This is a genomic window from Pedobacter sp. UYP1 (assembly GCF_040547305.1).
GTDB lineage: Bacteria > Bacteroidota > Bacteroidia > Sphingobacteriales > Sphingobacteriaceae > Pedobacter.
This window is the reverse complement of record NZ_JBEPPL010000016.1, coordinates 1-115,343: the sequence shown is the minus strand read 5'-3', so window position 1 is coordinate 115,343 and position 115,343 is coordinate 1. Positions and strand designations below refer to the sequence as shown.

Genomic DNA, 115,343 nt, shown 5'->3' with positions numbered 1-115,343 from the left:
TTTTTGCCCTTTCTTATCAATCCATGCTACAATAACCTCTCTTGGTAAAGCTCTTTCCGCTACCGGATTATTTAGCAGGGAATCTCCAAAAATCTCTTCTGATTCCTGGTTAAAATAAAAAGGTTTAAGCTCATAAAATTTAACGGCCTTTGAATTCACCGTGAAATGCCAGTTGTAACGCTTCTGCCAGATATCAAACTGATCAGGCTTTATTTCGCCTTTCACAACACGCTCACGAACTTCTACAGGGGCATTTCTTTCGTAAGTGTCTTTAACAAATCCCGGTTCGAACAGGAAAGTATAATCTTTATCTAAATCATGTGCAGTCAATTTCACCTCTTTCGCCTGAAATTTAGCCACCTCAATTTGTTTAGGGCCTCCGGAAAGCCATAAAACTATACCACCGCCAGGAGTTAATCCCAGTGTTAAATAATTATAATCTTCTCTTTTATTAGTTGTATGATCAAGATAACCATCTTTTAAAAGATGGGCTATTTCCTGCTGAGGCAGCGCAAAACGTCCGCGGTAAAATTTATTCTCCGCAAAAGACAACCAGGTTAAAGACAGACTGTCTGGTGCTGGTCTTTTCTCCGGCCCAACATCCATTACCCCACCATTATCTCCCCAACCCATATTTACAAAAGCAGATCTTGGTAAATTGGGGCTATAACCATGATTGGAAATAAACTGTCCTTCAATAATTCTGATCGGGTACTCCTGTGGAGCTCCAACTGTTGGGATCCACTTATATTCTTCTGTCTGCATACGCTGGCAAGATGATAATTGAAAAATTAAGACCAGCTGAATTGCGATCAACTGGAATATCGTTATTATTTTAACCTTCATAAGGTATTCTTTTACGTACGTTGTTCTCCATATTTGGCTGGAAAGGGCCTCCTATTCCATCATAATTAGCCGACCAATGCAGGAATTGATTACGCAGTAATCTCAGGTTCTTTTGTTCAGTTAATGCTGTATTATAATCAAATGCACTAATTTTTTTGGCATTATAATCTGCTATTAATTGTTTGTAGTACATGAATTTATAAGGAAGCTCCTTACCGAATACATACCCATGTAACTTCTTTTTTACCCCATCTAATAATGCATAGGTTAATTTATACTCACCTTCTACACCAACCTGATCAAAAGGTAAAGGAACTGGTTCTTTCAATCCGAATTCCGACATAAAATGAAGCGGGATATAACTGTAATTTTTTTTCAGCGCACGTGTACCTGAAAGTTTGCGCCTTACAGAATGTAGTTCCAGTTGCTCTTCCAAATACCACCCTTCAGCAATCAGCCGGTTTTTTTCCGCTTCTAAAACTGCACTGCCACCATTCAGAATTTCATCTACATATTCGGTTTCATCCGGATAACTGCCTCCAATATCAGAGTGTACACCCGGTAGTTCTTTCTCTATACCTTTTTTTCCGGCACTTTGGATACGGGTGAGTGCGAAATATTTACGGTGCTCATTTTCAGCAGTAAAATGAATCACCTTTTCTGCTTTAAAAAGTCTGTCCAGATGCAGTTCTCCCACATCATTGCTAAAATCAGGAGAAATCACAAAACCACTTTTATTAAACGAGGATACAGTATCGAATAATCCCACAAAACGAATAATGATATTGGTAACTTTCACACCTTTGCTCAGTAGTAGTTTCCCCAATTCTCCGCCTTTTGGTAATCTTTCCAGGGTAGTCACCTGCCCGTGAATATCATATCTAACACCGGTGCCTGCCTGGTAAGATGGATAGTCAGACTGGGTAACCTCATAAATGAAATTTCTCGCGGCAGCTGCCCCTCTGCTAAAACCAAATACATCAATCGTCAGTGTATTCACCTTTTTCTTTGTGGCTTTAGCTACAACACGATCAGCCAGTTGCTGACAACCTTTTAGCACTTTCTTAGGTATACCTGTTTTTCCAGCACCGAACCCCGAACCAGTCGTATCATCTGAATCCAGATTCGTCGTTCCGATTCCTTCGGTATAAGTCTTAATAATCTTATCAGATTCTTTATAATAAGCAAGTAACCTCGCTACATTAGACAAATCATTTCCATAACTCCCTTCATTTTTACCAGTGTCATGGTTTTTGGTATTGGTCATATTATTTAAAGTACCATCAAAGAAAACACCCGCAATAATGTCTATGCCATCTACTGTGGTGTATTTCATTTGCTGAGGCTCTCCGTAAACAATCCCGTCTTTAGAGTTCTCTGTTACTTTTTGAGCAGCATTGGACTGTATAGTCTTGGCAAAGGCAGTATATTCCTGTTTTGCCATTTCCTGCATATGCCCGTTGGCAATTTTCGTGATATTACCATTTCCCATAATTAAAAGAGATTACTTTTTTCCCCACTATTATTATGAATTGTTTTGGCAGCATGTTTGGTAATGCTTCCTTCTAAACTACTCATACTGAGTGCACCTGCCGCAGTCTTGGTAATATTGGTTGCTTCACTCTTAAAAGCATCCAATGCAACCTCGCTGATATTTGCAGCAGTCAGTGAATAATCTGCTCCGGTACTGATGGTATTGTTCACGCCAACCTGTGTGGTCATGTCATTGCCAGCGAGTGTTCCAATATTCTTACCTACGTTAATGTCCAGGTTCTCTCCGACATTGATTTGCATGTTCTTCGAATTCAAAGTCATGTTTTCGTTGGCAGTAATGGTAATATTGTTTCCGCTGGTATCAATATGGATCAGATTTTTGTTGATATCTGTGATCGTAATTCCATGTCCGGAAGGTCCGTCGTTGAATTCGACTAAATGCCCGCTTCTGGTAGTAATACTTTTCAGGTGATTCGCATCCTTACCTCCGGCGCCTGTATTTCCATGAAAAATACTCCCCATTACAAAAGGTCTGTCAGGGTCATTATATCTGAAACCTACCACCACCTGATCTCCAACTTCAGGAATGAAAACATAACCTCTGTTTTTCGCAAAAGGCTCACTGCTTCCCCCGTCAGGAGTTAGTACTCTGATCCAGTCGGTAGTAGAATTGTCTTTTTGCCAAAGCATCTGAACTTTAATCCTGCCTGTTTGCGAAGGATCATTGTTATCGGTTACAATAGCGATCTGAGATTCTGCCTGAGGGGCTTGAATATGCGCCACCGGTAAAACCTCTGTATTCGAAGGAACACCTTTAAAAGTGTTGTTATATCTGCCAAGACCATCAATATGATGGCTGATTTCTGTCACTAAAAACTTGCCTACAGAATCCTGGTTAAAACTTGCCGATCCTATTTTATGGGAAACCTGCACATCAGCAATGCTTCCGATATTTAAAGCCGTATTGGTACTCTCTCCGGTAAGATCGGAAAGATTTGAAGCCATTGCCGCTTTATGTTTATCTGCCAGCTGTTCCAGCTGACTTTTATTATCTACCCTTGGCTTGACCGGCGTATTTACTTTACTGTCAAATACGGTAGTGGATTCCTTAAAAGCATGCTGTGAAAAATCATTAAGCCCTTTACTCTGGTTGGCAGAGTTGGTAGCCAGTGTATTATCTTCCTGAGAGCGGTAAGAATAATAAGAGAAATTCATAGGCTGAATCCTCACTGCCATATTCATAAAATTCAGGTTCTGGCCATGTACCAGTGAAACTGTACGCTGGTTAGCTGGCATTCCAAAATGAAGTGTCTTTCCATCATAAAAGAAGAACTCACCATATTCTGAACTCAACCTGTTTATAAAGGCAAAATTGCTTTCTTTAAACTGAGTAATGTATTTCAGTCCTTCTTTATAAGCAGGCTTAATTGCAAACTCCATTTCATTTGTTGGCAGCGTATCGGTAACTTTTTTCACAATCTGATCCAGCTTCATATCGCTGTAAGAGATGAGATTTCCACCAGTTTCCAGCAAGATTGTCGGAGAAAACCCTTTGATGATCAAGTTACCTCTCAAGCCATGGCTTTGCGTCAGATTAACTTCGCAAACCACCCCTTTAAAGTCCATGTTCCCTTTATCAATACTGACGATAAAACTTTTGCCTACCCATGTTTTCGACTGATCAATTTTAAATCCTCCGGTTTGTTCAATCACATCCTGGTTAATGATGAGCTCAAATTCATGGTGACGGTTAAACGCCTGAGTAATACTCAGCGAGTTAAAATGAACAATTGCAGTATCATCAATATGTATTTCCAGATTTATTTTCTTTTCCATCTTGCAGAAATTAGCTGTTATTTTTGTTGGTATTATTTTCCATAACTCAGTTCGAAATTCATTCCCGGCACTAACCCGTTAATAGTTTGTCTTATAAAATCAAGATGTCTTCTTTTGAGTTCTGTTCCGGTATTCATAATTCCGGGAAAGTCATTCAGGGTATTTTCCCAGGACACTCCCTGTTCCAGATAAGTACCTGGTGTGTAAAGTACCCCACTACCTGTATGGGCAAACTTGTGGTTTATAGGAGATTGATCAGGGTTGTCGAGACTTAGTTTCCTTGCGTCCCAGCGGATATCCCCTTTCTGATAGGTATTTGGATTTGTCTTGTGAATTGCTGCTGTCCAGTGTGCGCTATTGTCCATGACCCAGTTTACTTCGAAAGAAGTTTTAATAGGTGCGGCCAGATAATTCATGGGTAAGGTTGATCCGGGAATAATTTTGATGTGCAATTTTCCTCCCCAGACAGACCGGATCAGTCTTTCTACCTTTCTGTGGAAATCTTTGGTTTCGGTATACGTCCACCTGCTGGTACCCGGAACGTTGTTCCAGTTATATCTCCATCTTTGCACAACTTTAAAATCATTTTTTTCAAGGTCGAACAAGATGGAGAAATAAGGCGTATCTTTTTTGTAGCGTAACATAGATGATAACTAAGAGAACATTAAGCTTTTGGCCAGTCATTGGTATGCTCAGCATTTCCAAGTTTTAGTTTTCTGGCAGAAATGACAAAACTCAGTGTCATTGGTGTATTGTCATTAACGGCAATTCCTTCATTGTACTGAATGATATACCCATCTTCAAATGAAAGCTCTTTCATCTTTGCATCTTCTTCGCCTTTTTTAAAGATGATCGTGCCTGCTAATGGTTTATATTGATTATTTACCATGGATTCGATAACTGAAGTATCTTCAGTTGATTCTATTTCAAGGTGAATAGACCCACCATAAACACCTGAAGACGGACGTCCTTTGGCATCTACATCTCTATTTAAGGAGAAACTGCATTGCAGTACATCGAATTCCTTAGCGCCTAGAGTTAGTCTGGTTTTAAAAGCCATAATCGTATGAGTTAAATGGTATTACTAATGATTTGAATTGATTTGATCCGATCGAAAAGAATCCGGCAGTTCCGGCATTCAAAGCTATGGATTAATAAGCTGGCTTAAGCTAAGCCTTCGGCCAGTCGTTGGTATGCTCAGCATTGCCAAGCTTTAACTTACGGGCAGAAATCTGGAACTTCAGCGTCATCGGATTATCACCCGTGACATTAATTCCTTCGGTATACTTGACAATATAACCGTCCTCAAAATGAACTTCTTTCATTTTGGCATCTTCTTCAGATTTTTTGATCAGTAGTGTACCGGCTAAAGGTTTATATTGATTGTTGACCATTGATTCGACGATAAAAGTATCTTCAGTCGATTCAATTTCCACGTCGATTGTGCCGCCATATACTCCGGAAGAAGGTCTTCCTTTGGCATCTACATCCCGGTTGAGCGAATAGGAACAATGGAGCACATCGTACTCCTTGCCCGAAAAGTTTAATCTTGCTTTGAAAGCCATAACTTTAATTTTTGGGTGAAAAATATTTACTAAGTATATACAATACTAACAATAATTTTGCCAACATTCCAACTTTCGTTTCTTTATCAGACCCGCCCCCCTTTGATTGCAGATCAGGGAGATATATTTTTTTTATCAGGCCCAAAACGGGAGTAACATCAAATTAGATACTGTTTCGTGAATGTTGAATTAGGCTACAGTTTGTAGTTAAAGGATACAGTTATGCCCAAAATTTCAGAGAAAAAACCAAAACATGGCCTTCAGCTAAAAAAACACCTGTTGAAAGCGTGTTGAATAATGCCTAGGAATGACCTTGCAATGACCCCAGTCATTCCAACCTCATCTCAAGGTCTTTTTAACGACGTTTCAATAGAGAAGTGTAACAGGATTTCTACTTATATTTTCATATTTTCCGGAAAATAAAACCCCATCAAAACTAGTTTTGACGGGGTTTTATTTGAATAATTGAATCAGGATTATCCCAGTCTCAATACCAGGTGTAAAGTAGCAAGAACGCTCATCTTAATACCAGATGTAGCGTACTTCCTTTTTGAATATTATAATCTGCCAAAGTCCTTCCATCTTCTAATTGCTTGCCCCCATAAATTAAGCGCTGTTGATCTGGCGGTATGCCTTCTTTATCCTGTATTTTAGCTTTTACGTTTTCAATCGTATCTGACGACTGAACTTCAAGTGTAATGGTTTTACCTGTTAAGGTCTTTACATAGATTTGCATGGCAGAAGCTGTACTCACAAAGGCGCACAGCATAAAAACCACAAATAAGGAGAGAGAGATTTTTTTGAACATAGTTTATTATTTTAAAGTGCAATTTAATTTATTTTTTAATCAAAACAACACAAAAACAATCACGAAAAACAAAAACGAATCAATAAAACATAGTATTTATTCCATAAGAATATTTAGTTTAGCTTAAACTAAATTGTTATTATTATGAAAAATTACTTATCACTATCTTTTCTGGCTCTGATTCTTGTTTATTATACTACAGAAGCTACTGCAGGCAAGCTTCCTGCTGAAACTTCCAAATCAAATTCTTCGATTAAAAACCCAGTTATATCTCCGTTAAGCGGATCATTTACAAATCTTTTTTTCACATTAACTATCTCCGGACCAAGAGGAATTGTTTATGGCGGGGGAACTAACCACACCTACCGTGTAACTGGCCAGGGAGGAACAGACTACACCTGGACTATCGGTAATCTTGGAACTATCGTAAGCGGTCAGGGAACCAATTCAATAGTCGTGCAATACCAACAAATATCAGAAAATACGTTTCCCTTTTATATCACAATTACTGCTTTAGATAATAATACAGGTGAAAAAGGAACATTTATTCAAAAACTATCAGGCTGTAATAGCTGTCCGGCAGATTAAAATTCCAAAGTTTTAAGCTGTAATAAAGTTTTTCAACACAATGCCCTTCCTTAATGAAGGGCATTTTTTTTAAACATATGTTCACACATCTGTTATACCGATCAATAAGAATAAACCGTTTATTATACTGCTTAAGACTTACAGCTTTAAGAATCGGAGTATCATTTGAAAATCAAGAATGTGGAGATCTTTGTCTAAACATCCCAACCATCTGATCCCTTTTTGAATTTGGCTAAACTATTGTGTAATTTTGCAATAGTAAAAGAAGGCAAGAGTCAAGGGTATAATCCTGTCGCTTTCGCCTGCTAAACAACTAACTATAAATAAACAACTTAACAAAACAAAATATGTCATCAGTAGAGACTACTTACGTTCCTTTTAAAGTAAAGGACATTTCACTGGCAGAATGGGGCCGTAAAGAAATTGGATTAGCAGAAGCAGAAATGCCAGGCTTAATGTCTTTGCGTGCTGAATTTGGTCCTTCAAAACCATTAAAAGGCGCACGTATCGCAGGATGTTTGCACATGACTATCCAGACTGCAGTTCTGATCGAAACTTTAGTTGAACTTGGAGCAGAAGTGACCTGGTCATCCTGCAATATCTTCTCTACACAAGACCACGCTGCTGCTGCTATTGCTGCTGCCGGAATCCAGGTTTATGCTTGGAAAGGTTTGAATGAAGCAGATTTCGACTGGTGTATTGAGCAAACTTTACACTTCGGTCCAGAGCAACAACCATTAAATATGATCTTAGACGATGGTGGTGACTTAACCAACATGGTTTTCGATAAATTCCCTGAGCTGATTGCTGCAATCAAAGGATTATCAGAAGAAACTACTACTGGTGTTCACCGTTTATACGAACGTATGAAAAACGGAACTTTGCATTTACCAGCTATCAATGTAAATGACTCAGTTACTAAATCTAAATTTGACAACAAATACGGTTGCCGTGAGTCATTGGTAGATGCGATCCGTCGTGCTACTGATGTTATGCTTGCTGGTAAAGTTGCTGTAGTTGCAGGTTACGGTGATGTAGGTAAAGGTTCTGCTGAATCTTTAAGCTCACAAGGTGTTCGTGTTATCGTTTCTGAAATTGACCCTATCTGTGCATTACAAGCTGCAATGGAAGGTTATGAAGTGAAGAAATTCGCTACAGCAGTTAAAGAAGCTGATATCGTGGTTACAACTACTGGTAACTGTAACATCGTTCGTCCTGAGCATTTCAGAGTAATGAAAGATAAAGTTATCGTTTGTAACATTGGTCATTTTGACAATGAAATCGACGTAGCCTGGTTAAACTCTAACTACGGTGATACTAAAATCGAAATCAAACCACAGGTTGATAAATATACTATCGACGGTAAAGACGTTATTTTATTAGCTGAAGGTCGTTTAGTAAACTTAGGATGTGCTACTGGCCACCCAAGTTTCGTGATGTCTGCATCTTTCACTAACCAGACTTTAGCACAGTTAGAGCTTTGGACTAACCCAGGAAAATATGAGAACAAAGTATATGTTCTTCCTAAATCACTGGATGAGAAAGTAGCACGTTTACACTTAGCTAAAATTGGTGTTGAATTAGACGTATTAGATCAACAACAAGCTGATTATATCGGTGTACCAGTTGAAGGTCCTTTCAAACCGGAAGCTTACAGATACTAGTCCGTTTAAAGACCTTTTTTAAGAGGTTATAAATGCTATAAAAAAGGGATGTGCCGAAAGGACATCCCTTTTTTAATAAATAGTTATTTAGATCCTCCAAATTCATCTTCCACGCTTTCCGACAAATCATACATCAGCCACTGCTTGCTGGTTACCTCAGCAGACTTGCTTTTTAACAGCTTGATAAAGTCAGCCACTCCTACTGGTTCGTTTCCATTCCCATGAATCAAAACGATACTGCCGGCAGCAGCTTTCTGCCCTTTTGCCAACCAGGCATCACTACCTACCGGAATAATCCCATAAGCCAAAACTTTATCCACTACCAGCTGATCAGAAACCAATCCCGGAAACCTGAAAAATACAGAGGGAATTAAACCATGCTGCAACATAGCCAGTTCAGTACCCAGTATTTCAAAATTCATATCTGTCCCCGGTTCTAACAGAAAATTAGTCTTTAATGGTGCAGTTGGGCTTACATGGTGATTGAAGGAATGATCAATCCAGGTAATTTCAATTTCTTTTTTTGCCACCAGTTCTTTCAGCCAGTTCAGATCGTCAGCATGCGTTAACATCCACCGGCCAGTTATAGAAAGCGCTACAGGCACAGGCTGCTCAATTTTAGCAAACTCTGTAATCAATGATGTGAAAATAATCCGGTCTAACGGCTTATGTGATGGACAAAGATCTATAGTCAGCGTTATTCCCTTATCCTTAGGGAAGCCATGCGTCACCCCCGCATCCTTTAGCGCAAGCGCTTGTTTTGAAGCAGCATCGTAAGCTTTGAAATAAGGAGTCTGCTGAAAATAAGCTTTTGCACTTTTCCAGTCCATCGGGCGCACAACAACATTAGTTGTTAATGCTGTCGTTAAAGTCTGCGGATTTACAGTCAGATAAACCACTTGTCCTGCTTTCTCCATTTTGCGGATCACCAGCAACTCGTTTCCATGCACTTTTGCTACACCATTATAAACTGTATAATTTTTAATAACCTCCTGTGCAGAAGAGACAATTGCTCCAAAAATTAAAAAACAACAAATAATTACACAGAACGTTAACCTGTTTACAATAATATTATACCTGTTCATGTTTAATGGTTTATCTTTGTACATGGCAAAACTATCAGTAAATATCAATAAAATAGCCACGTTACGCAACAGTCGCGGGGGAAACAATCCAGATCTGGTTAAGGTAGCACTTGACTGTGAACGTTTTGGTGCGGAAGGAATCACTGTACATCCAAGACCTGATGAACGTCATATCCGTTATCAGGATGTATTCGATCTTAAAACAGCCATTTCAACAGAATTCAATATAGAAGGTAACTGCAAAGAACAAAAATTCATTGACCTTGTACTGGCCAATAAGCCTGCACAAGTAACATTGGTACCAGATACTGAAGGACAGATCACTTCCAATCATGGATGGGATACTATTAAGCATCAGGCCTATCTTAAAGAAATGGTTCAGCTATTTCAAAAAGAAGGTATCAGAGTTTCTATTTTCACAGATCCGGTAAGAGAAATTATAGAAGCTGCACAAACTACGGGAACCGACCGGATAGAACTTTACACAGAGTATTATGCAGCTAATTATGCCAAAGATCCTGTCAAAGCAATCAGCCCTTATACGCAAGCTGCACATACAGCAAATAAGCTTGGTTTAGGGATCAATGCCGGACATGATCTTGACCTGCAGAACCTGAAATATTTTGCAGATAACATTCCCAATTTACTGGAAGTTTCTATCGGCCATGCCTTAATTAGCGATTCCTTGTATTTAGGTCTGGAAAACACAATTCAGCTCTATTTAAAACAATTGTAGAATATATTTAGATCGGCCCATTCCATTGGAATGGAACTGAAATTTTAATACCTTTGCGCAAATTTATTGTTAACCGTCATGAGTTTAAACATCCATTACAAAGAAGACTTTAAAAACCGTCATATCGCTCCAAATGCGGAGGATACTGAGGCTATGTTAAGCACCCTTGGTCTGACTTCTATTGAAGAACTGATTGAACAAACTGTTCCTCAAAAAATCAGGCTGAAAAAACCACTTAATTTACCTGTTGCTAAGTCTGAGAAAGAATATTTGGAAAGCCTTAGACAAACGGCTTCACTGAATAAAGTTTTCAAATCTTATATCGGACAAGGATATTATGACACCACTACTCCAGGAGTAATTCTGAGAAATGTGATGGAAAATCCAGGATGGTATACACAATATACTCCATACCAGGCTGAAATTGCACAAGGCCGCTTACAGGCTTTGCTGAACTTCCAGACTATGGTGATTGACCTTACCGGTATGGAAATTGCAAATGCTTCTCTTTTAGATGAAGGTACTGCAGCTGCCGAAGCGATGTTTATGCAATTCAGTTTGCGTAAAAATACACAGGCAAATAAGTTTTTCGTTTCGGAATTGTTGTTCCCTCAAACTATAGACATTTTAAAAACCCGTGCAAATCCATTCGGAATTGAACTGGTAATCGGTGATCACCAGGCATTTGAAGCAACTGAAGAGTTCTTTGGTGCAATTGTTCAATATCCTGCTGGAAATGGTGAAGTTTTCAACTATACTTCATTCGCTGAAAAAGCACATGCTAAAAATGTTAAATTAACAGTGGTAGCTGATATTTTAAGCTTAACACTATTAACTCCTCCGGGAGAATGGGGAGCTGATATCGTTGTAGGTACTACACAACGTTTTGGTGTACCAATGGGCTTTGGTGGTCCGCACGCTGCATTTTTCGCAACTAAGGATGAATATAAACGTTCAATCCCAGGAAGAATTATCGGGGTAACTATTGACAGTCACAACAACTATGCTTTACGTATGGCGCTGCAAACAAGAGAGCAGCATATCCGCAGAGATAAAGCAACTTCAAACATCTGTACTGCACAGGCTTTATTAGCTATTATGGCTAGTTTCTATGCCGTATATCATGGCCCGAAAGGTCTTAAATTAATTGCAGAAAGAACACATGGTTTAGCTGTTGCACTTTCACAATCAATTGAGCAAATCGGCTATAAACAATTAAACAAAGTTTTCTTTGACACGATCCGTGTTGATTTAGGTGATTTAAAAGATTCAATTCATAAAGAATGTATTGATAACGAAATCAACCTGAACTACATCGGTTCTGTAGCTACGATCGCATTAGACGAAACTACTTCTATTGAAGACATCAAATTGCTGAATAAAATATTTTCTAAAGTAAAAGCGATCTCTGCGGACAGCGTTGAACTTGCTGAAGAAAAAAATATTCAAACTGTAATCCCTGCTGAATTACAACGTACTTCGGCTTACCTGACGCATCCGGTATTTAACCTGCACCATTCAGAGCATGAAATGTTGCGTTATATCAAATCACTGGAAGCAAAAGATCTTTCTCTTTGTCATTCTATGATTGCTTTAGGGTCATGTACCATGAAGTTAAATGCAACGACAGAAATGATCCCGGTTACCTGGGCAGAGTTTGGCCGTGTTCACCCATTTGCTCCGGCAGATCAGGTGGCTGGTTATTACACTATATTCAATGAGATTGACAGATGGTTAAGTGAAATTACTGGTTTTGCAGCCATGAGTTTACAGCCAAATGCTGGTGCTCAGGGAGAATATGCAGGCTTAATGGTAATCAGAGCTTATCACCAGGATCGTGGTGATCATCAGCGTAACATCGCTTTAATCCCTTCTTCTGCACATGGTACTAATCCTGCATCAGCAGCGATGGCCGGAATGAAGATTGTGATTGTTAAATGTGATGCAAACGGTAATATTGATGTAGCTGACCTGAAAGCAAAAGCTGAAGAGCATAAAGCTAACTTATCTTGTTTCATGGTAACTTACCCATCTACACATGGTGTATTTGAAGAAAGTATCATTGAAATCTGTGAAGTTATCCACGCTAATGGCGGACAGGTTTATATGGATGGTGCAAATATGAATGCTCAGGTAGGTTTAACCAGCCCTGCAAACATTGGCGCTGACGTATGTCACCTGAATTTACATAAAACATTCTGTATCCCTCACGGTGGTGGTGGTCCTGGTATGGGGCCGATCGGTGTTGCTGCACATTTGGTAAAATATTTACCAGGTCATGCGGTGGTAGACATCAACAATGAGAAATCAATTCATGCGGTATCTTCTGCACCATGGGGTTCTGCTTCTATCCTGATCATCTCTCATGCTTACATTGCAATGATGGGTGGCGAGGGATTGAAAAATGCTACTGAATATGCCATCTTAAATGCAAATTACATGAAAGCGCGTTTAGAGAAACATTACCCAGTACTTTATTCAGGAAGTAAAGGACGCTGTGCACATGAAATGATCCTGGATTGCCGCGGATTCAAAAACTTCGGTATCGAGGTAGTTGATATTGCGAAAAGATTAATGGATTATGGTTTCCACGCACCAACAGTTTCTTTCCCGGTTGCTGGAACGTTAATGGTTGAGCCAACAGAAAGTGAAGCTAAACATGAGCTTGACCGTTTCTGTGATGCTTTAATTGCCATCAGAAATGAAATTACCCAAGTGGAGAACGGTACATTGGATAAATTAGATAATCCATTGAAAAATGCACCGCATACTGCAGCTAAAGTTACAGGTGATGAATGGTCACATAGCTACAGCAGACAAACTGCAGCGTTCCCATTACCTTATGTATCAGAACATAAATTCTGGCCTTCGGTTGGAAGAGTTAACGATTCATTTGGAGACAGGTCATTAGTTTGTGCCTGCCCGCCAATAGAAAGTTATATGGAAGAAGAAGAAGTTAGTTTATAAACAAGCTTCACATTCCTTTGATTAAGCAGCAGGGTCATTTCTTTTTAAGATGACCCTGCTTTTTTGAAATATATAAATTCTCAAAGATTTACTTTACGTTTCTATTTTATATCTTTATATTAATCCCAGTGATCTTTCTATAAACTATTAAGCTGATGAATACTAAAATTAACCTGTTGGTAATTGACGATGATGACATTAACATTTTCATTATTAAGAAAATTGTTGAAAAAACAGGCTATGAGGCAAAAATGGTTGCCAAGACAAACGGATCAATGGCGATTGAATATCTGCAGGAATTAATCGCAAACAATGAGGTTCTTCCGCATCTGATCCTGATTGACATCAATATGCCAGTCTTGAATGGCTGGGAGTTTTTAGATGCTTATGAAAAGCTGGGGATACAAACTGAGATAGACATGTATATGCTCTCTTCTTCAGTTTATGAGAATGATATTGAAAAAGCCAAAACCTATAAAACAGTAAAAGGGTTTATTTCTAAACCCCTTTCTATTGAACGCCTTGTTGAACTCTTTGAAGGCAAAAATACACAGACTATATAACTTTAAACTGCCCTTCTTCGCCCAGTTCTATAAAACCGGTTGCTTTGCTTTTACCATGATAGAAAAGACAGTTCCAGTGTTCAGTAACAGCTGTATGCCCAAATTCTTCTCTTAGTTCCATGGACTTGCGCCCATCATAATCATATTTGGCAATAAATTTCTTGTACAGTTCTTCTGGCTCTGGCAAAACATCGCCACCAAAAAATACTTTATTTTCTTCATCTTCTAATAACCAGGCCTGGTGAAAAGGGGTATGTCCGCCAGTGAGGATATGTTTGATACCCGGAATTAAATCCCCTGTTTCGTCTACGAAAACCAGCGTTGCATTCCGTTGCAGGAAGTCAAAGATCTCGGTTCTGTAAGAGGAAGAAGCATTGGTAAAGGCACCCTCCCATTCTCCACGCTGAATCACGTAAGTCGCATTCGGAAAACTAAGCTCCATTCCATTGTTTTCTTTATGCACCATACCGCCGGCATGATCAAAATGCAGATGTGACATCAAAACATAATCCACATCTTCAGGATTAAAGCCTGCTTTGCGAATATTTTCATGTAAAATCAGCGCTCCATCACTGTTACTATAGCCTAATCCGGTATCCAGTACCAATAATTTATCCCCAAATTTAACAAGGAAAGGGTTAACGTGAATAAATAGAGATCCAGGTCTGTCTTTAGGGCTATCTGTCTGAGGATTAAAAGGGACGAACTTTTTGTCGGCTGCTACAGAATAAGAACCTTCATATAAAGTAAAAACTTGCAATGGCGTAGGTGTTAGTCAAAAGAATAATTAATGATATATTTACAATCTGTTACAAAGATATGGAACCTGCATGAAATACCTTCATGCTAACGTCATTACCGCTTAAACAGCGCTTTGCAAAAAATACAAAACTAAAACTAAATGAAGAAAAGATGGGTGCAAGCCGTAAAGGGTAAAGTAGAAATAACAGATTCGCTTGCACAGCAATTAAATATAGATACAAGTTTAGCTGAAATATTAGTACAACGGGATATCACTTCTTTTCAGGAAGCTAAAGACTTCTTCAGGCCGCAGCTCACCCAATTACATGATCCTTTTTTAATGAAGGATATGGATAAGGCAATCGCCAGGATTGATGTTGCCTTGGCTGCAGCAGAAAATATCATGATTTATGGAGATTATGATGTGGATGGCACAACCTCAGTAGCACTTGCTTATAGTTTTTTCCGCCAATTCACTTCGGCTATTGAATATTATATCCCTGATCGCCATAAAGAAGGATACGGGATTTCTACCGCGGGGATCGATCATGCAAAAGCACAGGGAATTACGCTGATTATTGCTCTGGACTGCGGGATTAAATCAAATGATAAGATTGACTATGCCAATACGCTTGGTATAGATTTCATCATTTGTGACCACCATTTACCAGGCGATGAATTACCAGCAGCAGTTGCTATTCTCGATCCTAAAAGATTGGATTGCCCTTATCCGTTTAAAGAACTTGCAGGTTGCGGAATTGGTTTTAAACTGGCTCAGGCCTATTGCCTGACACATCATCTTCCGGCAGAAAATTACGAAAGATACCTTGATCTGGTGATGGTTTCTATTGCTGCGGACATTGTGCCGATCAATGACGAAAACCGGACTCTTGCTTATTATGGGCTGATCAAATTAAATACAAACCCCTCTACAGGGTTGAAAGCTTTAATGGATAGCTGCGGTAAAAATAAAGATTTTACCATTACTGATGTTGTATTCACTTTAGCACCGCGGATTAATGCTGCCGGACGAATGGATCACGGTAACCAGGCTGTTAAAATGTTATTGTGTACAGCAGATACCCTGGCAGCAGAGCAGAGTCTTTTCATTAATCTGCAGAATACAGACCGGAAAACAACAGATCAGAATATTACCGCAGAGGCCCTGGCCCTGATTGATGAATCTGAAATACTGATCAATAAAAAAACAACCGTAGTTTATAACGACCAGTGGAATAAAGGAGTGATCGGTATTGTCGCTTCGCGGTTGACGGAAAAATATTACAGACCAACTATCGTTCTAACCCTGTCAAATGGGATGCTGACCGGATCAGCACGTTCAGTACCGGGTTATGATTTGTATGAAGCACTTTTAAGTTGCGCTGATTTACTGGAACAATTTGGCGGTCATAAGTTTGCAGCGGGGATGACAATCAAGCCCGAAAACATTGAAGCCTTTGCAGAAAGGTTTGAAACTGTCGTTGCTGCCACTATCACAGAAAATTTACTTTGTCCTGAAATTTTGATTGACAATGAAATTTCACTGACTCAAATTGATGGCAAGTTTCAACGTATACTCGCCCAGATGGCACCTTTTGGCCCGGTTAACCCGGCCCCGGTATTTGTGACTCATGATGTATTTTACGTGGGAACACCTTATATTGTAGGTGCAAAACATTTAAAGTTGAGCATTAAACAACAAAATTCCAGTATTTTTGAAACCATTGGATTCGGACTGGCAGAATTTGAGCAACTATTAAAACCTGGACAACCCTTCTCTGTTTGTTATACAATAGAAGAAAATGTTTGGAAAGAGCAGAAACGTTTACAATTGAATATTAAAGCAATAGAGATAAATAACCTCATATAAATGATATTAAGAGCTGATAATCTTATAAAAAAATACAAGCAACGGACTGTCGTCAACGACGTTTCGTTTAGTGTGAGTCAGGGGGAAATTGTAGGATTACTCGGCCCTAACGGAGCGGGAAAGACAACTTCCTTTTATATGATTGTAGGACTGATCAAGCCTAATGAAGGTAACATCTTTCTGGATGATGAAGACATTACCAAGGATGCGATGTACCGCAGGGCACAAAAAGGAATTGGTTATTTAGCACAGGAAGCTTCAGTTTTCAGAAAGCTGTCTGTAGAAGATAACATCCTGTCGATTCTGGAAATGACAACCATGACCAGAGTAGAGCGCCAGGAAAAACTGGAAGAGTTAATTGACGAATTCAGTTTGCATAAAGTAAGAAGAAACCGTGGTGACCTTTTATCAGGAGGGGAACGCCGCAGGACAGAGATTGCCAGAGCACTGGCAGCGAGCCCCAACTTCATCCTGTTGGATGAACCATTTGCAGGAGTAGACCCTATTGCTGTAGAGGAGATCCAGACGATTGTAGCCAAACTCAGAAATAAAAATATCGGGATCCTGATAACCGACCACAATGTTCAGGAAACACTTTCCATTACGGATCGGGCTTATCTGTTATTTGAAGGTAAAATACTGGAGTCTGGTACTCCCGAAATACTTGCCGCCAATGAAATGGTAAGAAAGGTCTACCTGGGTTCCAATTTTGTACTTCGCAGTAAAAACTTATAAGCTATCGTATGGCAATTGTAAATTCTATTTTCACCTGGTATATGAAAAAGCGTGTCCACCAGATTGAGCTTTTCATGAAATATCCGATAGATGTCCAGGAGGAATGGTTTCATACCCTGATTTCATGTGCTGAGAATACAGAATGGGGAAAGAAATATGATTATAAGTCTATTGAGACCCCGGATCAGTTTAAGCAGCGCGTTCCGCTTCAGAATTATGATTCTCTAAAACCTTATATCGAACGGATGCTGCAGGGGGAACAAAATATTCTCTGGCCTTCGGAGATTAAATGGTTCGCCAAATCATCCGGAACAACCAGTGACAGAAGTAAATTTATCCCAGTCTCTCCTGAGGCTTTAGAAGAATGCCATTTCAAGGGTGGGAAGGATATGATCTCCATCTTCTGCAATAACAAACCCTCCAACCAGATCCTGACCGGGAAAGCACTTGTATTAGGTGGCAGTCATCAAATTAACCAGTTAAATGAAGACTCCTTTTATGGGGATCTTTCTGCTGTACTGATCAAAAACTTGCCAATGTGGGCGGAATATTACCGTACACCGGATATTTCAATCGCTTTGATGGATGATTACGAGCAAAAAATGGACCGCATGGCAGAAGCCACCATTAAAGAGAACGTAACCAATATTTCTGGAGTACCTACCTGGACAATTGTGCTGGCTAAAAAAGTGCTGGAAATTACCGGCAAGAAGAATTTACTGGAAGTATGGCCAAACCTGGAACTTTATTTTCATGGGGCGGTAAATTTCAGTCCTTACAGGGAGCAGTTTAAAGAATTGATCCCAAGAGCTGATATGTATTACCTGGAAACCTATAATGCTTCTGAGGGCTTCTTTGGTATACAGGACCAGGTAAATTCGGAAGAGATGTTACTTATGCTGGATTATGGCATTTATTATGAGTTTTTACCTTTAGAGCAACTTTGTGATGATAATCCGGTAACGCTGAGTCTTGGAGAGGTAGAATTATATAAAAACTATGCAATTATCATTTCTACCAATGCTGGTTTATGGCGCTATGTAATTGGAGATACGGTTCAATTTACTTCTTTATCTCCTTTCAGAATCAAAATTACAGGCCGGACTAAACATTTTATCAATGCTTTCGGCGAAGAAGTGATTATTGATAATGCGGAACAAGCGATAAGTAAAGCGTGCAGAGAAACTGGCGCAGCTTTTAAAGATTATACTGCCTGTCCTATTTATTTTAAAGGAAATGATGCTGGAGGACACGAATGGATCATAGAATTTGACCAGCAGCCTGATGATTTTGAGAAATTCGTAGACGTATTAGATCAGACATTGAGAGAAATCAATTCTGACTATGATGCCAAACGTTTCAATAACATGGCGCTTTGCAGACCTAAAGTTCACAATGCACCAAAAGATACTTTTTATAACTGGCTGAAATCAAAAGGCAAATTAGGCGGACAGCACAAAGTGCCCCGGCTGGCTAATGAAAGGAAGTACGTGGATGAGATTTTACCGCTGTTAAACCGTTAAGGAAAAGGCTGCATCGACCCGCAAGAACACTTCCTGGTATCTGTTGCACCAAATGCACGCAAATAGTGCTGATAGTAGTCAGTTCTGTTTTTCATCGCTGCTACTGCTTCTCCATGGTTACATTCAATTGCGCCGTTGATAATATTGGTCACCAAACCGAATCCGGCAACCCACCCCTTTGCCTGATCCGCAGCTGAAGGCTTCCATTTTCCGGTAATCACTTCGTGTGCAGAAGGCTTAATTCCTTGCGGAGTCATCCAGAAATAAATGGCAGTTTCAAAGGCAACAACAGGATCTTTGAGAATCAGATCAGGATCAGAGAGTAATTTATTCTTGTCTCCAAAAATACAATCCGAAGCAAAGCCGTAATTCCCATTATAACTTAATTGAAGCGGGCCACGTCCGTAATATCTCTTTCCAGCAACTGCAGGATAAACAACATTAGCAGCCAGATATGCGTTTGTGGTGTCCAATTCTCTCTTGAGCATCAGCCCATCATTGAATTTACCATCCGCTCCATCTCTGGTTTCATGTGCAGCTTGTGCGAAAAAGGCCGCCAATTCTTTTTGATTGGTCGTTTGAGCTGTACTATTACAGAATTGACTATAATCAATAGTGATGGTGGTATATTCTTTTTGCTGTGCCCAGCTTTCATTCCAGTCTTTATCCTGGCGGACAACGGATTTTTTTCCTGTACGCTGGTCAAATCTGGTTATTTTATAAATAAAAGGTCCTCTTTTCTCTACTTGAATTTTAACCTGTGCTAAATTCTGAACAGCTTTCAGCAAAGAAGGATAAGTGTAAAACTTACTTCTCAATGGAAAGAGCTGGTTAAAAACAGCAGCAGAGAGTAAAGAAGGAAATGAAGGCTTAGTCGCGTTTTTATGATCAGAATTGTTTAACTTAATAGCGCTGGCGGTAGAAACAGCGCTTAAACAAATCAGTATAGCAGCAATAATTTTAAAGCCTTTTTGTCTCATATTTTTCAGTTCAGGTTTAGAACAACATGAATTTCATGCTTTTCTTATACCTGTGAATATAGAAACTTAATAAATCCCAGGCAAAGTCTAATTATACTCATAATTTATAAGGATGAATAATATTCACACATAAACATACACGGACCGGTCATTGTAATTCTTTTAATATTGTAGTTAATCAGCATCGTTTGATAAAAAGAACAATTTATACAACAATCAAACCAGTTTTTTGTTTAATGCATAATATTATTCTTAGGATTTCTTTTTATACCCAGTCAAAAGGAGCTAAAACGTGCCCTATCGCCTAAAAATGCATGCCCTGAATTAAAATCAATGACAAATAATCAAACGCCGGATAATCTTATTCCCAATAATGACGAGATCAGATTAAAAAAACTATATCAATATGAAATTCTGGACACCCATTCTGAAACGGATTTTGATACAATTGCTTTAATGGCGGCCGAAATATTCGGAACTAAGAAGGCTTTTGTAACTTTTGTTGATAAAGGGCATGTTTTCGTTAAAGCAAGCAGCAGCAGGATCGAGGTGGATCATATTTCCAGGGCTTATGGTCTTTGCTCGCTGAGTATTATGGAGGATGATCTGACTATTTTTCACGACACCCATCAATTTCCTGAGTTGATGAAAAACCCTTATATCTCCAGACCAGGAGGTGTAAGATTTTATGCAGCTGCACAGATCAGAACTGCTGATGGATTTGCACTGGGCACTGTCTGCGTCCTGGATGCTGAACCCCGGACCACGGTAACCGATCATCAGTCCAGAATGCTATTGTTACTTTCCAGAATGGTGATGGAGAAGCTGGAGACCCGCATGGTCAACAGAAAAATTGTGAGAGCCTATGATGACCGCCTGCATCGCCTGGCTCATGATATGAAAAACCCTATCACTTCAATTTCTTTGTACGCGCAATTGCTGGGCAGCCGCGAAATGACAAGTGAAAAGGTGTTCTCTATGGCCGCCAAAATTGAGAACTCTTCCAGAGGTGTAGAGAAAAAGCTTAACAACCTGCTAACAGATGCCAGGAGTGAAAATTCATTGGTTGAATTAGTTCATGAACCAGTCATTATTACTGGCCTGCTGCTACAGTTACAGCAGTCTTTTGAACTTTCACTGGCTGCGAAAAATCAAACTTTAATCATTAACAATGACCTGTCTGCCTTAATTTATGCGGATCGGGAACGGATATTGGATGTACTGGATAATTTGCTGAGTAATGCTATGAAGTACTCTTATGAAGGAGCTACTATTGTGATCAATACTTCGATAATTGAGGATGAGCTGATTATTGAGTTCAAGGATGAAGGTCTGGGCCTGAGTGAGGATGATAAGAAAAAGCTATTTACGAAATTCGCGAAATTAAGTGCGATTCCTACAGCACATGAAAAATCTTATGGCTTAGGCTTATTTATTGTAAAAATGCTTGTGGAAAGCCATAAAGGTAAAGTATGGGCAGAAAGCGAAGGTAAAAACTTTGGAAGCTCTTTCTTTATCTCTCTGCCCACTTATAAACAAGGATAGCTATTATAGGATCCCTGCCATATAAGGATCAGAAACGGACTCTTCACCGGTTTCTACATGCCCTGCATATTGCCTGCTATAAGCTTCATCTGCGGTTACAATCGTAAAATCATACCAGCCGGAGTGCTTTCCAAGGTTCAATACCACCTGTTCTTTACTTTTAGGTTTCAATTGAACTTTTTGGGAATTACCTGCATACACGCCTGGTTTGATTTCCAATGCTAAGGCTGTATTTCCTTTATTCTCCAGTACTATACTAACATTTCCACTGAGTTTTTCTTTAAGCAACCCGGACTTTTCATAAGTACAGTTTACAGTAAGCTCAGGATCATTTTTATTGCCTTTGAAATGTCTGAAAAATCCATTAGGCCCCCGAACTAGCAAGTTGTAATTTTCAGCTTTAAATTTATTAAGCTGAAGCTGGTGCGCGACCTGATCTCCTGCATTTACCGCATAATCCCAGTTTTTACCAGCGACCCCCGCATATGGATTTAAAGAGGTTACATTAAACGCTGAACCAACTGGCTCCAGTAATTGTCCAAATCCACTTTTACCAGATTCAAATTTTAATTCTACAGCTGTTTTATCTGCGTTCAAATTAGCTTCCGCGAATAACTGGTAGGGTAAAGCACAGGCTTTTCTTGTCCCTTTTTCTTGTACAGGCATAGCTGCAGGCGATGCGGAAGAAAATGGTGCATTGGTGTTAATTGCCGCGATTTCTGCTGCTGTCAATGCATCAGGCGTAACTTGAGCTGGTTTATTCTTCGCATTTTGAATGCTGGTGACCACCTCATTCTTTTGCAATGCTTTAGGGTTAACTATTTTCTCTCCGTTATAAGGTCTGAAAACTGAAGTCATATCTCCGCAAACAGCTCTTCTCCAATCACTGATATTATTATTTTTAATCTTTTTACCGGTCTTTTTACTTAAGAATTTCTCTAAGAATTGCTGGGAAGAGGTATGATCAAACACTTGTGAGTTTACATATCCTCCTTTACTCCATGGGGAAGCAATCAGCATGGGCACGCGGTAACCTAAACCTAGCGGGCTTCCCATTTTAGCTTCCCATTCTACGTCAATATTCATTTTTGAAGAGACTTTTCCCGTTTCCGGATCGTTAGGATTTGGCGCTACAAATGGTGGAATATGGTCAAAATACCCATCATTCTCGTCATAAGTTAAAACAAAGATGGTCTTTTTCCAGATTTCAGGGTTCTTGGTCAGGATGTCAATTGCCTCGGATACATACCATGTTCCATATAAAGGAGAACTGGTATGGTCTGAGAATCGCTGAGGGGCAACTAACCAGGAAACAGCGGGTAATTTACCCTGCTCTACATCTGCTCTGAATTGATGGAAAATATCATTTTTAGGGATATCTATTGTTTCTTTAACGCCTTGATCATCGGTGTAAGTGAAGGGTTCAAGCTCCAGATAATCTCCAGGTATATTGATATTTGTCGCAAATGCTTTGTCAATCAGGTTTCTCTCCTTTTGACTCAGTTTATTATATTTTGCGGTAACTTGTTCGGGAGTCAGGATTTCCTTTTTATTAGTCTGATCACCATTTTTCCTGAAATAAGCCGAAAGTTTAACGTGGTATCTTTTTACATATTCCAGCGGGTTATCCCCATAGTTATCCACCCAGTCACCCACTCTTTTATCTTGTAAATTTGCTGTCCAGAGTTCGTTTTGATAAACCTTCCAGGATACCCCATTGTCTTCCAGTAACTCGGGGAAAGTATCCCAGTCTACGAAAGCACCAGAATGAGATTCAGCTTGTGAGTTATTGACTACCGCTACAGCTTTTCCATTTTGCTCTGGACGGATTGTACCTGACCAGAAGAATAACCTGTTTGGTGTAGTCCCGGTTAGTGAGGAACAGAAGCTATGGTCACAAATGGTAAAGGCGTCTGCTAAAGCGTAATAAAAAGGAATATCAGTCCGCTCATAATGTCCTAAGGTCATCAGGGTTTTTACAGGAACCCATTTATCGTATTTGCCTTTATTGCGGGCTGCAACCTGGTCATTCCAGGAATGGGGCAACCCACCCTGCCAGGTAATTTTAGTTTTGTTAATATCTATGTGGAAAGGTGCAAAAGTATTCCCAGAAGTGTCTTGTTGCAGCCATACTTTATCGTGGTTAGGCAGAATTGCTGCACGGGGATCATTGAATCCACGTACTCCACTCAGTTTACCAAACATATGATCAAAAGAACGATTTTCCTGCATCAGGAATACTACGTGTTCTGCGTCATAAAAAGTAGTTCCGGGATCAGCTTCAATTGCCATTGCCTTTTGTATAGACATAGGAATTACGTTTGCTAAACCGGCAGCACCAGAAAACATTGCTGCTTTCTTCAAAAAGTCTCTTCTTGAATTCATTTTTGTTAATTAAATTATGTGTGTTAATCTAATGGAGCACATTTTAGCTATCAAATTATAAGAAATTTTTATAATTAATGCGCTGTAACAAAGATATTGCCCACATAAATCTTTAGTGTAAAGCCTTTGTTAAACAATAGAAACCGGTTTAGTTATTCAATCCTAATTGATTTTACAAGTAAAATCAATTAGCTTAGGTTGTTCAAACCTACAACCAAAGATAGTATGCAAGAATCAACGTCCTATATCAGTTCCCTCTTCAAACAAAGATCAGCCAGAGTAATTACCTTTGCAGTGGTCTTATCTATATACATGATCTATAAATCCGGATATTCAGCCGGAGAGTTTTTATATTATATCACGCACTAAAATAAAATGGCTTTTCCCGATCAGGAAAAGCCATTTTATTTTAAAATCTCAGCAGGTTTGTTTAAACTTCAGCCAGGTACTTATGGACAAAGCTGATCGCCATAGAGCCTTCTCCTACGGCTGAGGCTACTCTGTTCATGGCACCTGAGCGGACATCGCCTGCGGCAAAAATACCCGCACAACTGGTCTCCAATAAAAAGGGATCCCTTTTCAACTTCCACGTTTTAGTGAAACTTTCATAATTTCTCAATTCACGGCCAGTTTCAATGAAACCTTTTTCATCTTTCAGTATATCCAGTTTCAGCCAGTCTGTATAAGGTTTAGCACCTATAAAAATATAAAGTGCTGCAGCTTCTTCTTCCCTGGTTTCTTTTGTTTTAACGTTAATCAGTACCAATTTCTCTAAACACTTCTCCCCTTTCGCTTCAATCACTTCAGTATTCCCTAAAACGTGGACATTCGGTGTATGTCCAATCTGATCAATCAGGTAAGAGGACATAGTTGATGTCAAATCATCTTTACGGATAACAATGTTGACACTGCAAGCAAATTTTGATAAATACATTGCCGCCTGCCCAGCCGAGTTACCTCCACCAATAATATAAACATTTTTGTCTCTGCAAGCACTGGCTTCTGTAGTGGCAGCACCATAATAAATTCCAGCACCAGTCAGATCAGAAACACCTTTCACTTCCAGTTTCCGGTAATCCACACCTGTGGTGATGATCACAGAGCGGCTGATAATCTCAGGTCCGTCTTCCAGGATAATGGTTTTATAACCATCTTTTTGTTTAATATCGCTCACCGATTGCGGAGATAAGAATCCAGCACCCAGGCGTACAGCCTGGCTAATTGCTCTTCTGGTCAGATCTGCTCCACTCAATCCAGCCGGGAAGCCTAAATAGTTTTCTATTCTTGAACTTGTTCCTGCCTGTCCACCGGGAGCTTTACGTTCGATCATTAATGTTTTTAATCCTTCGGAAGCCCCATAAACTGCCGCAGCTAAACCTGCCGGGCCCGCACCAATAATCACCACATCATACATGTCATGAATAATTTCCGGGTTCTTCCCTATTTTTGCTGCAATTTCCTTAATAGATGGTTTAGTTAAAAATGTCCCATCATCCATTAAAACGATTGGCAGATCATCATTTGTCAGCTTATTGAGTGTTAATAGACTGGTCGCATCAGGATTGGTCTGTACATCCATCCATCGATATGGAATCAAATTGCTGGCTAAATAATCTTTGACCACATGCGATAACGGGGAGAATTGAAAACCGACCACTCTGATTCCTTTAAATTCAGGCGTATAATCACCTTGCCAGTCATCCAGCAGATCATTGATTACTGGATAAAGTTTATCTTCTGGCGGATCCCATGGTTTAATCAGATAATAATCAAGCTTCACCTCATTAATAGCTTTAATTGCTGCTTCAGTATCAGAATAAGCAGTCAGCAAAACACGCTTCGCTTCAGGATAAATGAGCATTGCTTTTTCCAGAAAAGCTACACCTTCCATTTCAGGCATCCGCTGGTCGCATAAAAATAAAGCGACTACATCGGCACTGTTTTTAAGTTCGATCAGCATATCCAGAGCTTCCTGAGCAGAAGTAGTACTTAATATTTTATATTCTTTACCGTATTTTATTTTCAGGTCACGGCTGATTGCACGCAAAACCTGTGGGTCATCATCTATAGAAAAAATTACAGGAAGGTTCATCTTTTATACTAATTTAAAATTCGTTAAACAGCTTATCAAGCCATTAGTTTTCCAGCGGAAAACATACCGTAAATTCCGTTCGGCCCGGTACAGATTTAACCTTAACATTACCATTGTGCTGATGAATAATTCTTTGAACCACTTCCAGTCCCATTCCTGTGCCTTTACCCATGGGTTTAGTCGTAAAAAAAGGATCGAATATACTATTGAGAATGTCGGCAGGAATGCCAGGGCCGTCATCAATAATAAAGACATTAACAAACTCTCTGTCCTTTTCTGTTTTCAGGATTAAAGTACCTTTCTGGTTGGGTTCCATAGCATCAATTGCATTGTCAATCAGGTTTGTCCAGACCTGATTTAATTCACCAATTATTCCTTTGATCTGCGGAAGCGTTTCATCATACTCTTCCACCACTTTAATATTCCCTTTCTTGATTTTGTGACCTAACATGGTCAGTGTATTGCGGATACCAATATGGATATCTGCGTATTCTTTATCCATTCCCCTGTCCATATGGGTAAATGTTTTAACTGAGTTAACCAGGTCAGCTATTCTTTTAGAGGATTCCTGAATATCTTCTACCATCCGCTCTGTAACCAGCAGATTGCTGATCCAGTTAAAAACCGGGGAAAGATGTTCAGCAATTGGTGCTGCACAGGCTTCCAGGTCGGCTACATTGAAGTTAAAATCAACAAAGCTTTCTGCAATGGTATAACCATTCTCTACATTCTTTGCTTCAAACCAGTCTGCAATTTCATCTTCCAGTGCTACACGTTGTTTTAAGGTTAATAGAGGTTTCTCTTTAACGCCTAGTATGCCAAATAATACCTCGTTTAATTTGTCTATCTGGTCTTCGGCAATTGTGATGGCAGCCACTTTCTTAAAAACTTCCGGCCCCATTCTTAAGTGTTCTTTCAGTGAAATAGAGTCACGTACAATTGCTGAAGCAGGGTTATTCAGCTCATGCGCCAAGCCTGCACTCAATTTACCGAGTGCCATCATCTTTTCATTTTGCTGCTGCATTGCCGTAAATTCTCTAACGCGGTTACTCATCACATGAACAAGTGATTGCGTCAGCTCAAAACGATCCTTAATCATTTCCTGAATGCTGTCTGTACGGAAACTCAAGAGCTGCACCTCACCAATTGCCTGTGCATATCCTCCTGAAATCTTCCCTCTTGAATAAGGCAGATAACCTGATATATCTCCTTTAGTAAACATTACAAATTCGCGTTTAGAGCCATTCTGGAACATATGAAGGCTCAGTTTACCTGCAACTAGCACATGGGGACCTTGAATCGGATCGCCAGGCCGGGTCAGATAATCGCCATCGTTCAGCAATTGATTTTCACTGTTATCTATAAACCATTTTAACTGATCATCAGGAACATTACTAAAAAAATCGAGTGACTTAAGCCATAAAACTGTTACGATATGCATGGCCTAAATTTAACTAAATTTATGAATCAATTGTTTACCAAAGCTTAACATTGAGGTTATTTGATATTAATAAACAAAGTTTAGTATTGCTAAACAAAAGATAGCAGCTATGAACCTCATTAAACTAGCAGTATTTGATATAGCCGGTACTACAATTAAGGATAATCATGAAGTGAGCAAGGCCCTTCAGACGGCTTTGGCAAAACATGGGTACGCCGTTGATTTAGCACAGATTAATCCTTTGATGGGTTATGAAAAAAATCTGGCCATCGGGCAGCTTCTGCAAATGCAGGGGTTAGCAACTGAAACGATCAGTACAAAGTTAATCAGTGCTATCCATGCTGATTTTGTACAGCAAATGCTAAATTTTTATACTTCAGGCCCAGTAATTGAGCCTCTTCCTCAGGTAGAGGAAACACTTAAAGCTTTAAGGGAACAAGGGATCAGCGTTGGAATTAATACTGGTTTTTCAAAGGATATTGCCGATGCGATTATTAACCGGTTACAATGGAGAGAAAAAGGGATTATTGATTACCTGATAGGATCTGACGAGGTTGAACTGGGCAGACCGCATCCTTTGATGATTCAACAATTAATGCAACAGGCTGGAATTACAGATCCTCTGCAAGTACTTAAAGCAGGAGATACCGAAGTGGATATTCATGAAGGACAAAATGCAGGTTGCAGGTTTGTAGTAGGCGTGACCACGGGAATTTTCACCCGCGAAGAGTTAGCGTCTTATCACCCGACTCACCTGATCGATGACATTGCAGAAGTGCTAACCATTATTAAGGGATAGTATGAGATTAATAGATCGTCTGCGGGCTAAAGTCGCTACATTACCTTATGCTTTGCTCTCTATAATGGCTGCTTTAGCTGCGTTTGGAACTTATACAGCTATGTATTCTTTCCGTAAGGCATTTGCAGCAGGTACTTTTACAGATCATCAGTATCTGCATCTTGATTATAAGGTATGGCTTGTAATTGCCCAGGTGATGGGGTATATGCTAAGTAAGTTTTACGGTATTCGTTTTATCTCCGAAATCAAGGGAAATAACCGGGGTAAAAGTATCCTGATTTTGATTGGAATTTCATGGCTTGCTTTGTTAGGTTTCGCACTCGTACCTGCGCCATGGAATATTGCCTTCTTATTTATCAATGGTTTTCCATTAGGGATGATCTGGGGCCTGGTATTTGGTTATCTGGAGGGTAGAAAGACTACCGAGTTCATGGCCGCTGTGATGTCTATCAGTTTAATATTCGCTTCTGGCTTTGTAAAAACTATCGGCCGTACTTTATTGACAGATTTCCATATCAATGAATACAATATGCCTTTCCTTACGGGTGCAATATTTGTGATTCCGCTTTTACTCTTTGTATTTTGCCTGGAACTTATGCCCCCTCCTACTGCAGAAGATAAAAAGTTAAGGGTAGAGCGTACACCGATGAATGCTAAAGAGCGAAAGGCTTTCCTGATCCGCTTTTTACCGGGTATCGTTTTGACACTGATTATTTATGTATTGTTAACGATTATGCGGGATGTCAGGGACAATTTTGAGGTAGAGATCTGGGCAGACCTGGGCGTAAAGAGTAATAATATTTATACGCATATAGACTTATTCATTTCTGTTATTGTTTTAATCGCGATGAGCTTGTTGATTCTGGTTAAGAAAAACATCAAGGCTTTCAGTATTATTCATTTATTTATTATCGGAGGGTGTTTGCTGGTCGGAATGTCTACTTATCTTTTTGACCATCTGATGATCAGTCCGATTGCCTGGATGACCATTGCGGGTCTGGGTCTTTATCTTGCTTATGTTCCTTATAATGCCATCTTTTTTGAAAGGATGATTGCTTCTTTCAATTATCGCAGCAATGCTGGCTTCATTATGTATGTAGCTGATGCTGCTGGTTATTTAGCGAGTGTGAGTATTTTATTAGTCAAAGAACTTGGTAAACCTAACATTAGCTGGGGTAACTTTTTTAAAGAAGGTGTAATGCTTGTGGCTATTGTAGGCGTAATTAGTGGAGTGCTGTCCCTTGTTTACTTTTTACAGACTGCGCAGAAGAATAAAAATAAAGAAAAAAAAGCTGAAGAGCAGAAAAAGAGCGAACAGCTTTTAATATCGTATCATTATGAGTAAAGCAATAGTAGTCGGCGCGGGTATTGTAGGTTTAGCGACGGCCCGTGCACTGGCAATCAGAGGTTATCAAGTTACAGTTATCGAGCGGAATGAGCGTGCCATTGGTGCATCTATCCGCAACTTCGGCATGGTATGGCCTATTGGGCAGGCTACAGGCCCAATGTTTGAAAGAGCAATGTTATCGCGTAGTATCTGGAAAGAGGTCTGTACAGCAGCCAAAATATGGCATGATGAAGTGGGCTCTTTGCATATTGCTTATCATGAGGACGAGTTACAGGTGATGCAGGAGTATGCAGAGATTAACCGCCGGCATCGGGATTGTAGTTTATTAACTCCGGAACAGGCTTTGGCGAAATCGCCTGCTATCAATGTAAATGGGTTGAAGGGTGCTTTATGGAGTGCAGAAGAAATGATTATTGAATCCAGAGTGGCGGTTGGACAGGTAGCGGCTTACCTTGCTGAAAAGTATGGGGTAATTTTTCATTGGAATACAGCTATCAGCCGGATTGAACATCCTAAAGTGAGTTCAGGAAATCAGAGTTGGGAAGCAGATGAGATCTTTGTTTGCAGCGGTGCTGATTTTGAAACGCTTTATCCTGAATTATTTGCGGCTACGGAAATTACCAAATGTAAGTTACAGATGATGCGCTTGGTAACGCAGCCGGATGAGTGGCGTATTGGCCCTTCTCTTTGTGGCGGTTTATCTATGATTCATTATCCGGGTTTTCAGGCTGCGGCCTCTTTACCAGCTTTAAGAAAAAGATATGAAGAACAGTACGCAACGCATTTAAACTGGGGTATTCATGTAATGGTTTCACAAAATGGAAGCGGTGAGCTGACTATCGGGGATTCTCATGAGTATGGTTTGGTTCATGATCCTTTTGATAAGGAATTTATCAATACCATGATCATTGACTACTTGCATACTTTTGCCGACTTCAAGGAGTGGAAAATGTTACAGTCGTGGCATGGTATTTATCCTAAAATGACCAATGGGGCTACTGAATTAATTACCGAAGTAGCGCCTGGAGTGACTGTGATCAATGGTTTAGGTGGTAATGGGATGACTTTATCCTTTGGATTGTGCGAGCAGTATATTGCGTCCAGAGGTTAAACGGATATATTTTAAATAAAAAAGGACAGCAATAGCTGTCCTTTTTTATTGTTATTTGAATTCCTTCATATCTACGATCCTGTTGTCGTCATGATATTTCAGGAAGGTATTTCCACTTTTATTTTTCGTAAAAGCATAGTTGGTTGTGATCCATTTGTTAAAAGCGGCTTCATCGCCTTTAGGGCTGCCAGCTACAATAGGCTCATTCACCACTTCATCGGTACGGTAATTAACCTGGTACAGGAAATCTTTAACAGCAAAAATGATCGTCTGCTTGTCTGGTGACATTAACAGAACCTTTCCTTGAATTCTTTCTTCAGGGTTTTGTCTTTTAACCAGGTAAACTTTAGCAGTTACGTTGGTAATGAAAAAATCGTTGTTAACCAGGTATCCGGTTGCACCGATTTTCTTCACGCCTTCGCTGAACTTCAAATCTTCTTTCCCTTTAGATGGGCGGTATAAACTGATCACTTCTAATCCTCCATTTTTTACTGCAATCAGAAATGGACGTGGAACAAGACCTGAGCTATCTGCGATTTGAACAAGCAGTGCTGTTTTCTGTTTATTGATGAATTGTGCAGAGGCAAATTTAGCCGGGCCTTTACTTTGATCGGCCGCGTCAGTTTGAATATGGACCGTACTATCTCTGAATTTCGCACCAAAGGTCTCTCCTTTTTCTTCATTGTTGCTCAAAACAGAAATGGAATCTGAGGCATTCGTTGGAAAATCATTAAAGACCTCGTTGTTAGTTAAGGTTCTTGGTGTATAATTCTTTACTTTTTGATCCTGCTGATTACATCCGGCAGAGAGAATTATTAAAGCAATGGCAACTAGAGATAATTTCATAATAAGTTAGGGTCAGGAAAAATCTTTTTTTTGGCAAATATGAGCTAAATCGTTTATAAATAATAATTTAAATCTCACTCCGCATATGAATAAAGAGTTTTTTAAAGCCTGCCTTCTCGTAAGCTTTAATTGCAATCGCATTATCTGAATAGACGTCCAGCCTCAATTCTGTGATACCTTGTGCTTTAGACCATATGGTTAATTCATGTAAAATCGCTTTATTCACACCTTTTCCGCGATGTTCTGGTATTACATACATAAAGCCTAAATAGGCATAACGATCGTATTTAAGATAGGGTTTAGCACTTTCGATCCTGGCATAACCGCAGCCCACAATTCCGGTACCTGACAGGGCAACCAGGAGCTCAATATGATCGGCGGTAATCAACTCATTGATGTTATAATAATGAACTCCTGTTTCTTTTAATACAGGGTTAAAAGGGCGTTCAGCTTCAACTACACCTTGTTCAAACTGTAATAGTATATCCAGATCACTGAGCGTTGCTTTTCTAATTATAATTTGTTCCATAAAGGGCTTTAAATGTTTTTTTCTTTAGCTAACTGTCTTTTTCTTCTTTTCGATATCAGGCAAAAAGCCGGTAATTATACCAATCAGTGGTAAGAAAGCGCAGACCTTGAACACATATTCAATACTGGTTTGATCGGCCAGTTTACCTAATACAGCTGAACCTACCCCGCCCATACCAAAAGCGAAACCGAAAAACAAGCCTGCAATCATACCTACTTTTCCAGGAATCAGCTCTGTTGCATAAACCAGGATCGCTGAAAAAGCCGAAGAGATAATTACCCCAATCACTACAGCCAGCACTCCTGTTAAAAATAATCCGGTATAAGGAAGTAATAATGTAAATGGTGCAACTCCCAGAATAGAAATCCATATAATATATTTCCTGCCGAAGCGGTCACCTAATGGTCCTCCAATCATCGTTCCTGCAGCAACAGCCGCTAAGAAAGCGAATAAGTAAAGTTGTGATTCCTGAACCGAAACATGAAACTTGTCTATCAGATAAAATGTGAAATAACTGGTCATACTCGCCATGTAAAAGTACTTGGAAAAGATCAGTACCAACAGGATCACAATGGAGCCAATTACTCTTCCTTTTGATAAAGTATGTTTAGGTTCATCTGAAGTCTGAACCTTTCCCTGGACTTTAAGATCAAGATGCCCTTGATACCATTTACCAATCTGAAATAGAATCAGAATGCCCAAAACCGCAGCAATTCCAAACCAGATAATATAAAACTGCCCGTAAGGAATAACAATCAATGCAGCGAGTAAAGGACCAATTGCGCTTCCTGCGTTTCCACCCAGCTGAAAGATGGACTGTGCCAATCCTTTTTTGCCGCCGGAGGCCAAATGGGCAACTCTTGACGCTTCAGGGTGAAAAATTGAAGAGCCTATTCCGATAAAACCAACGGATATCAGGATTGCTGCAAAACTCGCAGCCATGGATACAAAGATCAAACCGATCAGCGTAAATCCCATACCTGCAGCCAAAGAATAGGGTTTTGGTTTTTTATCAGAATAATGGCCGACAAAAGGTTGTAAGAGTGAAGCTGTGAGCTGATAAGTTAGTGTGATCAGGCCAATCTGAGAAAATGACAGGTTAAATTCAGTCTTGAAGAGCGGGTAAACGGATGGAATAACTGCTTGCAGCATATCGTTTAAGAAGTGCGTAAAACTTATCGTAAAAAGAATCGGATAAATTGTTTTCTGAATGATGTCTTTTTTGATACCGGGATCTAGTGTTGCTGTATTAGTTTCCATAAATTATGTCAGTTCATCTTTGTGATGAAGTTATTATTGAGAAATATGTCCTATGATTTTTGCTGAATTATTCCATGCTTTTTTTGCATCGCCGGCTTCAATACTTTTAACCAGTTGCTTGTGCTGATGGCTGGTGTCTTTAAATGCTTTAGTATCCTTGTAAACTTCAAGAAACCAATTTTTCATATGAATAGCTACCGATTTGTATAAGTCAATCAGGATTTCATTTCCAGAAGCTTCTGCAATGGAAATGTGAAACTGAATATCGGCATCGATACATTCTTCCAGCAAATCGTTCTTCGCTGCCTTATCACGCTTTTTTAAACACTCGTATATTTTTACCAGGTCAGCTTTTGTTCTGTTTAATGCTGCTTTTTCAGCAACTTTCATTTCCAGCAAATGCCTTACTTCATTCAAGTCTTCGAAATCAGCACGTTTTAAACGCTGAGATAAGGGTTCTTTGATCGCTGTTGAATTTTCCACGAAAGTGCCTATCCCCTGTTGTACTCTTAACAGCCCACTGTTGGACAAGATTTTGATTGCCTCTCTGATCGTAGAACGGCCAACTCCAAAGGAAGACATCAGCTCTGGTTCTATAGGTAGTTTTTGGTTTACTTTATAGGTACCAAAAGCGATTTGCTGTTGTATCTTCTCAGCTACTTCGTCAGCAAGGGATTTACGGGAAATTAACGTAGTTGTATTCATCATATCATCTGATGATTCAAATGTATTGATTTTCTTTATTATGTCAAATTTATTCGATTCCCATTTTGAACAAAATAATCTGAGTAAATTGTTTAAAACGCAATCCGATGATGACTATAATTGCCGCAACCGATTTTTCCATACTTGCTGATAATGCAGTTGAATATGCTGCTGCAATTGCAAAGCTTAAAGGAGCAAGACTGATTTTGTTTAATTCCTTTGTTATTCCGTTCCATGCGGCAAATACGCTTTTACCTGCTTCAAGTATCCAGGCGCTAATGATTGAGAACGAGATCCGTTTACTGGAAAGATCTTTTTCTCTTTCTTATAATTATCAGATTGAAGTAGGCCATGAATGTGCTTTTTCATTTCTTGAGGATGAATTGAAGGAAGTCATCAATAAATATAAAGCTGAGCTTGTTGTTTTAGGAATGCCAAAAAAAACACTGGAACAGGATCTCTGGGGAAATACGACTTCATTTGCTATTAAAAATCTAAAATTACCAGTGATGGCTGTTCCGCTGAATGCAAGGTTTGAAGGCACTAAAAGGGTGCTTTTTGCCTGTGATGTGTTGCGTGGATTATCTAAAAAGGCACTGGCACGAATCAAAGAAGTAGCTTTAGACCTTGATGCGCATATTGAAGTTTTTAATGTTGACCAGAAGCTGGAGATTTTAAGATCTGAGAAGGAGCATTCCTCAGTAGTCAATACACTTGATGATGGACTTGATGGGATTACGTATTATTATAAAAATGTAAAGTCTGTTATGGTCATCAGGGAAATAGAGAAAGAGATTAAAGAATTTCAGGCTGATTTGTTAATTATGGTTCCAAAGAAATATGGCTTCTGGGCCAATATTATTCACCGGAGTAAAACCCGTGTAATGGCCTCAGGGCTGGATATCCCTTTGCTTTCAATTCCTTTATAACACCTCCAGAACGATCGCTTTTAACAATCAATAGCATTAAAACAATCAATTATAACGATCGAAAGATATTCCCGATATTTGAATATGAAAATATTATTATTGAGCCTGGTGTTCCTTAGTCTGTTCATTTCTAGTTGTCAGCGCCAGGAAAAACAAAAAACAAGTCCAACTAAGAAAGACCATATTGCTGTTCAGGGAGTAAAAAAAACAGGCGTTGATTCTCTTCATAAAGCCATTAAAGTTGACTATCTGAATGAGATTCCTTAAATAATTTCCGAATTAAAAGGGTGAATTTAATCACCTTGTCCTATTAAGGGCCCGGGTCTCTTTTGATCCCCAGTTACCTGGTACGTAAGCAATTCCTAAATAAACCGATCCAGGATGTGTGCTTAAATATTCGTCCCTGTCTTCTGCTTCAGCAATATAGACAAAACCGCCATTCCCCGCTTTTCTTATTTGATGTGTATACATATACTCCACAGGGCAGTGCAGGAAGTTATCGACATTGCGTTCACTGTAAATCCAGTGGCCAGCATGCAAACAATTAATAGTTTTTTCATTGGTATAGTTTTTAGCTTAATCAATTCATCAAGCTTGCCATTAAAGTTTATAAATAAAGAATTTCGATTACTCAAAAAGAACAACGATTAATTATTAATTTCTGCGATTGACTAGTTTTCCGTTGTTTCACCCCCTGCTTAGATTTAGAGAAAACAGTATAAAAAAAGACCGGATGAATAACCTCCGGTCTTTTTTTCGTTATTTGGAATAGCAGATATTAATTAATATCATTTCAACTCTTCCACAGTTGTATTTATTTCATCGTCATAAGTCCTGACCAGAGAATCCAATGATTTACTATGATAAAAATCAATACAAGATGCAGTATAAGCCTTTCTACCACCATAATCCGCAATCTGAGAAGGTGTAATTTCTGAATAAACTTTGCGTGCAAGACTATCTATATCTTTGTATATATTTTTTTGACCATGACCATAGCTGGAGATATCTATATAGATACCTGGGCTAATATCATTCTTAAAAGTAGTATCATTTTTTCCAACAAGAGATATACATTCACACAGTGCATAATCTTTCACCCACCCTCTTTTTTCATTACGCAAGGAGTCTGTTTTTTGTTTGTCAGCATTTTTCGGTACTTTAGGAGCTTCACAGCCTCCTATGATATTAATCATAACTCCAATAGAAACGATTATTATTAGTCTTTTTCCCATATATTAATTATTTTAAAATCCATACAGTTACCTTTGATACTCCACCCTTTGCATTGAAATAATCATGCCCACCAATAGCCATGTCGTGCATCCATAACGAAGCGTGACCACTTGCTCCAAAATAATTTATTCCAGGGTAATTTGGTGTCATTAAATATATCCCCTGTTTTCCTTGAAGACGGCTTTTAAAATTTTTACCTTCTTTACCACCATCTGCGTTATTTAACTCTACCTTTTGTACGTCTGCGAAAGTTTCCTTAAGAAATCTGTATAATTCACCGGCAGCAATAAAATAATTTTTCCCATCCCCACCTTTAACTGTCCCTGTTACACTAGGAATCGTTATACCAGAATAAAGAAGTGCGCGTGAAACTCTCAATGCACAGGCATTATTATAGGCAGCAGGATTGTCCAAATGTGCAGCATAAACATTACCACCAATCAGTGCATAAACCTCTTTAGCCGGCATATCGGCCCCTATTGAGTTTTTGGGATAATATGCATTCATATTGGTAAGAGATGGGGCCTTTTGTTTAGGATATCCTTTTGCAGGCAGGCTATCCCAATCTATAAACTCCGGATATCCATCAGAAGGGCCATCTTGACCTTCAGTGGCAATAGAGGGTAAAGATGAATTTCCCCCTCCCGTATATCCACCCCAATAACCTGGCACTCCAAAATTAGTGAAATAATCTCCCGCATCTCCTGAACCGTTAACTGTATCTCCAATACTATAGAAATTCGCAGTATCAAAAAGTCCTGAATTATTATCTGGAGTAAAGTATGATGCTATAACTTCCCCAGAATTATAGATTTCAACCATTGATCCTTCATAACTGACACCATTAACAGTTAATGTTGTTTTAAATTGATCCGAAGGATATAGACCATTTGCTAATATGTATTTTAACAGTTCATTCATATTATCTTTAGGAACTACAGCATTAGATCCATTTAATCCAAAGGTTTTGCCAGGGGTTGGAACTGGACCGGGTCCTGGCACCGGACCAGGACCCGGTGTTGGCCCATCATCACCACCTGAACATATTGTAAAGCAAGTTTGTCCAATTTCCGTTGTTTCACAACTCATATCCTCATCAAATCCAGTTCCTGGTCCGGCTGGCCCAACACAGATAGTAACATATCTTGGAATGCAAATACTACTACATCCCATTGCTGACATTTCTTTAAGATTTTGAGTTTGAGTCTCCGTTTTACTAGTAGCTACATTCAATTTATAGGTCTGCACAGCTTTACCGCGTACAATTCTTACTAGCTTATAAGCAATTCCATTTGAATTTTTAAACTCGATATATCCCGCAAATAATGGATCCAGATTTTTAAAATCATTTTCAAGTATATTCTTTTTTGTTTTAGATATATAGCTTACATCAGGTATATAAGTTATAATGTTTGTTTTTATATCGCCTGATGAATTCTTAAATAAAAGTAGTCTTGAAAATGAAAATTTAGCTCTTTTAATGTTGTCTATTGCCTTTTCCCCATTTAACTGGTAGGTATTTACTTCTTTTTTATACATACTAACAGGGCTTTCTACCAAACTAAAAGCTCCAGAAATTATTTTTATAGCTTTTTCCCAATTTGGCTTAATAGAGCTAATGAATTGATCATCTGCATTCAAAGATTGAGTATTTCGATTAGCATTTGATTTTTCATAAAATTCTCTCGCTTGTGAAACTGTTAACTGATTATCCACTAATTTTCCGGGCTCTACGGAGACGTCCTTTCTACAGGATAAAATAATACAGCAGGTGAAAAATAATAAAAGTTTTTTCATAAATATATTCGTTTATTTAGATTAATTAAAAACAAATATAGATTATTACACAGAACATTTTATATGAAAAATTACTTTATATAAAAAAACAATATCCAATTATTAAATAATTAAAATTAAAAAACAACAATACAGATATTTGTGAATTAAAATTACAGGATAAGTCATCATAGTTGTTAAAATAAATAAACTTTATCAACTATGATGACAACAAGCGCAGACGTTACGTTTTTGATTTCTTAATTAACTGCCACAAATATATCCACCTCTGCATTTTCAGGATTTAAAGACCGCTCATCGTATATTTCAAAGTCGGCGGTAAAAGTTCTTTCCAATTCCGAATTCCAAATCTTATTCCATTCGTTATAAACTGCGCCTTGTATCAAATTGCCTTTGGCTACAAATTTTTGATAAGAAGCACTTTCGATTGTCTTACCTATCATCTGATCAGGTATGTCATCCAGGTTTTCAACTTTACATCCTAAAATAGTGGTGTAAGGTTTAGTATGATCTTTTTCATAAGCTGTATAAATACAGTAAAGTGAATTGTCAGTTTTATTTGGGATCCGCTCAAGAATTCCTTCCGACATAAACTTTTCCCAAAGTACAGGAATATCTTTAGCCGCTTGACCATTTTCATTAGTTGTCCGGACTGAAATACCAATTACATGGAAAGAGTCGATTTTTATAGTATCCATATTTTTATTTTGTTAAACAGCAAAAATAGAAGTGCTCATGACAACCCTATGTCAGCAGATGGCTTAATTTTTGTTTACTGTGTTTATATAATTCAAGAATTATCGGAAATGTATTAAATAGCGGTATTTTATTAAGAAAGAATTTCTGTTTTTAAAAACGTTTTTTCATGCTCCACTTTAATTGCAAATACGATATTCAAACATTTTCACAAGACTGTTAAACTCTCTGGCGCAAATAAAATTGCAGGCGTAAATCACTCTAAACAAGCTAAATTAACAAAAACAACATATGGAAAATAACTTCAACGTAACAAAAACAGAAGATGGAAAAACGGTAGCTATTGTGAGTTACATTACACTCATTGGATGGCTTATTGCTTATTTCGGCATGCACAAAGACAAAAGAACAGAACTGGGTAGCTTTCATTTAAGACAAACGCTATTACTTTATATTGTAGGTATTATACTACAAGTTTTACAGCGTATCATTCTTAGTATAGCTCCTTCAGGATTTATAGTTACCATATTCACTATTTTGTCTATCGTCTTATTTATTTTATGGATTATTGGTCTGATAGGTGCTATTCAGGGAACCAAAAGAGAAATTCCTCTGATAGGTCAAAGAGCACAATCAATGTTTCCAAATATCTAAGATGGAGAGTAAATAAAAAATTCGTGCAGAATATTCTGCACGAATTTTTTATTTATAAGAGATTTTTTCTAAGTTTCAATCGCATAAGTAGCTAATGCAATACAGGTACCATCAGCAAGATAAGCTGTAATGAGGATAGGTACATTCACTCCTCTCTCTATGCGTGTGACCAATATATCTGAGAAATTATCTTTCAGGTAAGTATAAAGTTCAGTAAATTTCTGAGCATTCCCTACCATCACCTGATCACCAGGATCAGCAGTGTTTACTATTTTTTCAAAGAAAGCGTCCTGATCAATTGTTGCCAGGGTGCCAGGGTTTTCGCTGTTAAGCTGAAGAAGCTTTTCATTTAACTGATCCTTGGGAACCCGTCCAAGGTTTTCAATAGTCAGCGGGGCTTCAGATTCACTGAAATAAAACAGACCCTGCGTTTTTTCAGCTAATTCGGTTAAAATTTGGTTTTCCATTTCGGTGAGATTATAGCAAGCATAACGTTTTATTATCAATTAATAATATATGAAAAATAAAGGTTAACACTAATTTCACACTATTAAATTAATTGATAGGGTTCCTATTGCAACAGACTGTACAATACAGTCATTGACCTAACGTTAAATTAGTTATGAATTCCAAAATCCCTGTAAAACGGAGCTACACGCTACTATTAACTTTTATGAGTTGTATAGCTGTACTATCCTGTTCGAAATCAAAAGAAACTCCTGCCGATCCTCCTGTTTTACCTATAGCGCTTCCAGTAAATAAAAATGCAGATACCAATCTGGACAATGCGCTATTTCTTAAATTAGTCAATGAGGTCAGAACGAAAGGTTGTGATTGTAAAGGACCTGATGGCGGAATAACTAAAATGCCGCCGGTTCCTTTGCTCGTATGGAGTAATGATTTGGCAAAAATCGCAAAGACCCATGCTGATGATATGGAAAAGAAGAATTACTTTGATCATACAGATACAGAAGGAAGGACTCCCGGACAGCGGATGACCGCAGCGGGGTATCTCTGGTCTGCTTATGCTGAAAATATAGCCAAAGGTCAGCAGACAGAAAATGAAGCTTTCAATGCATGGATAAACAGCGATCATGGACATTGCCAAAATATAATGAGTGTCAATATTAAGGAAATAGGGGTTGCGCGTTCTGCGGGTAATGGCAATTATTGGACACAATTACTCGGAACAAAGAGGTAAACATCATTTCAGAACAAGGAGGTAAAACAGTTTATAGTGATGAACGTCTTTTGAACAAAGTGAATTACGCCTTTTAAACAAAGTACTGAGTTTCTTACCAGCCTATCTTTGCTTTACCAATTAAATATGGGAACTCATGGAATTAAGAAATAAGGAATTTACCGCTCAAAAACCTATCAACTCTGGTTTCAGTGCGGCTTCTACTGCGCAGGATATAATTAAGGGTATAGACCTGTCAGGAAAAATTGCAATTGTAACTGGTGGTTATTCTGGAATTGGCTTAGAAACAGTCCGGGTTTTAAGTGCTGCGGGTGCAAGAGTTATCGTTCCTGCACGTGATTACGACAGAGCTGCACAGGCATTAAACGGAATCAGTAATATTGAAATTGAAGAAATGGAACTGATGAAACCAGATTCAATTGATGCATTTGCTGCCCGGTTTCTTAAAGCTGGTCGTCCTGTTCATCTCCTGATCAATAGTGCGGGAGTTATGGCAACTCCGCTGATGCGGGATTCCAGAGGTTATGAGTCACAATTTTCTACCAACCACCTTGGTCATTTCCAACTCACGTTACGTCTTTGGCCGGCATTATGCCAGGCAAATGGTGCCAGGGTAATCTCGGTTTCTTCCCGTGGACATCGCTATTCTCCGGTAATCCTGGAAGATGTCAATTTTGAAAACCGGGAATATACACCATATACTGCTTATGGACAGTCTAAAACAGCCAATATCCTTTTCGCATCGGCATTGGATAAACGTGGACAGAAAAATGATATCCGGGCTTTTTCTATTCATCCGGGTACGATTGTCAATACCAACCTGAGCCGCTATGCTTCTAAAGAAGAACTGCAAAAAGCGGGAGTGATTGACGCGCAGGGAAATGCAATCTTTGATCCGTTAAGACAGTTGAAAACGATAGAACAAGGGGCTTCTACCATAGTCTGGTGCTCAACAAATCCGATGCTTGATGGTTTAGGAGGTGTATATTGCGAGAACAATGATATTGCTTCGGTATTAACAAACCCCGATCCAATGGATCCATTAATTGGCGCAGATGCGAAAGGAAACTTTGGGGTAATGCCACATGCTGTTGATGCTGAAGTCGCTTTAAAGCTTTGGAATTTGAGCGAACTGCTTACAGGTATTACTATTCCATAGATTTCTTTATTTTTATACTATGGTTAAGGAAGATTTAAGTGCAAAGGCCGATGTGTTTTTCAATTGTATAGAGAAAAAATACTTCAGCAAAAGGATGAGCATCAATAAGCATGCACTTGTCAGCGTAATATCGGGGGAGATGAAAATCATTCAGGCCGATCATACTTACGTTTTCCGTGCTGGTGATACGTTTTTAATTCCCCGGAACCAGCTAGCCAAGGTAACGAAATATCCGGCAGACGGCCAGCCATACCGGGCCGTTTCTGTTTATTTTACATTAGCGTTTCTTCGCAAATATTACGCTTCCCAAAAGGCCGGTCATAATAATCTGGATATCCCCAAAATCAAACTATTTGACCGGCATCCTTTATTGGATAGTTTATTTAATTCTTTATTGCCTTACTTCAGCTTATCTGATGAGCTGCCAGCTGCAATAGCAGCGGGAAAAGTACAGGAAGCAATTACTATTCTACGAACTATTGATCCGGATATTGATCATATTCTTGGTCATTTTGAAGAACCCGGAAAAATTGATCTGGAAGATTTCATGGAGAAAAATTACATGTTCAATATGACTGCGGAGAAGTTTGGATATTTAACAGGAAGAAGCCTGACTACTTTCAAAAAGGATTTTAAAAAGATATTCAGCACTACTCCGCAAAAGTGGCTGACCAGGAAAAGACTGGAGCTCGCCCATTATCAAATATTTGAAGGGAAACAAAAGCCTTCTGCTGTGTATTTTGAAGCTGGATTTGAAAACCTGTCTCATTTTTCTTTCGCTTTCAAGAAGCAATTCGGATATAATCCAACGCGTGACCTTCATCTTTAAAGAATTGATTTATAACATTCAACAGGAGTTGTGTATCTTTAAATAAACCAAATTCATTAGGTATGATTAAGACGAGCTGGCCGGAATTAAAATATGAAAACCTGAAAGAGACAATTGCAACAGTACAATTGTGGACACAAATAGTTGGTAAGATCAGACTCGTCAATTCTCCATGGCTTAATCATTCGTGGCATGTAACTTTATATGTATCCGGGAAAGGTTTGACTACTGGAAGTATTCCTTATCATAATGGTCTTTTCCAGATAGATTTTGACTTTCTTGCGCATCAGCTGATCATTACATCCAGTGCAAATGGCCAGCAGCAATTCAATTTATCTTCACATTCTGTATCCAGTTTTTATCAGGAGCTTTTTGAAAAGCTGAAACTTCTGGAAATTGATGCAGAGATATATGCCAGGCCAAATGAGATAGAAAATGCGATCCCATTCCAGCAAGACACGATCCATTGCCATTATGAGAAAAATCAAATCGCTGCGTTCTGGCAGGCGCTGGTTAAAATGGAAGCCGTATTTACTAAATTCAGAGCAAAATTCAGTGGAAAATGTAGTCCGGTTCATTTCTTTTGGGGAGGATTTGATTTGGCAGTAACCAGGTTTTCGGGCAGAAAAGCTCCAAAACATACTGGCGGAATGCCTAATATGCCACTCGATGTCATGCAGGAAGCGTATTCTCATGAGGTAAGCAGCTGCGGTTTCTGGCCGGGCAATGATAACTTTCCTTATCCGGTTTTCTATGCTTATTGTTATCCGACCCCGGAAACGTTTAAAGATCAGCCTGTAAAACCTGAGGAAGCTTTCTTTAGCCCCGATTTAGGTGAGTTTATCCTTCATTATGAAGAAGTAAAAAATGCGGCTGATCCTGAAAAATTCCTGATGGAGTTTCTACAGTCAACTTACGAAGCCGCAGCCATTACCGGAAACTGGGACAGAACTTCTCTGGAATGTGATTTTTCAGCTCTGGAGTCCTGATCAATGACAAAATAACGACTTATTAAAATCCATGGTCTTTCCCCATCAGCTCATTTACTTTTGCTGAGGTTTGATGAATAATTTCGTCCATTTCCTTTACACAGTTATTGATCCTTTTATAGTATTCTTCCTTTTCATCCGGGCTGGTTGCAACATTAGCAAGTGCTGACAAGCCTAATATAGAGGCCACAGGTTTTCTGATCTCATGAGAATTGATCCAGGCAATCTCTTTCAGTGTATGGTTCTGTTCACTAATTTCTACTTCGCGCTTTTTTCGCTCTGTAATTTCGGTGACAATATCGATATATCCTGAGTGCTGCCCATCTGAATCAACTATGGAAGTACTATTTACTTCTACCCAGTAAGGATCGCCGCTTTTTGAATAATTTACAATTTCAATATTAAAAAAGTCATGCGCTTTGAGTGAAGCTATGATAGCATCGCTGGTCACCATACTGGTTTCAGGGCCGTATAACATCTCCCCTGGTGTCTTTCCTTTCAGCTCATTCAAAGTATAGCCAGTCAGCTGTTCAAATGAAGGATTAACCCAACTTATCTTTCCTCCGATATCTTTAATGACTACACCACTTTTAACTTTACTAACCACGTCGGCCAGTTGCTTGTTCTCTTCATCTTTACGCCTTAATTCATCGACGTCTTTTACAGCTCCGATTATCCGCCGGGGGGCGCCATTTTCATCCGTCACCAAATAAGCCTGATCAAAAACATATTTATAACTTCCATCAGCACAGCGCAGCCGATAAGAAGCTTCCCAGCGTTTTTTAGCCTGTTTAACAAAGGTATTTAAGCTGTCCAGAACTCTTTTGCTATCTGATGGATGCATTTTACCTATCCACCAATCCGGTTTGAAAAAACCTTGTTTATGGTCGTAACCAAATAGCTGTTTTAATCCGGAATTCCAGGTCACCTGACTGGTCGTCAAATCCCAGTCCCAGATTGCATCATGTGTAGCTTTGTTGACTAATTCATGTCTTTCCAGCGCATTATTCAATAACAATTCCCGATTAAAGGTGTCTGTAATATCTTTGAGTACGCCACTGATTTTATAAGGTTTCCCATCCTGGTAAATCACTTTTCCGGCTTCACGTACATAATGCCATTCACCGTCAATTTTTAAGCGGTGAACATAATCCATCTCCCCTGTAAGCTTTGTTTTTTCATGTGCTGCCAGGAATCCGTCTAAATCATCAGGATGTATTTGTCCCAGAAAAAATGAAACAGTCGTAATTGCCGCATCAGGCGCCAGGTCAAATAACGCATATAGGTTATCAGACCAGATCACTTCATCTGTTTGCAACAAGTACTCCCAACTGGCAATCTTAGCCATTTTCTGAGCATAGTACCACTGTTGCTGTTCTTTCCTGCTGTTTTCCAGTGCACGTTGTAAATAAGCTAATTCGCGCTTTTTTACTCTATTATAAAGGTTGACAAGGTAGTGCAGCAAGACCGCACTAAATGCGATAAAAAAAAAACCCTTCAGGCTATTAATCAGTGCACGATCTTTAACTGGCATACCGTCCACCAAAAAGGCAGTTAGCTGGTCACTTAATACCACCCAGACACAGCCTATAATCACGTACAGTAGTACGATGTAATTCTTGTTCTTCAAATAAATTGAGCTTATAAAATCATAGAGCCTGTTTGAAATTCAAACAGGCTCCTAAAAATAACTATAAATATCGATTTAAATCCAGAATTCTTATGGTTTTACGGTGACTCTGATCCCTTCAGAATGGGTCGTAAATTCTGGAGCATACATGCATTGTAAAGAGGTAATCCCATTGGAGAAGTTCCCTGCATGGGTCACTCTTAAGGCATATTCGAAAACGTATACTCCTTTCCGTAAATAACTGATAAAGAAATTTGTGGAAGCATCTTTAGTACTTTCATAATAGCCTAATCCATCCTGGTACTTATAATTGGAAATTACATTGACAGGCTCAAAACCTGCAGCTCTCATATCTTTCAGCTGCACATATTCCATATCACGATCAGTGTAGATCTCTATCCTGACTTTCAACAAATCTCCTGCTGCCAGTATATTGGATGAAGTTATTGGTGTCAGGACATCTCCTTTAGCGGTTTGTTTTTGTATAAACAGTTGCTTCTTGATTTTGACTCCTGTCGCAGATGAAGTGATTTTATCCAGCTGCTCAAAGTACTGCCAGTAGACTCCACCCCAGGCAATTGTTTTATTGTTGTTTTTAATTATAACAGTCGCCATTTCTGGCTTGACTTGTGCCCCTGCTATACTTACTTTCTGATAACCCGTTCCGGCTTCTTTCGGGTTAATGGCAATACCAATTTCAGTAAATGTTTGATTACCGATTAAGATTTCCGGTTCAGTTGATTCTGCCAGCAGATCATAACCTTTTAATAGTAATGCATAACAAGCTGCTGCCGTTGCTTTAGTTGTCTTCCAATCATTAGTCTGCTTATTCTTTAAAAGCCAGATTTTCATTTCTTCGACTGATTTCGTATCCGCTGCAACCTCATCAAAGGCTTCAATCAGCAGCGCTTGTGTTTCTACTGGATTTTGATACCACCACCATCCATTACGGTTATTGGCCCAATACATGCTCATTTCATCGTTTTGCTGTGCTCTTTCTTTTAAAAGGTTAATGATTTTTAGCGCTTCGGCTTTGTTCCCGTCTCTATTTAAAACCAATGCCGCCTGAGCCTGCTGGTAAGGTTCCATTGTTTTCCAATTATCAGCTACTTTTTTCAGGTAATAAGCAACAGCTTTCTTAAAACCAGGATCATTGTTTTTCTGAGCGGTATAACTGCGGCCATACAAATAATGTAATGGCAAATAAGCAACACCTTTTCCGGAAATTTCTCTTTTAAAATCATTCTGCAGTTGATTGTCAAGATAGATTATTGCTTTATTTAAGAGTTGATCAGATCCCGGAGCTATTTTTTCATTGAGCAGTTTCAAATGTTTAAGTTGTCCCATTCCCAACACTATATGCTGAGTAATATAGCGGTCATCGCTCATTCCGGTAAACCAGGCAAAAGAACCATTTGGCTTTTGCATCTTTTCCAGCTTTTCAAAGTTGTTCTTCAATTCATAACTCATCCTGTTCAGGTCAAATAAAACAGCCAGGCGTTTTTTCTGTTCGGCGTCTGAAGCGGCAGCTCTTACCCATGGAGTTTCTTCTAACAGAATTGACTTCAGTTCAGGGTTCTTCTCTAAGTTGGAGAGCAAAGCCTCTCCATTACCCGTTTGTTGCCATTGGTTAAATACTTGTTTTATTTTTGGAGAACTGTTGATGATTCCTGTTGCAAAACTATTCGCATAGAAACGGCTAAAGGTTTGTTCTGCACATTCATATGGGTATTCCATTAAATAAGGCAGGGATTGTATGGCATACCAGATTGGATTTGCCGTAAATTCAAAGGTTAATGCCTGGTTCTTTAATGTTTTGGATGTACCCGATTTTAAGAGCTTATTTAGCGTAAATGTCTTTGTTGTATTTCCACGGACGTTCAGTGGCATAGTTTCAGTAACCAGCATTGAATTCGGTAAAACCGGAACAGTCATCTCTTCTCCGTCACTGTATTTACCCGACTGTGCAACAACTTTATAGGTAATAGCACTGATACCTGATGGAATGATTAATGGCCATTTTAAAACCTCATTGCCTTTATTGGCCACCTCAAATTTCTGTAGTAGCTTTCCTTCTGAGGAAAGAAGCTGAATTAGTTTTCCAGTTAAAGCATCTCTTAATTCTAAAGAAGCTTCTCCTTTAAGAAGTTTTCCCGACAGATTATTCAGTTTGGCACTAAGCAGAATGGTATCACCTTCCCGGAAGAAACGCGGTGCATTTACTGCAATAGCCAATTGTTTTTGTGTGATTAACTCCTTAACAACGGTAGCGCTTTTCAAGTCTTTGGTATGCGCAAACCCCATCATCTTATAACGGGTCAAGGATTGAGGAATAGTAAATTCAATATTAATTTCACCAGCTTCGTTGGTTTTCAACTGTGGATAAAAGAAGGCTGTTTCGTTGAAATTAGTTCTTGGGACAACTTTTGATGTTGCGCCTACCAGTTCATTTTTTGTATCAGATTTATCAGTAGTGTCATAAACCTTATTATCTTCCATTACGATTTCCATACCGGCCATCTGGCCATTAAGTCGTGCTGAGGAACCCCTTATCATTACCGAACTTGACATCTTAGCTCTTTTTTCCATTGGAGCTGCCACCGCAAATTCATTTAAACTATTTTCATCATTTTCCAGGGTAATATCTGCTCTTCTGGCATGGGTTAATGTAATTTTAGAAAGTTTATACCCTATCGCAACAATACTTAACTGATCTCCTGACTTTGCCTTAATCGCATAAATACCATTGTCATCAGCAGTAATTTTGATTTTACCAAACATCACGATAGCTCCTGGTACTACATAACCCTGTTGATCAGTAATAACTCCGTAAACCTGGGTACCACGTTGCAGTGCCGCCAGTTTTTTAACACCTATTTCTGTACTTCCTTTTCTGGCTTCACTGGCCAGTCTTCGCAGATAATCCTGATAAGGATATCGAGTTCCAAGATCCATCTTAAATCCAGTTATGCTCAGTTGTTCGTAGTCGCGCTGGCTGCCCTGGTAATAATTTTGGTAAGTTCTTAAAAACCAAAGCTGACCTCCATTATTTATTCCGTTGTTATCAAATTTCCATTCGTAAGCTGTATAATAATAAGATGGAGGACTGATATTTTGCCAATCCATCTTTTTCAATTCATCTAATGAGGCATCATGTAAAGTAGCCACCATTTCTGCCATTTGTTTCTCGCCTTTTTGATTACTGATTTTCAACTTCCAGTTTTCCTTTTCTCCAGGCTGCAATTTATTACGGAACGTTATAAATTTAATATCAAGCGCTTTGGATGCATCAATTATATTTACTTGTTTCAAAGAATTGTAAACTACCCCGTTTTGAATCATGGTAAACTGAATTGCAAAAGCATTTTCAAACCCTCGTCCTGGAGGGATTTTAATGATACTTTGTTTTGGAGAAACCTTAACCCATACCTTTTCCGCGATGCTGTCCTTGTAATACACTTCGTAATAGGCTTTAGCATCTGGCAACATTCCCGCAATTCTGAAGACGGCACTCTCTGAAGGTGTTATCGTAGTTTTTTCTGCAACCAACCATTCCCTGGTACTTAGTATAGCCGTAGCCTCTTTGTGATAAACACGAACAATTTTAGTTACAGAAACAGTATCATTGCTGCTATTTCTGGCTGTCAGTTTAACTTTATAATAACCAGGGGCCAGATTTTTTTCAGATAGTTTCAGTTCAACTTTTCCATTGTCTGCTGTTATGTACTGACTAAAGCTGTTTTTAAAAGGCGACCAGTTTGCAGGATTGCCATCTCCTTTGTATTCTTCTGCCGGGAAGTTCTTCAGAAATTCTTCTTTGTTCAATGTATAGTTTTCAGCTATAACAGGGAATCCGTTACTGTTAACTAATCTGCCTGGATATTGCAATGCAGTCCATTCTGCATTTAGTTTTGAAGAAATGGGTTCTCCATTTAGATTTTCTATGCCAACAGAAAATGTATCTGCCGCCGATTTTAAAAATAACTCGTCAGGAATATTTACATTCAGCACCATATCTGTCTGACCGGCAGTAATACTCTTGGTTGCTGTCCGGGTTTCTCCATTCACATCCGTAATATCAGCAGTAATTTTAAAGGTATAGTTTTCATTTGCAGGCGCATTTGCTGCTGCAAGGAATGTGATATCAAAACGTCCACCTTCTTTGGTTTCTGTTGTCCCGATGGCAATTTGAGAGAGAGATTCGCGTTGATAAGGGCGACCATAGCTATAATTTGAGACCCTGCTTCTGGATACTTTATAACTCACCTTTGCACCGGTAACTGAATACCCAGAAAAAGACAATGCCTTTCCTTGTACTTTCACACTATCATTTAATTTATATTTCTGATTTGATTGTTCAAAAACGATTTCAAAAGTGGGTCTTTTATATTCTTCTACCTGAATCCCGATGCTGCCATATAGCGTTGTCAGCTGCATCATTCCATTTAATTTACCAGCAGGAATAGTGAATGACCCCTGAAAAGTTCCAAAGTCATTGGTTTTAACAGTGGTTGTTTCTATTTCCTTATAATTGGCATCTTTGAAAGTCAAAAATAAATTCAGGCCAGGAACAATACTATTTTTATAGTTTTTGTTTTCTAGCAGCAGACCTTTGTAATACACCGTTTGCCCAGGGCGATAAATACCTCTATCGGTAAATAAGATTACCTGTTTCCTGTCTTCCTCTACATTATTTCCATAACTGTTCACAGGTACATAAAGCGTATCGGTACCTTTAACAATCATAGCACGTCTTACGTTTAATGTCCCCTGAGATGCCGAAACTGCATACCCCGACTCATTTGTTTTAAATCGAGGGCTTTTCTCATTTATGTTTTGACCTTCCTTAAAATCTGATAAGATCTCCTGGATAAGCACTCCTTTTAAAGGTTCCCCGGTCACACTGTTGGCAACAAAATATTCTTTTTTATCATGGACATGTCTTTGGGTAACCGCCATTCCAGTGACTCTGAAATTGCTATGTTGCGAGACGTTGTCAACTTGATTAGTATCATTTGTATTCCTGGCAATTACAATATAATTACCATTCGGGAGCGCATCCATCTTCCCGATGATGTTATGTTCCTGGTAGTCATTTGATACAGGTAAAATCTCAGTCCATATTTTTACCGGCCGATGTGTTTTAATGAACTTATTATATTTTTCTTTTTCACCAAAGGCTGAATAATAGTCATTATAGAGAGCTGGTACCCTATAAACCCGCAGTTGTATACTATCTATATTTTTATAGGTAAAAAAAAGCTGAGATGGCTGACCAGGCTGACTGAATCCCTTTACTTGAAGAGTTAATATTTTACTGTTGATTTCTTTAATCAGGTTCTCCGCATTCTTGGCACCATTACTTTTGGGAAATGCTTTGATCGCCTTTTGAGCCAGTTCTACTGCCTTGATTAAATCTGGTTTCTTCTCATTGGATTTTCCGTTTTTATAAAATAATGCTTGTTCATATACTACATCAGCATAGATTTCATTACTGGCAGATTGTGCAGCCAGTAAAGTTATTGCTTTAAGATAAGCTGCTTCTTTATTTATAGCGGTGCTTTTCTCATTGATAAATTTCAATCTTTGCAGATCTGCATCAGCCAATGCTGCTCCATTAGGATTCAAAGCGTGAAATTGAAGCAAATTTTGAAGGATATTTATCTTAATCACCGCAAATGACGTACTATCATTTGTCTTCATTTTCAGGGATGCAAATGCGCTGTAATCTCCCAATAATCGCGGATCATTAAAATCTACACCATCATCGTCTGGTTTTGTCAGGTCGGTTTCTGAATTCATCAGGATATTCAATGCCCGGTGTGCTAGCAAATCGTATAAAGTTGGTCGCAGATATCTCGTGGAAGTATCACCAAGTAATAAATTATTTAAAAGACCAACCTTAGTTTTTTGGAGTAATTCTTTCTCAGATACCGACGCCACAAGATTTTTTACAGTTTCAGCTGTAATCCTCTGAATAGACCAGGTATTAATATTCTTACTGCTGTCTTGTTGTACGGTGGTACGCCTGAAAATCTTATACCTGTTTTGCTGATAAAAATTCCAGTAGGTTTCTGCAAGCAAAGATTGCAGTACACTTTTTTCTGGCTGTTTTGCTCCACTGACATCTTCCCTTAAATCATTCAGCACCTTTGTAAAAGCATCTTCTTCCAGATAGCCCTGAAACATGATCCGGTACATTGCAGATTTAATCAGCAAGATAGTATTATGTTGTGCTCTGGCTTGTTTATTTATGCTGTTAATAATTGCCAGCGCTTCTTTAGGCTTTTGCTGATTAGCCAGGGAGTCAACTTTCGCAAAATCTTTATTATTTATTTTCAGCTGTTGTTGAGCAAAGCTTTTTACCGGAAATAATAATAGAACTGTAAAGTAGAGTGTAAGACGTAAAGCGATTTTCATAGGTAGTGATTTTAAAGGAAGATGGCTTTTTTGCACAAATTCCATAACCAAATGGTAAACTACTACAAATGTCTAAATATTACGGCAAAATTAATTTGATTTCATATAACATACATTTCAGTAGCCTTGGATTGATTGTTGATAGCTTGATTAATATTGGCTATCCAGCCGATGTCTGCGCTAATTAAAAGACATTGAATATATGAAGCAATTTATCATCATCTTATCATCCGCAATATTGCTGGTTTCCTGTAATGGCAAACACAATGAAGGTAAAAAGCTGGCAGGCTCAATAGACAGCAATGTAAATGATTCTATCCATCAGCATACTACTGCTGCAGGAAAAGCTATTCAAGGAGCCTCTTCTGAGGCTGTTAAAGCCAGGGAATGGCTGATTGGAAGTATAGAAAACTCTTTGAACAAGGCGAATGGTAATCTGGAAAATTCCAATGAAGAAGCTGAAGAAGAAGTAAAAAGTATTTATACAACTCAATACAGTGCCTATAAAATTGATGCAATCAATGTAGATTTAGATGATGGGTTGACTGAAGATGAATTTATAGAGAAGTGGAAGGGCAAATATAATACAGAATTAGCAGGAGTTGGATTTGGATTTTTAGTTCCTGAGCAAGATTATGGCCTGATTAAAGTGACACATTGTGAACTGAAAAACAAAACTACTGATGGTTTTGTTTTTAAAGTATCTATTGAAGATACGAGTAATCATACAAAATATAACAGAGATATTAAAGTTGTCATCGCTGCAAAATCATTTCTTATTGATGATGTATTGGAGTATTAGCCACTTATTTATCTATAAATTGCGGCATATTCAGGCAATAACAGATTATCTGGAATTATTCTAAATTACTTTGGTATATTTGTGATGTATCTTGCAATGAGATATAATATTAAAATATTACAGTAATTTACGACCCTAATGATGATAGAATTAAAAACAGAGTTTTCAGAATACATTAAGGATTTCGAAGAGAAATTAAAGCTCTTATTCAGGGGAAAAGAAAATATCAATCAATTTAATTTAGCAGCGAAGCTTCCTCCATTAGTGATGCAGGAAATTCTTGCTGAGCAACCTTTGGCTGCGGCTATTCCTGAAGAGTACGGAGGCCGGGGAGCCGAAGTAAAAGAATGTCTGAGTGTACTGGCAGCAGCTTCTTACGAATCTTTACCGCTTTCGCTTACCTTTGGAATTAACATTGCCCTTTTTCTTGAGCCCCTTGCCAAATATGCAGATGAATCTGTAAAAAAAGAGGTTTTTGATCGTTTTCTTTACGAACAAAATATGGGTGGATTGATGATCACAGAACCCGATTACGGAAGTGATGCACTCAACATGAAAACGCGGAACAGCGAATTAACAAATGGCTATAGCATTAAAGGAACTAAACACTGGCAAGGTCTTACCGGCCTGGCCGACTATTGGCTGATTGCTTCCAGAGCAGAACTTGCTGATGGAGGACTTAGCCGTGATATAGATTTCTTTTTATGCGATAATACAAAAGAGAAACAACATGTTGTAGTAGATGAATATTTCGATACTATGGGACTTCATATGATCCCTTATGGCCGTAATATTTTAAACATCGAAGTACCTAAAACGTTTAAATTAAATCCTGAATCTACCGGCATTAAAATGATGCTGGATATTCTTCACCGCAGCAGAATGCAATTCCCAGGTATGGGAATGGGCTTTATCAAGCGGATGATGGATGAAGCGCTTCTGCAATGTAAAAACAGGATGGTTGGGGCAACAAACTTGTTAGCTATGGATCAGATCCAATTCCAGCTTTCAAAGATCCAGTCTGCTTACACGATCTGTTCAGCAATGTGTGTAAGAAGCAGCAAGATCAGTGGTATTGAACATAATCTGGCTTCAGAAGGCCTGGAAGCAAATAGTATGAAAGCTGTAGTTACTGATTTGATGCAGGAATCTGCCCAGATCCTAACACAGGTTTCAGGCGCCAAAGGATATCAGACCTCACATGTAGGTGGCCGTGGAATTATGGATAGCAGACCTTTTCAGATTTTCGAGGGTTCCAATGAAATGCTTTATGCTCAAATTTCTGAAATCATTATACGTCAGATGAAGAAACAGAAAGAATCGAATTTATTTGATTTCCTGGCTACACTGAAACAAACTGCTGAAGCTTGTCATTACTTCAAACAGGAACTAAGTTTCACCTTGAATAGCGCCCTTTCACAACGGAAATTATTTGATCTGGGAAAAGTGATCGGAAGAATTGTTTCTTTAGGTTATGTATTGGATCTGGAACTTAAAGGTTTCAGAAAAGATCTGATTGATAATTGCATTATGAATGTGAAACAAGAAGTACGCACTTTAATCTGTTCTTTTACTTTTGATAACAGTTCACAGGTAATAGAGGATTATAAGGCAGAAAGTTCCTGGTTTAACTTCGCTTAACCAGGCAGACTTAGCCCACAAAAAAAGCCGGTATGTTCACATACCGGCTTTTTTTGTGGGCTAAGTCTGCGCTAAAAATCGACTTTAATCTTAGCTCTAATCCCCCATTTGGATATTCTTGGATGATCGAGATAAGTAAACCTTCTGACCAGATCAACTCTCAGTATTTTGAAAATATTAGATAGTCCCACACTTCCCTCCACATAAGGCGTAGAACCTAATGCCGGAGATACTTCATTGCCATGTCTATCCCTTGGAAACTGATATAACCCAGAACCTTCGCGCGGATCATTTTTACTGGAAAGAGAACCACTTAATACTTTTAAAGTCAGGATTTCTCTCAATTGAAGTCTCTTCACTAATGGTATTTTATTCAGGATAAATCCGTTGAAATTATGTTCCAGATTAATACTTGCATATCTGTCACTCATAAATTCCATAAAATTCATCAGGTTATAAGATGGCAGTTCGTAAGCATAACTTTGATTTGCCCGATGTATAGTTAACAATGGAAAAGGAACCTTTCCAAATACCTTCCCTGCTTCCAGGATAATATCTGAATAGCCAAATTGAGAAAAGTAAGCTCTTTTAAATACGTTAAAGGTCAGGTTCTGATAATTATAGTCTCCATTCAGGAATCCCTTTACCCCAACAGAACCCCGTAAAGTGAAAATAGGATATGCATTCCGGATTGGTCTTCTGAAGCGTTTCCCCTGATAAAATTGTTCATGAGGTGCCCATCTCACTTCGGCCGTAAACTCAGAAGTGGTAATATCCGGAACCTCCGAATGGCCGGAATTAGTCAATGCAATAAACCGAAGCCCACCTGTCGGGTCTAACACCTGGTTCTTGTAAGCTACTTTAAAGGAGAAATGATTTTCGGTTTCATGCAGATATTCCAACAGCCATTTTCTATTGTATAACCATTTATCATTTACCCCTCTTTTAAATGATAACAGGAAGTTATCATCTTCAAGGAAATTGAGATCCTGCCCCGGTATCTGAGTTTCATAACTATGTCTTAAGGTTAATGATTTTACAGGGAATTCATAAATTGAACCCGGAGAAAGTGAGAGTATTGTTCCTAATGAATATTTCCATTTTTGGTCACGGCTGCCATAAGCAATGTGTCCGTCAAAGAAAATTCTTTTGCTGAATAAATCGGTTGTCCTTCCACCAACTTTAAGCCTCAGGCCTTCTACAGGATTAAAGCTGTAGAAAGAGTTGAAAGGGCCTACTTCTACTTTACCCTGGCCAATATAACCGGAAAGTAAGAAGGAGGCTAATCCCATAGCGCGCTTAAATGGTTTTGAGTTTTTCAGGCTATCAATATTCTTATAGGCCATTTCCTCAATTGGAGTGAGCTTTTCTGGCCTCAGCTCTGCCATTTGCACTGGCTGACCTTCCAGACTTTTAGATTTTAAGGGCAGGTTTAATGCGTTTGGACTAGTAACAAAATCATTGATAAACAAAGTCCTTTCTCCGAAAATACTGGCGCCTTCTTTAAAAAGCCCAAGATCCATTGCCATTATACTTTTCCCTAAGTAGTAATGTCCCGTTTTATCCTGGTGGTATTGAAGAGAAATGTTCATCTCCTTTACCCAGTTAATGTTTATTTTAGAGTTAACAGAAAGTGTAGCCTTTTGTACTGCGTATTTACCATCGAGTGCTATATACAGATAACCCAGAAAAAGCACATCTTCTTTATTACGGGGTGCTATCATCAGTTTAATCTGCATTGGAGATACGTCTTTTAAAGTATCTATAATAAAGTACTTATAAAACTGAGGGGCAAGATCAGCAATCGGGCTCATAAAACTCTGATTTCCTATACCAATATCATTTTGATAGAGATCAACCCGCTGATAAATCTTATCGAGATATTCATTGATACCATCCTCGTCAATAAATTGATCTATACGGGATTGATTCTCTGCAAGAACAGCAGTCTCCTGTTTAAAAGGGTTCTGATAAACCAGGTTATGGCTCATTTTTTCCTTCATAAAAATAGGGGTCAGTAATTTTCCCGGCCGGGTCAGCGAATCTGAATTATTTTTTAAAAATGATAACCGCTTAAGCAATTTCGAAGTCTTTGCTTTTTCAGTAGTCATACTTAATGAAATATTCATTTTTTCATATTCCTGATAGGAAAGGTAATTCTGAAGGTTTGCTGCATTGGATTTTTTATGTTCGATCACTTTTCTGATCAATTCAACTGCCGGATTGCCTTTATTCTTATATCTCGGCTGATGAGCGACGGAGATGCTTACTTCAGACAAATCTTCAGACTGCGGCTCTAATTCAATATTCATATGATGGCTATGTCCTGCAGGCATTTCCAGTTTCAATCTTCGGTAACCTATCCCATAAAAATGAATCGCTTTAATTTTTTCCTTCGAAATGATGGTATAAAATCCTTTGGCATCGCTTGAGGTTTTACTCGTGGAATTTTCGAAACTTATAGTTACTCCAGACAATGGCTGTCCTGTTGATTTGTCTGTAATCAGACCTTTCACTTGTACCGTCTGGGCCTCTGCCCCAAAGAAAAAGAAAAGAAAGAATATTGAAATAAGAAACTTCATAAAGCCTATAGGCCATAATTGACTGGGATAATAGAATAATTCAAATTACAAACTGCCCATTACCCAAATCACGGGCAGTTTGTATGGCTGGCAAAACTATTTCAATGGTATTGCGTAGCCTACTGTTGCAATGAAACCCCGGTTCTTAACTGTCGCCGGGCCTTTGCTGACATCAGTTAAGCCAAGCGCATATCTGGCATCAACCAGAACAGCACCTTTACCAACAGGAATAGCTAAACCGCCACCCATCTGAACACCAAAGTTTAATTTCTGAACTTTGGCCTGATAGAAAGCTTCCATTTTATTCATTCCGCCAACAGCCAGTCCAATTGACGGACCCGCATTAATGTACACCGGACCAAAAGAATACTTCACCAAAATTGGAAGCTCCAGATAATTCAGGTTATACTTGTTGTTATCATTTTTGATTTTAGTACCTGCACTGACGTAGTTTAATTCGGGCTGAATTGAAAATGCAGAATTTTTAAGTCCTACATTAACTCCTAATCCTGCTGTAAAGCCCGCTTTTGATTTCTCTCCATCCATATTACTAATCGACTGTCTAGAGAAACTTAAACCAGCTTTCGGAATTAACTGAATGTCCTGAGCCTTTACTAATTGTACAGAGACTAATAGCCCTGCTGCTAACAATAATTTTTTCATACTCCAATAATTAATTTTACTTTCTTTATTCTCCAAATCTAAGCTGACCTCAAATTTATAGGTGGATAAAGTAACTGAGACGGAAATTACCCTTACTGAAACGACATTTCAATCTGTCCAACAGCATTTCCATTTCCTTAGCCATCTCATTCTTCAGCTCATTTAAGCTAATCGCTTAAAGCTGTATAATGCTCGTCTCAATAATAACCAGGTTCTTTTAATGTGAATCATTTGCGATTATTTGATTCGTAAACGCAGAATTTCCCAAGACCCCTATGCGGGAACATAAACAATGGTGAAACCCGGGGATGTAAAAAGCAAAAAGCCTTTCATGATTAATGAAAGGCTTTTTAATAGTCGATAGTGTTGTTCAGTTAAAACTTGATCAGCAATTTTTCAGCCATGAGCTTATCGTCTTTATAATATTCAAAAAACCATTCTCCATTCTTTTTCAGCACGATTCCATTGGCGGTTCCATTGTCGGCAATAAAATAATCCTGAACAGATGTTTTTAATAGAGTTAATACTTTCTTTGGCGTAGTGTCTATGAGTTGATACCCATTAGCTGTTGGCTGTGCATATAATGTTCCGGCAGCCTGATTTGTTTCTACTGCTACAGTTTTTGCTGGAGTTACCACTACAGCACTAACAGGGACAGTTGCAGTGGCTACAGGAGCATTAACTGCTGTTATAGTTGTTGCTACCTGCTGATCCTGTGAATTCACAGTTCCGTTATAAGCATATTTAACTTCATCCAGTGACGTAAAAGCATCTCTTAAAGCAAGGTTATAAGAAGTCTTATATTCTTTCTCTCTGCTTTTTCCTTCCTTGCTTTTAAAAACAATATTACCCTTACAATCTTTTAATAATAGTGTGAGATTGGTTGTAAACATTCCCTTTTTCTCCAGAACTTCAGCATGCAATGCATCACATTTATTATTGGCAATTGCTGTTGGTAGATCAAAATTATCAAAATAGGCATCAAATCCTTTTTCGGCCAGGAGAAATTTAGCCAGCGTATTGAGCCTGTACTGATCCTGTTCCTTAAGAAAACTGAATTTCTCTGGTACCAGCACATATTTATAATTATTAATCGTATGCTGGGCATACCCCGAAAAGGAAATAAATAAAAGGAGTAATAAAATGTATCTTTTCATATTAAACATTGATTTTTACAAAAATATTAAGGAGATCCTAAGATAGGAATATAGTTTTCATGGAAGCGAAAGAAATATTAAAACAGCATATCACTAAAACCGCCTCGTTGACCGATGAACAATTCGAGTACTTTTTCTCGCATTTTAAACCACGGTCTTACAAAAAAGGACAGGTAATAATCGGTACTGGTGAAAAAGTAGAACAGGAGTATTTTGTTATTTCCGGCTGCCTGAAAGCCTTTTTCATTAACGATGAGCTTAAAATGTATATCCTTCAGTTTGCAATGCCCACCTGGTGGACTTCAGACTATGGCGCTTTATACAACCAAACCAATGCGACCATCAGCGTAGATTGTATAACTGATACAGAAGTGCTTTGCCTATCTAATCTTGACCGGGAAAAAATATGCAGCGAACTGCACCAGGTAGAGCATTTTTTCAGGTGGAGAACCAACAGAGGCTATCTGGCTTCACAAAAAAGACTGTTATCATTTATGAATAATGACACCAGAATCCGGTATGAAGAGCTGCTGGCATTATATCCTCAACTGTATAATCTGGTTCCTAAACACCTTATCGCCGCCTATCTTGGCGTTTCCAGAGAAACACTCAGCAGACTTTACCATGCGCATAAATGAGCCGGCTACGAATGTGATGTACATCACCTGATCAGCTGAAATTTCCTGCCGTCCTTTGTACTATCAAATCACTAGCGATTGATATTATAAAGAAATGGAAACTAAAAAATTCAAACTTGTAAATACGCAAAGCAGCATTAGCTGGACTGGCAAAAAGGTGACAGGCACCCATAACGGTACCATCTCGATTAACGATGGTACACTTATTCTGGATGATAACAAACTCAGCGGCGGAAGCTTTGTTATTGACACGACCTCTATAAAAATACTCGATATCATTGATCCAGATACAAATGCTCAATTTGCTGGTCATCTATTCTCTGAAGATTTTTTCGCAACAGAAAGCTTTCCTCAAGCCACATTTACATTGACTAGCTCAAAATACCTTAGCTCATTGAACTATCTGCTCACAGGAAATCTGACTATTAAAGGCATTACACATCCGGTAGAATTCCCTGCAACTGTACTGATCACAGCAGATGAGATTAATGCTTCAGGAAAAATCACTATTGACCGGACCAAATATGACATGAAATTCCGTTCAGGCAATTTCTTCACCAATCTTGGTGATACACTCATCTACAACGAATTTGAGCTGGATGTAAAACTAACCGCATTAGTTCACAATTAAATTTCAGCTCATGCCATACGTAAAAATAGAATTAACCCGCGAGGATGTTACCCGGGAACAAAAACAATCCCTGATTGCAGGAGTCACTAAACTAATCACAGAAATACTGGATAAAGACCCTCAACTAACACATGTAGTGATTCAGGAAATTGAACTGGATAACTGGGGGTATGCAGGTGAACAGGTTTCCGTGCTGCGCGAAAAAGGAATAACAGCTAAAAAACAAGCTTAAACAACAACATGAAAACACAGACAGTAATCGTAACCGGTGCATCTACCGGTATTGGTAAGGCAATCGCAGGTTTATTTCTGCAAAAAGGATATAACGTAATTATTAATTCTGCAAATGAAGATAATTTAAGAGCTGCGTTTAATGAATTAGACAATCAGGAGCGTGTAGCTATGGTTATAGGTGACATTAGTAGGCCAGGCACCGGACAACTACTCGTTGATACAGCTGTAACAAGTTTCGGAGCTGTTGATGTACTCGTCAACAATGCTGGAATATTTGAGCCGAAACCTTTTCTGGAAGTTGACGAGGCGCATCTGGACAGTTTTTTAAACATCAACCTGAAAGGCACTTATTTTACAAGTCAGGCAGCAGTTAAACAAATGCTCAAACAAGGTGGAGGTTCCATTATCAATATTGGAACAGTGCTCGTTGATCATGCTATCGGTGGATTTCCAGCAACTGCACCAATTTCAAGTAAGGGTGGTATCCATGCTTTAACCAGACAACTGGCAGCAGAATTTGGTCCCAATAATATCCGTGTAAATGCTATAGCACCAGGAATTATCAGGAGCCCGCTTCAGGCTAAAACAGGCGTTACCAATGCAGATAGTCTTGCAGGCCTTCATTTACTGAATCGTATCGGCGAAACCAGTGACGTTGCGGAACTTGCTTTTTATCTGGCTGGCAGCAATTTTGTAACTGGTGAAATCGTTAATTTAGACGGAGGCCATGTTTCAGGCCATCATATCGGATAATAATGAATAAATTAGTAACCCGTGTAAATATTTAAATAATGTGGCATAAAACTCAAATCAGCGAATTATTTGGTATTAAATATCCTATACTTTCAGGCCCTATGGGCGGTGGCCTCTCTACTCCGGAACTTTTAGCTGCAGTATCCAATGCCGGCGGACTGGGGAGCTTTGGCGCCTATACACTTGACCCCGATCAAATACTTGCAGCAGCTCAGATTATCAAAACGAAAACTGATAAACCCTATAATATTAACTTGTGGGTATCGGATGTTGACGCTTCTTTAATTGACTATTCTGCGACACAGATTGAAGAAGTAAAGCAATTATTTAAACCTTATTTTGATGAGCTCAGCATTCCGCTGCCAGAGCTGGATGTAAATATCCCTTCCAGGTTTCTTCAGCAGGCAGAAGCAATCTTCGAGATCAGACCAGCAGTATTTAGTTTTATATTTGGTATTCCGCCAAAGGAAATACTGGATGAATGTCGCAGAATGGGCATTAAAACCGTAGGTGCAGCCACAACAATAGATGAGGCCTTAGCCTTGGAAGAAGCAAAAGTTGATGCAATAGTTGCTGCTGGCTTTGAAGCCGGAGGACACCGGCCTTCGTTTCTCCGCCCGGCACAGGATTCATTAACAGGAACCTTTACTCTTATTCAGCAGTTAAAAGCCAGCATAAAGACACCAATTATTGCAGCGGGCGGTATTGCTGATGCTAAGGGCATTGCCGCTGCTTTGACATTAGGTGCTGATGCTGTTCAGTTAGGCACAGCGTTTCTGGCTACAAACGAATCAAATGCAACACCTATTCACAGGGCGAAATTATTTTCTGAGGAATCCAACTATACCGTACTTTCTAAATCATTAACCGGCAGAATGGGCAGATTGATCCGGAACCGCATTTCAGATGAAATTAAACAGGAAACTGCAGTTCTTCCATTTCCACTGCAAAGCCGCCTGATCGGTCAGTTGAAAACAGCTGCACTTGCACAGGGAAAAACAGACCTGATTAACTTCTGGTCAGGACAGAATACCGTTAATTTAAAACATACCAGGGCAGCAGCGTTAATGCAGGCACTCATCACAGAGACAACAAACCTTTATCCTTAATTGTGAATTTCCTTTCCTGTGGAAATGGGAGCTTCAGGTGTTTCAGAATCCATACGGGCAGCCTTTAACTTTGCCCGTATGGACCATGCGCTGAACATATAGATAAGGGTGATCACAAAGTATATCCATAGCGGAATGTTTTTTCCGGCGATGATCAGATAGAGATAAGGTAAACTGTAGCCCAAAGCAGCAAATAGTAAAGGGAGAAGTATGGATCCTTTTTTTCTTAAATTTTTAATAGCCCAGCCCAAAAACAAAAGAAACAAGACCTTACTTAACAGATACAAAATGCCAAATAACCAGGGATCTACCTGATGTATATCAGCTTGATGAAAGAGGTAATTCTTTATAATAATGAAATAGTATTCCATTCTGTTTTTTTGTTGATCAGGAGAACTGGTGTTGCAAGATAGCGATCACATAAGGAGAGTCGATTCTGATATCATGGCTGATGTGCAATGGAATAGCTAAATAATCCCCTGCATTCAGCGTAAAAATCTCTTTGCCTACTGTACAGGTACATGTGCCTTTCAGAATAAAGAAACTTTCAGCTACAACTTCGTGAATTTCTTCCGGTACATTCAATCTGGTGATAACCAGCGTTTGTGCGATCTGTTCATTTTGCTGTAACGGATAAGCGAAAAAATCATCAAAAGGCTCAGCAGGGATCAAATGTTCCACCGCTTTCAACCAACTTTCATAATTCGAATATTTACTGGTCGGTGGCAGGTTATCCAGGTCAATCTTCTCTTCGGCAATGCCCAGAGCAGCCATGATCCTGTTTTGAAGCCCTGGACTTGGTGTAATAGCGTGGCTTTGCGCCAGTTTTTCAATGGCCAATCCGATCTGGTTGAGTTCCTGGCCTATTTCGGGATGAGCCGGGCGCAGCGCAGCGATCTCGTTTCCAAGGTCTGCATTGTTTAACTCGAAACAATATTGTTCCAGGTTACCCTCATCTATATAGGATTTGATTTCCATTGACTGCAAAGATAGTTAATGAATTGTATACCAAGGGTAAATCTTAATGAGTTCGTACAACCTGTGGTGCTATTTAAAACAAAAAAGCCTTTCAGTGAAAACTGAAAGGCTTTTTGCAATTTGCTCCCTCTGCTGGGCTCGAACCAGCGACCCTCTGATTAACAGTCAGATGCTCTAACCAGCTGAGCTAAGAAGGAGTGCTGGTTTTTTAAAAAAATAACGCCTTTTTTAAAAAGGTAAAGCGTAATATAAAAGGCAATGCCCTCTACTTTAACAGAAAAAACCTTTCAACGTGATGTTGAAAGGTTTTTAATCTGCTCCCTCTGCTGGGCTCGAACCAGCGACCCTCTGATTAACAGTCAGATGCTCTAACCAGCTGAGCTAAGAAGGAGTACTCTGGTTATCCGAAAACGTTTTTCTCTGCTTTAATAAACAACATAAAGCTTCGTTCGTTTTGGGAATGCAATATTAGGGCTTTTAAATTATTTATGCAATATTTGTAGACAATATTTTTCAAAAAAAATTAAAATAAAACATATGAGCCTGATAATCATAGGGACTGTAGCATTCGATGCAATTGAAACTCCCTTCGGAAAGACCGATAAAATAGTAGGTGGAGCTGCAACTTACGCAAGTTTGGCTGCTTCTTACTTCTACAATAAGGTGAAAATCGTCGGAGTTGTGGGTGATGACTTCCACCAGGAAGACATTAATACCTTCACAAAGCATGGTATTGATACCGAAGGTCTGCAAATAAAAGCAGGTGAAAAATCATTTTTCTGGTCAGGAAAGTACCATAATGACATGAACAGCAGAGACACTTTAGTTACTGAGCTGAATGTTTTGGGAGATTTTGACCCGATTATCCCTGAGAGCTACCAGGACTGCGAATACCTGATGTTAGGTAATCTTACTCCACAAGTACAGCAAACAGTCATCAAACGTCTTAAAAACAGGCCTAAACTAATCGTTTTAGATACGATGAACTTCTGGATGGACATTGCATTGAATGATTTGCTGGATACGCTTAAAATGATTGATGTATTAACGATTAATGATGAAGAAGCGCGTCAGCTTTCAGGCGAATATTCATTAGTTAAAGCAGCGAAGAAAATTCTGGAGATGGGCCCAAAATACCTGATCATTAAAAAAGGTGAACATGGTGCATTACTTTTCCATGAAGATAAAGTATTCTCTACCCCTGCCCTTCCTCTTGCAGAAGTTTTCGATCCAACTGGTGCAGGTGACACTTTTGCTGGTGGTTTTATTGGTTATTTAGCAAAAGTTGGAACAATCGACTTCGATACGATGAAAAATGCAATCGTTTATGGTTCTGCATTAGCCTCTTTCTGTGTAGAGAAATTCGGTACAGAAAAAATCGTCAACCTTACAGAAGCAGAAGTTGCTGGCCGTATACAAGAATTTGTAAACCTGAGCGCTTTCACACTGATTGAAGCTTAATTATTCATACGCCGTTAAATCGTGGAAACTGATTCTGAATAAAAAAACATCAGCATTTGCAATGCCTCCAGAAAATCTAACTTTTCGGGGCAAGCAAAGCTGATGCTTTTTTATTAACTTTTCAGTTTACCAATTGCGGTAAACTTTTCAAATACAGTTTCTGAATGTGGTGCATCCGCTAATTCATCAGTTAGGTCCTGTCCGGCCCAATGCTCATAATGCTTTCCATTTTTCCATAACCGGCTTTCCCCAACATCATAGATCAACCCAAGGTAAGCCACCCATATTTGCGGTTTGTCCTGTCCATTTCTCAACGCCAATTGTTGTTTAGTAAATTCTGGCAACTCCATTAACGACGTGATCTTAATTTAAAAAATTCAAAAAGATAAACACTCAGCAATAACATCCCCATAAAATAAAAGGGAGTTTCAAATGGAATATTAAACTGATTAAAATTCAGTGTTTCAGCACTATTATACTGTAAAACAGGCAAATTCGCCAGTATACCGTATACGATATAAAATGGAATCAAGGTTACCAGGAATGCTCGGTAAAAACGGTACATAAACCTGATGCTATTCACATATTCGACATACAGGATAAATACGAACAGAATCGAAAATGTAAAAAGTGTATATAACTTTTGATGACCAAAATAGAGCATTGCTATACATACGCCCAACATAATATTGCTAAAAGCCAGGCTATATTTTTCAGGACCATTATCTGGGAAACGATGATTAAGAAACAGGTAAACAGCGATCCCGCTTAAAGGTAAGAGAAACAATAACAGCAACTCTTCTATTGGTAATTGCCATAAAGTCATTCCACTCAGGTAAGGCGGATTAAACACAATTACTTTTAATTGCGTCATAAATTCCGTAGGGATAGAGAAAGCAAAAACGCTGATTAAAACGGCAAGGATTATGAATTTACTATTGTCAGTAAAGTTCAGTTGCCGGACAGAAAACAGTAAAACAGGCAATAACAAAAGTGCCAGGTTAATCAATAAATAAGTATAGTTCATTTAGCAGGATAAGTCTGAAGGCCAAAAATATACTTTTGATCCGACTAAACCACTTTCTTTTTCCTCTGCCATTATTCAAAAAAAGCAGCTATTTTTCACATAGCTGCTTTTCTTTAAAAGAAAACAGGATTACTAAACAATCTCTGTCCCTAAAATCTCTTTTGAATATGTTTTAAGATACTTTTTCAAGATCTGACGGGCTACGTGAATTCTTGTCTTTACTGTACCGATTGGAATTTCAAGCATATCTGCAATCTCATGATATTTATAGCCTTCAAAATATTTAATGAAAGGCACATAATATTCAGGCTGTAAAGTAGCTAAAGCCTTATTGATATCACCAATAATAAATTTACTGTCTATCGTATTTTTAGTGGCACTATAATGCAAATTTGCAGATGAGATATCCTCAGATTTAGTAATTAATGCATTTGTCTTGACCAAACGTCTATAATTATTAATAAAGGTATTTTTCATGATGGTGAATAACCATCCTTTCAAATTTGTTCCTTCTTTGAACTTACTATAATACGTAACCGCTTTCAGCATGGTATCCTGAACTAAGTCGTTTGCATCTTCAATATCTTTGGTAAAATTTAAAGCGAATGACTGCAAGGAAACCGAGTGGTTGTGAAGCTGAAGGTTGAATTCATTTTTTGTCATAGTGTTTAAGTTTTAAGGTTAAAAAAGCAAGCAAACAAGACCTTTTAAAAAGTGGCGTTATCTAGTTTGTTTAATCTTGTATATTAACACTTATACAACATATGTACCAAAAAAATGATTCATGATTAAACATATAGATTTAATTGTTTAACCATGAAAAAACCTCTTATAGTTGTGAAAATCACACAATTGTTACAGGATATTCACTTCCCGTTCCAGTTTTACATCAAATTTAGAACATACAGTGTCTATAATTTTTTCTGAAAAACTATACACTTCTTCACCAGTTGCTCCACCATGGTTAACCAGCACCAATGCCTGATTTTTCCAGGTTCCCGTATGCCCCTCAGTAATCCCTTTAAAACCACACTGCTCGATAAGCCAGCCTGCAGCAAGTTTAACTTTGTCCTGACCAACCGGGTAACTGATCATTGCAGGAAATTCACGTTTTAATCCTTCAAATTTCGAACGGTCGATGATAGGGTTTTTAAAGAAACTTCCAGCATTGCCGATGGTTGACGGATCTGGCAATTTACTCACCCTGATCTCTGCAACAATCTTTGAAATATCTGTGATTGTAGGATGCGTAATTCTTCTTTCGGCAAGCAGCGATTGTATGGCACCATACTGAGAATTGATTCTGATACGGGTAAACAGTCTGAAATTGACGCGCGTAATAATATATTGACCCTTTAATTCATTTTTAAAGACACTGTCTCTGTAAGCGAAATGGCAATCATCATACTCAAAATTCTTAAGCTCGCCTGTGGCCAGTTCAAATGCCTCACAAGATTCAAACACATCTTTAAGTTCTACTCCATAGGCACCAATATTCTGGATCGGAGATGCACCCACAGTCCCTGGAATAAGACTTAAATTTTCCATGCCTGCAAAACCATTCTCTACGCAATAGTTCACCAGATCATTCCATATCACACCTGCTCCAGCAGCAACAAATACCTGATTGTCTGTTACTTCAGTAGTAATATCAGGAATACTAACCTTTAACACCAGACCAGCATAGTCTTCGGTAAAAAGCACATTACTCCCCCCTCCAAGCACCAGCAATTTATTGGCTTTGAACACCGGATGGTTCCTTAGTTCTACCAGGTCATTTTCAGTAAAGATTTCAACAAAGAAGCGTGCTTTGACATCAATACCAAAAGTATTGTAAGTTTTAAGGGATATATTTTCTTGTAATACAAGCATAAGAATTATTAGAATTATTTACCGCAAATGTAATTGTTAGGCTGTGTAATAAATATGTTAAATATAATATTTAATAAATTTGCATAATTTACATCCGATTCTAACCCTAATTCAAGCCAGCACGCTCATAGAAAAAAGCATCGCTCATTCACAATGGAAAATCAAGATAGAAAAAGACTCTTAATTATAGACGCTGCACTAAAGAGGTTCGCACACTACGGACTCGCAAAAACTACGATGACCGAAATCGCAAAAGATATTGCTTTTTCAAAAGCGTTACTCTATTATTATTTCCCCGACAAATTGAGCTTGTATGTAAGTGTAATCGAGCATATGATGCACACGATCAGCAGAGACCTTATTAAGTCCGTAGAGAAGACCTCTACCGCTACGGAAGGTATCCTGATGTTGCTGCAGAAAAGACAAGCATTTACACAAAAATATTATAACCTGCTTGAATACACACAAATGATTGGTCCGGAACTTCCGGAAGCACTTTATGAAAAATTTCAGCGCGCCAGAGCATTCGAACTTAAAATCATTACTGGTTTATTAACCAAAGGCAATACATCCGGAGAATTTTCTATCAAGGATATTCCTTTCACCACTGAAATATTTGTGGAAGCCGTGTCAGGTATCCATTTCAATATACTTAACCGTGCCCGAAACATTTTCCCAGGAAAAGAACAATTTAAACTTATCTTTTTGAAAGAAAAAAGGTTCGCCGAAATCTTTCTGGCAGGTTTAAAGCCAGCAGACTAAGAACATATTTAAGTCACAAAACTACCATTTATTCGTTACAATAGCTTATAAGAGACTGAAAGCCAACAAAAACGGTTTAACAGCTCTTATAAAAGTCATGATATTGTCATTTCTTCGCTAGGAATACTTGTTTTTATACTAAAATTTCTTTATTAGAAAAGCTTGCCATACTTTTGACTTTACATATAATAAAGTCAGAAGGTAAAAAAGTAAAATGGCAGAAACGGATAAAAAAAGGGAGCTAATTATAGAGGGTGCAATAAAGCGTTTTATACATTTTGGCATCAACAAAACGACAATGAATGAAATAGCAGAGGATCTATCTGTCTCTAAGCCTTCATTGTATTATTATTTTCCAGATAAAACCAGTTTAATTCTTGGTGTAGTCGAACGGATTTTTAAAGATTATTTCGATGTTTTATACGCCGATTTAAAACAATCGTCCAATATTGAAACTACATTATTGAACATTGTAGAAATCAAACATCGCTTTTTCCTGCGCTATTATATGCTGCATTTATCTAATGGAAATCCAGATTCTTCACTAAACTCAGTTGAATTAAAATCATATTTAGAAAAAATGTTGGAGAAAAATGTTGAGTTTCACGAAAAAATATTTGAAATGGCAGTAGAAAATAAAGAGATCGCTCCACAAGAAGATATCTCTAAACTGGCCGAATTATATTTATCCTGTCAATCTGGTTTGACTTCTTTATGTGTGATGCACGGAAATAAAGAACTTTTCCCAGGAAAAAAGGAATTAAAAATTATGAAGGAAAAACAAATAAGTCTCTCTAAAATATTCATCAAAGGATTAAAAAACTAAAATCAGCCCTATTACACGAAAACCACAATCATGACTAAAAGAGTAAAATCAATTCCCATCTTAATGCTCTGCCTGCTGTTTGCCACCCTGGTAAATGCGCAAGAACAGCTTACGCTGAGAGATGCGCTTAATTTTGCCATCGAAAACAATACAAATGTGCGTAAAGCAAAACTTGATATCGATGGTGGTAAATACAAAACACAGGAAGTAAGAGCACAAGCACTGCCACAAATTTCAGCAAATGCCGGATTAACCTATAACCCGATAATTGGACAGCTGGTTTTTGGTGACCAGGCGTTTACTTTAGGAAGAAAGTGGAATTCCAATGCAGGCGTACAGTTAAGTCAGCAATTATTCAATCAACAGGTTTTCACTGGATTAAAGGCCTCAAAAACTAGTGAAAAGTATTATAATCTGAATGCAAATCTAACTGAAGAACAAATCATTGAACTGGTAGCCAATAACTATTATCAGGTTTTAGTGAGCAGACAACAGTTGAATGTGATAGATACTAACATCAAAAATGTTAAAGTTGTAGAGAAAATTATTGCGAATCAATATCAGAACGGCTTAGCTAAGAAAATCGATGTTGACCGGATCAAAGTTAATTTAACTAATCTGGAGACCCAACGTGAGCAAACCATTAATGCAGTAGTACAATTAGAAAATCAATTGAAATACTCGATGGGTATGCCTGTTTCAGCTGCTATCAGTTTGCCACCCGATGAATTCAGTAAAGTAGAAACACTACCTGCAATGGCAGACAGTGTTGACCTTGAAAACAGAACAGAAATCAGGTTATTGAATGTTCAGAAAGACTTATTAGGCCTGCAGCGTAAAGCTTATGTTGCGGAGTATTATCCGCAGCTTTCCTTGACAGCTAACCTGTCAAAAACTGGCCAAAGTGATAAATTCGACTTGTTCAGTAAGCATGGAAGTGCCTTTTACTATGATGCTTCTGCCATAGGATTAGCTTTAAAAATACCAATATTCAGTGGTTTTGCCACGCGCTCCAAAATCCGTCAGGCCGATGTGAATATCAGGAAAAATGATGAGGACATCAGAGACACTAAAAACACGTTGAACCTTGCATATGAAAATGCTAAGATTCAATTGAAAAACAATATTAATACGATTAAAGCACAACGCCAGAATGTACTGCTGGCACAGGAGATTTATAACAGCACGCAAAACAATTACAATAACGGACTTGCTGCATTAACTGATCTTCTGGATACCGAAAATGCCTTAACGTCTGCACAAAACAGCTATACTCAGGCATTACTGAACTACAAAATTGCCGAAATCCAACTAATCAAATCTAACGGAAATATAAAATCACTATTAAAATGAAAAGAGGAATTATAACAGTCATTCTAATTATAGTTGTTATCGGAGCTATTGCTTTGATACTTAAAAACAATAAGAAGAAAAATGACGCGCAAACGGCTTTGGTAGCTCAGGGAAGTGGTGCTATCAGTGTACGCGTGGCTCCAGTGAAAAAAGTAGCCGTTGATTTGGATTTTAGTGCAAATGGTAATTTTATACCTAAAAAAGAATTGAACTTTCTGTCAGAAAATGCAGGCCGTATTACAAAAATATATGTAGAAGAAGGCGACCGCGTCCATAAAGGACAGGTTTTGGCACATATTGATGCTGAGATTATCAATACAGATAAAGAAACTGCACAAGCTGCATTAGATAATGCAATCAGAGATGAAGCCAGATATGTAAGCTCTTTCAAAACAGGAGGTGTTACACAGCAACAACTTGATCAGGCAAAACTGGCTACAAGAAATGCCAAATTAAGATTACAAGGTTCTGCAAGAAGAGTAAGTGATGCGAATATCAAATCTCCGATTGATGGTATAGTGAATAAAAAATACATTGAGACCGGTGCTTTCGTTACTGCACAGGGTACGCAGTTGTTTGAACTGGTTGACGTTTCAAAATTAAAATTGAAAGTAAATGTAAACGAAGGACAGGTTGCAAACCTTAAAGTAGGCGAAGCTGTACAGATTAAATCAAATGTATTCCCTTCTGATAATTTTTCAGGTAAAATTACTTTTATCGCTGCTAAAGCAGATGAAACGCTAAACTTCCCAATTGAAATTGAAGTGGATAATAACCACAAAAACACGATCAAAGCAGGTATGTACGGAACTGCCATCTTCAAGTTCCCGGCTCAGGCAGCAACCATTACTATTCCCCGCGGTTCATTTGTGGGTAGTGTAAGCAGTAACGAAGTTTTCGTGCTTGGCGAAGGAAATACAGCAAAACAACGTAAAGTAGTTGCAGGCAGAATTATCGGTGATCAGGTAGAAATTCTTGATGGACTGAAAGAAGGTGAGACAGTAATCATCAGCGGACAGATCAATTTAGTTGACGGCAGTCCGGTTGCAATTATAAAATAATATCAGATTAGCATATAAATCTATATATAGATGAAATTAACAGAAATATCAATAAAAAGACCTTCACTTGTCATCGTTGTTTTCAGCGTATTGACATTACTGGGTTTATTGAGCTACTTCTCTTTAAGTTATGAGTTGCTGCCCAAATTCTCTCAGAATGTGGTGTCTATTTCCACGGTATATCCGGGTGCATCACCAAGTGAGGTAGAAAATACCGTAACCAAGAAAATTGAGGATGCGGTATCTTCCATGGAGAATATCAAAAAACTGAACGCGGTTTCTTACGAAAGTTTATCCGTTGTAACTATCACCCTGAATGATAAAGCCAATGTGGATTTATCATTAAATGAAGCACAACGTAAAGTAAATTCCATTCTGAAAGATTTACCAACAGATGTAAAGCCACCTTCATTAAATAAGTTCTCGCTGGATGATCTCCCAGTAATTACGATGTCGGCATCTGCAAAGATGGATGACGCCTCGTTCTACGATCTGATTGACAAACGTATTGCTCCGATTATTTCCAGGGTAAACGGTGTTGCACAGGTGAATTTGGTAGGTGGACAAGAACGTGAAATTGAAGTGGGTCTGGATGCAGATAAAATTCAGGGATACGGCTTATCTGTTTTACAAGTTCAGCAGTCAATTTTAACCTCCAATCTGGATTTCCCTACTGGTAGTGTAAAAACACACGACCAGGATATCTTAATCCGTTTATCAGGTAAATACAAAAACGTAGATGAACTGCGTAAGTTAGTTGTAGGTACAGGAAAAGATGGTGCACAAATTCGTTTGCAGGATATCGCAGATGTAAGAGACGCACAAAAAGAAGTAGAGAAATTAGCACGTATAGACCGTAAAGGAGCCATCGCGATACAAATCATCAAACAATCAGACGCAAATGCCGTAGAGGTAAGTAAAAGCGTTCATAAGGTGATTGAAACTTTGCAGAAAGACTATGCTAAAAATGACCTGAAAATAATTATTGCAAATGACAGCTCTATTTTCACGCTGGAATCTGCAGATGCGGTAATCCACGATTTATTACTTGCAATTGTTCTGGTAGCTTTTGTAATGCTTTTCTTCTTGCACAGTATCAGAAATGCATTGATCGTTATGGTTTCTATTCCAGCATCCCTGATTGCAACTTTTATCGGGATCAGTGTATTGGGTTATACCTTAAACCTGATGTCACTGCTGGGCTTATCCCTGGTTGTTGGTATTTTGGTGGATGATGCGATTGTGGTATTGGAGAATATTTACCGCCACATGGAAATGGGTAAAAACAAAGTACGTGCAGCCTATGATGCAACCAGTGAAATTGGTTTTACCGTAGTCTCTATTACCTTGGTAATTGTCGTGGTATTTTTCCCGATTGCAGTAAGTACAGGTTTGGTTTCCAACATCCTGCGTCAATTCTGCGTCGTGGTAATTATTGCAACTTTACTATCCTTACTGACCTCCTTCTCTATCGTCCCTCTTTTATCTTCCCGCTTTGGTAAATTAGAAAAGATAGAAGGTAAAAATATCTTCGGCCGTTTCATTTTATGGTTCGAAGCCCAATTACGCAAGTTCACTATCTGGATTACAGGTATTTTAACCTGGTCCTTAGCCAATAAAGGAAAAACTATCGCAATCGTATTGGTGATGTTTGTCAGCTCATGCGGACTAATTCCAGCAGGTTATATCGGAACAGAGTTTTTCCCGAAAAGTGATAAAGGAGAATTCCTTGTACAAATAGAGCTTCCTAAAGATGCCTCTATCGAACAAACGAATTTGATGACACAAAAAGCAGAAGCCTTTTTAGTTAAAAAACCAGAAATCATACAATTGATTACCACCGTAGGACAATCAAGCGGTGACTTTGGAGGAACACAAGCTACAGCCTATAAATCTGAGATCAATGTAAAATTGGTTGAAAAAGATAAACGCGAAGACGTATCGAGTATTTACGCGACAAAAGTAAGTCGTGAACTTTCTAAAGTATTAGTGGGTGCTAAAGTAAAAACTGTTCCGATCAGTATTTTGGGTATTGCAGAAAACGCCCCTATTGAACTGGTAGTGATGGGCTCAGATTTAGACAGTGCCATGAAATATGCCGAAGGCGCTAAAGCAGTTCTGGCTAAGATCAAAGGATCTGCAGAGCTGAAGTTATCTGTTGAGAATGGTAGTCCTGAAATTAATGTACAAGTAGATCGTGATAAGATGGCTGCTCTTGGTCTTACCCTGCAAACAGTAGGTGCAACCATGCAGACTGCATTTAGTGGAAATACAGATGGTAAATTCCGTAGAGGAGAATACGAGTATGACATTAATATCCGTTATCAAACGTTCAACCGTAAAAATATTGATGATGTAAGAAATCTGATATTTGTGAACACGGCAGGGAAACAAATTAAGTTATCACAATTTGCAGCGATTACCAATGGTTCAGGGCCAAGTCAGCTGGAAAGAAGAGATAAGAGTACCTCTGTTTCGGTAAGAGCGCAATCTATTGGTCGTCCAACAGGTACAATTGTAGCCGAGTTCCAACAACAATTGCTAGATCTGGAAAAATCAGGAAAACTTAAAAAACCTGTAGGCGTAAGTTACGTTTGGGCAGGTGATGCAGAAAACCAGGGAGACGGTTTCGGAACTTTAGGAATTGCCCTGCTGGCTTCAATCATTCTGGTTTACCTGATTATGGTAGCGCTTTATGACAGTTTTGTTTATCCTTTTGTAGTCATGTTCTCGATACCTTTATCAGTTATCGGAGCCCTGCTTGCATTGGCATTAACAAATAACGCCTTAAACATCTTTACAATTTTGGGTCTGATCATGCTGATCGGTCTGGTAGCCAAGAATGCGATTATCCTGGTCGATTTTACCAACCAGATGAAGGCAGAAGGTAAAACTACACACGAAGCACTTGTTTTAGCTAACCATGCACGTTTACGTCCAATTCTGATGACGACCATTGCGATGGTCATTGGTATGATGCCAATTGCACTTGCAGGTGGTGCTGGTGCTGAATGGAAAAACGGTCTGGCCTGGGTAATTATTGGTGGATTGTTAAGTTCACTATTCCTGACACTGATTGTAGTACCAGTAATGTACCAGATTTTTGACGGTATCCTTGAACGTCTTGGATTCAATAAAAAAGGCGTAACTATTGATGAATTGATGGTAGAACCTTATGAACATAAGGAAGTTCATGAATATGATTTAGATCACCAGCATTAAGAGCATTCTTTATAAATTTTAAAAAGGAACCCAATTGTGGTTCCTTTTTTGCATTGTAGAAATTCACAACACGTAATTATGAAATATACACTTGTATTGATCTTTCTTTTAACCTGCTCATTTTTGGTTAAAGCACAATATCCTCCAGTATTTGAAGGCATGACTACAGACAGTACCAAACTCATTTTAGGAGACATGGAACTGAATCTTATAAAATACAGTTACAATACACCCAGTATCAATTTCCTTGCTATCCATGACAATGAAGATACCGGAGTTAAAGCTGCTTTTGATTATATCGCTATAAATGGCGGAAGCATTTTAGATAGTCAATATGGAGGTGCAAGAAACTTCAAATTCATCCAGGATGAAGTTACTTACCAGACAGATCCAAACAGTATTTATACAGATGAAGGTATTCCAATCGGACTGGAGAAATATGGGGTATCGAGTGAAGCTGTAATTGCCGAACTGAAAAACACTGGCAAAACTATTCTCAAAACTTACAACCCTAAAAAATCAGCCTATATATTTACTCTTCATAATAACGCAGATGGTGGATTTGGCATTCAGAGTTACCTGCCGGAAAACGAATTAGGAAGTACCGCAGATTCCGTTCATGTCAATTATGAAATGGATGAAGACGATATGATTCTGGTCACTGAATTAAAGCTATTCAACCTCTTAAAAAAAGCAGATGTAAATGTGGTCCTGCAATCAGAAGAAGCAGTAGATGATGGCTCATTATCCATCTATGCCATGCAAAATAAAATCCCCTATATCAATGTAGAAGTACAACATGGCCATCAGGAAGAAAACCTAAGACTCATACAACTTGGCGTAACTGCTTTAGCTGAAGCCTATCCAAAACTGGGCATAAAAAAACCCGCAGTCGAAACTGCAGGTTTTTAATAAATTATATAGCTGATCTTAGATATGAATCGCTCTGTTTGCAGTCGCGGCCATAGCTGCTTCTTTAATAGCTTCAGTATAAGTAGGGTGTGCATGACAAATTCTTGCGATGTCTTCTGCAGAAGCACGGAATTCCATCGCAACGACAGCTTCAGCAATCATATCAGCAGCACGCGGGCCGATCATATGAACACCTAATATCTCGTCAGTAGCTTCATCCGCCAATACTTTTACAAAACCATCTGTATCCATACTTGCTTTAGCACGTCCGCTGGCTTTGAATGGGAAAGACCCTGCTTTATACTTTACACCTTTTTCTTTCAATTGCTCTTCAGTATAACCTACTGATGCAACCTCTGGCCAGGTATAAACAACTCCAGGGATCAGGTTATAGTTAATATGTGGTTTTTGACCAGCGATAGTTTCCGCCACAAAAACACCTTCATCTTCCGCTTTATGCGCAAGCATTGCACCAGTAATCACATCACCGATTGCATATACACCTTGTACAGCAGTTTCTAAATGTGCATTTACAGGAATTTTATGACCACGCTCTTCAGTTTTGATCCCGATATTCTCCAAACCTAAACCTTCAGTATAAGCGGTACGTCCAACAGCTACGATACAGTAATCAGCTTCTAAATTCACCTCTTCGCCTTTAGCGTTCAGTGCAGAAACCGTTACTTTTTTACCTTTTGCAGTTGCACCAGTTACTTTATGGCCCATAAAGAACTCCATACCCAGTGATTTTTTCAATACACGTTGTAATTCTTTACCTAAGCCAGCATCCATCGTAGCGATGATAGAAGGCAGGTATTCCACTACGGAAACTTTAGTTCCCAAACGTGCGTAAACAGAACCTAATTCAAGTCCGATTACCCCACCACCAATAACGATCATCGTTTTTGGAACTTCTTTAATATTTAATGCTTCTGTCGAAGTAATGATCCTTTTTTTATCTACTGGTAAAAATGGTAATGCCGTAGGTTTAGAACCCGATGCAATTACTACATTTTTAGCGGTGATCGTTTCAGATGTTCCGTCAGTTTTGGTAATCCTGATTGTATTTTTATCTACAAAAGAACCTAAACCTTCAAAACTGTCAATTTTATTCTTTTTAAACAAGTAAGTAATACCTGCTGTATTTTGCGCAACCACATCGTCTTTACGTGCAATCATTTGTGGCATATTCACAGTCAGATCCTTCAGGTTAATCCCGTGGGTATTGAAAGTATGCGCAGCATTATGATAATGCTCTGAAGAGTCTAACAATGCTTTAGATGGAATACAGCCTACATTTAAGCAAGTTCCACCAAAAGTTTTATATTTTTCTATAACTGCTGTTTTTAACCCTAATTGTGCACATCTTATTGCGCTAACATAACCACCAGGACCAGAACCAATAATAACGACGTCGTATTGCATAATGATAAAATTTTGTTGTACAAAGTTAATAATCCCCAATAGAAATAAGGCATCAGCAAGGGGGTTTCTTGTTAATCTTTCAATTAATCAACACTACTTCGGTCACAGACAATGTCTGCTCACGTGTAGTATGATTTAAAAACTTTCCTTTGACCATGGTAATCCGGTAATTCCCGAAAGTTTTAAGGCGTTTTAACTTTACGCCCTGCTGGATATATTGATCCACTAACGCTTTATCTGCATATAGCAGATAAGGTTTCGGAGGCAATAAAGATTCCTCACCAGGCCTTAAGAAATAGATAGGCGCATTAATATAAAAATCCAGCGAATAAGCAAAACCAAGATTGCTTTGCACTACAGGCAGATCTTTTGTATTGTGCGCATTGATCCAGAACGCAGCTTCACTATCCCCCTGATATTTGACTAACCGTGGATAATAAGCCAGGTTAAAATACAGATTGACAAAAAAAGCCACCGTACAAACCTGGAAGAATACTTTGTACCTATTATCAATTGGCTGAAGGGATATTATAATAAACAAAGCCACCACCCCTGCAAGCAATGCTGCAGCAAACACCGTGATATTATCCGGCTGGAAAAAATAATGCAGGACCACAATCAGGAAAGTCATAATCCCGCCTACAATCAGCTGCATGATCCGGATTGCCTTCACAGAACTTTCTAGTTTAAACTTACAGAGATATTGCGCACAAATGATCGTGAAAAACGGAAATACGATAGTAATATAAAAAGGGAGTTGAAATTTTGATAAAGAGAAGACCAGTAAAGTCAGGAATGAACCTGAGATACAAAACCATTCAGTTAACAAGGGTTTCTTAAAATTTTGGCGGAAAAACTGAAATATAGCCGTGTAAAGCAACAAACTCCAAGGTAAAAAGGCCCACAAAATGGTATGTAAAAAGAAGGTTGGATCACCATTTGATTTCTTGATCGGCCCGCTGTTAAAGAAACGGCCAAACTGACTATCCCAAAAGAAGAATTTGATCCCTGATACTCCCTGACGCCCAAAAACAACCTTCTCAGGATGAACATCAAACTGGTGGTACAAAGTATAAAGTTCAGGAAGCATAAAAACAAGGATCAGTACTGCCGCCAGTACCCACCTGAAATTAAAAACCATAGTCCAGTTCTTTTTGATCAGCAACTCTCCGGCAATAGCCCCTGCTATTGGGATCAACGCAAAAATACCTTTCGTCATCACCGCACAGGCAGCAAATACAGATGCGATCAGTAAATGCCAGAACCATTTTTTGCCCAAAGCTTTATAAAAGTGATAAACACTTGCGATAATCAGTCCGGTCAGAAAAGGTTCTGCACGAACATCCATCGTACAAATCAAGATGTGCTGAGCAGTTAATAACAGCAAAACAGCCCATAAACCAACTTGCTTCGAATAGAGTTCTTTAGCAAATCTATAAGTATAAACAGCCGCCAGCAGGATAAAAAGTATTCCGGGCAACTTATAAGCCCAGGTATTAATCCCAAAAACTTTGAAGAAAACAGCCGTAATCCAAAAAGGGAAATGAGGTTTATCCAGCCAATCCTTCCCTTCTACCATTAAATCAATAAAGTTATTGTGCTGAGCCATGTTTTTGGCGATGGAAGCATATAAAGCACCATCAGGCCCGATCACTGTTACAAATAACCCGGTAAAATTTAACAGTACAGCAAACCCGATAAAAAGGTAAAGCCATTTTGTAGTTTGATCTGCCAATACTTTCTGCATAGGTGTTGATTAGATTGATTTTCCTTTGTCAGAAGATTTGAAAACAAAGAAATAGTTTGCACTGAAATTCCAGAAGAAAACGATAAAAATAGCTATCGCTTTACTGATATAAAAGTTGACCGAAAGCAGATTATCCAATAAAAAGATAATAGCAGAATTTAAGAGCAGACCAATTAATGAAACGATAAAAAAAGCCGTAAACTGTAATCCTGGCTTCGACTTATTGGCTTTAAATGTCCAGTTGCGATGGATAATATAATTGCTGATGACAGCTGCCGTAAAGCCTATCCCATTTGCGATAAATTTATTAAAACCCAGCTCATCCTTAAAAAACCAGGTGAGTGCAAAATCTATGATCAATCCTGATACGCCTGTAATTCCAAACTTTATGAAAGCCAGGATTTTTGGCGTTAATAAAGACGATAAATAGGAGCTACTGAATTTATTTTGCGGCATGGCTGATCATTAGATGAGCTAAAGGTACAATCATTTTATAATTGAGGGTCAAAATGAGTAACATTTTAGATTATATAGCCTGCTATTTTATAAAAAAGACACCATATCCCTTATATTTAGGGCATCTAAACTTTTCATATGAACCCTTCTTTTAAAATGTTCTGGATGGCCCTATGCTTTCTGGTAACCAGCTATTCCTCCTTCGCCCAAGTGACAGATTCTGCCTATGTCCGTGACAATTACACTAAAATCGAAAGACAAATACCTATGCGGGATGGCGTTAAACTGTTTACTGCGATTTATATACCAAAGGATAAAAATCAAAAGTATCCTTTTATGTTGAACCGTACTCCATACACCAGCAGTCCTTATGGCGAAAACCAATACAAAACCACTTTGGGCCCAGACCCATTATTCCTGAAAGAAGGATTCATCTTTGTTTACCAGGATGTGCGCGGCAGATGGATGAGCGAAGGTGAATTTGTAGATGTACGACCTCAGATTGCCAATAAGAAAAGCAAAAAAGACATTGACGAAAGTACTGATACTTACGACACTATAGACTGGCTGATTAAAAACGTACCAAATAACAATGGAAAAGCAGGTATCTATGGAATTTCTTACCCAGGATTTTACTCTACAGCCTCGTTACCAGGTGCCCACCCAGGCCTGAAAGCAGTTTCCCCTCAGGCTCCGGTAACAGACTGGTTTCATGGTGATGATTTTCACCATAATGGTGCATTTATGCTGGCAGATGCCTTTAATTTTTATTCTGTATTTGGTGTTCCAAGACCAAAACCGATTACTCCGGACAAAGGGCCTAAAAGCTTTAAGTTCCCTATTAAAGACAATTACCGCTTTTTCCTAAGTGTTGGTGCACTGAAAAACGTGAAACTAAAATACTTTGGTGACACCATTAAATTCTGGAATGATCTGATGGCTCACGGCACTTATGATTCCTTTTGGAAAGCGATGGACATCCGTCAGCATCTGACTGATGTAAAACCAGCCGTGCTGGTAGTTGGTGGCTTCTTTGACGCCGAAGATGCCTACGGAGCTTTACATACCTATCAAGCCATTGAGAAACAAAATCCTAAAGCCAAGAATAGCCTGGTTATGGGGCCATGGTTTCACGGAGGTTGGTCAAGAGGAACAGGAGCTAGTTTTGGGGACATACAATTTGGTCAGCAAACCAGTACCTGGTATCAGCAAAATCTGGAATTCCCGTTCTTTATGCAATACCTGAAAGATAAAAAAGACGCAAACATAGCCGAAGCAACTATTTTTCTGACCGGCAGTAACCAGTGGAAGAAATTCAGCAGCTGGCCACCTCAGGATACAGAAGAAAAAACACTCTACTTCCAGGCCAATGGAAAACTAAGCTTTACTGCGCCAGAAACAGGAACCAGTTTTGATGAATACGAAAGTGATCCAAACAACCCGGTTCCTTATCAACAAGGCATACAGGAAAAAAGAACCAGAGAATATATGATCGACGATCAGCGTTTTGCCGCCCGCAGACCTGATGTAAAAGTTTACCAGACAGATGTGCTTACAGAAGACATTACCCTGACAGGCCCGCTAATGGCTAAACTTTCGGTATCTACCACGGGTACTGATGCAGATTATATTGTTAAGCTAATTGATGCTTATCCAGAAGATGAAGCCGATCCGGCAATCAATCCCAAAGGAATTATCATGGGTGGTTATGAAATGCTGGTTCGCGGTGAAGTGATGCGCGGAAAATTCCGCAATAGCTTTGAGCAGCCTGAAGCTTTCGTTCCAGGTCAGATCACCAAAGTAAATTATGCCCTTCCAGATGTTGGTCATACCTTTAAAAAAGGCCATAGAATTATGATTCAGGTTCAGAACTCCTGGTTTCCTTTAGTAGACAGGAACCCGCAGAAATTCCTGGATATTTACCACGCAGATGATAAAGACTTTCAGAAAGCAACCCACCGTATTTATCATGATAAAGCGAATGCTTCTGCTTTAACGGTGACTGTATTAAAACCATAATTCATTATGAAAAGATTATTTATCAGTACCCTTATTGTATTCACAGCACTTTTTCAGGCTAATGCGCAACTCTTACAAGGAAAGCATACCTTCTTGCGCGCAGATACATTAAGAGGTATGCTGACCCCACTGCGTACCTGTTATGACATCAACTACTACCACCTTGACGTGAAAGTTGATATCAACAACAAATCAGTTAGTGGAAGCAATGAATTCAATTTTACGGCAACAACAGATTTCAAACAACTTCAGTTTGACCTGTTCAGTAACCTTAACATTGAAAAAGTAGTTTATAAAAATCAAGAACTCCCTTTCAAAAGGGAGTTCAATGCTGTATTTACAACTTTTCCAGCCATAATTAAAAAAGGAGCAAAAGACAAGTTTGAAGTCTTTTACTCAGGCAATCCGGTCATTGCCAGAAAACCACCATGGGACGGAGGTTTTATTTTCAGTAAAGATGAAGCCGGAGATCCCTGGGTATCTGTTGCCTGTCAGGGCTTCGGTGCAAGCTCATGGTGGCCAACTAAAGAACATCAAAGTGATGAAGTTGACAGTGTGTTAATCAGTATCAGTGTTCCTAAAGATTTACAGGAAGTATCAAATGGACGCCTGCGCAGTATTGTCGACAAACCTGATGGCTATAAACAATACAACTGGTTTGTAGCCAATCCGATCAACAACTATAACATTACGTTTTACATCGGGAAATATGCCCACTGGACAGACATTTACAAAGGAGAAAATGGGGATCTTACCTTAGACTACTGGTCGCTAAAAGCTGATAGTGCGAAAGCAAGACCCCACTGGGATGCAGACGTAAAGCCAATGCTCAAAGCATTTGAACACTGGTTTGGACCATACCCTTTCTATAAAGATGGTTATAAACTTGTTCAGGCTCCTCATCTCGGCATGGAACATCAAAGTGCTGTTGCTTATGGTAACCAATTTAAAATGGGCTATCTGGGCAATGACTTATCTGGTTCTGGCTGGGGATTAAAGTTTGATTTCATTACTGTACATGAAAGTGGCCACGAGTGGTTCGGTAATAACATCACCTCCAAAGACATTGCTGATATGTGGATCCATGAGAGTTTCACCAACTATTCAGAAGCACTGATGGTTGAATCCATCTACGGAAAAAAAGCTTCCACTGCTTACGTAGCAGGCATAAGACATAAAATCCAAAATGACGTCCCGATCATCGGTGCTTACAATGTAAACCACGAAGGTTCGGGCGATATGTATTACAAAGGGGCAAATATGGTGCACACTATTCGTCAGCTTATCCAGAATGATGAAAAGTTCCGTCACATTTTACGTGGATTGAATAAAACATTCTACCACCAAACCGTTACTACAGCACAAATCGAAAACTATATCAGCAAAGAAAGCGGCTTAAAACTATCCAAAGTATTTGATCAGTATTTGAGAACCACACAGGTACCTACACTCAATTATCATATCAAAGACGGTAAACTATCCTACCGCTGGACAAATGTAGTTGAAGGATTCGATATGCCAGTTAAAGTATCTCTGACACCCGGTACCTTTAGTTTTATTTACCCGACTACAACCTTCAAAACAACCCCTGTTAAAGGTATTGACGAATCCGGTTTTAAAGCAGATCCTAATTTTTATATTTTGTTGAACCCGTCATGATTTTTCAAATCATATAACGAAATAAACCGGGCCTGCGAGCTCTTGAACACAAAAATCAAATCGATACTGGTGAAAAATGTAAAATCATGATAGCTTCATAACCGATAAAAAAATATATACTGGTAAAAAAAGGATAAATAATGCAGAAGTTTATGCAACTAATCAAACTCTTTAACGTCTTATAAAAAACCTAAAGAAATGAAGAAATTAAATACACTACTTTTACTAGCCCTGGTCACACTCGGTTATTATGTTAATGCCAAGTCTCCCATCCGGATTAATAAGTCCTTCACTGAAGAAGAAAGAGCTGTTGGAAGCTTTAAAGGTGTTGCTACAGGAGGACCACTGACTGTAAAGATCACGATGGGCAATAAAGAATCCCTGCGTCTGGAAGGTGACCAGGAAGCTATTGCCAATCTGACTACCGAAGTGATCTCTGGCGTTTTGACTATTAAACCAAAAACCAAATGGAATGACTGGTCAAGAAAATTCAATAGTGCCCATGTAGTCGTATACATCACGGCAAAAAAGATCAGTTCCTTAACCATGAGCGGATCAGGTAATATAGAAGTTGAAAACAGTATTAACTCACCAGAACTGGTCGCAACTCTTAGCGGCTCAGGTGGCATCACTGCCAGTGCAAATGTAAAATCGTTCACAGGCACAATCAGCGGTTCAGGTTCCATAAAACTAAGTGGCAAGGCAGACGATTCAAATCTAACCTTAAGTGGATCAGGAGGCTTTAAAGGCAAAGAGTTTGCCGTAAATGACCTATCTGCTCAAATTAGCGGTTCAGCGAATATTTACATCACAGCCAATAAGAACATTGAGGCAGTAATCAGTGGCTCAGGCAGTATTCGCTATTCGGGAAATGCAGCAGTCAGAAAAACTGTCATTGGATCCGGAAGTGTAAGAAAAGAATAGCAATTATTAACTCCCTATACAAAGAAAGGCCCTGTATTTAATTAAATACAGGGCCTTCTGTTATTAGAATGATTTTACAGGCAAAAAAAAGACACCGCTAATAAAGCAGTGTCAATTGATAATTTAATGTTTTTCATAGAAATATGATCCGCCTGCAATATCCACTATAACTATCAATACAATATCCTATTCCTGTTATTTTTTCGTTAAAAAATAAAACATGCCTTTAGACGCTTCTCTGGTCAATATATCCTTCCTGCAACAGAAAATCCCCAGGACGTTTAAAGTTTTAGAACTGGTACCCTAGCGCCCAGAAATTCTGTACATAGTTAATCTTCTGGCTTGCCTTATCCAAATCATCCCTGCCAGTAGTATGGACTGTTTTCAAATTAGTTGCCCCAACCTTTGTTGTATTCTGAATATATAACCCTCTGGTCACATAGAACTTCAGACCAATCTTAGCAGAAAAACCATAACCAGCAACGTTCCAGTGATTATTTCTTCCCTGCTCAAATAAACGTACATCGGACCTCGGTACCATCATACCACCACCAAGACCAGTCTCCAAAGTTAAAGAAGTCTCTCTCGAGGGTGCAACCCAGATATCATCATAACGCTCGATCTCAATATTTGCATAATTGAACCCGTCCGTATGCTCATAAGTAAGCATTTTATCCGTTACATTGATCATTTGTCCATTATACGTTCCAGCAAGCGCACCAGTAGGCACACCAGGTTCAGAAATCTGATCTCCGATATAACCAGTAATCGCTACCTGCTGCGGGATATCCATTACATATTTCATGTGATCCCAACCGATGGAAATACTATAATTATCAGCAATAAAATATCCTACACGAAGATTATACTGAGGCTCAGAAATCTTTGAAGGGTTTAAATAATTCCATTTTAACGGCGACTGCCTGTCATGGGCAACTACATCCTTCAATGTAAAATCATAATTAGGCCCTGTAAAGTTAATATCACTCTTTCCGTACCAGGAATGGTTATACCCCCAATGCACAAAGAAATCCCCTTTTCTCGAAAAATTCCTCTTGATCTCATTAGAGAATATACTCTTTCCAATCTTTACCGGATTATCCGTTGTATTTGTAGTTTCTTGTGCCTTCATCTTTTTACCAAAAACCAGGAACAACAATAATAAGTAGCTTTTTTTCACGATGTAAAAGTACAGAAATCCTGTCAAAAACGAATTACAGCCAAATATATGACATGAACAAAACAAAAAAAATCCTGCTGTATCGAAACAGCAGGATTTCCCAAAATATATTAATCAGTAATTATATGCCTAACAACAAACGTGCAGGATCTTCTAACAACTGTTTTACTCTTACTAAGAATCCAACGGACTCTCTGCCATCAATGATTCTGTGATCATAAGATAAAGCAAGATACATCATCGGACGAACAACAACTTCACCTTTCTCTGCAATAGGGCGCTCAATAATATTGTGCATTCCTAAAATCGCAGACTGAGGTGCATTGATAATTGGCGTAGACATCATTGAACCAAATACACCACCATTAGTGATTGTAAATGTTCCACCAGTCATCTCTTCCAAAGTCAATTTGCTATCACGTGCTTTAGTAGCCAGCTCAATTACAGATTTTTCAATCTGGGCAAGCGTCATGCTCTCTGCATTTCTGATAATTGGAACAACCAATCCCTTAGGCGCAGAAACAGCTATAGAAATATCTACGAAGTCGTTGTAAACAACAGACTCCCCATCAATACGTGCATTCACAGCAGGGAAATCTTTCATTGCCTCACAAACAGCTTTCGTGAAGAAACTCATGAAACCTAAACCAACACCATATTTTTCTTTGAACTGATCCTTATATTTTCCACGAAGATCCATGATCGGTTTCATGTTCACTTCGTTAAAAGTAGTTAACATGGCCGTTTCATTCTTCACTGCAACTAAACGTTTCGCGACAGTTTTGCGCAATGGAGACATTTTTTCTTTGCGTTCATTTCTTGAACCCGCAACAGGTGCAGCTACAGTTGGTGCAGCTTTTTCTGGAGCCTTAGCTGCTGGTGCAGCCGCTTTCTCCGCCTTAAGCGCATCATCTTTAGTAATTCTGCCATCAACACCAGAGCCTTTAACAGCCGCCGCGTCAACACCTTTTTCTGCAAGAATTTTACCCGCTGCCGGTGAAGGCGTACCAGTTGCATAACTCTCGCCATTTCTTTCTGCTACCGGAGCCGCAGGCTGAGCATCATTAACAACCGCTTTTTCTTCAGCAGCTGGTGCTGCCGCTTTTGCCGGAGCAGCTCCACTAGTTTCGATAGAACAAACTACAGCACCTATAGCCAGCGTATCGCCTTCGGCCGCCACTATTTTCAAAGTTCCGGCTTGCTCAGCAGTTAATTCAAAAGTTGCTTTATCAGACTCTAACTCGGCGATTACTTCATCCATTTCTACGGCATCACCATCATTCTTCACCCAACGGGATAAAACAACTTCGGTAATTGATTCGCCTACTGGCGGAACTTTTATTTCTAGACTCATAATTGATGTATTATATTTTCCTAATCTACGTTATATGCTTTACTCACTGATTTCTTAGCAATTTTCTGATCCACCTCAGTTACAGGTGCTGCAAAAGATTTTGCCAGAATATAAGCTTGCTCATCCGCATGCTGTTTCGCAAATCCAGTTGCAGTACTGCTGCTTTCTTTTCTTGAAATCACTTCAATATCACTGAATACTGTCTTTCTTGTTTTACGCAACAAATAAGGCCATGCACCCATGTTTTCAGGTTCTTCCTGAACCCAAATAGCTTCTTTCGCATTTTTATAACCTTTATAAACTTCTTCCATTTGTTTTAATGGCGTAGGATATAACTGTTCAACACGAACAATCGCAACATTTTTGATCTCTTCCTTTTGTTGTTTCTCTAACAATTCGTAGTAAATTTTACCACTGCAGAACAATACTCTGTCTACCTCATTAGCCTTAACATTTGCATCATTGATTACTTCCTGGAATTTTCCATTAGTAAATTCTTCCAGCTTAGAAACACATAGCGGATGACGCAATAAGCTTTTAGGAGTGAAAACGATTAATGGTTTTCTGAAATCACGTTTAAACTGACGACGGATTGCATGGAAAAAGTTAGCAGGAGTAGTACAGTTGGTTACCTGCATATTATAATCTGCACAAAGCTCCATAAAACGCTCAATCCTTGCAGAAGAGTGCTCAGGGCCCTGTCCTTCATAACCATGAGGCAATAACATGACTAACCCGTTTTCACGCTGCCATTTCGTTTCTGCACTTGCGATATATTGATCCACAACAATTTGTGCTCCATTAAAGAAATCACCAAACTGTGCTTCCCAAATAGTTAAAGCATTAGGATTTGCCATTGCATAACCATACTCAAACCCTAAAACACCATATTCAGATAAATGTGAATTGTAGATGTCAAATGGAGCCTGCTGATCAGAAAGATTACTTAAAGGGATATACTCCTCTTCAGAATCTTCTAAAGTTAAAACAGCATGACGATGTGAGAATGTACCACGCTCTACATCCTGTCCGCTTAAACGAACTCTCTTACCTTCAGTAAGTAAAGTTGCATAAGCCAGCTGCTCACCCATTGCCCAGTCAAAAACATGACTTGATGTAGCCATTTTATTACGCTCAGCAAATAGTTTCTCAATTTTCTTGAAGAACTTTTTATCCGCAGGCAAAGTACTGATCCTTTTTGCGATCTCTAATAAGGTAGTCTTTTTAACAGACGTATCAGGAGAAGTAACGAAATCTTCTGCACTGGCAATTCTCATGTCTGACCATGCACCGGCAAATTTCACTCCCTTATAAGTAGAAGTAACTTCTTTAGCTTCATTTAATCTCTCCTGTAAAATTCCACGGAATTCAACTTCCATTTCTTTTGCCAGGCTAGCTTCCATTTTACCTTCACCAATCAGTTGTTTGATATAGATATCTCTTGGATTAGCATGCTGCTCGATGCTTTTGTACAATAAAGGCTGAGTGAATTTAGGTTCATCTGCTTCATTATGTCCGAACCTGCGGTAACACAGGATATCGATGAAAACATCATTTTTATATTTCTGACGGTATTCCATAGCCAGGTTGATCGCATAAACCAAAGCTTCTACATCATCTCCATTCACATGGAAAACAGGAGAAAGAGTCACTTTTGCAATATCTGTACAATAAGTACTGGTACGGCCGTCTTTATAATTTGTAGTAAAACCAATCTGATTGTTAATCACCAGGTGGATTGTACCACCGGTTTTATAACCATCCAGACCAGCCATTTGGATAACCTCGTAAACGATACCCTGTCCGGCAACTGAAGCGTCACCATGGATAAGAATAGGCGCAATACGTGAATCATCCCCACCGTATTTGAAATCGATTTTAGAACGTGTCATTCCTTCAACCACACCATTTACTGTTTCCAGGTGAGATGGGTTAGGACATAAACTCAAATGGACGCTTTTTCCGTCATTCGTAGTTACATCTGTAGAATAACCAAGATGGTACTTCACATCGCCTCCAAAAGGAGATTCCGAGCTGTAGCCTTTACCTTCGAATTCAGCAAAGATATCTTTGTAAGTTTTTTGCATGATATTGGCAAGAACGTTCAAACGCCCTCTGTGTGCCATACCAATTACAAATTCTTCAATTCCCATTTCAGAACCCTTTTCAATCACTGAATCCAGTGCAGGAATTAAAGCCTCAGCTCCTTCTAAAGAAAATCTCTTCTGACCAAGAAACTTAGTTCCTAAAAAGTTCTCAAAGCTTACTGCCTCATTTAACTTTTTAAGAATCCTTCTTTTCTCTTCAATTGAAAAATTTGGCGTGTTCTGCACACTTTCCATTTTATTTTCAATCCAGCTTAATACTTCAGGTGTACGAACGAATTTATATTCCGCGCCAATAGACCTGCAGTAAGTTCTTTTCAGGAAGGTTACAATATCGCTTAGTTTGGCAGCACCAATACCAAGTTCTACGCTCGAATTGAAAACAGTATCCAGGTCAGTCTGACTTAAACCAAAGTTTTCGATATCAAGTGTTGGTAAATGATGACGTCTTTCTCTTACCGGATTTGTTTGGGTAAACAAATGACCCCGCTGGCGATAACCATTGATCAGATTTAAGACACTCACTTCTTTTAGAAAATGTTCGGGAGTTGCTTCACTGGCTACGCCAGCATCCGCTCCTCTTCCAAAATCAAACCCTTCAAAAAACTTCTGCCAGCCGAATTCAACCGCATTAGGATCTTCTTTATAAGCTTGATAAATAGAATCGATGTATTCGGCATTTGCGCCGTTGAGATAAGATAAATTATCCATTGTTTAAGAATTGGTATAAGTATGGCAAAATTAGGATTTTACCTTTAAAAACAGCTATAAATCATCAAGAAATTCTACGATTTCACAAACCTTTTTAAGTGGTGTCAGCCGATCGTCAAGAAGTATGTCAAATTCGGAGATTAAACTGCCCGCAACCAGCAGAGGCACATCCATATGGTCCAACACCTTAGTCAATATTTTATTGATGTCTTTTCCAAGATTCAGAGAAGTAAGAACAATAAAAGCGTAATCAGGTTTATAATGAGCAATGACCTTTTTAAGATCACTATATGGAATTTCCTGTCCAAGATACAGCGTATCCATCCCACATCGCTTCAATAAATAGCGGGCAAACAGTAAACCTGTTTCGTGCATTTCGGCTTCTGGCAGGAATAATAAGAATCTTTTGGGGTCTTTTCTATCTGGCTTGGAAAGCTTGTCAATCTCCACAATCATCCTGTCCCGGATTAGATTGGAGGCAAAGTGTTCATGTGAGGGATCTATTGCACCAGTCTGCCATAACATTCCTACCTTTTTCATAAACGGGAAAAGTACAAGATCCATCGTATCGACTAAACCTAATTCCTGAATACAACCGGAAAGAATTTCAGCAAATGCAATTTCGTCATATTTTAAGGCGGCGTCAGAAAGACGAAGCACCTGCACAGTATCGTTATTATAATCAGCTTGTAATTGGAGCACAAGGTCATTGATCTGTACCTTGTCCATTTTTGCAATCCGGCTTATCTTGTAACCTTTTTCATTCAAAGTCACAATATTAAGCAGATGCTTCAGGTCTTCCTCCTCGTAATATCTGATATTCGTAGGAGTTCTTTTTGGAGGCACCAGGTTATATCTGGCCTCCCATGCCCTGATCGTATGTGCTTTTATGCCTATTAAGCTTTCTATATCACTGATTGAGAATCTTTTCACTTCAAGTGATAACGCTCTTAAACAAAAAATGTTTTAAATATTTTTTCTGTTTAACCTTTATCCGTTTTTTTTATCAAATATCCTGTACCTCAATATCCAGTAATTTGATTTGTTTGTCTAAATCAAAAGCATTTTTAGAGCGTGTATCTTTTCCACCTCCGGCTACATAAGCCCAGTTACCCCAATTGCTGGCTGGTGAATAATCAATTAGTTTTTGTTCAAAATAGCCAGCCCCATCTATCCAATTCAACTTTAAGATATAAATCAAATAAGTAGCAACCAATAAGCGCCCGGTATGAGAAATAAAACCTGATTGATTCAGCTCTGTCATATATTGATCAACAACGGGATTACCAGTATTTCCATCCTTCCATTGCTGTAAACTTTGAATATATTCTCCGGTCTGCGGAAATTCTTTCATTTCAACAATATCCTTGAAGTAATCAACACTATGTTTTTTAAACATAAACCGGAAGAAATCCCTCCACAACAGGCCTAATATCAATTGGGTGAAATGCGTGTTGGCACCAAATTGCTGTTCGGCTTCTTTTACTGCCCAATACACCTTTCTTGGAGACAGGGCACCCACAGCCAGCCAGGGAGACAATTTAGAGGTAAAACTATGCTGGGCAGCATGCGCTTTACTACTACGGATATAAATTTCAGAACCGGCGGCAAATAATTCCTGTAAATGTTTTATTCCTTCCTCTTCACCACCAGACAAGTTAGTTAGAAAAGGTCCGCCACATTCAGGCAGTTCCCCCCATTCCTCAACTGGCACAAAATTAATCTGCTCAGGTGCAAGGAAACAATCTTTTACAATCGCATCTCTTTCTGTCTTTTTCTTAAACTGGGAAAAAACATCAGGAATATCTTTGATAGGAAATGGAAGATCTTCTTTATTGTAAAGTGTATGACCTATAAAGTGCTTCAGGTTTATTCTCAATTTCCATAGCAAGTCCTCTACATTCGAAGAAACTGTAGTTTCTTCAGTTGCCACCTCTCTATGGTGATAAACCTCTGCAATTTCATACTGCTCAGCAAGGGTTGAAATATGATCTTCCGGAGTACCAGAAATGATCAAAAGATTACCGCCCAGTTTTTTCAATGATTCGCGTAGCGCAGAGACGCTTTCTGCTAAAAATTGAAATCTATTGTGTACAGCTGTATTTTCTTCTTCAGTTTCAGCAGTACATTCAAAGTGGCGCGGATCAAAAAAATAAACAGGCAGGATACTATCGGACTTACTGATCGCTTCTACTAACATTTCGTTGTCATGTAACCGCAAATCATTTCTAAACCAGACGAGTATTTTCCGAGATTCCATTTATTTAGACTAAAGTTTGTTGTAATCTCCAAAAATATACCATTTTTATCCTAACATCTAATACACAAAGTAATATTTACATAAGCGCAACAAAAGTTTAGCTTAAAATCACGTTTAAACAGCTTTCCCGGAAACAAAAACACGACTATTAAAGTTAATCCTAAATGAACCAGCATATTTTACTCACAGGTGCAACCGGCATGCTCGGCAAAGATTTAATTCAAACGCTTCTAAAACGAGGAGATAAGGTCTCTGTTCTTTCCCGGAAGCCGCATCAAATTGACCAGGTCAAGGTTTTTCTATGGGATGTAGAACAACAAAAAATTGATATAACTTGCCTGGACGGTGTAGATAGTATTATCCATCTTGCCGGTGAAAATATTGCTAAAGGAAAATGGACTGCCCAGCGTAAAAAAGAAATTATTGACAGCCGCGTTCTTTCTACACAACTTCTATTTAAAACCATAGCAACAAACCCTAATCAGGTTAAAAACTTTATTTCTGCAGCTGCTATTGGCTATTATGGCAACCGCGGAGATGAAATATTGACAGAAGAAAGTGCTCCTGGCCATAATTTCCTTGCAGAATGCTGTATTCAATGGGAAAAAGCTATAGACCAGGGCCAGCAGCTGAAGTTGCGTATCGTAAAAATCAGGACCGGTGTAGTGCTGGCAAAAAATGATGGTGCACTAAAGGCTATGGCTGCCCCAATCAACTTGTTTGCGGGCGCTCCTCTTGGAAGCGGAAAACAATGGGTACCCTGGATTCATTACCAGGATATGACCCGAATCTATCTCCATGCGCTGGATAATGAATCATTAACAGGCGCTTACAATGCTACTGCCCCCTATCCTGTAACTAATAAGCAACTGACCAAAGCTATTGCCAAACAATTACATCGTCCTGTATGGCTATTCAGTGTTCCTGAAACAATATTACAACTTATTTTGGGAGAGATGAGTTCAATGGTCATCAACAGTACCCATACAACTGCACAAAAAATAGAATCCTGTGGGTTTATTTTCAAATATAGCCAACTGGAACAAGCTTTATCCGATATTTACGGCTCATGAAAACAGAGGTAAACATTTGCTGGTTAAGAAGAGATTTGAGGTTAAAAGACAACGCGGCACTCTACCACGCATTAAAAGGGAGCACCCCGGTTTTATTACTTTTTATATTTGACCGCCATATCCTGGACGATTTAAATGACCCGAAGGATGCAAGAGTAACCTTTATCTACCGAAAATTAAAAGAACTGGAAACTGAATTGCAGCAAAAAGGCTCTTCCATACTGATCAAGTATGGTACACCTGAGCAAATATGGCCAGAACTATTAAAAATCTATAACGTAAAATCTGTATATACGAATCATGATTACGAACCTTATGCAATGGAACGTGATGATGCTTTAGCGGAATACCTGCGCTCGGAATCTATACCTTTTCAAACCTTCAAAGACCAGGTTATTTTTGAGAAAAAGGAAATCGTAAAGGCTGACGGAAAGCCCTATACTGTTTTCACACCTTACTTCCGGCAATGGAAATTAAAGTTGAACGATTTTTATCTTAAAGCTTATCCGGTAAAAAAATACCTGAAAAATCTGCTTCAGATTCAACCATTTGCTTTTCCTGAATTAAGTGCATTGGGTTTTCAGGAATCAGAATTACAATTTCCCTCTGCAAGTTTTGGGCATAAATTAGCTGCTTATGAACAGCGAAGAGATTTCCCTGCAGACGATGCCACGACTCATCTGGGTATCCATTTAAGATTTGGGACAGTCAGTATCAGAGAGGCAGCAGCGAAAGCATTAAATGCTGATGCTGAGAAATGGCTATCTGAGCTGGCCTGGAGAGATTTTTATATGATGATTTTGTCTCAGTTCCCTCATATTACCACACAGTCCTTTAAACCGGCCTATGATCAGATTAAATGGTTGAACAGAGAGCAGGATTTTGAAGCCTGGAAAAATGGCAAAACAGGCTATCCTATAGTGGATGCAGGAATGAATCAGCTGAATCAAACGGGTTATATGCATAACCGGGTCAGAATGATTGTAGGAAGTTTCCTGACTAAACACCTGTTAATTGACTGGCGTTGGGGAGAAGCTTATTTTGCAGAAAAGTTATTAGATTACGAACTGGCCAGTAATGTAGGCGGATGGCAATGGGCTTGCGGTTGCGGTAATGATGCAGCCCCTTATTTCAGAGTATTCAATCCTGAGTTGCAAGCGAAGAAATTTGATCCGGACAATAAGTACATTTACAAGTGGGCACCTGAATATAAACAAGAAAAGCATAGCCAGCCTATAGTTGACCATGCTTTTGCCAGAGAACGAATTCTCAAAGTATTTAAAGAGGCATTAAATAATTAAATATATACAATGGTTAAGGAAACATAAAATCCCTGCTAAAATTAAATTTAGCAGGGATTTTATGTTTATTATTTCTTTTAATTTGTTACACTAACAATCTCTATATCGTAATCTAATACTGCATTTCTAGGAAGCGTCGGTAAATTTCCAATAGGGCCATAAGCACGATTAGAAGGAATAAGAAGGCGTATTTTACCTCCCTTAGTTAATTTTCCTGGAATTACATCACTCCAACCCTTAATTACACTTGCCAAAGTAGTACTATAAGTACCATCAAGACTACTCTGAAACACAGTGCCGTCAACAAATCTCAAGGTATAATTGACTATCAGCGTTGAGCTGAGTGAGATTTGATCAGTACCTGTACCTGGAGTTACAATATTATAATAAACCCCCAGAGGATCTTTAGTCATAGTGAGGTTATTCTTTTTAATAAGATCAGTGATAACGCGGGTATCCAGCGCAGTCTGTGATTTTTCCGGCGCCGTAGTCACTGTCAAATCAATATTTTCATTCGAAGGAACACTTCCTGAACCATTTTTCCCATAAGCCAGGTAAGATGGAAGCAGGATTCTTGCAGAACCACCTGGTTTAAGTTTCAGAATTACATCACGCAATGCAGTTACGCCTATACTTGCGAAAGTAGTATTATCATTAGGAACCAGTGCATTTGTATATCCACCAAGCGTACCTAAATTTCCATTTAAAGAAGTAGCCCAGTACACTGTACCATTTTCCAGTCCTTTTACAGAAACATTATATAACACAGAGTCACTGGTCGAATAAACAGCTGTACCAGTTCCTGGATTTAGTATCTGGTAGTAATAACCCGTTTTCAGTGAATCTTCAATAACAGTCAGATTATTGGCTGTAATATAATCCTGTATTTTCTTTCCGTCTACAACCTGAATAGAATCATAAGTCTTTTTACAAGAACTAAAAAGAACAGTTAAGCCAATCAAGGCAAGAGTAAATTGTGATAACTTTTTAAGCATTATTTTTATTTTGGTTGGACTATTGGTACGTATTTTTTTACTTCGATTAATTGAATGTCAAAATCCAATATTGAATTTGCAGGCAAAAACGAAGGTAATCTATTGCTTTGTTGTATTGCGGGAATTACTCTGTTCTGATAAGCCATCGTTGAGGGGATAATTAATCTGATATGCCCACCCGGCTGGATCAGTTTGAGTCCTTTTTGCAAGCCTTCTATAGCGGAGCCAAAAACAATTTTTGGAACCAGGTCATCAGTGACTACCGGAGTCATATCATATAACAGCTGCTTGATCGTACTTCCGGTATAACGCATTCTTATCGTATCTGTCTGTTCATAAGTTGCACTACTACCTTTACCTCCATCATAAATCTGGTAGTATAATCCATCAAGAGTCTTAAGCGCTGTTATTTTAGCAGTACCTACAGCTACCTTGTTAACGGAATCTATATATTTCAAAATCAAATCATCATCAATTGCCAGTTGTGCAGCTTTATCATAGGCAGGAGCTGTAGTACAGGCTGCGAAAGAACAAGCGGCGATTATCAACAATAACAGAGTTTTGATTTTAAACATATTGCACAAAAATAGTCTTTTATTAGGGATGGTACAATATTTAACCAATTTTAACAATTACCAAAAAAAACGGCCGGATCATATAGGATGATCCGGCCGTTGCTATCTTAATTAAGCTATTAAAAACAATACTTATTTTCAGCAATCAGTTGTTGTGCAACTTTCTGACGTGCATCTTTCACATTAAATGGTTCAACTTTAGTAAACCTTTTCAGTCCTACCAACATCATGCGTTGTTCGTCACCTTCAGCAAAAGCCCATAAAGCTTCTTTTCCAGCTTTTTGCAAAGCATCAACTGCTTCAACAAAATAGATACGCATCATATTCAGTTGCCCTTCGCAACCTTCAGCACCCCTTAAACTAACCAGTTTTTCTGTTCTCAACATTACTGACTCCGCTACGTAAACATAACTCGCCATATCTGCAATGTTCATCAGGATTTCCTGTTCTTTAGAAAGGCTCATCATTAATTTCTGAACTGCTGCTCCGGCAACCATTAATGTTGCTTTTTTAAGGTTTTGAATGATTTTTTTCTCCGCTGCAAAAAGCGTATCATCTTCTTCACCGAAATCAGGGATAGACATTAATTCGGCAGCTACAGCAGTAGCTGGGGTCATTAAGTCTAATTCACCTTTCATTGCTCTTTTCAACATCATATCAACAGTTAATAACCTGTTGATTTCGTTTGTTCCTTCAAAAATTCTGTTGATCCTTGCATCACGGTATGCTCTGTCCATTGGGGCATCAGCCGAGAAGCCCATTCCACCATAAATCTGAACGCCTTCATCCACTACATAATCCAACGCTTCAGAACCCCATACTTTAAGGATCGCACATTCTACTGCAAATTGCTCTGTAGACTTTAGTTTTGCCTTACTCTTATCCATACCGCCAGCAACCAATGCCTCATAAGCATCGTCAATATTCTGACCTGCACGATAATTAGCAGACTCTACCGCATAAACTTTGGTTGCCATTTCGGCAATCTTATAACGAATAGCGCCATACTTTGAAATCGGACGTTCAAACTGGATACGCTCATTTGAATAATTGATCGCAGTACTAATCACCGCTTTCGAAGCTCCGACAGCAGCAGCAGCCAATTTAATACGGCCAATATTTAAAATATTAACAGCGATCTTAAATCCGTTTTCACGTTCTGAAAGCATGTTTTCTACAGGAACTGCACAATCGTTGAAAAACACCTGACGTGTTGACGATCCTTTGATCCCCATTTTATGCTCCTCAGGGTTCATAGTTACCCCGCCAAACTCACGCTCTACAATAAATGCAGTCAGGTTTTTATCATCATCAATTTTCGCAAAGACAATAAAGATGTCAGCAAAACCACCATTGGTGATCCACATTTTCTGACCGTTAATCACATAATGTTTACCATCTGCTGATAACTTAGCTTTAGTTTTACCAGAGTTTGCATCCGATCCTGAATTTGGCTCTGTTAAACAGTAAGCTGCTTTCCATTCACCTGACCCCAATTTTGGTATATATTTCGCTTTCTGCGCTTCATTTCCATAATACAGAATGGGCAACGTACCGATACCTGTATGTGCAGAAATTGCAACTGCAAACGAATGACCAGCACCAATTACATCAGCAACCAGCATAGAAGTATTAAAGTTTTTACCGAAACCACCATACTCTTCAGGAATAGAAACACCCAGCAGGCCTAATGCTCCTGCTTTAGTTACCAATGAAGCCATCAGCCCTTCTTCCATTTTATCAATGCGATCCAGGTTAGGATACACTTCGGTCGTCAGAAAATCTCTGCACGTCTGTGCAATCATTTGCTGTTCTTCATCAAACTCTTCAGGAATAAATACATCCTGGTATGTGGTTTCCTTAATCAGGAACTCCCCACCTTTTACTTTTGTTTTGTCTGTAGTTTCCATATTCTTTGTAATTGAAATCTGCCGGGATTGCCCCGGAGGTTTCATGTTTATATTTTATAATGAAGCGCTTTTACCAACCGCTAAAGAAGTTCAAAAATACCAGCAGCACCTTGTCCGCTGCCCACACACATCGTCACCATTCCGTATTTACCATTTCTGCGTTTAAGCTCATGGAATAATTGCACAGAAAGCTTTGCACCTGTACAGCCCAGCGGATGACCTAAAGCAATCGCACCACCATTCACGTTCACGATATCCTGATTGATGCCTAAAGTTCTGACCACAGCTAGTGATTGAGAAGCAAAAGCTTCATTCAATTCAATTAAGTCCATTTGTTCTAATGTCAGACCAGCTTTCTTTAAAGCCAGAGGAATAGCCTCAATCGGGCCTATACCCATAATTCTTGGTGGCACACCTACCACACCATAACTCACCAGGCGGGCAATGGGATCAACTCCCAGTTCTTTCAACTTACTTTCAGAAACGACGATCACAAAAGCCGCACCATCCGAAGTCTGAGAAGAGTTACCAGCCGTTACACTTCCATCAGCTGCAAAAACAGGTTTAAGCTTAGCTAACTTATCCAGAGACGTATCCGCACGCGGCCCCTCATCAGTATCAACTACATAACTTCTGGTCTTCTTTTTTTGCTGACCATCCAGATAGTTTTCAGTCACCGTAATTGGTGCTACTCCAGCTTTTAAATGCCCGTTTTTTATAGCCTCAACTGCTTTCATATTTGACCTGAATGCAAACTCATCCTGATCCTCTCTGCTCACCTTATACTCATTGGCTACAGCTTCCGCAGTAAGTCCCATTCCCCAGTACCAGTCCGGGTTCTTTTGAGCAACTTCGTAATTAGGAACTACTTTCCATCCACCGAAAGGCATACCAGACATTACCTCTACACCACCGGCGATAATGCAGTCTGCCATTCCACTTTTAATTTTAGCAACCGCGGTCGCTATGGTATCCAATCCCGATGCGCAGTACCTGTTTAAGGTTACACCAGGAACTTTAACCGTATCCAGTCCCATCAAGGAAATCATACGGCCTATATTTAATCCTTGTTCTGCTTCCGGAGTTGCATTACCAACGATAACATCATCTATTTGATCTTTATCCAGATTAGGCACTGAGGCTACCAATTGTTTGATGACTTCAGCTGCCAGATCATCGGCCCTGGTAAAACGAAATACGCCACGTGGTGCTTTGCCCACTGCTGTACGTAAACCTGCTATGATATATGCTTCTTGCATTTTTTGATGTAGTTAAGAAAAGTCTCAGCGGAATAAATCCTGCCGATTCTTTGCTGTTAAACATTATATTATCTTTAAATCCTCTGGTTAGTTACGAAGTGGTTTTCCCTTGGTCACAATACTCTGAATTCTTTCTAAAGTCTTCCGCTCACCACAAAGTGACAGGAAAGCTTCTCTTTCCAGATCCAGTAAATATTGCTCGGTTACTTCTGTTGGAGATGACAAATCACCACCACACATTACATAGCCTAGTTTTTCCGAGATCTTTTTATCATGTTCAGAAATGTAATGACCTGAATACATCGTATTTGCGCCTGCATAAACAATTCCTAAGCCTTGTTTACCCAACACTCTGATATCTTTTCTTCTCACAGGTTGTGTATAACCAGCATCTGCAAGTTCAATAGCTTTTGCTTTAGCATCAGCAATCAATCTGCTACGGTTCATGGAAATAGAGAATTTATCTTTTTGCAGGTAACCTAATTCATAAGCTTCCAGCGCAGAGGTCGAAACTTTAGCCATTCCTATAGTCAGGAAACGATCTTTCAGTACGTTCTGAACAATCTGGTCATCTTTGTACTCATCAGAAGCACGCAGGGCAAATTCTTTTGTACCACCACCTCCAGGGATCACACCTACACCAAATTCAACCAGCCCCATATACGTTTCTGCATTCAGCTGTACATGGTCTGCATGTAAACTGAATTCACATCCGCCACCCAGCGTCAGGTTATGTGGAGCTACAACAACCGGAATTGAAGAATATCTGATTCGCATTGAAGTATTCTGGAATGCTCTGATTGCCATGTTTAACTCATCCCAATCCTGCTCTACAGCCATCATGAAGATCATTCCAACATTTGCACCCGCCGAGAAATTAGCGCCATCATTACCTATAACTACTCCTCTGTAATCTTTTTCTGCCAGGTCTATTGCTTTGTTAATAGCCTGAAGGGTATCGCCCCCGATGGTATTCATTTTGGAATGAAATTCCACATTCAATATTCCATCACCTAAATCAAGAATGGAAGCACCTGAGTTTTTCCAGATTGTTTTAGTTGTACGGATATTATCCAGGATAATGAATGAATCAGCACCTGGCAATGCTTTATAGCTCTTAGAAGGAATATCGTAATATTTTTTAACGCCATCTTCTACCTTGTAAAAAGTAGTATGACCAGCAGCAAGCATTTCATGAACCCAGGCAGCAGCCTCATGTCCATATTTTTTCATGCCTTCCAGTGATTCCCTGATACCTACAGCATCCCAAACTTCAAACGGGCCTAAATCCCATCCGAATCCAGCACGTAAGGCGTCATCAATCCTGTAAAGTTCATCTGAAATTTCAGGAATCCTGTCAGATACATATTCAAACAGACCAAAGAAAGAATGTCTGAACACTTCTGCTGCTTTATCCTTACCTGCTGCAAAAACTTTCATTCTGTCTCTGACGTTTTCGATTGGTTTGGTCAATTCAAGCGTAGCAGATTTTACTTTCTGTTGAACCCGGTATTCCAGTGTTTTTAAATCAAGCGCTAAAATTTCTGTTTTACCGTCAGCAGTTTTTGTTTTTTTATAGAAACCTTGTTTGGTTTTATCTCCTAACCATTTATTGGCTTCCATTTTAACGACATAATCAGGAAGCTTAAATAGATCGTGAGCTTTATCATCAGGACAATTATCATAAAGTCCTTTTGATACTTTAATCATCGTATCTAAACCTACTACATCAGAAGTACGAAAAGTAGCTGATTTTGGTCTGCCTAAAGCAGGTCCCGTAAATTTATCAACTTCTTCTACTGTCAAGTCCAGTTTCTCTACCAGATGCAGTAAAGCCATCATAGAATATACGCCTACTCTGTTGGCGATGAATGCGGGAGTATCCTTACATAAAACCGTTGTTTTACCTAAAAATTTATCTCCATAGTGCATTAAGAAATCTACCAGCTCAGGTTTGGTATCCGGAGTAGGGATGATTTCCAGTAAACGCAGATAACGTGGTGGATTAAAAAAGTGTGTACCACAGAAATTAGCTTTAAAATCATCGCTTCTTCCTTCGGTCATTAAATGTATAGGGATACCAGAAGTATTGGATGTAATTAACGTTCCAGCTTTACGGAACTGCTCAACCTGTTCAAATACTTTTTTCTTAATATCAAGATTTTCAACTACCACTTCAATAATCCAGTCTACGCCAGCAATTTTAGACATATCAGCCTCAAAGTTACCGGTGGTAATCTTGTTGATTACTTTTTTGGTATAAACCGGGGAAGGATTAGTTTTAATGGCATTTTGTAAAGCTGCATTGACAATACGGTTCTGAACTGCCGGATTTTCCAGCGTCAATCCTTTGGCTGTTTCCTCAGGGCTGAGTTCTTTCGGCGCAATATCTAACAACAATACTTCTACACCTATATTCGCAAAGTGACAAGCAATGCGTGAGCCCATGATACCGGAGCCTAATACCGCTACTTTATTTATCTTTTTGTTCATCATTTCCTGTAGTTACTGTATATCCTAAAGTGAGTTTATTTAATTTCTGTAAGCTTTGTACCAGGCTGTTCTTTTCTGGCACAGTCAAATGATCATTCAGGTATTCATTGAAAGAGCGGACAACGCTTTTTGCCACTTGCCGCTTCTCCCGGCCGAAGTCTGTCAGAAAGACTTTCACGGATCTTTTATCCCCAGAGGAAGCCTCTCTATATATTAACCCGGATTCCTCCATATTGTTTAGCATCCTGGACAGGCTGGTCGCCTTCACCCCAAGCAATCCTGCAAGCTGTGAAACTGCTGTACCATCTTTGTCAATATTAATCAACACATAACCAATAGCTTGCGTGATTCCAAATTCAGATGCAATCTGGTTATAGGTGTTAGACATGTTCTGCCAAACCACTTTCAATAAATAATCTATCGTTTCCTGTTGTTTCATTAATTACTATGCTTGCATAACAAAGCTAAAGAATATAAAACTAGAATCCAAGAAACCAGCATGATTTTTCAGCCCCCATAACGAAATGAATATCAGAATAATAATAGCTTCATAACCACTAAACCACGATTGCTCTTGAGTTCAATTAAAAACACTAAGGACTTCGAAAAAAACAATTAAATACTGATAAAAAAAAGAGCACAAAAAAAGCCGCCAGGTTTGACCCTGGCGGCTTCTAAAATATTGGTTTCAGACTAGTATAAAGTAAATTCTACTCTTCTGTTTTTCTGACGACCAGCTGCAGTTTTGTTAGTTGCAATTGGTTGGTTTTTACCGTAACCAGTAGCTTCGATTCTAGATGCATTAGCACCTTGAGAAACTAAGTAAGCTTTAACTGACTCAGCTCTGTCTTTAGACAATCTCATGTTCAAATCAGCTGAACCTGTGTTATCAGTGTGACCAGCTAATTTCAAGCTAAAGTTTTTAGTTACTAATAAGTTAGCAACACGGTTTAAAGAAGCATATGATTTAGATCTGATAGTCGCTTTAGACAAATCAAATTCTAAGTCTTTAATTGCTTGTTTAACAACTTTACGATCAGCTTCAGTGATGATTACTTTTTCAGTAACAACTGGAGCAGGCGCAACTAATGGACATCCAGCACCATCAACAACAGTTCCTGATGGAGTGTTAGGACATTTATCCAATTTGTCAGCAACACCGTCACCGTCAGTATCTTTTAATAAATCGCTCATTTCAGTTCTTAATTTAGCATTTTCAGATTTTTGAGCATCTAAATCGCTTTTTAAAGAATTTGCAATGTTTTTAGCTTGAACAGCTTCGTCGTAAGAAGCAGCAACTGGATTGCTGAAAGCTAATTGCTTTCCTTTACCCAATGCAAACTCTAAACCAGCACTAGCATAGCTGAACTTATCGCTATGACGAGCAGTACGTTGAGTTCCATCTAAGTTATCACCATCAACAAAGTAAACAGACCATCCTAAGTTAAAGTTAACTTTATCAGAAACTTTAAATCTAGCACCTAATCCTACAGGGATGATTAATTCTTTAACATCTTTTGGATATTCAGTAGTTACATTACCAGCAGTAACTTTTGGTTTGTAACCAGCTAAACCAGCACCACCTGTTACATATAATTGTAATGCATCTTGTTTTCTGAATAAGTCAATGTTAAACATGTTAACTTCAGCGCTTAAACTAGCCGCATAGTTTAATTCAGTTTCGAATTTAGAGTTTCCACCAACGATAGCAACACCTTTTCCATCATTGAATGCTTTAGAGTTATCACCTTTCAATTTACCTCTGATTCCATCTAATTTCAAAGAGAAATATGAAGTGAATTGTTTTTTAACATAAAGACCATATCCAAAACTAGAAGTGTTCTTAGAGAAATCATTGTGGCCACCTAGTGGAGAAGTTGGAGTTAAAACACCAGCGTTCACACCGATAGACCAAGTACTGAACTGCTGAGCAGCGTTAGTAACCGGGGCTTCCTGCGCTTGCGCAGCACCGCCAATTAAAAGGGCAGCTAAAGCTACCGGCAAACTTTTGAATAATTTTTGTTTCATAATATGAGTTTAATAAAAAAAATAGTTCTGGTATTTTTTTGATACTTATACAATATCTATACCAAATTAGCTTATAAGTCTTTGAGCAGTCTAGGGGCAGGTTTTTCTTCATAAACTGTATGTTTAATGAAGCAAAATCTGCCATTTTAAATGAACAGAAACTTATATAACGGCGCCAAGGTATGGAATATAAAGAAATCTGACAAATAATTTTCAGTCAAGAATATTATTTATTACTATTAAAACACATTCTATTCATGTTTTTCAGATTTATAGTCCTCTGCGTCTTTATACATTTTCTCTATTAATTCTTTATTTTTTTCTAAGATAATTTTTCTTTTCAGACTTAACTTAGGGGTAAATTCGCCCCCTTCAATGCTCCATGCTTTAGTAAGCAGCACAAAACGCTTAACCTGCTCCCATTTACCAAAATCTTTAGATCCATTAGCGATTTCCTGATTGTATTTTTCAAGTACCTGGGCATTCTGAACCATTTCTTCATCAGTAGTATAGGTAATCCCTTTTTTAGTACACCATGATTTTAACGCTTCAAAGTTTGGTACAATCAACGCAGACGGAAACTTACGGTTTTCACCCAGTACCATAATATGGTCAATCAATACAGATTCTTTATATTTATTCTCCAGCATTTGTGGTGCAACGTATTTACCACCAGCAGTTTTAAAGATTTCTTTTTTACGGTCAGTAATTTTCAAAAACTTTCCATTGACCAGTTCTCCAATATCTTCAGTATGAAACCAACCATCTTTATCAATAGATTCAGTGGTCAGATCTTCCCGCTTGTAATAGCCTTTCATTACGTTGTGACCTCTGGTCAGCACTTCTCCATCGGCAGCGATCTTAACCTCTACCCCATCGATCACAGGCCCAACAGTACCGAACATGGCATTATCGAAATGGTTCACTGTAATAACCGGTGAAGTTTCTGTTAATCCATAACCTTCGAAAACAGGCATTCCTGCTGCCCAGAAAATCCGTGCCAGGCGCGGATTCAATGCAGCACCACCAGAAACGATCACTACGATATTTCCACCCAAAGCTTCCTGCCATTTCTTAAAGACCAGTTTCCTGGCAATTCCGAGTTTAAAGTTGTAAAACCAGCCACTGTTCATATCATACTGTTCAGCAAGTGCAACCGACCAAAAGAAAATACCTCTTTTAATTCCGGTAAGCGCTTTTCCTTTTTCCATGATTTTATCATAAACCTTTTCCAGTAATCTTGGAACGGTAGAAAAAGCATTTGGTTTAACGGATTGAATATCTGCGACAATGGTATCCATACTCTCTGCATAATATACAGCTACCCCCATATAAAGATAGAGATAGACAATCATCCGCTCAAAAATATGGGATAACGGTAAAAAGCTGAGTGCGTTTTCTAAACCTTGCGGAACAACCACTGCAGAATTTATAAAATTCTGGACCAGGTTATTGTGAGTTAGCATAACACCTTTTGGCGTTCCTGTAGTACCAGAAGTATAAATCAAAGTCAGCACATCATCAGTAGTCACAGCTGCACGGTAAGTTTCCAGTTCAATTCCTTCACTCTTTGCACCAGCGTCTATTAATAAACTCCAGTGATTTGCACCTGGAACTTCGTCAAAAGTGTAAATCTTCAGGTCCGGATTGACAGCTTCACCAATAGGCTTCACCTTTTTGAATAACGTTTCATCCTCAACAAAGAATACACTTACACCTGCATTTTCCAGAATAAATTTAATATCATGCTCAGCCAGTGTTGGATACAAAGGCACATGGTACCCGCCAAACTGGTTTACAGCAAAATCTGCAATATTCCATTCTGGCCTGTTGTGGGACATCACAGCTATCCGATCTCCTTTAACCATTCCCAACTGCAGCAAGCCTTTACTCAGGTTATCTGCAGTAGTTGAAAATTGCTGAGTGCTATATTTTTTCCATACCCCATTACTCTTTCCACTAATAAACTCGTCTTTTGGGAATTTCTCTAAGTTGTATTTAAGTAAATCAAATACTCTTGTTACAGTTACAGGCATAATATTGATTTTATCAGTTTAAATATTTTATATAGATGAACCTGGTAAGGTTCAAGAACGAAATTAGTTCCGGATTACTTTGTTATTCCCAAATCTAACAAATTAATTATTGTAATAAAACCAATTTTAATTTTGGTATGTTTTATTGGCGTAATCTTCTCAAACGCAGATAATCGTCATATTTCACGGTTATTTCAGCGCTAAAACCTGCAAAATACAGACCAGAAATCAGCTCCCCCTTCTTCCTTTTAGTACCCTTCATCTGCTTTTGCATTTGTCCTGAATAAGCTACTGCATATAGACTGTTATAGTCTGGTCCTGTATGATACCACATTGACCACGTATTTCCCGGAAAAGGTGGACTCAACATGGGCTCATAGCGAACTCAACTTCTACTTAACACGACCAGTTCTATCCCCTTTACAAACTATTTACGCCCCCGTTTCCGGATTTAAATTTCAATCCGATGACATACCCGGCATAATAATTGCTAAGCTCATTTTCACATTTAAACTTTAACTAATCATATGAAAAAAGTATTTACAATACTTTGCCTTACTGTAATCGCTACGTTTGCGATCCAATCATCTTCTAAAGCCCAGAGCTATAAAAACGCCATTGGTGGTCGTTTTGGAGCAGCAAATGGCGTAACGTTTAAAACTTCTCTTGGAGAGAACAAAATGTTAGATATCATTGCCAATTTCAGATCTAACAATAACTACAACTATTTCCGTGCAACTGCATTATATGAAGTTTACCAACCAATCAGCGGTGCGCGTGGCCTGAACTGGTACTATGGTGGTGGTGCTAGTCTGGGTTCTGTAAAATACAAACCATACAACTCCAGCGATCTATATCTTTCTGTAGATGGTGTTTTAGGTTTGGATTACAAATTTGCTGATGCGCCGATCAACCTTTCGTTAGATTGGAAACCAGCTATTCAATTAGCTCCTGATACTGATTTTGATGCATCAGGTGTTGGACTGTCTTTGCGTTTCACTTTCTAAGAAAAAAACTAAAAGCATAAAACAAAGAAGGCGTATGGATAAATTCCATACGCCTTCTTTGTTTTATATAACATAGGATTTTCTACTAAATCCCGGTCCACCTTTTAAAAACTGCTTTCTCTGATGCTGTACTTTGCGCATCCATCGAAGAAACCAAATCCACATTCGGACTCGCTTTTAAAGTGACTTTAATTTCCTGATCAATCCCATCTCTGATGATCCTGACACGGATTACATCACCAACCTTTTTAGTACGCAATACTGCCATACTGGAAATCGATGGTGCAGCAGTAACGTCATCAATACTGATCACTTCATCGCCAACATTCAATCCATCCACCCATGCTGCAGAGTTACGTGATATTGCAGTAATCAGAACATGTCCCTCTGCTGGTCTGGATGCAACACCCAGATAAGCAGCTTTTTCACCAGCATCTTTCACGCTGATACCTGCATAACCTAAATACTTTTTATAATCTACTGTATCTGTACCGTTTACATACTTAGCCCAAAAATCTGTCAAACTGATTCCGCTGATCTGCTCTGCCTTAGCTTTGAATTCAGCATCAGTATAACCTCTCCCTTTAGTTTTGCACTGTTCATACATGGCTTTCATTACGTCATCCAGACTGGATTTTCCTTGAGTCGCATGTGCAATTTCAAGATCCATCAGCATGCCTGCAATTTCACCTTTACTGTAATAAGAAATACCACTGTTATTTGAATTCTCATTCGGACGGTAATATTTTATCCAGGCATCAAAACTTGACATCGCAGCCGACTGCTCATAACCACCTGGCGTATTGATCACATCAGACATGGAACTGGTCAGTGTGGCAACAAATTCTTCGGGCGTAGTTAAACCAGCACGCAACATCAATTTATTTTCATAATATGCCGTAAACCCTTCAGCAATCCATAAATCAGTAGTATAATTTTCGTTTTCATAGTCAAATGGCCCTAAAGCAACCGGACGCAATCTTTTCACATTCCATAGATGATGATATTCATGGGCAACCAGGCCTAGAAAGCCTTTATAGCCTTTTTCAGTACCATAACCATTTCTAGAAGCACCTAATACCGTGGAATTTAAGTGTTCTAAGCCACCACCGCCTCTTTGAAAATTATGCACAATAAACGTATAGTGCTTATTTGGATTTTCTCCGTAAATCGCAGTTGCTTGTTCTACAACCTTAGCCATATCAACTTTTAAACGCTCTACATTATAATTTCCACCACCATACATCGCCACTTCATGTTTCACCCCTGCAGCGGTAAATTCGAAAACTTCCTGGTTACCAACTTCTATAGGGCTATCAAATAAAATATCATAGTTCTTAGCCAGATATGTGAACTTCTGTCCTTTTACAGGTTCTAAACCTGTAGAAACCTTACTCCATCCTTCAAATGGAATAATTTTAACTGTGCTCGGTAAAGCAAGCTGGTTATCTGGATACATAAAGATCGCTGTTGGCGATATAAATGCATGTGTTGCGTCAATAAATGGGGTACGCACAGATACTTCAAAAGCGTAAACATTGTAATTGATCGCTATGGTGCTGGATTTGCTGGTATAAACTCTCCAGGTGTTTTTCTTTAATTTTTCAGTTTTAAGCACTGTTTTACCTGAAGTAGCTGTAAAGCCTTCTACATTCCTTGAAAACTCCCTGATCAGGTAAGACCCCGGTGCCCAAACAGGCATCTTAACATCTACATATTCTTTGGTTAAGCCACTTACCTGCATATTTACATGCACATAATGTGCTTGTGGTTCTTTAAAACTTACCTCGTAATTAACTTTAATTTGTGCTTTAGCTACCAGAGCTGGCGCAATTAATATCAATAATCCTATCCCTATTCGTTTCAACAGCATATAATAATTCTTTTGACGCAAATTTAGAACATATAGCATTTGTTATCAGTTTAAATCGGAAATTAGCTGTAACATACTTAATACAAGTAGTGTCAGCGCGCATATTTAAATATTTTTGTACAATTAGTCGCTCCAAGAACCAATTATGAAACTGAAATACGTCATTTACTCCCTTATTTTCCTTGGGATCGTTTATCTTATTTATCACAGGATATCTATCAACAAAAAACTTGAAAACTCGGGAATGGGTACAGGTGCAAAAAGCTCCAGCTCTTCTAAAGGGGGGAAACCACAGCAAATGACCGTTAATGGTATTGTGGTTCGGGCTACGTCCTTTGCTAATAAACTGGACATCACCGGAACTATTGAAGCCAATGAATCCGTTGCCCTGCAAAGTGAAGTTTCAGGATTAGTTACTGGTATCTTTTTCAAAGAAGGAAGTAATGTAAACAAAGGTACATTGCTGGTAAAAATTAATGACCGTGATATTCAGGCACAATTGCAGGAAGCACTGACCAAACAAAATTTATCATCAGCCAATGAAAACAGGGCTAAACAACTGCTGCAAAAAGGAGCCATCAGTCAGGAAGAGTATGACACTGCATTAGCTGATCTGAAATCTTTAAAAGCTCAGGGACAGCTGATCAGAGCACAACTGGCAAAAACATCAATTGTGGCACCATTTAGCGGTAAAATAGGTCTTCGTTCTATTTCTGCGGGTGAATACATTACGCCAACTAAAATCATTGCCAATCTGCTGAGCACAAACCCGGTAAAAATAAATTTCTCTGTACCAGAAAAATACATGGCACAGATCAAAGTAAACTCCACAATTACTTTTCGCACAGATGGTTCGGCACAGATTTATGAGGGAAAAGTATTCGCTCTTGAGCCTGGCATCAATGCACAAACCAGGACCTTACAAGTGAAAGCACTGGCAGCAAATGCAAACAATGAACTACGTCCTGGCTCTTTTGCTAAAGTATCACTTACACTGGACAAAGTTGACAATGCGATATTAATTCCTAACCAGGCAATTATCCCTGTGTTAAGGGGCAAAACTGTATTCATCAGCAAAAACGGTAAAGCAAAACAAGTAGAAGTACAATCAGGTACACGTACCGATGAAAATATAGTGATTAACTCCGGACTAAAAATCGGTGACACCGTTTTAACAACAGGTGCTCTTTCATTGAAAGATGATGCCCTTGTCAAAGTATCAGTTGTAAAATAACCAACCCTACCGAAATGAGTATATCCACCACGAGTATAAAAAGACCCGTTCTGGCAATTGTAATGAACCTGATGATCCTGCTGTTCGGGGTTATCGGCTACAATTTTCTGGGTGTAAGGGAATTCCCGAATATTGACCCGACTGTAGTTTCTGTAAGGACTTCTTATCCAGGTGCAAATTCGGACATTATTGAATCACAAATTACTGAACCACTGGAAAAATCTATCAATGGTATTGACGGGATCAGAAACATGTCTTCTTCCAGTAATCAGGGAAGCAGTACCATTACGATAGAGTTTAACCTGGGTAAAAATATTGAAGAGGCTGCGAATGATGTACGTGATAAGGTATCGCAGGCTACCCGGAATCTACCAAAAGATATTGATGGAAATCCTGTAGTAAGCAAGGCTGATGCAAATTCAGATGCCATTATTACCATGACCATCCAGAGTGATAAAAGAAATCAGCTGGAATTGAGTGATTATGCAGAGAATGTAATTGCTGAAAGGATACAGACTATTCCGGGTGTAAGTAGTGTGCAGATACAGGGACAGAAAAAGTATGCGATGAGAATTCGCATTGACCCGAATAAACTGGCTGCCTATGGTTTAACTTCTCAGGATATCGTTACTGCACTTGACAATGAAAACGTGGAACTTCCATCTGGTAAAATCACGGGTGCGAATACGGAGTTAACAGTTAAAACATTAGGTAAATTAACGAATGAGAAAGAGTTCAATAACCTGATCATTAAGAATGACGGCAACAATGTGATTCAATTGAAGGATGTTGGTTTTGCCGAAATGGGCCCCGAAAATGAGGAAACGATTTTAAGGGAATCTGGTAAACCGATGGTTGCTGTAGCTTTGATTCCACAACCAGGGGCAAACTATCTTGATATTTCAACAGAATTCGAAAAGCGGTTTGCAAGATTAAAAAATGATATTCCTAAAGATATTAAACTGAATGTTTCTCTGGATAATACCAGGTTCATCAAGAATTCGGTGACTGAGGTAGCGGAAACAATTATCCTTTCGCTGGTATTGGTTATTTTAATTATCTATTTGTTTTTCAGAGATTGGGCAATTGCAATCAGACCGCTGATTGACATTCCGGTTTCACTGGTATTCACTTTCTTTATCATGTACATTTTTGGTTTCTCAATCAATGTCTTGAGTTTATTGGCTATTGTACTGGCCACCGGACTGGTGGTGGATGACGGGATTGTGGTCACCGAAAACATTTTCAAGAAGGTGGAAGAAGGATATTCTCCCTTTGAAGCCGCGATTAAAGGTTCTAATGAAATATTCTTTGCAGTTATTTCCATTTCCATCACGCTGGCAGCGGTATTTTTACCGGTTGTATTTTTGCAGGGCTTTGTAGGCCGGCTGTTCCGTGAATTCGGGATTGTAATTGGTGCAGCGGTATTAATTTCCGCCTTTGTTTCCCTGACTTTAACTCCGATGCTGAATGCTTACCTGATGAAAAAAACGGGGCATAAGAAATCCAGGTTCTATGAATGGTCGGAGCCTTACTTTGTCATGCTGAATGACAATTACGCTAAAAACCTGAATAAATTCCTGGATAAAAGATGGCTGGCCATTCCAATCATTGTAGCCTGTGTGGGTCTGATTGTGTTATTCTGGAAGATTTTACCGAAAGAAACAGCTCCTTATGATGATAGAAGTGCGATCAATATGAGTATTACTACGCCTGAGGGTGCATCTTACGAGTATACGGATCAGTTCATCATGAAAATAGCCAAAATGGTAGAGGATTCTATTCCGGAAAAGAATGTGAATATTACCATTACATCTCCGAGTTTCGGAGGAAGCGGCGCTGTGAATAGCGGCTTTGTCAGAATGGGCCTGGTTGATCCTGAACTGCGTGGCCGTTCTCAGGAAGAGATCGCAGCACAGCTGACAAGGATTACAAGAAAGTATACAGAAGGAAAAGTACTGGTTACTCAGCAACCTACTATATCAGTGGGCCGTCGTGGTGGTTTACCGATCAGTTATATTATACAGGCTCAGAATTTTGATAAGCTGAGGGAAAAAGTACCGCTGTTTATGGATGAAGTAAGCAAGGACCCGACTTTCACGGTTTCTGATGTCAACCTGAAATTCAATAAGCCGGAGATCAATCTGACGATAGACCGGGATAAGGCAAGAAACCTTGGCGTATCGGTTTCTGCGATTGCACAAACTTTACAACTAGGCTTAAGTGGTCAGCGTTTTTCTTATTTCTTTATGAATGGGAAGCAATATCAGGTAATCGGGCAATTTGACCGTGGCAACCGGAAAGATCCCCTGGATTTAAGCTCAGTGTATGTGCGGAATGATAAAGGGGAGCTGATCCAGGTAGATAACCTGGTGAGTGCAAAAGAAGAAAGCAGCCCACCACAGCTCTACAGGAATAACCGTTTCACGGCAGCAACAGTTTCTGCTGGCCTGGCTCCCGGAAAGAGTATCGGAGATGGTATTGCGGCCATGGACAGAATCAGAGATAAGGTTTTAGATGAGACGTTCTCCACCGATCTGAGCGGTGAGTCGCGCGATTTCCAGGAGAGTTCTTCAAACACCATGTTTGCTTTCGGGCTGGCTTTATTATTGGTTTACCTGATTTTATCTGCTCAGTTTGAGAGTTTCAAAGATCCTGTCATCATCATTATGACTGTACCTATGGCAGTTGCGGGAGCGTTTCTTTCGTTATGGCTATTTGGTCAGAGCTGGAATATATTCAGTCAGATTGGTACGATTATGCTCATTGGTCTGGTAACGAAAAATGGTATTCTGATCGTAGAGTTTGCGAACCAGCTGAAAGAGAATGGCAAAAGTGTACATGATGCGATCAGAGAGGCTTCTGTTTCACGTTTAAGACCAATTTTAATGACCAGTCTGGCCATCGCCATTGGCGCTTTACCTATTGCTATGGCATTGGGTGCGGCGGCAAAAAGCCGTATGGGTATGGGGGTTGTGATTGTAGGTGGTACTACTTTCTCACTGGTTCTTACTTTATTTGTAATTCCTTCGATTTATTCTTACTGGTCTAAGGAGCATAAAATAAATACTGATTTACAAGAGTCCTTAAAAGCAGCATTGGCTGAAGAAAATAATCCTTCAGCTTAAATAATTAGAGTATAGACAAATGAATAAGTATCTCTTATATAGTTTAGTTTTCCTGCTATTCTGCTGCACAAAAACTGTAGTAGCTCAAGACACCCTCAGCTTGGAAAACGCAATCAGTACGGCATTGAAGAACAATTATGATATCAGGTTGGTCAATAATGAAATACAGATTGCCAGGAATAATCTGAATGCAGGAAATGCTGGCATGCTTCCCGGACTTGCGGGAACTTTCAGTAATGGAGGAAGCAGACAAAATACGGTTCAGACTCCGGCAACCGGCCCTGAGAAAAAATCAAGTGGCGTACGCAGTACGAACCTGAGTTATGGTGCAGCACTGGACTGGACGATTTTTGACGGTTTTCAGATGTTCGCTAACTATGACAGGTTAAAGGAGTTACAGAAGCAAGGTGAAGTGAATGGTAAATTGACGATATTGAATACTGTTTCTGATGTAGTTGCTGCTTATTATGCTTTAGTCAGACAGCAGCAATTGGTATTAGCAACGGACAGTGCGTTGAAAATTTCCCGGTTAAGGGTAACGATAGCAGATAATAAACTAAAAATCGGACGTGGTTCCAGGCTGGATGTTTTGAGTGCAAAGGTCGACTACAATACGGATACTACTTTGTATCTGCAACAAAAAAACATCCTGAATACTTCCAGGATTACATTGAATCAGTTGATGGCCAGGGATCTGAATATTGTATTCGCCGTAAATGAAAGACTGAATATTGAGAATGATCTGAAGCTGGCCGATCTGGAGTTATCCATGGAGCGCTTGAATCCAACTTTGCAAAATGCTTTAATCAACAAAAAGATTGCTGCATTGAGCTTGAAACAGGTCAAGGGACAACGCTACCCTACGGTAGCCGTCAATAGTGGTTATGAATTCTCAAGAAGTACAAGTCCAACAGGATTTAATCAGAAGTTCAGGGCCAATGGGCTTACTTATGGTTTGACAGCAAGTCTTAATATTTTCAATGGCTTTTTGCAGCGGCAGAATGAACGTAATGCTAAGGTACAGCTGAACTCTACGGAGCTGAGCCTGGACAAGACGAAGCAGGATGTGAGTGCTTTGCTGAATGCCACTTACCAGAATTACATCACTAATCTTGATTTGTTAAAGGTGGAAACCGGAAATGTCGATTTGGCTAAACAGAATCTTGATATCACTTTTGAAAAGTATCGTTTGGGTAGTATTAGTCCACTGGAATTGCGGGAGGCACAGCGGAATTCTATAAATGCGATTATCCGTTTCCTGGATGCGCAATATCAGGCTAAACTAACAGAAATTAATTTAAAAGAGATTAGCGGTACTTTAAATGTTCAATAAGTTGATTACTTTCGTTTATGATATTAGTAGCAGATAGCGGTTCTTCAAAGACAGACTGGCTGGGGTATAAAGATGGTAAAACCATCAGTTTTAGCACACAGGGCATCAATCCTTATTTTTTAAATGCACAGGATATCTTCAAGATATTCACGAAATTGAAAGTTACAGAGGAATTTGCGGCTGATGTCCGGGAGATTTATTTTTACGGTTCAGGTTGTTCTACTCCTGACAAACATGAGGTTATTTCTAATGGTTTATCATTGTATTTCCCCAAGGCTTTTATCAGTGTTGAGAATGATTTGATTGGTTGTGCTTATGCAACTTGCGGTGATCAGAAGGGTTTGATTTGTATTCTGGGTACCGGTTCAAATGTGTCTTATTTTGATGGTGTCTCTACTTATGACAGCAATTATGGTTTAGGTTATATCCTGGGCGATGAAGGCTCTGGTACTACTTTCGGAAAAAAGATTGTTACTTCTTATTTGTATAAGCAGATGCCTGAGGATTTGCGAAGCCTGTTTGCTGCGGAGTTTAATACGGATAAGGAAACTATTATCACTAATGTTTACCAAAAGCCCTTTCCTAATACCTATTTAGCGGGCTTCAGTAAGTTTATGTACCCAAACAGAGAGCATCCTTTTATCAATCAGTTATTGATTGATGGTTTCCAGGAGTTTATTGATGTGAATATTAAGAATTTCAAAGATTATAAAACGCTGGATTGTCATTTCGTAGGGTCTGTTGCTTATTATTATCAGGATACGCTGAAACAGGTTTGCGAGTTGAATGGGCTGAAGTTGGGAAGGATTATGCAGAAGCCGATTGAGGGGATTTATAATTATATTCTGAAAAAAGAGGGGATTCTCTAGGGTTTTTCCAGCTATAAAAAAAATAAACATCCTATGTTCGGACGACATTAGAAATGAATGTCCTCACATTAGGATATTCATTTTTTTTTAGACTTTCCAACTGACGTTCATGTTGCTGGCAGATGTGTTAATATGGAAGATAACAGGATATGTTAGATGGCAGAATAATAAGAGATACTGTTCTTGCGCAGCAAGGTGGAGAATAGTTATCAGAAGGACCTTTAGGATGTATTTATCATACTTATAAAGAATACCAATATAGCAGTTATAATCCAGTGGACTAATGGACTACATTCAAGATTAATAATCAAAAATATTGTTTAGAGGTTTACATTTTTTCGCATCATCACATAATCAATCCCGCCTTTATTGAATTTCTGATCAGTTTCAACCAGACCAAATCTTTTATAAAATGAGGCCTTATCAGCACGGGCGTTACACCATATTGTTTCCACGCTATTTTGCTGAGCAACCAGAAAAACATGTTGTAATAGTTTTGTCCCATAACCATTTCCCTGAGCTATGGAATCTGTTGCAAATTTTCTGAACTGAGCTTCCTTGCCTGTAATAAAAAGTGAGACAACTGAGACCAACTGTTCATCGTTAAAAAGACCAAAATGAACCCCATTTTTGTCTTCGTCTAATTTCACATATTCAATAGATTTCTCAGGCCACATCACCCTGTATCGTAAATCCCAGGTATCAGCTGCCTCTATTTCTTTGACGATTACACCCATTTATAATTTTCTTTTATGATCAAACTTTTTTTTAATAAACAGCTTTTGTCAATAAAAACTTTATCAAGTATTAAAAAGCTTTATCAAATATTAACAAACAACTTTATCAGCTATTAGAAAGTTTAATTAAATTTAACTTCTGACTATAAATCTAAAAATCATTTCAGCTCCTCAAATTATTCTCATTTTGAACTCCTTCGCTCTAACACACCAGCCAGCACATGAACGTCAGTTGGAGAGTCTAAAAAAAATGAATATCCTGATGTGAGGGCATTCATTTCTAATGTCGTCCGAACATAGGATGACTATAAATCTAAAAATCATTTCAGCTCCTCAAATTATTCTCATTTTGAGCTCCTTCGCTCT

At 38.8% G+C, this 115,343-nt stretch carries 95 protein-coding genes and 2 tRNA genes (1 of these 97 running past the window's edge); 43 read left to right on the top strand and 54 right to left on the bottom strand.

Features of this window, described 5'->3' with window-relative positions; translation table 11 throughout:
* The 7 genes from ABIB30_RS23490 to ABIB30_RS23460 form a co-directional block, all read right to left on the bottom strand.
* A protein-coding gene (locus ABIB30_RS23490; RefSeq protein ID WP_354305490.1) for a DUF2931 family protein crosses the window boundary here: on the bottom strand, positions 1-765 show its 5' portion. 192 nt of this gene lie to the left of the window's left edge; 765 of the gene's 957 nt are visible here — the first part of the coding sequence; its start codon is at positions 763-765; the stop codon falls past the left edge of the window.
* A 70-nt stretch (positions 766-835) separates the two neighbouring features.
* The gene (locus ABIB30_RS23485; protein ID WP_354305489.1) at positions 836-2,338 is read right to left on the bottom strand and encodes a phospholipase effector Tle1 domain-containing protein; all 1,503 of its coding nucleotides are present in this window, start codon (positions 2,336-2,338) and stop codon (positions 836-838) included.
* A 2-nt stretch (positions 2,339-2,340) separates the two neighbouring features.
* Complete coding sequence (locus ABIB30_RS23480; protein ID WP_354305488.1) at positions 2,341-4,176, bottom strand: type VI secretion system Vgr family protein; 1,836 nt, start codon at positions 4,174-4,176, stop codon at positions 2,341-2,343.
* A 32-nt stretch (positions 4,177-4,208) separates the two neighbouring features.
* Positions 4,209-4,820 carry a hypothetical protein gene (locus ABIB30_RS23475; RefSeq protein WP_354305487.1) on the bottom strand — a complete coding sequence of 204 codons (612 nt, stop codon included), beginning with the start codon at positions 4,818-4,820 and terminating at the stop codon, positions 4,209-4,211.
* A 20-nt stretch (positions 4,821-4,840) separates the two neighbouring features.
* Positions 4,841-5,236, bottom strand: a complete 396-nt coding sequence (tssD, locus tag ABIB30_RS23470; protein ID WP_354305486.1) for a type VI secretion system tube protein TssD — start codon at positions 5,234-5,236, stop codon at positions 4,841-4,843.
* Between the two features lie 109 nt (positions 5,237-5,345).
* A complete protein-coding gene (gene tssD / locus ABIB30_RS23465; RefSeq protein WP_354305485.1) occupies positions 5,346-5,741 on the bottom strand; it encodes a type VI secretion system tube protein TssD in 396 nt (131 codons plus the stop codon).
* 517 nt (positions 5,742-6,258) lie between these two features.
* Complete coding sequence (locus ABIB30_RS23460; RefSeq protein ID WP_354305484.1) at positions 6,259-6,549, bottom strand: ubiquitin family protein; 291 nt, start codon at positions 6,547-6,549, stop codon at positions 6,259-6,261.
* Positions 6,550-6,693: 144 nt separating this feature from the next.
* Between ABIB30_RS23460 and ABIB30_RS23455 the strand changes: the two genes are divergently transcribed.
* Positions 6,694-7,137 (top strand): PKD-like domain-containing protein, encoded by a 444-nt coding sequence (locus tag ABIB30_RS23455; protein ID WP_354305483.1) that lies wholly within the window; start codon positions 6,694-6,696, stop codon positions 7,135-7,137.
* A 347-nt stretch (positions 7,138-7,484) separates the two neighbouring features.
* Positions 7,485-8,801, top strand: a complete 1,317-nt coding sequence (gene ahcY, locus ABIB30_RS23450) for an adenosylhomocysteinase (RefSeq protein WP_068405975.1) — start codon at positions 7,485-7,487, stop codon at positions 8,799-8,801.
* A gap of 83 nt (positions 8,802-8,884) precedes the next feature.
* Here ahcY and ABIB30_RS23445 read toward each other — a convergent pair whose 3' ends face one another.
* Complete coding sequence (locus ABIB30_RS23445) at positions 8,885-9,886, bottom strand: polysaccharide deacetylase family protein (protein ID WP_354305482.1); 1,002 nt, start codon at positions 9,884-9,886, stop codon at positions 8,885-8,887.
* A 22-nt stretch (positions 9,887-9,908) separates the two neighbouring features.
* Here ABIB30_RS23445 and ABIB30_RS23440 point away from each other — a divergent pair, with 22 nt between their 5' ends.
* From ABIB30_RS23440 to ABIB30_RS23430, 3 genes are all read left to right on the top strand, one after another.
* Positions 9,909-10,622, top strand: coding sequence for a pyridoxine 5'-phosphate synthase (locus ABIB30_RS23440; RefSeq protein WP_068407893.1), 714 nt, complete (start codon positions 9,909-9,911; stop codon positions 10,620-10,622).
* Between the two features lie 78 nt (positions 10,623-10,700).
* Complete coding sequence (gene gcvP, locus ABIB30_RS23435) at positions 10,701-13,589, top strand: aminomethyl-transferring glycine dehydrogenase (protein ID WP_354305481.1); 2,889 nt, start codon at positions 10,701-10,703, stop codon at positions 13,587-13,589.
* Positions 13,590-13,744: 155 nt separating this feature from the next.
* On the top strand, positions 13,745-14,152 hold the full coding sequence (locus ABIB30_RS23430) for a response regulator (protein ID WP_354305480.1): 408 nt from the start codon (positions 13,745-13,747) through the stop codon (positions 14,150-14,152).
* On the opposite strand, the gene ABIB30_RS23425 is transcribed toward ABIB30_RS23430, so the two are convergent.
* Entirely contained in the window at positions 14,145-14,912 is a 768-nt protein-coding gene (locus ABIB30_RS23425) for an MBL fold metallo-hydrolase (protein ID WP_354305478.1), read from the bottom strand. The two genes, ABIB30_RS23430 and ABIB30_RS23425, sit on opposite strands and share 8 nt — an antisense overlap.
* Before the next feature lie 141 nt (positions 14,913-15,053).
* Here ABIB30_RS23425 and recJ point away from each other — a divergent pair, with 141 nt between their 5' ends.
* From recJ to ABIB30_RS23410, 3 genes are read left to right on the top strand one after another with little or no spacing between them, the layout of a single operon-like run.
* On the top strand, positions 15,054-16,763 hold the full coding sequence (recJ, locus tag ABIB30_RS23420) for a single-stranded-DNA-specific exonuclease RecJ (RefSeq protein ID WP_354305477.1): 1,710 nt from the start codon (positions 15,054-15,056) through the stop codon (positions 16,761-16,763).
* Complete coding sequence (gene lptB / locus ABIB30_RS23415; protein ID WP_068405958.1) at positions 16,764-17,498, top strand: LPS export ABC transporter ATP-binding protein; 735 nt, start codon at positions 16,764-16,766, stop codon at positions 17,496-17,498.
* Between the two features lie 8 nt (positions 17,499-17,506).
* Positions 17,507-19,021, top strand: a complete 1,515-nt coding sequence (locus tag ABIB30_RS23410) for a GH3 auxin-responsive promoter family protein (RefSeq protein WP_354305476.1) — start codon at positions 17,507-17,509, stop codon at positions 19,019-19,021.
* Here ABIB30_RS23410 and ABIB30_RS23405 read toward each other — a convergent pair.
* Positions 19,018-20,001, bottom strand: a complete 984-nt coding sequence (locus tag ABIB30_RS23405; protein ID WP_354305475.1) for a chitinase — start codon at positions 19,999-20,001, stop codon at positions 19,018-19,020. The genes ABIB30_RS23410 and ABIB30_RS23405 overlap by 4 nt on opposite strands.
* Before the next feature lie 333 nt (positions 20,002-20,334).
* On the opposite strand from ABIB30_RS23405, the gene ABIB30_RS23400 reads away from it, so the two are divergent.
* Positions 20,335-21,546: a GAF domain-containing sensor histidine kinase gene (locus ABIB30_RS23400; RefSeq protein ID WP_354305474.1), complete on the top strand. Its 1,212-nt coding sequence runs from the start codon at positions 20,335-20,337 to the stop codon at positions 21,544-21,546.
* 3 nt (positions 21,547-21,549) lie between these two features.
* Here ABIB30_RS23400 and ABIB30_RS23395 read toward each other — a convergent pair whose 3' ends face one another.
* The 3 genes from ABIB30_RS23395 to ABIB30_RS23385 all read right to left on the bottom strand — a co-directional run bounded on the left by ABIB30_RS23395 (position 21,550) and on the right by ABIB30_RS23385 (position 27,464).
* Positions 21,550-23,931: a phosphocholine-specific phospholipase C gene (locus tag ABIB30_RS23395; protein WP_354305473.1), complete on the bottom strand. Its 2,382-nt coding sequence runs from the start codon at positions 23,929-23,931 to the stop codon at positions 21,550-21,552.
* A 430-nt stretch (positions 23,932-24,361) separates the two neighbouring features.
* Entirely contained in the window at positions 24,362-26,023 is a 1,662-nt protein-coding gene (locus tag ABIB30_RS23390) for an NAD(P)/FAD-dependent oxidoreductase (protein WP_354305472.1), read from the bottom strand.
* 43 nt (positions 26,024-26,066) lie between these two features.
* A complete protein-coding gene (locus ABIB30_RS23385) occupies positions 26,067-27,464 on the bottom strand; it encodes a sensor histidine kinase (RefSeq protein ID WP_354305471.1) in 1,398 nt (465 codons plus the stop codon).
* Positions 27,465-27,573: 109 nt separating this feature from the next.
* Here ABIB30_RS23385 and ABIB30_RS23380 point away from each other — a divergent pair, with 109 nt between their 5' ends.
* The 3 genes from ABIB30_RS23380 to ABIB30_RS23370 are packed head-to-tail and all read left to right on the top strand — an operon-like array spanning position 27,574 to position 30,722.
* A complete protein-coding gene (locus tag ABIB30_RS23380; protein WP_354305470.1) occupies positions 27,574-28,263 on the top strand; it encodes an HAD hydrolase-like protein in 690 nt (229 codons plus the stop codon).
* A 1-nt stretch (position 28,264) separates the two neighbouring features.
* The gene (locus ABIB30_RS23375; RefSeq protein ID WP_354305469.1) at positions 28,265-29,608 is read left to right on the top strand and encodes a DUF5690 family protein; all 1,344 of its coding nucleotides are present in this window, start codon (positions 28,265-28,267) and stop codon (positions 29,606-29,608) included.
* Positions 29,601-30,722 carry a TIGR03364 family FAD-dependent oxidoreductase gene (locus ABIB30_RS23370; protein WP_354305468.1) on the top strand — a complete coding sequence of 374 codons (1,122 nt, stop codon included), beginning with the start codon at positions 29,601-29,603 and terminating at the stop codon, positions 30,720-30,722. The genes ABIB30_RS23375 and ABIB30_RS23370 overlap by 8 nt, the downstream gene beginning before the upstream one ends.
* Before the next feature lie 51 nt (positions 30,723-30,773).
* On the opposite strand, the gene ABIB30_RS23365 is transcribed toward ABIB30_RS23370, so the two are convergent.
* The 4 genes from ABIB30_RS23365 to ABIB30_RS23350 form a co-directional block, all read right to left on the bottom strand.
* Positions 30,774-31,568 carry a hypothetical protein gene (locus ABIB30_RS23365; RefSeq protein ID WP_354305467.1) on the bottom strand — a complete coding sequence of 265 codons (795 nt, stop codon included), beginning with the start codon at positions 31,566-31,568 and terminating at the stop codon, positions 30,774-30,776.
* A gap of 67 nt (positions 31,569-31,635) precedes the next feature.
* The gene (locus ABIB30_RS23360; protein ID WP_354305466.1) at positions 31,636-32,097 is read right to left on the bottom strand and encodes a GNAT family N-acetyltransferase; all 462 of its coding nucleotides are present in this window, start codon (positions 32,095-32,097) and stop codon (positions 31,636-31,638) included.
* A gap of 24 nt (positions 32,098-32,121) precedes the next feature.
* The gene (locus ABIB30_RS23355) at positions 32,122-33,357 is read right to left on the bottom strand and encodes an MFS transporter (protein WP_354305465.1); all 1,236 of its coding nucleotides are present in this window, start codon (positions 33,355-33,357) and stop codon (positions 32,122-32,124) included.
* A 33-nt stretch (positions 33,358-33,390) separates the two neighbouring features.
* A complete protein-coding gene (locus ABIB30_RS23350; RefSeq protein WP_354305464.1) occupies positions 33,391-34,065 on the bottom strand; it encodes a FadR/GntR family transcriptional regulator in 675 nt (224 codons plus the stop codon).
* 104 nt (positions 34,066-34,169) lie between these two features.
* On the opposite strand from ABIB30_RS23350, the gene ABIB30_RS23345 reads away from it, so the two are divergent.
* Entirely contained in the window at positions 34,170-34,991 is an 822-nt protein-coding gene (locus tag ABIB30_RS23345) for a universal stress protein (protein ID WP_354305463.1), read from the top strand.
* Positions 34,992-35,075: 84 nt separating this feature from the next.
* Positions 35,076-35,258: a hypothetical protein gene (locus ABIB30_RS23340; protein WP_354305462.1), complete on the top strand. Its 183-nt coding sequence runs from the start codon at positions 35,076-35,078 to the stop codon at positions 35,256-35,258.
* Positions 35,259-35,288: 30 nt separating this feature from the next.
* On the opposite strand, the gene ABIB30_RS23335 is transcribed toward ABIB30_RS23340, so the two are convergent.
* From ABIB30_RS23335 to ABIB30_RS23320, 4 genes are all read right to left on the bottom strand, one after another.
* Positions 35,289-35,531, bottom strand: coding sequence for a hypothetical protein (locus ABIB30_RS23335; RefSeq protein WP_354305461.1), 243 nt, complete (start codon positions 35,529-35,531; stop codon positions 35,289-35,291).
* Between the two features lie 248 nt (positions 35,532-35,779).
* The gene (locus ABIB30_RS23330; RefSeq protein ID WP_354305460.1) at positions 35,780-36,226 is read right to left on the bottom strand and encodes a T6SS amidase immunity protein Tai4 family protein; all 447 of its coding nucleotides are present in this window, start codon (positions 36,224-36,226) and stop codon (positions 35,780-35,782) included.
* Positions 36,227-36,233: 7 nt separating this feature from the next.
* Complete coding sequence (locus ABIB30_RS23325; protein ID WP_354305459.1) at positions 36,234-38,024, bottom strand: T6SS effector amidase Tae4 family protein; 1,791 nt, start codon at positions 38,022-38,024, stop codon at positions 36,234-36,236.
* Between the two features lie 239 nt (positions 38,025-38,263).
* Positions 38,264-38,722: a GyrI-like domain-containing protein gene (locus tag ABIB30_RS23320; protein WP_354305458.1), complete on the bottom strand. Its 459-nt coding sequence runs from the start codon at positions 38,720-38,722 to the stop codon at positions 38,264-38,266.
* Between the two features lie 289 nt (positions 38,723-39,011).
* On the opposite strand from ABIB30_RS23320, the gene ABIB30_RS23315 reads away from it, so the two are divergent.
* Complete coding sequence (locus tag ABIB30_RS23315) at positions 39,012-39,374, top strand: hypothetical protein (RefSeq protein WP_354305457.1); 363 nt, start codon at positions 39,012-39,014, stop codon at positions 39,372-39,374.
* Between the two features lie 68 nt (positions 39,375-39,442).
* On the opposite strand, the gene ABIB30_RS23310 is transcribed toward ABIB30_RS23315, so the two are convergent.
* A complete protein-coding gene (locus ABIB30_RS23310) occupies positions 39,443-39,841 on the bottom strand; it encodes a nuclease A inhibitor family protein (protein ID WP_354305456.1) in 399 nt (132 codons plus the stop codon).
* Positions 39,842-40,047: 206 nt separating this feature from the next.
* Here ABIB30_RS23310 and ABIB30_RS23305 point away from each other — a divergent pair, with 206 nt between their 5' ends.
* The 4 genes from ABIB30_RS23305 (at position 40,048) to ABIB30_RS23290 (ending at position 43,552) form a co-directional block, all read left to right on the top strand.
* A complete protein-coding gene (locus ABIB30_RS23305; RefSeq protein ID WP_354305455.1) occupies positions 40,048-40,575 on the top strand; it encodes a CAP domain-containing protein in 528 nt (175 codons plus the stop codon).
* Between the two features lie 136 nt (positions 40,576-40,711).
* The gene (locus ABIB30_RS23300; RefSeq protein WP_354305454.1) at positions 40,712-41,734 is read left to right on the top strand and encodes an SDR family NAD(P)-dependent oxidoreductase; all 1,023 of its coding nucleotides are present in this window, start codon (positions 40,712-40,714) and stop codon (positions 41,732-41,734) included.
* Positions 41,735-41,753: 19 nt separating this feature from the next.
* Positions 41,754-42,563: a helix-turn-helix domain-containing protein gene (locus tag ABIB30_RS23295; RefSeq protein ID WP_354305453.1), complete on the top strand. Its 810-nt coding sequence runs from the start codon at positions 41,754-41,756 to the stop codon at positions 42,561-42,563.
* Between the two features lie 62 nt (positions 42,564-42,625).
* On the top strand, positions 42,626-43,552 hold the full coding sequence (locus tag ABIB30_RS23290) for a DUF5996 family protein (protein WP_354305452.1): 927 nt from the start codon (positions 42,626-42,628) through the stop codon (positions 43,550-43,552).
* A 22-nt stretch (positions 43,553-43,574) separates the two neighbouring features.
* On the opposite strand, the gene ABIB30_RS23285 is transcribed toward ABIB30_RS23290, so the two are convergent.
* Both ABIB30_RS23285 and ABIB30_RS23280 read right to left on the bottom strand, forming a co-directional pair.
* Entirely contained in the window at positions 43,575-45,182 is a 1,608-nt protein-coding gene (locus tag ABIB30_RS23285; protein WP_354305451.1) for a PAS domain-containing protein, read from the bottom strand.
* Between the two features lie 90 nt (positions 45,183-45,272).
* Positions 45,273-51,602, bottom strand: a complete 6,330-nt coding sequence (locus tag ABIB30_RS23280) for an alpha-2-macroglobulin family protein (protein ID WP_354305450.1) — start codon at positions 51,600-51,602, stop codon at positions 45,273-45,275.
* 202 nt (positions 51,603-51,804) lie between these two features.
* Here ABIB30_RS23280 and ABIB30_RS23275 point away from each other — a divergent pair, with 202 nt between their 5' ends.
* Positions 51,805-52,404: an FHA domain-containing protein gene (locus tag ABIB30_RS23275; RefSeq protein ID WP_354305449.1), complete on the top strand. Its 600-nt coding sequence runs from the start codon at positions 51,805-51,807 to the stop codon at positions 52,402-52,404.
* Positions 52,405-52,542: 138 nt separating this feature from the next.
* Entirely contained in the window at positions 52,543-54,045 is a 1,503-nt protein-coding gene (locus ABIB30_RS23270; protein WP_354305448.1) for an acyl-CoA dehydrogenase family protein, read from the top strand.
* Between the two features lie 71 nt (positions 54,046-54,116).
* On the opposite strand, the gene ABIB30_RS23265 is transcribed toward ABIB30_RS23270, so the two are convergent.
* The 3 genes from ABIB30_RS23265 to ABIB30_RS23255 form a co-directional block, all read right to left on the bottom strand.
* Positions 54,117-56,627, bottom strand: a complete 2,511-nt coding sequence (locus ABIB30_RS23265) for a DUF5686 family protein (RefSeq protein WP_354305447.1) — start codon at positions 56,625-56,627, stop codon at positions 54,117-54,119.
* A gap of 96 nt (positions 56,628-56,723) precedes the next feature.
* Positions 56,724-57,290 (bottom strand): porin family protein, encoded by a 567-nt coding sequence (locus tag ABIB30_RS23260; protein WP_354305446.1) that lies wholly within the window; start codon positions 57,288-57,290, stop codon positions 56,724-56,726.
* A gap of 374 nt (positions 57,291-57,664) precedes the next feature.
* Entirely contained in the window at positions 57,665-58,447 is a 783-nt protein-coding gene (locus ABIB30_RS23255) for a hypothetical protein (protein ID WP_354305445.1), read from the bottom strand.
* Positions 58,448-58,506: 59 nt separating this feature from the next.
* On the opposite strand from ABIB30_RS23255, the gene ABIB30_RS23250 reads away from it, so the two are divergent.
* From ABIB30_RS23250 to ABIB30_RS23230, 5 genes are all read left to right on the top strand, one after another.
* Positions 58,507-59,085, top strand: coding sequence for a Crp/Fnr family transcriptional regulator (locus tag ABIB30_RS23250; RefSeq protein WP_354305444.1), 579 nt, complete (start codon positions 58,507-58,509; stop codon positions 59,083-59,085).
* A 94-nt stretch (positions 59,086-59,179) separates the two neighbouring features.
* Entirely contained in the window at positions 59,180-59,716 is a 537-nt protein-coding gene (locus ABIB30_RS23245; RefSeq protein WP_354305443.1) for a YceI family protein, read from the top strand.
* A gap of 10 nt (positions 59,717-59,726) precedes the next feature.
* Positions 59,727-59,948, top strand: coding sequence for a tautomerase family protein (locus ABIB30_RS23240; protein ID WP_354305442.1), 222 nt, complete (start codon positions 59,727-59,729; stop codon positions 59,946-59,948).
* 8 nt (positions 59,949-59,956) lie between these two features.
* Positions 59,957-60,703, top strand: a complete 747-nt coding sequence (locus ABIB30_RS23235; RefSeq protein WP_354305441.1) for an SDR family NAD(P)-dependent oxidoreductase — start codon at positions 59,957-59,959, stop codon at positions 60,701-60,703.
* A 38-nt stretch (positions 60,704-60,741) separates the two neighbouring features.
* Positions 60,742-61,812, top strand: a complete 1,071-nt coding sequence (locus ABIB30_RS23230) for an NAD(P)H-dependent flavin oxidoreductase (protein ID WP_354305440.1) — start codon at positions 60,742-60,744, stop codon at positions 61,810-61,812.
* On the opposite strand, the gene ABIB30_RS23225 is transcribed toward ABIB30_RS23230, so the two are convergent.
* The 4 genes from ABIB30_RS23225 to ABIB30_RS23210 form a co-directional block, all read right to left on the bottom strand.
* Entirely contained in the window at positions 61,809-62,183 is a 375-nt protein-coding gene (locus tag ABIB30_RS23225; protein ID WP_354305439.1) for a hypothetical protein, read from the bottom strand. The two genes, ABIB30_RS23230 and ABIB30_RS23225, sit on opposite strands and share 4 nt — an antisense overlap.
* A 16-nt stretch (positions 62,184-62,199) precedes the next feature.
* Positions 62,200-62,790 (bottom strand): cupin domain-containing protein, encoded by a 591-nt coding sequence (locus tag ABIB30_RS23220; RefSeq protein ID WP_354305438.1) that lies wholly within the window; start codon positions 62,788-62,790, stop codon positions 62,200-62,202.
* 123 nt (positions 62,791-62,913) lie between these two features.
* Positions 62,914-62,987, bottom strand: a tRNA-Asn gene (locus ABIB30_RS23215).
* Between the two features lie 120 nt (positions 62,988-63,107).
* Positions 63,108-63,181: transfer RNA gene (locus tag ABIB30_RS23210), tRNA-Asn, on the bottom strand.
* Positions 63,182-63,327: 146 nt separating this feature from the next.
* Here ABIB30_RS23210 and ABIB30_RS23205 point away from each other — a divergent pair.
* Positions 63,328-64,251, top strand: a complete 924-nt coding sequence (locus tag ABIB30_RS23205; protein ID WP_354305437.1) for a PfkB family carbohydrate kinase — start codon at positions 63,328-63,330, stop codon at positions 64,249-64,251.
* Between the two features lie 113 nt (positions 64,252-64,364).
* Here ABIB30_RS23205 and ABIB30_RS23200 read toward each other — a convergent pair whose 3' ends face one another.
* The 4 genes from ABIB30_RS23200 to murB all read right to left on the bottom strand — a co-directional run bounded on the left by ABIB30_RS23200 (position 64,365) and on the right by murB (position 67,150).
* The gene (locus tag ABIB30_RS23200) at positions 64,365-64,601 is read right to left on the bottom strand and encodes a cytochrome b5 domain-containing protein (protein ID WP_354305436.1); all 237 of its coding nucleotides are present in this window, start codon (positions 64,599-64,601) and stop codon (positions 64,365-64,367) included.
* Complete coding sequence (locus ABIB30_RS23195) at positions 64,601-65,278, bottom strand: lycopene cyclase domain-containing protein (protein WP_354305435.1); 678 nt, start codon at positions 65,276-65,278, stop codon at positions 64,601-64,603. Before ABIB30_RS23195 ends, ABIB30_RS23200 begins: the two co-directional genes overlap by 1 nt.
* Before the next feature lie 132 nt (positions 65,279-65,410).
* On the bottom strand, positions 65,411-65,941 hold the full coding sequence (locus ABIB30_RS23190; protein WP_068405876.1) for an RNA polymerase sigma factor: 531 nt from the start codon (positions 65,939-65,941) through the stop codon (positions 65,411-65,413).
* 192 nt (positions 65,942-66,133) lie between these two features.
* Complete coding sequence (murB, locus tag ABIB30_RS23185) at positions 66,134-67,150, bottom strand: UDP-N-acetylmuramate dehydrogenase (protein WP_354305434.1); 1,017 nt, start codon at positions 67,148-67,150, stop codon at positions 66,134-66,136.
* 153 nt (positions 67,151-67,303) lie between these two features.
* Between murB and ABIB30_RS23180 the strand changes: the two genes are divergently transcribed.
* The 6 genes from ABIB30_RS23180 (at position 67,304) to ABIB30_RS23155 (ending at position 75,286) form a co-directional block, all read left to right on the top strand.
* A complete protein-coding gene (locus tag ABIB30_RS23180; RefSeq protein WP_354305433.1) occupies positions 67,304-67,912 on the top strand; it encodes a TetR/AcrR family transcriptional regulator in 609 nt (202 codons plus the stop codon).
* A gap of 214 nt (positions 67,913-68,126) precedes the next feature.
* On the top strand, positions 68,127-68,738 hold the full coding sequence (locus ABIB30_RS23175; RefSeq protein WP_354305432.1) for a TetR/AcrR family transcriptional regulator: 612 nt from the start codon (positions 68,127-68,129) through the stop codon (positions 68,736-68,738).
* 30 nt (positions 68,739-68,768) lie between these two features.
* On the top strand, positions 68,769-70,091 hold the full coding sequence (locus tag ABIB30_RS23170) for a TolC family protein (RefSeq protein ID WP_354305430.1): 1,323 nt from the start codon (positions 68,769-68,771) through the stop codon (positions 70,089-70,091).
* Positions 70,088-71,152, top strand: a complete 1,065-nt coding sequence (locus ABIB30_RS23165) for an efflux RND transporter periplasmic adaptor subunit (protein WP_354305429.1) — start codon at positions 70,088-70,090, stop codon at positions 71,150-71,152. The genes ABIB30_RS23170 and ABIB30_RS23165 overlap by 4 nt, the downstream gene beginning before the upstream one ends.
* Before the next feature lie 30 nt (positions 71,153-71,182).
* Positions 71,183-74,374: an efflux RND transporter permease subunit gene (locus tag ABIB30_RS23160; protein WP_354305428.1), complete on the top strand. Its 3,192-nt coding sequence runs from the start codon at positions 71,183-71,185 to the stop codon at positions 74,372-74,374.
* A 78-nt stretch (positions 74,375-74,452) separates the two neighbouring features.
* Positions 74,453-75,286 carry a hypothetical protein gene (locus ABIB30_RS23155; RefSeq protein ID WP_354305427.1) on the top strand — a complete coding sequence of 278 codons (834 nt, stop codon included), beginning with the start codon at positions 74,453-74,455 and terminating at the stop codon, positions 75,284-75,286.
* A gap of 18 nt (positions 75,287-75,304) precedes the next feature.
* On the opposite strand, the gene lpdA is transcribed toward ABIB30_RS23155, so the two are convergent.
* The 3 genes from lpdA to ABIB30_RS23140 all read right to left on the bottom strand — a co-directional run bounded on the left by lpdA (position 75,305) and on the right by ABIB30_RS23140 (position 78,914).
* Positions 75,305-76,711 carry a dihydrolipoyl dehydrogenase gene (gene lpdA, locus ABIB30_RS23150; protein ID WP_354305426.1) on the bottom strand — a complete coding sequence of 469 codons (1,407 nt, stop codon included), beginning with the start codon at positions 76,709-76,711 and terminating at the stop codon, positions 75,305-75,307.
* A 79-nt stretch (positions 76,712-76,790) separates the two neighbouring features.
* The gene (locus ABIB30_RS23145; protein WP_354305425.1) at positions 76,791-78,458 is read right to left on the bottom strand and encodes an ArnT family glycosyltransferase; all 1,668 of its coding nucleotides are present in this window, start codon (positions 78,456-78,458) and stop codon (positions 76,791-76,793) included.
* Between the two features lie 9 nt (positions 78,459-78,467).
* Positions 78,468-78,914, bottom strand: a complete 447-nt coding sequence (locus ABIB30_RS23140) for a GtrA family protein (protein WP_354305423.1) — start codon at positions 78,912-78,914, stop codon at positions 78,468-78,470.
* Between the two features lie 138 nt (positions 78,915-79,052).
* Here ABIB30_RS23140 and ABIB30_RS23135 point away from each other — a divergent pair, with 138 nt between their 5' ends.
* From ABIB30_RS23135 to ABIB30_RS23125, 3 genes are all read left to right on the top strand, one after another.
* Positions 79,053-80,933 (top strand): CocE/NonD family hydrolase, encoded by a 1,881-nt coding sequence (locus tag ABIB30_RS23135; protein ID WP_502931100.1) that lies wholly within the window; start codon positions 79,053-79,055, stop codon positions 80,931-80,933.
* 6 nt (positions 80,934-80,939) lie between these two features.
* Positions 80,940-82,592, top strand: a complete 1,653-nt coding sequence (locus tag ABIB30_RS23130) for a M1 family metallopeptidase (RefSeq protein ID WP_354305422.1) — start codon at positions 80,940-80,942, stop codon at positions 82,590-82,592.
* Between the two features lie 198 nt (positions 82,593-82,790).
* Entirely contained in the window at positions 82,791-83,516 is a 726-nt protein-coding gene (locus tag ABIB30_RS23125) for a head GIN domain-containing protein (RefSeq protein ID WP_354305421.1), read from the top strand.
* A 289-nt stretch (positions 83,517-83,805) separates the two neighbouring features.
* Here ABIB30_RS23125 and ABIB30_RS23120 read toward each other — a convergent pair whose 3' ends face one another.
* From ABIB30_RS23120 to ABIB30_RS23100, 5 genes are all read right to left on the bottom strand, one after another.
* Positions 83,806-84,648: a hypothetical protein gene (locus tag ABIB30_RS23120; RefSeq protein WP_354305420.1), complete on the bottom strand. Its 843-nt coding sequence runs from the start codon at positions 84,646-84,648 to the stop codon at positions 83,806-83,808.
* Positions 84,649-84,817: 169 nt separating this feature from the next.
* A complete protein-coding gene (gene odhB / locus ABIB30_RS23115; RefSeq protein WP_354305419.1) occupies positions 84,818-86,050 on the bottom strand; it encodes a 2-oxoglutarate dehydrogenase complex dihydrolipoyllysine-residue succinyltransferase in 1,233 nt (410 codons plus the stop codon).
* Positions 86,051-86,070: 20 nt separating this feature from the next.
* Entirely contained in the window at positions 86,071-88,866 is a 2,796-nt protein-coding gene (locus tag ABIB30_RS23110) for a 2-oxoglutarate dehydrogenase E1 component (protein ID WP_354305418.1), read from the bottom strand.
* 54 nt (positions 88,867-88,920) lie between these two features.
* Complete coding sequence (locus ABIB30_RS23105) at positions 88,921-89,799, bottom strand: MerR family transcriptional regulator (RefSeq protein ID WP_354305417.1); 879 nt, start codon at positions 89,797-89,799, stop codon at positions 88,921-88,923.
* A 73-nt stretch (positions 89,800-89,872) separates the two neighbouring features.
* Positions 89,873-91,126 (bottom strand): DASH family cryptochrome, encoded by a 1,254-nt coding sequence (locus ABIB30_RS23100; protein WP_354305416.1) that lies wholly within the window; start codon positions 91,124-91,126, stop codon positions 89,873-89,875.
* A 164-nt stretch (positions 91,127-91,290) separates the two neighbouring features.
* On the opposite strand from ABIB30_RS23100, the gene ABIB30_RS23095 reads away from it, so the two are divergent.
* Both ABIB30_RS23095 and ABIB30_RS23090 read left to right on the top strand, forming a co-directional pair.
* On the top strand, positions 91,291-92,199 hold the full coding sequence (locus ABIB30_RS23095; protein ID WP_354305415.1) for a TIGR01777 family oxidoreductase: 909 nt from the start codon (positions 91,291-91,293) through the stop codon (positions 92,197-92,199).
* On the top strand, positions 92,196-93,500 hold the full coding sequence (locus tag ABIB30_RS23090) for a cryptochrome/photolyase family protein (protein ID WP_354305414.1): 1,305 nt from the start codon (positions 92,196-92,198) through the stop codon (positions 93,498-93,500). Before ABIB30_RS23095 ends, ABIB30_RS23090 begins: the two co-directional genes overlap by 4 nt.
* Positions 93,501-93,577: 77 nt before the next feature.
* Here ABIB30_RS23090 and ABIB30_RS23085 read toward each other — a convergent pair whose 3' ends face one another.
* The 9 genes from ABIB30_RS23085 to ABIB30_RS23045 all read right to left on the bottom strand — a co-directional run bounded on the left by ABIB30_RS23085 (position 93,578) and on the right by ABIB30_RS23045 (position 105,130).
* Complete coding sequence (locus ABIB30_RS23085; protein ID WP_354305413.1) at positions 93,578-94,495, bottom strand: FKBP-type peptidyl-prolyl cis-trans isomerase; 918 nt, start codon at positions 94,493-94,495, stop codon at positions 93,578-93,580.
* A 5-nt stretch (positions 94,496-94,500) separates the two neighbouring features.
* Positions 94,501-95,046 carry an FKBP-type peptidyl-prolyl cis-trans isomerase gene (locus tag ABIB30_RS23080; protein ID WP_354305412.1) on the bottom strand — a complete coding sequence of 182 codons (546 nt, stop codon included), beginning with the start codon at positions 95,044-95,046 and terminating at the stop codon, positions 94,501-94,503.
* Positions 95,047-95,189: 143 nt separating this feature from the next.
* Entirely contained in the window at positions 95,190-96,980 is a 1,791-nt protein-coding gene (locus ABIB30_RS23075) for an acyl-CoA dehydrogenase FadE (RefSeq protein ID WP_354305411.1), read from the bottom strand.
* An 80-nt stretch (positions 96,981-97,060) separates the two neighbouring features.
* Positions 97,061-98,239, bottom strand: coding sequence for an acetyl-CoA C-acyltransferase (locus tag ABIB30_RS23070; protein ID WP_354305410.1), 1,179 nt, complete (start codon positions 98,237-98,239; stop codon positions 97,061-97,063).
* 87 nt (positions 98,240-98,326) lie between these two features.
* On the bottom strand, positions 98,327-100,732 hold the full coding sequence (locus tag ABIB30_RS23065) for a 3-hydroxyacyl-CoA dehydrogenase/enoyl-CoA hydratase family protein (RefSeq protein ID WP_354305516.1): 2,406 nt from the start codon (positions 100,730-100,732) through the stop codon (positions 98,327-98,329).
* On the bottom strand, positions 100,713-101,171 hold the full coding sequence (locus tag ABIB30_RS23060) for a MarR family winged helix-turn-helix transcriptional regulator (RefSeq protein WP_354305409.1): 459 nt from the start codon (positions 101,169-101,171) through the stop codon (positions 100,713-100,715). Before ABIB30_RS23060 ends, ABIB30_RS23065 begins: the two co-directional genes overlap by 20 nt.
* Positions 101,172-101,425: 254 nt before the next feature.
* On the bottom strand, positions 101,426-102,760 hold the full coding sequence (locus tag ABIB30_RS23055) for a DUF6089 family protein (protein WP_354305408.1): 1,335 nt from the start codon (positions 102,758-102,760) through the stop codon (positions 101,426-101,428).
* 251 nt (positions 102,761-103,011) lie between these two features.
* The gene (locus ABIB30_RS23050) at positions 103,012-104,796 is read right to left on the bottom strand and encodes an AMP-dependent synthetase/ligase (RefSeq protein WP_354305407.1); all 1,785 of its coding nucleotides are present in this window, start codon (positions 104,794-104,796) and stop codon (positions 103,012-103,014) included.
* 142 nt (positions 104,797-104,938) lie between these two features.
* Positions 104,939-105,130 (bottom strand): hypothetical protein, encoded by a 192-nt coding sequence (locus ABIB30_RS23045; RefSeq protein WP_354305406.1) that lies wholly within the window; start codon positions 105,128-105,130, stop codon positions 104,939-104,941.
* 193 nt (positions 105,131-105,323) lie between these two features.
* On the opposite strand from ABIB30_RS23045, the gene ABIB30_RS23040 reads away from it, so the two are divergent.
* Positions 105,324-105,803, top strand: a complete 480-nt coding sequence (locus ABIB30_RS23040; RefSeq protein WP_354305405.1) for a hypothetical protein — start codon at positions 105,324-105,326, stop codon at positions 105,801-105,803.
* A gap of 85 nt (positions 105,804-105,888) precedes the next feature.
* Here ABIB30_RS23040 and ABIB30_RS23035 read toward each other — a convergent pair whose 3' ends face one another.
* Positions 105,889-107,715: a M61 family metallopeptidase gene (locus tag ABIB30_RS23035; protein WP_354305404.1), complete on the bottom strand. Its 1,827-nt coding sequence runs from the start codon at positions 107,713-107,715 to the stop codon at positions 105,889-105,891.
* Positions 107,716-107,821: 106 nt separating this feature from the next.
* Here ABIB30_RS23035 and ABIB30_RS23030 point away from each other — a divergent pair, with 106 nt between their 5' ends.
* The 4 genes from ABIB30_RS23030 to ABIB30_RS23015 are packed head-to-tail and all read left to right on the top strand — an operon-like array spanning position 107,822 to position 114,240.
* On the top strand, positions 107,822-108,910 hold the full coding sequence (locus ABIB30_RS23030) for an efflux RND transporter periplasmic adaptor subunit (RefSeq protein ID WP_354305403.1): 1,089 nt from the start codon (positions 107,822-107,824) through the stop codon (positions 108,908-108,910).
* A 14-nt stretch (positions 108,911-108,924) separates the two neighbouring features.
* Positions 108,925-112,038 carry an efflux RND transporter permease subunit gene (locus tag ABIB30_RS23025; protein ID WP_354305402.1) on the top strand — a complete coding sequence of 1,038 codons (3,114 nt, stop codon included), beginning with the start codon at positions 108,925-108,927 and terminating at the stop codon, positions 112,036-112,038.
* A gap of 19 nt (positions 112,039-112,057) precedes the next feature.
* Positions 112,058-113,371 (top strand): TolC family protein, encoded by a 1,314-nt coding sequence (locus tag ABIB30_RS23020; RefSeq protein WP_354305401.1) that lies wholly within the window; start codon positions 112,058-112,060, stop codon positions 113,369-113,371.
* A gap of 17 nt (positions 113,372-113,388) precedes the next feature.
* Positions 113,389-114,240: an N-acetylglucosamine kinase gene (locus ABIB30_RS23015; protein WP_354305400.1), complete on the top strand. Its 852-nt coding sequence runs from the start codon at positions 113,389-113,391 to the stop codon at positions 114,238-114,240.
* A gap of 320 nt (positions 114,241-114,560) precedes the next feature.
* Here the strand turns inward: ABIB30_RS23015 and ABIB30_RS23010 are convergent, their stop codons facing one another.
* Positions 114,561-114,977, bottom strand: a complete 417-nt coding sequence (locus tag ABIB30_RS23010) for a GNAT family N-acetyltransferase (protein ID WP_354305399.1) — start codon at positions 114,975-114,977, stop codon at positions 114,561-114,563.
* Positions 114,978-115,343 lie beyond the last annotated feature (366 nt).

Excerpts from the sequence above, each read along its gene's own strand:
- ABIB30_RS23075 (WP_354305411.1), bottom strand. The coding sequence starts at position 96,980 with ATGGAAACTACAGACAAAACAAAAGTAAAAGGTGGGGAGTTCCTGATT.
- ABIB30_RS23060 (WP_354305409.1), bottom strand. The coding sequence starts at position 101,171 with ATGAAACAACAGGAAACGATAGATTATTTATTGAAAGTGGTTTGGCAG.
- ahcY (WP_068405975.1), top strand. The coding sequence starts at position 7,485 with ATGTCATCAGTAGAGACTACTTACGTTCCTTTTAAAGTAAAGGACATT.
- ABIB30_RS23250 (WP_354305444.1), top strand. The coding sequence starts at position 58,507 with ATGGAAGCGAAAGAAATATTAAAACAGCATATCACTAAAACCGCCTCG.
- ABIB30_RS23055 (WP_354305408.1), bottom strand. The coding sequence starts at position 102,760 with ATGAAACAAAAATTATTCAAAAGTTTGCCGGTAGCTTTAGCTGCCCTT.
- ABIB30_RS23085 (WP_354305413.1), bottom strand. The coding sequence starts at position 94,495 with ATGCTTAAAAAGTTATCACAATTTACTCTTGCCTTGATTGGCTTAACT.
- ABIB30_RS23065 (WP_354305516.1), bottom strand. The coding sequence starts at position 100,732 with ATGAACAAAAAGATAAATAAAGTAGCGGTATTAGGCTCCGGTATCATG.
- ABIB30_RS23050 (WP_354305407.1), bottom strand. The coding sequence starts at position 104,796 with ATGCCTGTAACTGTAACAAGAGTATTTGATTTACTTAAATACAACTTA.
- ABIB30_RS23165 (WP_354305429.1), top strand. The coding sequence starts at position 70,088 with ATGAAAAGAGGAATTATAACAGTCATTCTAATTATAGTTGTTATCGGA.
- ABIB30_RS23400 (WP_354305474.1), top strand. The coding sequence starts at position 20,335 with ATGACAAATAATCAAACGCCGGATAATCTTATTCCCAATAATGACGAG.
- ABIB30_RS23340 (WP_354305462.1), top strand. The coding sequence starts at position 35,076 with ATGAAAATATTATTATTGAGCCTGGTGTTCCTTAGTCTGTTCATTTCT.
- gcvP (WP_354305481.1), top strand. The coding sequence starts at position 10,701 with ATGAGTTTAAACATCCATTACAAAGAAGACTTTAAAAACCGTCATATC.
- ABIB30_RS23375 (WP_354305469.1), top strand. The coding sequence starts at position 28,265 with ATGAGATTAATAGATCGTCTGCGGGCTAAAGTCGCTACATTACCTTAT.
- ABIB30_RS23320 (WP_354305458.1), bottom strand. The coding sequence starts at position 38,722 with ATGGATACTATAAAAATCGACTCTTTCCATGTAATTGGTATTTCAGTC.
- ABIB30_RS23360 (WP_354305466.1), bottom strand. The coding sequence starts at position 32,097 with ATGGAACAAATTATAATTAGAAAAGCAACGCTCAGTGATCTGGATATA.
- ABIB30_RS23090 (WP_354305414.1), top strand. The coding sequence starts at position 92,196 with ATGAAAACAGAGGTAAACATTTGCTGGTTAAGAAGAGATTTGAGGTTA.
- ABIB30_RS23350 (WP_354305464.1), bottom strand. The coding sequence starts at position 34,065 with ATGATGAATACAACTACGTTAATTTCCCGTAAATCCCTTGCTGACGAA.
- ABIB30_RS23310 (WP_354305456.1), bottom strand. The coding sequence starts at position 39,841 with ATGGAAAACCAAATTTTAACCGAATTAGCTGAAAAAACGCAGGGTCTG.
- ABIB30_RS23200 (WP_354305436.1), bottom strand. The coding sequence starts at position 64,601 with ATGGAGTTGCCAGAATTTACTAAACAACAATTGGCGTTGAGAAATGGA.
- ABIB30_RS23190 (WP_068405876.1), bottom strand. The coding sequence starts at position 65,941 with ATGACAAAAAATGAATTCAACCTTCAGCTTCACAACCACTCGGTTTCC.
- ABIB30_RS23100 (WP_354305416.1), bottom strand. The coding sequence starts at position 91,126 with ATGGAATCTCGGAAAATACTCGTCTGGTTTAGAAATGATTTGCGGTTA.
- ABIB30_RS23345 (WP_354305463.1), top strand. The coding sequence starts at position 34,170 with ATGATGACTATAATTGCCGCAACCGATTTTTCCATACTTGCTGATAAT.
- ABIB30_RS23300 (WP_354305454.1), top strand. The coding sequence starts at position 40,712 with ATGGAATTAAGAAATAAGGAATTTACCGCTCAAAAACCTATCAACTCT.
- ABIB30_RS23025 (WP_354305402.1), top strand. The coding sequence starts at position 108,925 with ATGAGTATATCCACCACGAGTATAAAAAGACCCGTTCTGGCAATTGTA.
- ABIB30_RS23110 (WP_354305418.1), bottom strand. The coding sequence starts at position 88,866 with ATGGATAATTTATCTTATCTCAACGGCGCAAATGCCGAATACATCGAT.
- ABIB30_RS23130 (WP_354305422.1), top strand. The coding sequence starts at position 80,940 with ATGAAAAGATTATTTATCAGTACCCTTATTGTATTCACAGCACTTTTT.
- ABIB30_RS23035 (WP_354305404.1), bottom strand. The coding sequence starts at position 107,715 with ATGCTATATGTTCTAAATTTGCGTCAAAAGAATTATTATATGCTGTTG.
- ABIB30_RS23305 (WP_354305455.1), top strand. The coding sequence starts at position 40,048 with ATGAGTTGTATAGCTGTACTATCCTGTTCGAAATCAAAAGAAACTCCT.
- ABIB30_RS23325 (WP_354305459.1), bottom strand. The coding sequence starts at position 38,024 with ATGAAAAAACTTTTATTATTTTTCACCTGCTGTATTATTTTATCCTGT.
- ABIB30_RS23480 (WP_354305488.1), bottom strand. The coding sequence starts at position 4,176 with ATGGAAAAGAAAATAAATCTGGAAATACATATTGATGATACTGCAATT.
- ABIB30_RS23010 (WP_354305399.1), bottom strand. The coding sequence starts at position 114,977 with ATGGGTGTAATCGTCAAAGAAATAGAGGCAGCTGATACCTGGGATTTA.
- ABIB30_RS23195 (WP_354305435.1), bottom strand. The coding sequence starts at position 65,278 with ATGAACTATACTTATTTATTGATTAACCTGGCACTTTTGTTATTGCCT.
- lpdA (WP_354305426.1), bottom strand. The coding sequence starts at position 76,711 with ATGCAATACGACGTCGTTATTATTGGTTCTGGTCCTGGTGGTTATGTT.
- ABIB30_RS23370 (WP_354305468.1), top strand. The coding sequence starts at position 29,601 with ATGAGTAAAGCAATAGTAGTCGGCGCGGGTATTGTAGGTTTAGCGACG.
- ABIB30_RS23380 (WP_354305470.1), top strand. The coding sequence starts at position 27,574 with ATGAACCTCATTAAACTAGCAGTATTTGATATAGCCGGTACTACAATT.
- tssD (WP_354305486.1), bottom strand. The coding sequence starts at position 5,236 with ATGGCTTTTAAAACCAGACTAACTCTAGGCGCTAAGGAATTCGATGTA.
- ABIB30_RS23125 (WP_354305421.1), top strand. The coding sequence starts at position 82,791 with ATGAAGAAATTAAATACACTACTTTTACTAGCCCTGGTCACACTCGGT.
- murB (WP_354305434.1), bottom strand. The coding sequence starts at position 67,150 with ATGCTTGTATTACAAGAAAATATATCCCTTAAAACTTACAATACTTTT.
- ABIB30_RS23040 (WP_354305405.1), top strand. The coding sequence starts at position 105,324 with ATGAAAAAAGTATTTACAATACTTTGCCTTACTGTAATCGCTACGTTT.
- ABIB30_RS23220 (WP_354305438.1), bottom strand. The coding sequence starts at position 62,790 with ATGGAAATCAAATCCTATATAGATGAGGGTAACCTGGAACAATATTGT.
- ABIB30_RS23255 (WP_354305445.1), bottom strand. The coding sequence starts at position 58,447 with ATGAAAAGATACATTTTATTACTCCTTTTATTTATTTCCTTTTCGGGG.
- ABIB30_RS23020 (WP_354305401.1), top strand. The coding sequence starts at position 112,058 with ATGAATAAGTATCTCTTATATAGTTTAGTTTTCCTGCTATTCTGCTGC.
- ABIB30_RS23390 (WP_354305472.1), bottom strand. The coding sequence starts at position 26,023 with ATGAACCTTCCTGTAATTTTTTCTATAGATGATGACCCACAGGTTTTG.
- ABIB30_RS23395 (WP_354305473.1), bottom strand. The coding sequence starts at position 23,931 with ATGAATTCAAGAAGAGACTTTTTGAAGAAAGCAGCAATGTTTTCTGGT.
- ABIB30_RS23180 (WP_354305433.1), top strand. The coding sequence starts at position 67,304 with ATGGAAAATCAAGATAGAAAAAGACTCTTAATTATAGACGCTGCACTA.
- ABIB30_RS23290 (WP_354305452.1), top strand. The coding sequence starts at position 42,626 with ATGATTAAGACGAGCTGGCCGGAATTAAAATATGAAAACCTGAAAGAG.
- ABIB30_RS23455 (WP_354305483.1), top strand. The coding sequence starts at position 6,694 with ATGAAAAATTACTTATCACTATCTTTTCTGGCTCTGATTCTTGTTTAT.
- ABIB30_RS23410 (WP_354305476.1), top strand. The coding sequence starts at position 17,507 with ATGGCAATTGTAAATTCTATTTTCACCTGGTATATGAAAAAGCGTGTC.
- ABIB30_RS23260 (WP_354305446.1), bottom strand. The coding sequence starts at position 57,290 with ATGAAAAAATTATTGTTAGCAGCAGGGCTATTAGTCTCTGTACAATTA.
- ABIB30_RS23430 (WP_354305480.1), top strand. The coding sequence starts at position 13,745 with ATGAATACTAAAATTAACCTGTTGGTAATTGACGATGATGACATTAAC.
- ABIB30_RS23155 (WP_354305427.1), top strand. The coding sequence starts at position 74,453 with ATGAAATATACACTTGTATTGATCTTTCTTTTAACCTGCTCATTTTTG.
- ABIB30_RS23460 (WP_354305484.1), bottom strand. The coding sequence starts at position 6,549 with ATGTTCAAAAAAATCTCTCTCTCCTTATTTGTGGTTTTTATGCTGTGC.
- ABIB30_RS23170 (WP_354305430.1), top strand. The coding sequence starts at position 68,769 with ATGACTAAAAGAGTAAAATCAATTCCCATCTTAATGCTCTGCCTGCTG.
- ABIB30_RS23095 (WP_354305415.1), top strand. The coding sequence starts at position 91,291 with ATGAACCAGCATATTTTACTCACAGGTGCAACCGGCATGCTCGGCAAA.
- ABIB30_RS23240 (WP_354305442.1), top strand. The coding sequence starts at position 59,727 with ATGCCATACGTAAAAATAGAATTAACCCGCGAGGATGTTACCCGGGAA.
- ABIB30_RS23405 (WP_354305475.1), bottom strand. The coding sequence starts at position 20,001 with ATGAGACAAAAAGGCTTTAAAATTATTGCTGCTATACTGATTTGTTTA.
- ABIB30_RS23030 (WP_354305403.1), top strand. The coding sequence starts at position 107,822 with ATGAAACTGAAATACGTCATTTACTCCCTTATTTTCCTTGGGATCGTT.
- ABIB30_RS23205 (WP_354305437.1), top strand. The coding sequence starts at position 63,328 with ATGAGCCTGATAATCATAGGGACTGTAGCATTCGATGCAATTGAAACT.
- ABIB30_RS23265 (WP_354305447.1), bottom strand. The coding sequence starts at position 56,627 with ATGAAGTTTCTTATTTCAATATTCTTTCTTTTCTTTTTCTTTGGGGCA.
- odhB (WP_354305419.1), bottom strand. The coding sequence starts at position 86,050 with ATGAGTCTAGAAATAAAAGTTCCGCCAGTAGGCGAATCAATTACCGAA.
- recJ (WP_354305477.1), top strand. The coding sequence starts at position 15,054 with ATGAAGAAAAGATGGGTGCAAGCCGTAAAGGGTAAAGTAGAAATAACA.
- ABIB30_RS23120 (WP_354305420.1), bottom strand. The coding sequence starts at position 84,648 with ATGAAGGCACAAGAAACTACAAATACAACGGATAATCCGGTAAAGATT.
- ABIB30_RS23385 (WP_354305471.1), bottom strand. The coding sequence starts at position 27,464 with ATGCATATCGTAACAGTTTTATGGCTTAAGTCACTCGATTTTTTTAGT.
- ABIB30_RS23225 (WP_354305439.1), bottom strand. The coding sequence starts at position 62,183 with ATGGAATACTATTTCATTATTATAAAGAATTACCTCTTTCATCAAGCT.
- ABIB30_RS23365 (WP_354305467.1), bottom strand. The coding sequence starts at position 31,568 with ATGAAATTATCTCTAGTTGCCATTGCTTTAATAATTCTCTCTGCCGGA.
- ABIB30_RS23235 (WP_354305441.1), top strand. The coding sequence starts at position 59,957 with ATGAAAACACAGACAGTAATCGTAACCGGTGCATCTACCGGTATTGGT.
- ABIB30_RS23355 (WP_354305465.1), bottom strand. The coding sequence starts at position 33,357 with ATGGAAACTAATACAGCAACACTAGATCCCGGTATCAAAAAAGACATC.
- ABIB30_RS23230 (WP_354305440.1), top strand. The coding sequence starts at position 60,742 with ATGTGGCATAAAACTCAAATCAGCGAATTATTTGGTATTAAATATCCT.
- tssD (WP_354305485.1), bottom strand. The coding sequence starts at position 5,741 with ATGGCTTTCAAAGCAAGATTAAACTTTTCGGGCAAGGAGTACGATGTG.
- ABIB30_RS23485 (WP_354305489.1), bottom strand. The coding sequence starts at position 2,338 with ATGGGAAATGGTAATATCACGAAAATTGCCAACGGGCATATGCAGGAA.
- ABIB30_RS23135 (WP_502931100.1), top strand. The coding sequence starts at position 79,053 with ATGAACCCTTCTTTTAAAATGTTCTGGATGGCCCTATGCTTTCTGGTA.
- ABIB30_RS23270 (WP_354305448.1), top strand. The coding sequence starts at position 52,543 with ATGATGATAGAATTAAAAACAGAGTTTTCAGAATACATTAAGGATTTC.
- ABIB30_RS23445 (WP_354305482.1), bottom strand. The coding sequence starts at position 9,886 with ATGAACAGGTATAATATTATTGTAAACAGGTTAACGTTCTGTGTAATT.
- lptB (WP_068405958.1), top strand. The coding sequence starts at position 16,764 with ATGATATTAAGAGCTGATAATCTTATAAAAAAATACAAGCAACGGACT.
- ABIB30_RS23015 (WP_354305400.1), top strand. The coding sequence starts at position 113,389 with ATGATATTAGTAGCAGATAGCGGTTCTTCAAAGACAGACTGGCTGGGG.
- ABIB30_RS23315 (WP_354305457.1), top strand. The coding sequence starts at position 39,012 with ATGGAAAATAACTTCAACGTAACAAAAACAGAAGATGGAAAAACGGTA.
- ABIB30_RS23145 (WP_354305425.1), bottom strand. The coding sequence starts at position 78,458 with ATGCAGAAAGTATTGGCAGATCAAACTACAAAATGGCTTTACCTTTTT.
- ABIB30_RS23070 (WP_354305410.1), bottom strand. The coding sequence starts at position 98,239 with ATGCAAGAAGCATATATCATAGCAGGTTTACGTACAGCAGTGGGCAAA.
- ABIB30_RS23275 (WP_354305449.1), top strand. The coding sequence starts at position 51,805 with ATGAAGCAATTTATCATCATCTTATCATCCGCAATATTGCTGGTTTCC.
- ABIB30_RS23160 (WP_354305428.1), top strand. The coding sequence starts at position 71,183 with ATGAAATTAACAGAAATATCAATAAAAAGACCTTCACTTGTCATCGTT.
- ABIB30_RS23295 (WP_354305453.1), top strand. The coding sequence starts at position 41,754 with ATGGTTAAGGAAGATTTAAGTGCAAAGGCCGATGTGTTTTTCAATTGT.
- ABIB30_RS23475 (WP_354305487.1), bottom strand. The coding sequence starts at position 4,820 with ATGTTACGCTACAAAAAAGATACGCCTTATTTCTCCATCTTGTTCGAC.
- ABIB30_RS23440 (WP_068407893.1), top strand. The coding sequence starts at position 9,909 with ATGGCAAAACTATCAGTAAATATCAATAAAATAGCCACGTTACGCAAC.
- ABIB30_RS23045 (WP_354305406.1), bottom strand. The coding sequence starts at position 105,130 with ATGTGGTATCATACAGGACCAGACTATAACAGTCTATATGCAGTAGCT.
- ABIB30_RS23280 (WP_354305450.1), bottom strand. The coding sequence starts at position 51,602 with ATGAAAATCGCTTTACGTCTTACACTCTACTTTACAGTTCTATTATTA.
- ABIB30_RS23140 (WP_354305423.1), bottom strand. The coding sequence starts at position 78,914 with ATGCCGCAAAATAAATTCAGTAGCTCCTATTTATCGTCTTTATTAACG.
- ABIB30_RS23330 (WP_354305460.1), bottom strand. The coding sequence starts at position 36,226 with ATGGGAAAAAGACTAATAATAATCGTTTCTATTGGAGTTATGATTAAT.
- ABIB30_RS23175 (WP_354305432.1), top strand. The coding sequence starts at position 68,127 with ATGGCAGAAACGGATAAAAAAAGGGAGCTAATTATAGAGGGTGCAATA.
- ABIB30_RS23245 (WP_354305443.1), top strand. The coding sequence starts at position 59,180 with ATGGAAACTAAAAAATTCAAACTTGTAAATACGCAAAGCAGCATTAGC.